Source organism: Granulicella pectinivorans (assembly GCF_900114625.1).
In the GTDB taxonomy this organism is placed as follows: Bacteria; Acidobacteriota; Terriglobia; order Terriglobales; family Acidobacteriaceae; genus Edaphobacter; species Edaphobacter pectinivorans.
In genome coordinates this window covers 574180-689522 of the sequence record NZ_FOZL01000002.1, presented here as the reverse complement: position 1 = coordinate 689522, position 115343 = coordinate 574180, and the positions used below count along the sequence as shown (strand labels likewise).

The 115343-nt window shown below is 61.8% G+C and carries 102 protein-coding genes and 1 tRNA gene (1 of these 103 running past the window's edge); 42 read left to right on the top strand and 61 right to left on the bottom strand.

Going from position 1 to position 115343, the window contains the following annotated elements:
* Together BM400_RS20770 and BM400_RS20765 are read left to right on the top strand one after the other, a co-directional pair.
* On the top strand, positions 1–247 hold the final stretch of the coding sequence (locus BM400_RS20770) for an efflux RND transporter periplasmic adaptor subunit (RefSeq protein WP_089843549.1). It extends 968 nt beyond the left edge of the window; 247 of the gene's 1215 nt are visible here — the last part of the coding sequence; its start codon lies beyond the left edge, outside the window; the stop codon is at positions 245–247.
* Between the two features lie 75 nt (positions 248–322).
* The gene (locus tag BM400_RS20765) at positions 323–1264 is read left to right on the top strand and encodes an ABC transporter ATP-binding protein (protein ID WP_089843546.1); all 942 of its coding nucleotides are present in this window, start codon (positions 323–325) and stop codon (positions 1262–1264) included.
* Positions 1265–1284: 20 nt separating this feature from the next.
* Here the strand turns inward: BM400_RS20765 and BM400_RS20760 are convergent, their stop codons facing one another.
* Positions 1285–3078 carry a TonB-dependent receptor plug domain-containing protein gene (locus tag BM400_RS20760; protein WP_089843543.1) on the bottom strand — a complete coding sequence of 598 codons (1794 nt, stop codon included), beginning with the start codon at positions 3076–3078 and terminating at the stop codon, positions 1285–1287.
* A 42-nt stretch (positions 3079–3120) separates the two neighbouring features.
* Here BM400_RS20760 and BM400_RS20755 point away from each other — a divergent pair, with 42 nt between their 5' ends.
* Positions 3121–3966, top strand: a complete 846-nt coding sequence (locus tag BM400_RS20755; RefSeq protein ID WP_089843541.1) for an ABC transporter permease — start codon at positions 3121–3123, stop codon at positions 3964–3966.
* An 80-nt stretch (positions 3967–4046) separates the two neighbouring features.
* On the opposite strand, the gene BM400_RS20750 is transcribed toward BM400_RS20755, so the two are convergent.
* The 3 genes from BM400_RS20750 to BM400_RS21830 all read right to left on the bottom strand — a co-directional run bounded on the left by BM400_RS20750 (position 4047) and on the right by BM400_RS21830 (position 6595).
* Positions 4047–5030 (bottom strand): YpdA family putative bacillithiol disulfide reductase, encoded by a 984-nt coding sequence (locus BM400_RS20750; protein ID WP_089843539.1) that lies wholly within the window; start codon positions 5028–5030, stop codon positions 4047–4049.
* A 145-nt stretch (positions 5031–5175) separates the two neighbouring features.
* A complete protein-coding gene (locus BM400_RS20745) occupies positions 5176–5889 on the bottom strand; it encodes a response regulator transcription factor (RefSeq protein WP_089843536.1) in 714 nt (237 codons plus the stop codon).
* Between the two features lie 13 nt (positions 5890–5902).
* A complete protein-coding gene (locus tag BM400_RS21830) occupies positions 5903–6595 on the bottom strand; it encodes an Hpt domain-containing response regulator (RefSeq protein WP_175529176.1) in 693 nt (230 codons plus the stop codon).
* A gap of 72 nt (positions 6596–6667) precedes the next feature.
* Here BM400_RS21830 and BM400_RS20735 point away from each other — a divergent pair, with 72 nt between their 5' ends.
* Positions 6668–7891 (top strand): DUF3999 family protein, encoded by a 1224-nt coding sequence (locus BM400_RS20735; protein ID WP_089843534.1) that lies wholly within the window; start codon positions 6668–6670, stop codon positions 7889–7891.
* 101 nt (positions 7892–7992) lie between these two features.
* On the opposite strand, the gene BM400_RS20730 is transcribed toward BM400_RS20735, so the two are convergent.
* The 4 genes from BM400_RS20730 to BM400_RS20715 form a co-directional block, all read right to left on the bottom strand.
* Positions 7993–9099 carry a metallophosphoesterase gene (locus BM400_RS20730; RefSeq protein ID WP_245782063.1) on the bottom strand — a complete coding sequence of 369 codons (1107 nt, stop codon included), beginning with the start codon at positions 9097–9099 and terminating at the stop codon, positions 7993–7995.
* 105 nt (positions 9100–9204) lie between these two features.
* Positions 9205–10863: a M28 family peptidase gene (locus tag BM400_RS20725; protein ID WP_089843531.1), complete on the bottom strand. Its 1659-nt coding sequence runs from the start codon at positions 10861–10863 to the stop codon at positions 9205–9207.
* 107 nt (positions 10864–10970) lie between these two features.
* The gene (locus tag BM400_RS20720) at positions 10971–11306 is read right to left on the bottom strand and encodes a TIGR03435 family protein (RefSeq protein WP_089843529.1); all 336 of its coding nucleotides are present in this window, start codon (positions 11304–11306) and stop codon (positions 10971–10973) included.
* A 57-nt stretch (positions 11307–11363) separates the two neighbouring features.
* Positions 11364–14183 carry a DNA translocase FtsK gene (locus BM400_RS20715; RefSeq protein WP_089843526.1) on the bottom strand — a complete coding sequence of 940 codons (2820 nt, stop codon included), beginning with the start codon at positions 14181–14183 and terminating at the stop codon, positions 11364–11366.
* A gap of 380 nt (positions 14184–14563) precedes the next feature.
* Here BM400_RS20715 and BM400_RS20710 point away from each other — a divergent pair, with 380 nt between their 5' ends.
* Together BM400_RS20710 and BM400_RS20705 are read left to right on the top strand one after the other, a co-directional pair.
* The gene (locus tag BM400_RS20710; protein WP_342714612.1) at positions 14564–14986 is read left to right on the top strand and encodes a PA2169 family four-helix-bundle protein; all 423 of its coding nucleotides are present in this window, start codon (positions 14564–14566) and stop codon (positions 14984–14986) included.
* 74 nt (positions 14987–15060) lie between these two features.
* Positions 15061–15408, top strand: a complete 348-nt coding sequence (locus BM400_RS20705; protein WP_089843521.1) for a DoxX family protein — start codon at positions 15061–15063, stop codon at positions 15406–15408.
* A 19-nt stretch (positions 15409–15427) separates the two neighbouring features.
* On the opposite strand, the gene BM400_RS22235 is transcribed toward BM400_RS20705, so the two are convergent.
* From BM400_RS22235 to BM400_RS20685, 4 genes are all read right to left on the bottom strand, one after another.
* Positions 15428–15859: a hypothetical protein gene (locus BM400_RS22235; protein ID WP_175529175.1), complete on the bottom strand. Its 432-nt coding sequence runs from the start codon at positions 15857–15859 to the stop codon at positions 15428–15430.
* 135 nt (positions 15860–15994) lie between these two features.
* On the bottom strand, positions 15995–16876 hold the full coding sequence (locus tag BM400_RS20695) for an undecaprenyl-diphosphate phosphatase (protein WP_089843517.1): 882 nt from the start codon (positions 16874–16876) through the stop codon (positions 15995–15997).
* A gap of 28 nt (positions 16877–16904) precedes the next feature.
* The gene (locus BM400_RS22230; protein WP_089843514.1) at positions 16905–17150 is read right to left on the bottom strand and encodes a hypothetical protein; all 246 of its coding nucleotides are present in this window, start codon (positions 17148–17150) and stop codon (positions 16905–16907) included.
* Between the two features lie 46 nt (positions 17151–17196).
* Positions 17197–18201, bottom strand: coding sequence for an SH3 domain-containing protein (locus BM400_RS20685; RefSeq protein ID WP_089843511.1), 1005 nt, complete (start codon positions 18199–18201; stop codon positions 17197–17199).
* A 407-nt stretch (positions 18202–18608) separates the two neighbouring features.
* Here BM400_RS20685 and dnaK point away from each other — a divergent pair, with 407 nt between their 5' ends.
* From dnaK to BM400_RS20645, 8 genes are all read left to right on the top strand, one after another.
* Positions 18609–20519 (top strand): molecular chaperone DnaK, encoded by a 1911-nt coding sequence (dnaK, locus tag BM400_RS20680; RefSeq protein ID WP_089843510.1) that lies wholly within the window; start codon positions 18609–18611, stop codon positions 20517–20519.
* Between the two features lie 140 nt (positions 20520–20659).
* Positions 20660–20902, top strand: coding sequence for a hypothetical protein (locus tag BM400_RS20675; RefSeq protein WP_245782061.1), 243 nt, complete (start codon positions 20660–20662; stop codon positions 20900–20902).
* A 2-nt stretch (positions 20903–20904) separates the two neighbouring features.
* Positions 20905–21537 (top strand): hypothetical protein, encoded by a 633-nt coding sequence (locus BM400_RS20670; protein ID WP_089843508.1) that lies wholly within the window; start codon positions 20905–20907, stop codon positions 21535–21537.
* Positions 21538–21551: 14 nt separating this feature from the next.
* Positions 21552–22346: an Fpg/Nei family DNA glycosylase gene (locus tag BM400_RS20665; protein ID WP_089844010.1), complete on the top strand. Its 795-nt coding sequence runs from the start codon at positions 21552–21554 to the stop codon at positions 22344–22346.
* A gap of 22 nt (positions 22347–22368) precedes the next feature.
* On the top strand, positions 22369–23595 hold the full coding sequence (locus BM400_RS20660) for a DnaJ C-terminal domain-containing protein (protein WP_089843505.1): 1227 nt from the start codon (positions 22369–22371) through the stop codon (positions 23593–23595).
* A gap of 296 nt (positions 23596–23891) precedes the next feature.
* Positions 23892–24266, top strand: a complete 375-nt coding sequence (locus tag BM400_RS20655) for a hypothetical protein (protein ID WP_245782060.1) — start codon at positions 23892–23894, stop codon at positions 24264–24266.
* Between the two features lie 4 nt (positions 24267–24270).
* Complete coding sequence (locus BM400_RS20650; RefSeq protein ID WP_089843499.1) at positions 24271–24687, top strand: MerR family transcriptional regulator; 417 nt, start codon at positions 24271–24273, stop codon at positions 24685–24687.
* A 157-nt stretch (positions 24688–24844) separates the two neighbouring features.
* Positions 24845–26035 (top strand): glycosyltransferase, encoded by a 1191-nt coding sequence (locus BM400_RS20645; RefSeq protein ID WP_089843496.1) that lies wholly within the window; start codon positions 24845–24847, stop codon positions 26033–26035.
* A gap of 50 nt (positions 26036–26085) precedes the next feature.
* Here BM400_RS20645 and BM400_RS20640 read toward each other — a convergent pair whose 3' ends face one another.
* Positions 26086–27984: an ArnT family glycosyltransferase gene (locus BM400_RS20640; protein ID WP_089843493.1), complete on the bottom strand. Its 1899-nt coding sequence runs from the start codon at positions 27982–27984 to the stop codon at positions 26086–26088.
* Positions 27985–27992: 8 nt separating this feature from the next.
* Complete coding sequence (locus BM400_RS20635) at positions 27993–30122, bottom strand: ArnT family glycosyltransferase (RefSeq protein ID WP_089843490.1); 2130 nt, start codon at positions 30120–30122, stop codon at positions 27993–27995.
* A gap of 116 nt (positions 30123–30238) precedes the next feature.
* Here BM400_RS20635 and BM400_RS20630 point away from each other — a divergent pair, with 116 nt between their 5' ends.
* Positions 30239–31798: a Ppx/GppA phosphatase family protein gene (locus BM400_RS20630; protein ID WP_089843488.1), complete on the top strand. Its 1560-nt coding sequence runs from the start codon at positions 30239–30241 to the stop codon at positions 31796–31798.
* Here BM400_RS20630 and BM400_RS20625 read toward each other — a convergent pair.
* The 4 genes from BM400_RS20625 to BM400_RS20610 form a co-directional block, all read right to left on the bottom strand.
* On the bottom strand, positions 31750–32286 hold the full coding sequence (locus tag BM400_RS20625) for a SixA phosphatase family protein (RefSeq protein ID WP_089843485.1): 537 nt from the start codon (positions 32284–32286) through the stop codon (positions 31750–31752). The genes BM400_RS20630 and BM400_RS20625 overlap by 49 nt on opposite strands.
* Positions 32287–32358: 72 nt before the next feature.
* Positions 32359–33447 (bottom strand): hypothetical protein, encoded by a 1089-nt coding sequence (locus BM400_RS20620; RefSeq protein ID WP_089843482.1) that lies wholly within the window; start codon positions 33445–33447, stop codon positions 32359–32361.
* Between the two features lie 30 nt (positions 33448–33477).
* On the bottom strand, positions 33478–35580 hold the full coding sequence (locus tag BM400_RS20615; RefSeq protein ID WP_089844007.1) for a M1 family metallopeptidase: 2103 nt from the start codon (positions 35578–35580) through the stop codon (positions 33478–33480).
* A gap of 5 nt (positions 35581–35585) precedes the next feature.
* Positions 35586–36254 carry a class I SAM-dependent methyltransferase gene (locus BM400_RS20610; protein WP_089843479.1) on the bottom strand — a complete coding sequence of 223 codons (669 nt, stop codon included), beginning with the start codon at positions 36252–36254 and terminating at the stop codon, positions 35586–35588.
* 70 nt (positions 36255–36324) lie between these two features.
* Here BM400_RS20610 and BM400_RS20605 point away from each other — a divergent pair, with 70 nt between their 5' ends.
* A complete protein-coding gene (locus BM400_RS20605; protein ID WP_089843477.1) occupies positions 36325–37836 on the top strand; it encodes a glycosyltransferase family 39 protein in 1512 nt (503 codons plus the stop codon).
* A gap of 9 nt (positions 37837–37845) precedes the next feature.
* Here the strand turns inward: BM400_RS20605 and BM400_RS20600 are convergent, their stop codons facing one another.
* From BM400_RS20600 to BM400_RS20590, 3 genes are all read right to left on the bottom strand, one after another.
* Complete coding sequence (locus BM400_RS20600) at positions 37846–38742, bottom strand: hypothetical protein (protein ID WP_245782059.1); 897 nt, start codon at positions 38740–38742, stop codon at positions 37846–37848.
* Positions 38739–40469 carry a glycoside hydrolase family 57 protein gene (locus BM400_RS20595; RefSeq protein WP_245782058.1) on the bottom strand — a complete coding sequence of 577 codons (1731 nt, stop codon included), beginning with the start codon at positions 40467–40469 and terminating at the stop codon, positions 38739–38741. The genes BM400_RS20600 and BM400_RS20595 overlap by 4 nt, the downstream gene beginning before the upstream one ends.
* Positions 40470–40616: 147 nt before the next feature.
* The gene (locus BM400_RS20590; protein WP_175529174.1) at positions 40617–41723 is read right to left on the bottom strand and encodes a BON domain-containing protein; all 1107 of its coding nucleotides are present in this window, start codon (positions 41721–41723) and stop codon (positions 40617–40619) included.
* A gap of 407 nt (positions 41724–42130) precedes the next feature.
* Between BM400_RS20590 and BM400_RS20585 the strand changes: the two genes are divergently transcribed.
* Complete coding sequence (locus tag BM400_RS20585) at positions 42131–42574, top strand: YtxH domain-containing protein (protein WP_089843469.1); 444 nt, start codon at positions 42131–42133, stop codon at positions 42572–42574.
* A 96-nt stretch (positions 42575–42670) separates the two neighbouring features.
* Positions 42671–43315: a hypothetical protein gene (locus BM400_RS20580; protein WP_141224029.1), complete on the top strand. Its 645-nt coding sequence runs from the start codon at positions 42671–42673 to the stop codon at positions 43313–43315.
* A gap of 61 nt (positions 43316–43376) precedes the next feature.
* Here the strand turns inward: BM400_RS20580 and mnmA are convergent, their stop codons facing one another.
* From mnmA to BM400_RS20545, 7 genes are all read right to left on the bottom strand, one after another.
* Positions 43377–44501: a tRNA 2-thiouridine(34) synthase MnmA gene (gene mnmA, locus BM400_RS20575; protein WP_089843463.1), complete on the bottom strand. Its 1125-nt coding sequence runs from the start codon at positions 44499–44501 to the stop codon at positions 43377–43379.
* 97 nt (positions 44502–44598) lie between these two features.
* Positions 44599–45690 carry an alpha/beta fold hydrolase gene (locus BM400_RS20570; RefSeq protein ID WP_089843459.1) on the bottom strand — a complete coding sequence of 364 codons (1092 nt, stop codon included), beginning with the start codon at positions 45688–45690 and terminating at the stop codon, positions 44599–44601.
* Positions 45691–45755: 65 nt separating this feature from the next.
* The gene (locus tag BM400_RS20565; RefSeq protein ID WP_175529173.1) at positions 45756–46157 is read right to left on the bottom strand and encodes a DoxX family protein; all 402 of its coding nucleotides are present in this window, start codon (positions 46155–46157) and stop codon (positions 45756–45758) included.
* Positions 46154–46573, bottom strand: a complete 420-nt coding sequence (locus BM400_RS20560) for an SRPBCC family protein (protein ID WP_089843452.1) — start codon at positions 46571–46573, stop codon at positions 46154–46156. The genes BM400_RS20565 and BM400_RS20560 overlap by 4 nt, the downstream gene beginning before the upstream one ends.
* Positions 46574–46894, bottom strand: coding sequence for an ArsR/SmtB family transcription factor (locus tag BM400_RS20555; protein WP_089844002.1), 321 nt, complete (start codon positions 46892–46894; stop codon positions 46574–46576).
* Positions 46895–47000: 106 nt separating this feature from the next.
* Positions 47001–48926: a M61 family metallopeptidase gene (locus BM400_RS20550; protein ID WP_089843449.1), complete on the bottom strand. Its 1926-nt coding sequence runs from the start codon at positions 48924–48926 to the stop codon at positions 47001–47003.
* Between the two features lie 109 nt (positions 48927–49035).
* Positions 49036–49596 carry a glutathione peroxidase gene (locus BM400_RS20545; protein ID WP_089843446.1) on the bottom strand — a complete coding sequence of 187 codons (561 nt, stop codon included), beginning with the start codon at positions 49594–49596 and terminating at the stop codon, positions 49036–49038.
* Positions 49597–49759: 163 nt separating this feature from the next.
* Here BM400_RS20545 and BM400_RS20540 point away from each other — a divergent pair, with 163 nt between their 5' ends.
* On the top strand, positions 49760–51634 hold the full coding sequence (locus BM400_RS20540; RefSeq protein ID WP_089843444.1) for an APC family permease: 1875 nt from the start codon (positions 49760–49762) through the stop codon (positions 51632–51634).
* A gap of 409 nt (positions 51635–52043) precedes the next feature.
* On the opposite strand, the gene BM400_RS20530 is transcribed toward BM400_RS20540, so the two are convergent.
* From BM400_RS20530 to BM400_RS20515, 4 genes are all read right to left on the bottom strand, one after another.
* Complete coding sequence (locus BM400_RS20530; protein WP_089843440.1) at positions 52044–53210, bottom strand: cysteine desulfurase family protein; 1167 nt, start codon at positions 53208–53210, stop codon at positions 52044–52046.
* A gap of 37 nt (positions 53211–53247) precedes the next feature.
* Positions 53248–54303, bottom strand: coding sequence for a hypothetical protein (locus BM400_RS20525; protein WP_141224028.1), 1056 nt, complete (start codon positions 54301–54303; stop codon positions 53248–53250).
* Between the two features lie 87 nt (positions 54304–54390).
* On the bottom strand, positions 54391–55524 hold the full coding sequence (locus BM400_RS20520; RefSeq protein ID WP_089843437.1) for a citrate synthase: 1134 nt from the start codon (positions 55522–55524) through the stop codon (positions 54391–54393).
* A 386-nt stretch (positions 55525–55910) separates the two neighbouring features.
* Positions 55911–56960 carry an NAD(P)/FAD-dependent oxidoreductase gene (locus tag BM400_RS20515; protein ID WP_089843435.1) on the bottom strand — a complete coding sequence of 350 codons (1050 nt, stop codon included), beginning with the start codon at positions 56958–56960 and terminating at the stop codon, positions 55911–55913.
* A 113-nt stretch (positions 56961–57073) separates the two neighbouring features.
* On the opposite strand from BM400_RS20515, the gene BM400_RS20510 reads away from it, so the two are divergent.
* Positions 57074–57910 carry a hypothetical protein gene (locus BM400_RS20510; RefSeq protein ID WP_089843434.1) on the top strand — a complete coding sequence of 279 codons (837 nt, stop codon included), beginning with the start codon at positions 57074–57076 and terminating at the stop codon, positions 57908–57910.
* Positions 57911–58042: 132 nt separating this feature from the next.
* Entirely contained in the window at positions 58043–59221 is a 1179-nt protein-coding gene (locus BM400_RS20505) for an acetyl-CoA C-acetyltransferase (protein ID WP_089843432.1), read from the top strand.
* A 651-nt stretch (positions 59222–59872) separates the two neighbouring features.
* Here the strand turns inward: BM400_RS20505 and BM400_RS20495 are convergent.
* Complete coding sequence (locus BM400_RS20495) at positions 59873–61282, bottom strand: L-serine ammonia-lyase (RefSeq protein ID WP_089843428.1); 1410 nt, start codon at positions 61280–61282, stop codon at positions 59873–59875.
* A 28-nt stretch (positions 61283–61310) separates the two neighbouring features.
* On the bottom strand, positions 61311–62279 hold the full coding sequence (locus tag BM400_RS20490) for a HEAT repeat domain-containing protein (RefSeq protein ID WP_245782057.1): 969 nt from the start codon (positions 62277–62279) through the stop codon (positions 61311–61313).
* 189 nt (positions 62280–62468) lie between these two features.
* On the opposite strand from BM400_RS20490, the gene BM400_RS20485 reads away from it, so the two are divergent.
* The 5 genes from BM400_RS20485 to BM400_RS20465 all read left to right on the top strand — a co-directional run bounded on the left by BM400_RS20485 (position 62469) and on the right by BM400_RS20465 (position 67134).
* Entirely contained in the window at positions 62469–64064 is a 1596-nt protein-coding gene (locus BM400_RS20485) for a YifB family Mg chelatase-like AAA ATPase (protein ID WP_089843426.1), read from the top strand.
* A 564-nt stretch (positions 64065–64628) separates the two neighbouring features.
* The gene (locus BM400_RS20480) at positions 64629–64841 is read left to right on the top strand and encodes a DNA-directed RNA polymerase subunit omega (protein ID WP_089843425.1); all 213 of its coding nucleotides are present in this window, start codon (positions 64629–64631) and stop codon (positions 64839–64841) included.
* A 200-nt stretch (positions 64842–65041) separates the two neighbouring features.
* The gene (gene rho / locus BM400_RS20475; RefSeq protein ID WP_089843423.1) at positions 65042–66292 is read left to right on the top strand and encodes a transcription termination factor Rho; all 1251 of its coding nucleotides are present in this window, start codon (positions 65042–65044) and stop codon (positions 66290–66292) included.
* A gap of 96 nt (positions 66293–66388) precedes the next feature.
* Complete coding sequence (locus BM400_RS20470; protein ID WP_089843421.1) at positions 66389–66700, top strand: hypothetical protein; 312 nt, start codon at positions 66389–66391, stop codon at positions 66698–66700.
* Positions 66700–67134: a PIN domain-containing protein gene (locus BM400_RS20465; protein WP_089843420.1), complete on the top strand. Its 435-nt coding sequence runs from the start codon at positions 66700–66702 to the stop codon at positions 67132–67134. The genes BM400_RS20470 and BM400_RS20465 overlap by 1 nt, the downstream gene beginning before the upstream one ends.
* A gap of 230 nt (positions 67135–67364) precedes the next feature.
* Here BM400_RS20465 and BM400_RS20460 read toward each other — a convergent pair whose 3' ends face one another.
* From BM400_RS20460 to dapA, 4 genes are all read right to left on the bottom strand, one after another.
* Complete coding sequence (locus BM400_RS20460) at positions 67365–69026, bottom strand: ribonuclease J (RefSeq protein ID WP_089843418.1); 1662 nt, start codon at positions 69024–69026, stop codon at positions 67365–67367.
* A gap of 24 nt (positions 69027–69050) precedes the next feature.
* Positions 69051–69347 carry a hypothetical protein gene (locus BM400_RS20455; RefSeq protein WP_089843416.1) on the bottom strand — a complete coding sequence of 99 codons (297 nt, stop codon included), beginning with the start codon at positions 69345–69347 and terminating at the stop codon, positions 69051–69053.
* Between the two features lie 392 nt (positions 69348–69739).
* Positions 69740–70606: a 2,3,4,5-tetrahydropyridine-2,6-dicarboxylate N-succinyltransferase gene (locus BM400_RS20445; protein WP_089843412.1), complete on the bottom strand. Its 867-nt coding sequence runs from the start codon at positions 70604–70606 to the stop codon at positions 69740–69742.
* A 103-nt stretch (positions 70607–70709) separates the two neighbouring features.
* The gene (gene dapA, locus BM400_RS20440; RefSeq protein ID WP_089843409.1) at positions 70710–71630 is read right to left on the bottom strand and encodes a 4-hydroxy-tetrahydrodipicolinate synthase; all 921 of its coding nucleotides are present in this window, start codon (positions 71628–71630) and stop codon (positions 70710–70712) included.
* Between the two features lie 126 nt (positions 71631–71756).
* Between dapA and BM400_RS20435 the strand changes: the two genes are divergently transcribed.
* Complete coding sequence (locus BM400_RS20435; RefSeq protein WP_089843406.1) at positions 71757–73085, top strand: Gfo/Idh/MocA family protein; 1329 nt, start codon at positions 71757–71759, stop codon at positions 73083–73085.
* A gap of 59 nt (positions 73086–73144) precedes the next feature.
* On the opposite strand, the gene BM400_RS20430 is transcribed toward BM400_RS20435, so the two are convergent.
* Positions 73145–74296, bottom strand: a complete 1152-nt coding sequence (locus BM400_RS20430) for a GGDEF domain-containing protein (protein WP_141224027.1) — start codon at positions 74294–74296, stop codon at positions 73145–73147.
* A 106-nt stretch (positions 74297–74402) separates the two neighbouring features.
* Complete coding sequence (locus BM400_RS20425; protein WP_089843401.1) at positions 74403–75686, bottom strand: aminopeptidase; 1284 nt, start codon at positions 75684–75686, stop codon at positions 74403–74405.
* 18 nt (positions 75687–75704) lie between these two features.
* On the opposite strand from BM400_RS20425, the gene BM400_RS22225 reads away from it, so the two are divergent.
* Entirely contained in the window at positions 75705–75923 is a 219-nt protein-coding gene (locus BM400_RS22225; RefSeq protein WP_175529172.1) for a cytochrome P460 family protein, read from the top strand.
* Positions 75924–76157: 234 nt separating this feature from the next.
* The gene (locus BM400_RS22220; RefSeq protein ID WP_175529171.1) at positions 76158–76463 is read left to right on the top strand and encodes a hypothetical protein; all 306 of its coding nucleotides are present in this window, start codon (positions 76158–76160) and stop codon (positions 76461–76463) included.
* A gap of 103 nt (positions 76464–76566) precedes the next feature.
* Here BM400_RS22220 and dapB read toward each other — a convergent pair whose 3' ends face one another.
* The 3 genes from dapB to asd all read right to left on the bottom strand — a co-directional run bounded on the left by dapB (position 76567) and on the right by asd (position 79950).
* Positions 76567–77277 carry a 4-hydroxy-tetrahydrodipicolinate reductase gene (gene dapB, locus BM400_RS20415; protein ID WP_089843398.1) on the bottom strand — a complete coding sequence of 237 codons (711 nt, stop codon included), beginning with the start codon at positions 77275–77277 and terminating at the stop codon, positions 76567–76569.
* A 154-nt stretch (positions 77278–77431) separates the two neighbouring features.
* Positions 77432–78865: a lysine-sensitive aspartokinase 3 gene (gene lysC / locus BM400_RS20410; RefSeq protein WP_089843396.1), complete on the bottom strand. Its 1434-nt coding sequence runs from the start codon at positions 78863–78865 to the stop codon at positions 77432–77434.
* Entirely contained in the window at positions 78862–79950 is a 1089-nt protein-coding gene (gene asd / locus BM400_RS20405; RefSeq protein ID WP_089843394.1) for an aspartate-semialdehyde dehydrogenase, read from the bottom strand. The genes lysC and asd overlap by 4 nt, the downstream gene beginning before the upstream one ends.
* Positions 79951–80096: 146 nt before the next feature.
* Here asd and BM400_RS20400 point away from each other — a divergent pair, with 146 nt between their 5' ends.
* Positions 80097–80342 carry a type II toxin-antitoxin system Phd/YefM family antitoxin gene (locus tag BM400_RS20400; protein WP_089843391.1) on the top strand — a complete coding sequence of 82 codons (246 nt, stop codon included), beginning with the start codon at positions 80097–80099 and terminating at the stop codon, positions 80340–80342.
* A complete protein-coding gene (locus BM400_RS20395) occupies positions 80339–80770 on the top strand; it encodes a type II toxin-antitoxin system VapC family toxin (RefSeq protein ID WP_281245529.1) in 432 nt (143 codons plus the stop codon). The genes BM400_RS20400 and BM400_RS20395 overlap by 4 nt, the downstream gene beginning before the upstream one ends.
* A 3-nt stretch (positions 80771–80773) precedes the next feature.
* Here the strand turns inward: BM400_RS20395 and BM400_RS20390 are convergent, their stop codons facing one another.
* From BM400_RS20390 to BM400_RS20355, 8 genes are all read right to left on the bottom strand, one after another.
* Positions 80774–81439: a hypothetical protein gene (locus tag BM400_RS20390; protein ID WP_141224026.1), complete on the bottom strand. Its 666-nt coding sequence runs from the start codon at positions 81437–81439 to the stop codon at positions 80774–80776.
* 44 nt (positions 81440–81483) lie between these two features.
* Positions 81484–81771 (bottom strand): hypothetical protein, encoded by a 288-nt coding sequence (locus BM400_RS20385; protein WP_089843387.1) that lies wholly within the window; start codon positions 81769–81771, stop codon positions 81484–81486.
* A gap of 21 nt (positions 81772–81792) precedes the next feature.
* A complete protein-coding gene (locus BM400_RS20380; RefSeq protein WP_245782056.1) occupies positions 81793–82623 on the bottom strand; it encodes a hypothetical protein in 831 nt (276 codons plus the stop codon).
* A 109-nt stretch (positions 82624–82732) separates the two neighbouring features.
* The gene (locus tag BM400_RS20375; RefSeq protein WP_089843384.1) at positions 82733–83749 is read right to left on the bottom strand and encodes an isocitrate/isopropylmalate dehydrogenase family protein; all 1017 of its coding nucleotides are present in this window, start codon (positions 83747–83749) and stop codon (positions 82733–82735) included.
* Positions 83750–83809: 60 nt separating this feature from the next.
* Positions 83810–84280, bottom strand: a complete 471-nt coding sequence (gene nrdR / locus BM400_RS20370; RefSeq protein WP_089843381.1) for a transcriptional regulator NrdR — start codon at positions 84278–84280, stop codon at positions 83810–83812.
* A 168-nt stretch (positions 84281–84448) separates the two neighbouring features.
* Positions 84449–85504 (bottom strand): lysylphosphatidylglycerol synthase transmembrane domain-containing protein, encoded by a 1056-nt coding sequence (locus BM400_RS20365; protein WP_089843378.1) that lies wholly within the window; start codon positions 85502–85504, stop codon positions 84449–84451.
* Positions 85505–85607: 103 nt separating this feature from the next.
* Positions 85608–86330 carry a lytic transglycosylase domain-containing protein gene (locus BM400_RS20360; protein ID WP_245782055.1) on the bottom strand — a complete coding sequence of 241 codons (723 nt, stop codon included), beginning with the start codon at positions 86328–86330 and terminating at the stop codon, positions 85608–85610.
* A 98-nt stretch (positions 86331–86428) separates the two neighbouring features.
* The gene (locus tag BM400_RS20355) at positions 86429–87388 is read right to left on the bottom strand and encodes an HAD family hydrolase (RefSeq protein ID WP_245782054.1); all 960 of its coding nucleotides are present in this window, start codon (positions 87386–87388) and stop codon (positions 86429–86431) included.
* A 78-nt stretch (positions 87389–87466) separates the two neighbouring features.
* On the opposite strand from BM400_RS20355, the gene BM400_RS20350 reads away from it, so the two are divergent.
* Positions 87467–88723 carry a threonine synthase gene (locus BM400_RS20350; RefSeq protein WP_089843372.1) on the top strand — a complete coding sequence of 419 codons (1257 nt, stop codon included), beginning with the start codon at positions 87467–87469 and terminating at the stop codon, positions 88721–88723.
* A gap of 168 nt (positions 88724–88891) precedes the next feature.
* Entirely contained in the window at positions 88892–90220 is a 1329-nt protein-coding gene (locus tag BM400_RS20345) for an MATE family efflux transporter (protein ID WP_245782053.1), read from the top strand.
* A gap of 250 nt (positions 90221–90470) precedes the next feature.
* On the opposite strand, the gene BM400_RS20335 is transcribed toward BM400_RS20345, so the two are convergent.
* Both BM400_RS20335 and BM400_RS20330 read right to left on the bottom strand, forming a co-directional pair.
* On the bottom strand, positions 90471–91679 hold the full coding sequence (locus BM400_RS20335; RefSeq protein ID WP_245782052.1) for a serine hydrolase domain-containing protein: 1209 nt from the start codon (positions 91677–91679) through the stop codon (positions 90471–90473).
* A gap of 72 nt (positions 91680–91751) precedes the next feature.
* Complete coding sequence (locus BM400_RS20330; RefSeq protein ID WP_089843364.1) at positions 91752–92789, bottom strand: purine nucleoside permease; 1038 nt, start codon at positions 92787–92789, stop codon at positions 91752–91754.
* Between the two features lie 155 nt (positions 92790–92944).
* Here BM400_RS20330 and mpl point away from each other — a divergent pair, with 155 nt between their 5' ends.
* Positions 92945–94384, top strand: coding sequence for a UDP-N-acetylmuramate:L-alanyl-gamma-D-glutamyl-meso-diaminopimelate ligase (mpl, locus tag BM400_RS20325; RefSeq protein ID WP_089843361.1), 1440 nt, complete (start codon positions 92945–92947; stop codon positions 94382–94384).
* Between the two features lie 181 nt (positions 94385–94565).
* The gene (locus tag BM400_RS20320) at positions 94566–95294 is read left to right on the top strand and encodes a lysophospholipid acyltransferase family protein (RefSeq protein WP_089843357.1); all 729 of its coding nucleotides are present in this window, start codon (positions 94566–94568) and stop codon (positions 95292–95294) included.
* 18 nt (positions 95295–95312) lie between these two features.
* Here the strand turns inward: BM400_RS20320 and BM400_RS22895 are convergent, their stop codons facing one another.
* From BM400_RS22895 to BM400_RS20305, 3 genes are all read right to left on the bottom strand, one after another.
* The gene (locus tag BM400_RS22895; protein ID WP_089843354.1) at positions 95313–96044 is read right to left on the bottom strand and encodes an SPOR domain-containing protein; all 732 of its coding nucleotides are present in this window, start codon (positions 96042–96044) and stop codon (positions 95313–95315) included.
* A gap of 40 nt (positions 96045–96084) precedes the next feature.
* Complete coding sequence (locus BM400_RS20310; protein ID WP_089843350.1) at positions 96085–96864, bottom strand: slipin family protein; 780 nt, start codon at positions 96862–96864, stop codon at positions 96085–96087.
* 104 nt (positions 96865–96968) lie between these two features.
* Complete coding sequence (locus BM400_RS20305) at positions 96969–97679, bottom strand: hypothetical protein (protein ID WP_089843347.1); 711 nt, start codon at positions 97677–97679, stop codon at positions 96969–96971.
* A gap of 298 nt (positions 97680–97977) precedes the next feature.
* Between BM400_RS20305 and BM400_RS20300 the strand changes: the two genes are divergently transcribed.
* Entirely contained in the window at positions 97978–98271 is a 294-nt protein-coding gene (locus BM400_RS20300) for a helix-turn-helix domain-containing protein (protein WP_245782051.1), read from the top strand.
* Here BM400_RS20300 and BM400_RS20295 read toward each other — a convergent pair.
* The 5 genes from BM400_RS20295 to BM400_RS20275 all read right to left on the bottom strand — a co-directional run bounded on the left by BM400_RS20295 (position 98268) and on the right by BM400_RS20275 (position 103368).
* The gene (locus BM400_RS20295; protein WP_089843343.1) at positions 98268–99533 is read right to left on the bottom strand and encodes an NfeD family protein; all 1266 of its coding nucleotides are present in this window, start codon (positions 99531–99533) and stop codon (positions 98268–98270) included. The genes BM400_RS20300 and BM400_RS20295 overlap by 4 nt on opposite strands.
* A gap of 50 nt (positions 99534–99583) precedes the next feature.
* On the bottom strand, positions 99584–101203 hold the full coding sequence (locus BM400_RS20290; RefSeq protein WP_245782050.1) for a tetratricopeptide repeat protein: 1620 nt from the start codon (positions 101201–101203) through the stop codon (positions 99584–99586).
* 145 nt (positions 101204–101348) lie between these two features.
* The gene (locus tag BM400_RS20285; protein WP_245782049.1) at positions 101349–102947 is read right to left on the bottom strand and encodes an ArnT family glycosyltransferase; all 1599 of its coding nucleotides are present in this window, start codon (positions 102945–102947) and stop codon (positions 101349–101351) included.
* 1 nt (position 102948) lies between these two features.
* Positions 102949–103254, bottom strand: a complete 306-nt coding sequence (locus BM400_RS20280) for a DUF3467 domain-containing protein (RefSeq protein ID WP_089843337.1) — start codon at positions 103252–103254, stop codon at positions 102949–102951.
* Between the two features lie 29 nt (positions 103255–103283).
* A tRNA-Leu gene (locus BM400_RS20275) sits at positions 103284–103368 on the bottom strand.
* A 1120-nt stretch (positions 103369–104488) separates the two neighbouring features.
* On the opposite strand from BM400_RS20275, the gene BM400_RS20270 reads away from it, so the two are divergent.
* The 6 genes from BM400_RS20270 (at position 104489) to msrA (ending at position 115341) form a co-directional block, all read left to right on the top strand.
* A complete protein-coding gene (locus tag BM400_RS20270) occupies positions 104489–105049 on the top strand; it encodes an IS5 family transposase (RefSeq protein ID WP_425432409.1) in 561 nt (186 codons plus the stop codon).
* Positions 105046–105687: a hypothetical protein gene (locus BM400_RS20265; RefSeq protein WP_089843335.1), complete on the top strand. Its 642-nt coding sequence runs from the start codon at positions 105046–105048 to the stop codon at positions 105685–105687. Before BM400_RS20270 ends, BM400_RS20265 begins: the two co-directional genes overlap by 4 nt.
* 961 nt (positions 105688–106648) lie before the next feature.
* The gene (locus tag BM400_RS20255) at positions 106649–113638 is read left to right on the top strand and encodes an RHS repeat-associated core domain-containing protein (RefSeq protein ID WP_175529169.1); all 6990 of its coding nucleotides are present in this window, start codon (positions 106649–106651) and stop codon (positions 113636–113638) included.
* 52 nt (positions 113639–113690) lie between these two features.
* On the top strand, positions 113691–114242 hold the full coding sequence (locus BM400_RS21815; protein ID WP_141224024.1) for a hypothetical protein: 552 nt from the start codon (positions 113691–113693) through the stop codon (positions 114240–114242).
* A gap of 238 nt (positions 114243–114480) precedes the next feature.
* The gene (locus BM400_RS21810) at positions 114481–114684 is read left to right on the top strand and encodes a hypothetical protein (RefSeq protein ID WP_141224023.1); all 204 of its coding nucleotides are present in this window, start codon (positions 114481–114483) and stop codon (positions 114682–114684) included.
* A 141-nt stretch (positions 114685–114825) separates the two neighbouring features.
* The gene (gene msrA / locus BM400_RS20250; protein ID WP_089843326.1) at positions 114826–115341 is read left to right on the top strand and encodes a peptide-methionine (S)-S-oxide reductase MsrA; all 516 of its coding nucleotides are present in this window, start codon (positions 114826–114828) and stop codon (positions 115339–115341) included.
* Positions 115342–115343 lie beyond the last annotated feature (2 nt).

The window sequence follows — 115343 nt, the reverse complement described above, 5'->3', positions numbered from 1 at the left end:
CACCGCACCGGTGATGCTGCCGGCGAATGCGCTGGTGATTCGTTCGGCTGGGCCGCAGGCTGTGGTGATCGATGAGACTAACGTCGCGCATTTCCGTTCGCTGGTGCTGGGGCGCGATATCGGTTCGGCGACCGAGGTGCTGAAGGGTCTGAAGGCGGGCGACGTCGTGGCGCTGAGCCCCGGCGACGAGGTTACCGAAGGTGCGAAGGTGCAGCCGTCGATGCAGAAGACAGGCGCGCCGCAGTAGGGGCACGACGGAGCGGGAAAATTGCCTATAATCGAGCGTGCGGCAGGGATGTAGCCGCTGAAGGGAATAGACCTCGTGATTGTTGAGATAACGGGCCTCCGCAAGATCTACGAGGGCAAACAGAAGGTGGTTGCGGTTGACGGGATTGACCTGAACGTCGGGGCTGGAGAGCTGTTTGGGCTGCTTGGTCCGAACGGCGCCGGCAAGACGACCACCATCAGCATCTGCACCACGCGCGCGCTTCCGAGCGCGGGGCGGGTGTTGATCGCGGGCGTGGACGTGGTGGCACATGCCGCGGCGGCGCGCTGCCATATCGGTGTGGTGCCGCAGTACAACACGCTGGACCGCGCCTGCACGATCTTCGAGAATATTCATTTTCACTGTCTTTACTTCGGCTTCTCGCGCGCCGATGCTACGGCGCGGACGCAGCAGTTGCTGGCGCAGTTTCACCTGACGGAGCGGGCCGGGGCGTATCCGCAGCAGCTCTCGGGTGGACTGGCGCAGCGGGTGCAGATTGCGCGGGCGATTGCACACCGGCCCAAGGTGCTGTTCCTCGATGAGCCCTCGGCAGGTCTGGATCCGCAGAGCCGCATTGCAATGTGGGAGGCGGTGCGTGGGCTGCGGGAAGAGGGCATTACCGTGGTGCTGACGACGCACTACATGGAAGAGGCGGATGAGCTCTGCGACCGCGTCGCGATCATCGACCATGGCAGAATTCTGGTGCAGGACACGCCCGCGGCGCTGAAGGCTTCGGTGGGGGCGCAGAAGCTGTATGAGCTGGATCTGCATGACCGGGAGAAGACGCCGCTTCTGCTGGCGCGGCTCTCGGGGTTGAACGGCGTGGCTTCGGCCGAGCAGACGCCGAAGGGCGTACGGGTGCTGGCGCACAATGTGGATGGGCTCTTGTCGGAGGTGGTGGAGGCTGCGAACCCTTATGGGCTGCGGGATCTTTCGATCACCGAGACGAGCCTGGAGACGGTGTTCATCCGGCTTACGGGGCGGGATCTGCGGGAGTAGCCGCGAACGGGATCAAGGGTCTAGTTCTTTTGGCTGAGGACGAATTGCAGGCCGCCGACGAAGGCTCGGCCCTGCATGCGGATGCCGCTGATCTCCTGGTAGCCGGTGTTGGTGAGGTTGGTCATTTGCAGGTAGGGCCGGACGCGGCCGGTGGAGCGGGCGGCGGAGAGGTCCAGCGTGGCGTAAGCGGTGCGCTGGTAGCGCTGGGCGGCGGCTACGCGCATGCGGAGGTCCACCTGCCTCAGGGAGGCGATCCACTCGGCGTTGGCGTTGTGGGTGGGGTAGTTGAAGAGATAGCGCGACTGCAGGCCGGCGAGGGCGCTTTGGGCTCCAGTGATGCCGGTGTAGGAGAGGCGCAGGCGCTGGGTGTGGGTGATCTGGGTTTGCAGGGAGATCTCGGCTCCGGTGAGGTCGACGCTGGTGAGGTTCTGGGCCTGGTAGGGGCCTGTTGCGCCGGAGCGGACGTAGTCGATGGCGTTCGACTGGCGGGAGGTGAAGCCGGTGGCGGTGAGGGTGAGTGACGGGCGGGCAAACCAGGTAAGGCCGCCGTCGTAGCTCCATGCGCTTTCGGGTTTCAGGTTGGGATTGGCGATGGTGGTGGGGTCGTTGTAGTACTTGTCGACGTAGGTGGGCAGGCGGAAGCCGTAGCCTGCGGAGGCGCTGGCGCGGAGGGCCGGCGTGATGGAGAAGGCTCCGCTGAAGCCGGGGGAGCTGACTACGCCGTAGCCGCCGATGACCTCTTCGCGAAGGCCCGCGGAGAAGGTGGCGCGGCGGCTGCGGAGGTCGAGGTCGGCGTAGCCCGCGCTGCGGTTGCGTCCGTGCTGACCGAGGCTGTTGGAGTTGATCTGGTCGAGGTTGTTGTCGAGGCCGTAGAGGACGGTGGTGTGCTGGCCGATGGTGTCCTTGCGGCGAAGGACGGCCTGCCAGCTCTCGTCGATGTGGTTGTTCTCGTAGAGGGCCGGGTTGGAGCGGAAGAGGACGAACTCGTCGGTGTGGCGGCGGTAGGCTACGGCGACGGAGGTCTTTTCGGTGAAGGACTGGGTGAGGCCGGCGAACCATCCCTTGGTGCGCTCGTAGGAGGGGTAGGCGCCGTAGAACTGGTTGGCTCCGAAGGCGCGGTCGCTGACGGCGAGGAGGAGGTCGCTCTGGCCAAGGGCGGAGGTCAGGCCGGTCTCGCTGGCGACGCTTTCGCTGCGGTAGTCGCGGTCGGGGATGAAGCCGGTGGAGAAGTCGCGGGCGGCGCTGAGGACCTCGGTGGCGCGGGCGCGGACTCCGGAGGCGACGAAGCTTTGCTGGTTGATGCCGTAGCTGCCGTAGGCGGCGGTGGCGCGCAGGGAGCTTTGCGTGGGGCGGATGGTACGGATGTCGACGGTGCCGGCGATGGCGTCGGAGCCGTAGAGGGTGGAGCCCGCGCCGTGCAGGATGTCGAGGGTGCCGAGGGCGTTGAGGGGGATGGGGATGTCGAGGGTGAAGTGCGAGGTTTCGGCGTCGTTCATGCGGAGGCCGTTGACGGTGACGAGAGTCTGCTCGAAGGTGCTGCCGCGGACGGAGAGGTCGGACTGGACGCCCATGGGGCCGCGCATCTGGATGTCGACGGAGGAGTCGGTGCGGAGGGCGTCGGCGAGGGAGGGCACGAGGTTGGGGGTGGCCTCGAGGTCGATGCTCGTGACGGAGCGGGAGGACTGTCCGGCGATGACGGGCTCGGCCTGGCCGACGACGGTGACGGTCTCCTGGGTGGAGGTCTTTGCCGGAGCGTTCTGCTGCGCGTGCGCGTAGAGCGCAGGGAGGAGAAGTACGATTGCCTTGAGGCGCATCGGTCCAGTGTAACGTCTTGGGGTGCGCTACCATGGTGGTGTATGACGACTGCGACGCTTCCCTCCCGCGCTCCTGCCTCGAACACCACGCAGTACGCGCGCGCCTTCATTGGGCTCTTTCTGCGCGATGCCTATGTGCTGCGGCGTGAGCTGTTTCCGTTCGTCATCCGTGTGTGCATGAACCCGCTGCTTTTCCTGTTCGTGTTCACGTACGTGATGCCGCACATGACGGGCGGCGCGTCGATGAATCCGACGGCGGCGATGGCCGGACGCGACTTTCCAACGGTGCTTCTGCCGGGGTTGATGGCCGTGGCGATCATGTTCTCGGGCATTGCGGCGGTGGCTCTGCCGCTGGCGCAGGAGTTCGGAATTACCCGGGAGATCGACGACCGTGTGATGTGTCCGCTGCCGGTGGCGGCGGTGGCGATGGAGAAGATCTGTTTCTCGGCGGTGCAGTCGGTGATCGCGGCAGCCATTGTGTTTCCGCTGGCGACGTATGTGCCGGCGACACGGCCCTCGACGCATATTGCGAGCTGGCCGTTTCTGATCCTGGTGGTGTGTTTGGCTTCGCTGGTGGCCGGTGCGCTTGGGCTTGTGATCGGGACGAGCGTCAAGCCGCAGCAGATCGGGTTGATCTTCGGCGTGGTCGTGATTCCGATTACGTTTCTGGGTTGCGTGTACTATCCGTGGGCTGCGTTGAAGCCGATTCCGGCGTTGCAGTTCGGGGTGTTGATCAATCCCATCGTCTATATGAGTGAAGGATTGCGGGCCGCGCTGACGGCCACACCGCATATGCATCCGGCCATCATCATCGGGATGCTGCTCTTCTTTCTGGTTCTGCTGACGTATCTGGGGATTCGCGGGTTTTTGCGGCGGGTGATCGGGTAGGGAATATCTGTCGCGGCGGATGGTTTTGAGGCGCAAAACCCAGGCCTCAGATGCGAGACCTGGGGCACCCGATTTGATGGTTATGGGGAGAGCTTGGCGGCGAGGTCACCGGCGATTTGTTTGCCGTGGAAGCGGCCGTTCTCGATGAAGATCTCGTTGGTGCGTTCGCCCGCGACGATGACCCCCGCCAGATAGATTCCGGGTACGTTGCTCTCGAGCGTGGCGGGATTGCACACGGGGCAGCGGTCGTTCGCCTCGTCGAGCTTGACGCCGAGGCCCTCGAGGAACGAGAAGTCCGGATGATAGCCGGTGAGGGCGAAGACGAAGTCGTTGGGGATGGTCTTTTCGCCTTCGGGGGTGGAGAGCGTCACGGACTCCTCGGTGATCGAGGTGACGTTGGAGTGGAAGTAGGCGGCGATCTCGCCGTTCTTCACGCGATTGTTGAAGTCGGGCAGGATCCAGTACTTCACATGCCGGTGCATCTCCGCGCCGCGATGGACGAGGGTCACCTTCGCTCCGTGACGCCATAGGTCGAGCGCGGCGATGGCGGCGGAGTTCTTCCCGCCGATGACCAGCACCTCCAGCCCGTAGAACGGGTGCGGCTCGTTGTAGTAATGATGCACCTTGTTGAGGTCTTCGCCGGGGATGCCGAGGTAGTTGGGCAGGTCGTAGTATCCGGTGGCGACGACGAGCTTGCGGGCGTGGTGCTCGATGAGGCGGCCGAAGCGGTCTTTCGTATGAACGACGAAGGCTCCGTCGCTGCCGGTGACGTTTTCTACGGTCTGGTAGGGGCGCACGTCGAGGGAGTAGTGTTCGGCCACCTTGCGGTAGTACTCGAGGGCCTCGGAGCGGGTGGGCTTCTGGTTGGGGCTGGAGAAGGGCATGTCGCCGATCTCGAGGAGCTCCGGCGTGGTGAAGAAGGTCATGTGCGCGGGGTAGTGGAAGAGCGAGTTGCAGAGGCAGCCCTTGTCGACCAGCACCGCCTTCAAGCCGGCGCGCTGCGCCTCAATGGCACAGGCCATGCCGGTGGGGCCGGCTCCGATGACTAGCACGTCAAAGATCATGGTTCGATTCTACAAGCCGTGTGTCCTGCCGGACGGGCCCGGTGTGCGCGGGGCTGTCACGAGGCCTGCGGCAGGGTCTTCGTGACTTTGTATACCTGCCGTGGCGGGATCGAGTCGTGCGGGCCGCGCGCTGCTCGGTAGGGGACTACGCGTTGGGATCGACCAGCTTGTGGCTAATGGCGAAGAGGGCGAGTTCGAGACGCGTGGAGACGCCGGTCTTGTCGAAGATGTTCGACAGGTGGCGCTTTACCGTCTCTTCCGAGATCGTGTATTGCTTCGCGATGTCCTTGTTCGAGCAGCCCTCGACGATGCAGGTGACGACTTCGAGTTCGCGCGGGGTGAGGCCGTAGGTCTTCTTTTCGGGGACCGCGGCGGCCTTCTGCATCAGCTCGTGGAGAGCCTTGAGGAGGTTCACGACGCGCTCGCCGCCAATCCAGTAGTCGCCGCTGAGGACAGCGCGGAGGGATTGCGAGAGGTCTCCGGCGACCGAGTCTTTCAGGACGATGCCGCGTGCGCCGATCTGGAGTGCCTCGATGATCTGCTGGGTGGAGATGGTGCTGGTCAGCAGGATGATCTTGACGCGGGGGCTGCGGCTCATGATGGCGCGCATGGCCTCGAGGCCGGGGAGCCGGGGCATCTGCAGATCGAGCAGAAGGATGTCGGGTTCGAGCTCGAGAACCTGGGTGATGGCGACGTCGCCGTCCTCGGCCTCGCCGACGACCTCGAACCCCGCCTCGTTCATGAGCATGTTCTTGACGCCGAACCGAACGACGGGGTGGTCATCCGCCACGACGATGCGGATCGTTGGGGCGGAGTGGATCGGCGGCTCTGCTCTCTTCGCGACCTGCTTCGTTGCCATGCGGCTCCTAGCTTCAGATAGTAGTTTCAAGGATACGCCGAAGCCGGACAGTCGCATCGGTGAATCGGCTGCGGATGTTGTCGATTTCGCTACCATCCCCCGCCAGGCCCTGGGTTTCCATCTTCCCTGCAAGCTCTCGCAGTTCGAGCGCGCCGAGCATGCCGCATCCTCCCTTGATGGTGTGGGCCTCGCGCCGGTAGAGCGCGTCGTCGCTGGTTGCGACCGCCTCGGCCATGCGGGACAGACGCTTCTGGGCGTCGGCGAGACAGAAGTCGAACATCTCGATAACCTGCCGGTGCGTCATGGCGGTGCGGAGGCTGGCGTAGGTGGTTTTGTCGAGGGCCACGGTTTCGGTGTGTTGCGCGGCGGCGCACTTATGGGCGAGCAGGGCTTCGAGGTCGGCGACGGAGAAGGGCTTCAAGAGGAAGCCGTCGTAGTGGGCGCGTTTGTGGGGCGGTACTTCGCTGCCGCTCATGGCGATCAGCCGGACGTGGGGGCCGTAGACGACGCGCAGGCGCTCACCGAGCGGGTCTCCGCAGAGGCCGGGCATCTGCATGTCGGTGAGGATGATGTCTGTTGGGACGAGATCCGCCAGTGCCTCGTCGCCCGAGGCGGCGGCCGTGGTGGCGTAGCCGTCGGAGTCGAGCAGCATGATGAGGATCTCGCGGCTCAGTTCGTCGTCGTCGATGACCAGGATGCGTTGCACAGGCCCCAGACTATCAGGGTGTAAAGACGATAGAGTATTGCCCATGATGGTTGTGTGCCGGGAGACGACGGGATGATGCTTCTGCTGTCGCTTCTTCTGTGGCAGACGATGAGCGACCCGACGGTTCCGGAATCGCTGCGTCATGAGCGTCCGGTGCTGGTCCAAAGCAGTGGACAGGCCAGCGGACAGGCCTGCGCGGTCATCGATCCCGCCATCTTTTCGCATGCCGCGCCCTCGCTGCGCGACCTGAGGCTGTTTGCCGCGGGGCGCGAGATTCCTTATGCCATCACGCTGAGCCAGGCGGCGCAGGAGGAGGATGATCGCGCGACGGTGTTGCATTTGCGGCGGGTGGAGGGAGGGGTGGCCTTCGACCTGGAGATGCCGGATCGTCCTTATACCGAGGTGCGGCTGGAGCTGGGCGGGAAGGACTATACCGTTGCGGCGAAGGTTTGGGGGGCGAATACGCCGGATACGGAGGGTCGGGAGCTGGGGTCGTACACGCTCTTCGATATGACGGCGGAGCGGCTATCGCGGCAGACGACGATCTCGCTGGCGGAGAGCCAGTTTCGATATCTGCATGTGGTGCTGACGACGGCGGGGGCGATGCCTTCGGTGCTGGGCGCGGAGATTCCGCCAAGCCGCGAGGCGCAGACGGTCTATACGACGGTGGCGAAGAGCGTTGCGCTCACGAAGCGTGGGACGGACTCGGTGGCGGTGTTCCGGCTGCCGGCACGGGTTCCGGTGGAGCGGATCGTGGTGGTGATGGATGCGGGGTTGAGGGAGAGCTTCAGCCGGCATGTGCGGGTGACGGCCCGCTCGGACGCGACGGGAAGCGCGACGGAGACGATCGAAGGGGAGATTGCCCGGGTGTCGAAGGGCGAGCGGAAGCTGGATGCGATGAGCTTTCCGGCGGCTCTGGGGGCGAACCTTCAGGGGGATGCGACGGTGGAGGTGGCGGTGGAGAATGGCGATCAGGCGATCCTGCCGATCGCGTCGATTCAGATGGAGATGCGGCGGAGAGAGCTTTGTTTCGACGCGTTTGGGGGCGCTCCGATGCTGCTGTATGGGGGGGATCTGCCGGGTCCGAGCTATGGATATGCGCAGAGCTTTGTGCCTGCGGAGCATCCTCTGAAGGCGCGGTTTGGGCTGGAGCGGCCGAATCCGCAGTTTCGGACGCTGGTGGATGAGAGACCGTTCTGGGCGCGGAACGGGGAGTGGCTTTGGATGGGGCTGGTGCTGATGATCGGGGTGGTGGGGACGCTGGGAATCCGGTATGCGCAGCGGGGGAGATGGTAAGCACTCCCCCCGTTTATCGATCTAAAGTATTCCGTAATAGGCCTTTAACGCTGGATTTGCCGGAGTTTGGCATCTGCCGTGCGTTTCCGTTTTTCGACTTTTCAGGCTCCAAGCGGCTTGACGACACCTGCGGTGTTGCGGGTGATGCCGTAGAGGAGGCGGCCGTCGGCGTCGAGGTGGCGGAGTTCGAGGGCCTTGGGGGTTACGGAGAGGTGACTGAAGCCGTGGACCTGCTGGGCGTACGGGCCGCGGTCGAGGCCGTCGACCTTGAGAACGTAAAGGTCAGCTCCGCCGCCGCCGGAGAGGAAGTGGGTGGTGGGGTGGCCGTCGAGCTCAAGGTGCTGGAGGTCGTGGTCGTGGCCGGCCATGTAGAGGTCAACCTTGTACTTGCGGAAGAGGGGATCCCAATCGCGGATGAGGACGGGGTGGTCGCCGTGGGGTCCGTTGGAGTAGATGGGGTGATGGCCGAGGACGCCGAGGAAGGGTGTGGTGCGGGGCTTCTGGAGCTGGGCCTCGAACCAGCGGAGCTGCTCGGCCTGCTCTTCGGGCTTGAGGGTGAAGTCGTGGCCGTGCTGCCAGGTGCCGTCGGGGCGGGGCATGTTGCTGTCGAGGACGATGAAGTGGATCAGCGGCTTGTGGGCGGGGAAGTCGAAGGTGTACCAGCGGTCGGGGAGGGTCCAGCGGGTGGGTTTGCCGTCGAGTCCTTTGCCGGTGCGCGCGTATTCGAGCTCGGCCTGGACCTTGTTGGTGTCGGCGGGCATGACCTGGTAGTCGTGATTGCCGAGCATGGAGTAGACGGGGCCGGGGAAGGTTTCGGCGGGGTAGAGCTTTTCGAACTGCTCCGTCCAGCGGGGGCATTGGGCACCGCCGGGGAGGTCGCCGTACCAGTTGTCGCCCAGGGCGAAGAGGGCGTCGGGGCGGAGGTTGGCGGTCTGGGCGTAGTGGCGCATGCCGCGGGCGACCATGCCCTGGGCCGCGAAGCCGTGGCCGAACGCGGCGGCATCGGAGCCGGGCTTGTCGAGGTAGCCCCAGTCGCCGAGGATGAGGGCGTGGGCCGCGTGAGGATCGACGGGCGCAGCCGCAAGAGCCTGGAGTGAGGGCATGGAGGCGAGGGCGCTCCAGGCGAAGCTCTGGCGGAGAAAGCGGCGGCGGGAGAGAGGACTCTGCGCGAAGGAGTTTTCCATCGCAACAGCATAGCCGGGATGCATGACGGGAAGGTTATTGCGGGACGCGCGAAGGAGTGGATGCCATGATGCCATGACAAAAGGGTGAGGCTTCGAGGCCTCACCCTTGCGTCGTTTCGTCCGTGTCAGTTACTTCGTCAGAGGCTCCGGGGTGGGAATGCGCGGCAGCATGTCGGGACGTGTGGCCGCGTTGTAGGTGAACCATGCTTCGATCATGGCACCCTGCATCACGTCGTCCTTCTGCACGCGATCGTAGGTGTCGGCGTTGGAGTGGTGGGTACGGGTACCGTACTCGAGGCTATCCTGCATGAAACCGATGCCGTTGAGGCCGATCCACGAGAAGGCGGTCGAATCGGTGCCGCCGGGCGAGAGGGTGGGTCTGAACTCCGCTCCCGAGACCGCGACGATGTGCTGGTCCTTGATCGGCTCGATCCAGGACTTGAAGATCGCCGCCGTCTGCGGGCTGCCTCCGGCCGATACGCCGCGGAATCTGCCCGAGCCGCCGTCGTCGTTGAAGTACACATCGAGCTTGTCGTACTCCGGGGTCTTCTTCATGGTGTCGCGCGGGGCGAAGTGCTGCTGCACGTAGGCGGTGGATCCGAAGACACCTTCCTCTTCGCCGCCCCACAGGGCAATCCGGACGGTGCGGGCCATGGGCTTGTGCAGCGTGGTGAGAATGCGCACGGCCTCCATGGCGACCGAGGATCCGGTGCCGTTGTCGGTGGCTCCGGTGCCGCCCTGCCAGCTATCGAAGTGGCCGCCGAGCATGACGATCTCATCTTTCTTCGTGGTTCCCGGAATCTCCCCGATGACGTTGAAGGCGTTCTGGTCTTCCTTCTGGTACTCCACCTGGACGTCGAAGGTGACTTTGGGCGTGATGTTGTGCTGCAGCAGGCGGACCATGCGGTTGTACTGCTCGGCTGCGATGGCGACCATCGGAGGCGGAATGGGGTCCTTGGGGTTCTCGGAGCCGCCGTAGGTAGAGAAGATGGTGCCGCCGTCGCCGTTGTAGCCGGGCGTCAGCACTACGGCTGGAGCTTCTTCCTTCAGGAAGGCATTGAGCTCGTTGCGCAGAGCCCGGTTGCCGGAGAGAGCCTGCGACGTGGGGGTGAACTCCCAGGTGCCTTCGCCGGGGCGACCGCGTCCGCTGGGGTCGCGATTGGCTTCGGGCGAACCGGGAACGGCGGCTGGGCGGCGACCACCTTCTCCGCCACCGCGTGGGCCGCGTGCGAGGATCTCCTCATCGGTGGGGGAGGGCTGTGCGTCGGCCTTGGTATGGAGGGTCAGGGGAGCGGGGTCGAAGATCAGTACGATCTTGCCCTTGAGCTTGCCATGATACTTGGCGAAGTCTTCCCTGGAGTGGATGGGTGCCCACATCGCGTCGGCAGTGATGGGGCCGTTGGTTCCGGGTGTCCATGCCAGCGGGAAACCGCTGAACGCGGCATAGGCCGGAGTCTCCATGGCACCGTAGAACTTCTTGATCTGCCATCCATAGCCGAACGGCCATTTTTCGAGATGCACGTTCTGGAGACCCCACTCCTTCATCTGCTTCATGGCCCACTCGGCGGCGGCGCGGTGGTTGCGGCTGTTGTTGACGCGCGGGCCGTAGACCTCGGACATGTAGAAGAGGTTTTCCATGACGTGGGAGTCCTGAAAGGCCTCGTGCTTGATCTGTGCGAGGGTAGCCACATCGACTTTGTCCCCAGCAGTCTCCTGCGCGGGCGCGGACGAGAGGAGCAGAAGGGCCGTGGCGGCAACGGCTGCCTGCCTGAAGCGGAGCAGATACATGGAGGTTCTCGCTTTCGAAAGAAGAAATCTGGTTAACAGGAGTGACTTGTTCGAGCAGCACGGTGTGCTGTGGCGGAGATTTTTTGAATTTTGGTAATGGGACAACGCTATCGGATTCGCGTGCGGGACGCAATCGGCCGTGAGGGATCGCGCCCTGCGCTGTGAGAGAGCGGTAGGTTTGTTGCGAACGGGCAGGTTGCGGGGCGGGTTTCGTCCGCTTCTGGTCTCCGGGCTGCTTCTACGGTGAGTGTTTCCACGGGCCCTTTACTTGGTAGCAGCTTCAGTCCCAATTGTTCCTGCAGGGCGGAGAAGACGGACGGGGCATGGGCGCTCTCGTCGCTGGTGGTCTCCTCAGGGCGGAAGTGGAGCGTGATGTCGTAGACGCCGGTCAGTCCGGTTGCATCGTTGACGGGCAACGCGGGGAACCGGCCGATCGGGAGCAAGCCGCGTGTGCCCTGGTCTCAGACGAGAGACCAGGGGCGCCCGGCGTTGTGGCGGTTCTAGCGGAGGGCGGACTCGACTTCGCTGATCCAGTTGCCGGACTTCAGGATCTCGCGGGGCTTGGAGCCGTCGGCGGGGCCTACGAGGCCGTCGCGCTCCATGAGGTCGATGAGGTGGGCGGCGCGGCCGTAGCCGATGCGCAGGCGGCGCTGGAGAAGGCTGGTTGAGGCCTTGGAGAACTCGAAGACGAGGCGGACGGCGTCGTCGTACATGGGGTCGTTGTCGTCGGCCGAGGGCTCGGAGCCGTCGTGGTCGCCCTTCTCGTCCTTGGGGCCTTCGAGGAAGCCTTCGACGTATTCCGCCTCGCCCTGGGCGCGCCAGAACTCGGTAACGGCGGCGATCTCCTTCTCAGTGACGAAGGGGGCGTGGACGCGCTGGAGACGGCTGGTGCCGGGGGGGAGGAAGAGCATGTCGCCGCGGCCCAGCAGGCTCTCGGCGCCGTTCGAGTCGATGATGGTGCGCGAGTCGACCTTGGTGGCGAGGCGGAAGGACATGCGGGTGGGAACGTTGGCCTTGATGAGACCGGTGATGACGTCGACCGAGGGGCGCTGCGTGGCGAGGACGAGGTGGATGCCGACGGCGCGGGCCATCTGGGCGAGGCGGGTGATGGACTCTTCGACGTTGGAGCGGTCGAGCATCATGAGGTCGGCGAGCTCGTCGATGACGATCATGATGTAGGGCAAGGGCTCCTGGTTGACGTCCTCGAAGAGGTACTCGGAGCCGGAGGCGAAGAGCTTGTTGAACTGGTCGATGTTGCGGACGTGGTTGGCGGCGAGGAGCTTGAGGCGGCGCTCCATCTCGCGGACCGCGTTGCGGAGGGCGTTCGCCGCGAGCTTGGCCTCGGTGATGATGGGGGTGAAGAGGTGGGGGATGCCCTCGTACATGCCGAGCTCGACGCGCTTGGGGTCGACGAGGATCATGCGGACTTGTTCGGGCGTGCTCTTGTAGAGGACGCTCATGATCATGGCGTTGATCGCGACGGACTTACCCGAGCCGGTGGAACCGGCGATGAGGACGTGGGGCATGGCGGCGAGATCGGCGGTGACGATGGCTCCGTTGATGTCTTTTCCGAGAGCGATGGCGAGTTTGGACTTGCTTTGCGCGAACGACTCGCACTCGACGACGTCGCGCAGCCAGATGGTCTCGCGGTTGTGGTTCGGGATCTGGATGCCTACGGTGGACTTGCCGGCCATGCGCTCGATGAGGATGGACTCGGCGGCCATGGCGAGGCAGAGGTCGTCGGCCAGGCCGGTGACGCGGGCGTACTTCACCCCGGCGTCGGGGCGGAACTCGAAGGTGGTGACGACCGGGCCGGGGTTGATCTGCGTGACGGTGCCATCGACGCCGAACTCGGCGCACTTTTCAACGAGCACGCGGGCCTCGTCGCGGAGCTCTTCTTCGCGGACGATGGCCTGTTCTTCCGAGCGGTAGAGCAGGGACGACGGCGGCAGCTTGTAGCCGCGAATGGACTTGGGTGTGATGGCGACGGACTTGATGTCGGCGTCGGCGCGGCGGCCAAAGGAGATGCTCTGGGGGGCGGCGGCTGGCGGGGGCGGTAGAGGAGCAGGGGCGGGAGCGCGCTTTGGCAGGAGCGTCGGGCCGGCGGCCGCGGTGGCGCGCGGTGCGGCGGGTGGCGTGGGTAGGGGAGCCATGCCGGCCAGGGGCAGAGGGCGGGCGTTGGCGAAGAAGTCGTCGTCCTCGGGTTCGCGCGGAGAGGGTTCGCGCGTTGTGGGCTTTGCTGCAAAGACGTCGCGTCCACCCTCGTGAAAGGTCTCGGGGAAGTCGGCCGGCTCGGGGCGCGGAAGGGGTGCGGCGGCGGCGAAGAGGGCTTCGGCATACGGCGCGGCAGCGGCTGCGGCGGTGCCGAGGGCGGTGACGGGCGGAGCGTCCACGTTGGTGCGGCGCATCTGCTGGAAGAGCGAGACGGGCTCGGGCTGGTAGGGCTGGTCGCTTTCGGCGGGGACGGGCTCTTCGCTCTTGCGTTTGCGGCGCTTCCACCAGCCAAAGAGACCGCCGAGGAGGGTGGTCGGCTCAGGCGCAACCTGAAGGGATGCGGTGGGGACCTCTTTGTCGGAGGGCAGGCCGTCCGGATAGTCGCGGAGGTTCTGCTCGCGGAGCTTGCGGGCGGCGACTTCGCGCTTGCTCTCGAAGCCGTTCAGCTCGGCGTCGAGGGCCTGGCGGCTGGACTTGTGCTGACGCCATGCTTCGTAGCGCTCGCGCAGGCCTTCGATAAAGGAGAAGTGGGTGAAGAGCCACTGCCGCGCAGTGGAGAAGGTAAAGGTCGTTGCGAGGTAGAGCGAGACCGCGACCATGAGGGTGGTGACGATGGCGGTGCCGGGCAGGTTGAGGAAGTGGACCATGCCGTCGGCGAGGATGCGTCCAGTGAGGCCTTCAAGGGGAAGCGCATGACGCCAGAGCAGATGGTGGGGAATCAGGGCGATCGCGACGGGAGCGAAGAAGACCCAAAGGGCGAGGCCGACGTTCTTGGCGAGCGGAGAGCCCGCGGGCTTCGAACGCATCCAGCAGATGCCGAGGCGCATCATCAGGACCGGCAGGAGGAAGACGGCGACTCCGATGATCTGGAGGCAGGCGTCGGAGAGGTAGGCTCCGAAGAGCCCGGCCCAGTTGTGCGCAGGACGGGCTGATCCCGTTGCCGCGGCGCTCGCGTATCCGCCGGCGGTGTTGAAGGAGGGGTCGGAGGGGGTGTAGCTCACCAATGCGAGGAGGAAGAGCATGGCCGCGACCAGGACGATGAGGCCGAGGATCTCGTTAAGGCGACGATTTCGGGTTGGCGTCGAGTCGAGCCGGAGTGTCTTCATAGTCTCTTTTCCTGGTCCCTGACTCCGAATGGATGGAGATCGGAGCAGATTCGATTATCACGTTCCATTGGGAAGAAAAGGCAAAAGAGATAAACGTGGAATCAGGATGCAAACCCACAGCCCTTGGGGGCATCTAGATATGCAGTACACACTTGCCGCCGGTGTACGACCCCCGGCGGACCTTAGCATCGAACGGCTGGCAGGGGAGCGGGATTTTCGACCTTTCTCCCGCCTGCCACCGGCCCAAGGAGAAGGTCTCTGCAGCCGGTGGACCCTGCCTCAGCCTACTTTTATGGTTTTGAATGACTGCCTTCGGGCGAGAAAATGGGGACTTGTCTATGTCGGATCCGTCGAATAAGTTGAAGGAATCAGAGAAGATTTTGAAGGAAGTCATCGACGTGTTGCACGATGGCCAGTTGGGTTTCGCGCACATCGGTGAGCATGTGAAGGATGAGCAGTTGAAGCGATACTTCCTGGCTGAGAGCCTGAAGCGCGCGAGCTTTCGCGGTGAGTTGGAAAATGAGCTCCATCGCGATGGCGTGCATGACATCAAGAGTGAAGGCACCGTCAGCGGCACGCTGCACCGGACCTGGGGCGATCTGAAGGCGAAGCTTGGTTTCAGCGACCACCAGCTTCTGGAGACGGCGGAGCAGGGCGAGGATGCGGCGAAGAAGGTGTACGCCGATGCGCTCTCGCAGGATCTTCCGCTGCCGGTTCGGCAGTTGCTGACCGAGCAGCAGAGTCATATCCTGACGTCTCACGATTATGTGAAGTCGCACCGGGATGCTCTGGTCGCGAAGTAACTCCTCTATAGTCAGAGGGGCAAGTCGGTGGTGGGCCTTGGGGCTCGCCACCGATTTTTGTTGCACGGAGGATTATGGCGCGGATTCTGTTCGGGGTGCTGTTTGTTCTGGCGGGCATGCTTCACTTCGTGAAGCCCGGGATGTACGTGAAGATCATGCCGCCGATGGTGCCGGCTCCGTGGATGATGGTGTACCTCAGCGGTGTGGCGGAGATTCTGGGTGGCGTCGGGGTGCTGGTTCCGGTTACGCGGCAGGCGGCGGCCTGGGGGCTGGTGGCGCTGCTGGTTTGTGTGTGGCCGGCAAATTTCTACATGGCGATGAGGCCGGAGCTATTTCCCGGAATTCCGGTTTGGGCTCTTTGGGTGAGGGTGCCGATGCAGATGCCGATGATCTGGTGGGCCTGGATGTATACGCGAGGGTGAGCGGCTTTGCTTCGCCTCATTACTGCGTGTTCTCAGTCTCCACGCCTGCTCGGAAGCGTAACCCAAACTCATTCTGGGTTCGGTGCGCGCCGTAGAGAAAGCCGGCCCCAATGAGGGATAGGAAAAGGGAGAAGAAGGGGCCGTCCGCATCGTGGAAGGCCCAACCAGATGTGGTGCCAGAAAGCATCTTCAAGTCCGTGACGTGACGGTCGTATTCCACATAACGGGCCGTCGCCCTTTCCTTTTCGACGATGGATTTAGGGGTTTGTCCCTCAATGCGGAGGCGGGGGGGAGGGAATCCTTCGCCAGTTATCGTCAAGGTCGTGGAGACGTATTTGCCGTAGTGAAACGAGAGGTCGCTAATAGATCCCGTCACCTCATGTCGTGGCGAAATCGCCACGAAGAGCAGAGTGCAAAGGCCAAATTCAAGGAAAGCGCAACCGGTCAGCAAGTTGCCGATGGCTCTCCACTTCGGTCTCTTCGGTGGCCCAGACCTGCCGCCGCCCGAGCGGATCAGGCACGCGACGCCCAGGAAAAGCAGCGCGATAAAGAGTCCGTTGACGGTGCTCTCGGAAGGTAAGGGCACCTAGAAGCCCTTGGTGTGGAGGAAGAAGACGACGCCCGAGGCCAGGATGCAGTAGATGCCGAAGAGGTACCAGCGGCCGGATTCGAGCCAGCTTGAAAGCCACTTCAGCGCAACCAGGCCGGCGAGGAATGCGAAGACCGCACCGAGGAGGCTGGTCATGAGCGTGGCGTGGAGGTCGATGGGGGTGCCGAGAGCGGCGGCTTCCTTGGTGGCCTTGAGGAGGCGGTGGGCCTCGACGAAGACGACCGGAGGGGTGAGGACGACGGCGAGGGCGAAGGAGAAGCGCTCGGCTTTCTCCTTCAGAGCGCCGGCGAGCATGCCGGTGGAGATGGTCGCGCCGGAGCGGGAGAAGCCGCGAAAGGGGAGGCAGACGCCCTGGATGGCACCCATCCAGAGGGCCTGCGGGGTGGTGAGGATGGCATCGCCTGTGTGCTCGGCTTCGAGCTGCTTCTTTTCGCGGAGACCGGCGATGAGGATGAGGATGCCGGCGGCGAGGAGGGCGGGGGCGATGATGTCGAGGCGGCCGAAGAGCTCTTCGATCTCCGCCTTGGGGGCTCCGGGGAAGGCAATCTTTTCGATGATCTTCTTGAGGGGGTAGCCGATGATGCCGGTGAGGGCGGTTGCTGCGATCAGCTTGACGGCAAAGGACTTGAAGGCGTCGGCGGAGGCGAAGTAGGCGCTCTTCCACTGCTTCCAGAAGTAGGCGATGACGGCGAACATGGTGCCGGTGTGGAGCATGACGAGCAGAAGCGTCATCTGCGGGGTCGTGGGGTCGAGGCCCAGGAGCTTTTCGGCTACGACGACGTGGGCGGAGCTGGAGACGGGAAGAAGCTCGGCGAGGCCCTGCACAATGGCCAGGAGGATGACTTGAAGGATCGGCATTCCGTTATGGTAACGGCGGAGGGTGAATTTAGCCTGAAATTTGTGGGGTGATTCCGGGTGTCGGAGTGGGTTCCACAGCGAGCTTCGGGTGCTGACGTTTTGCCAGCCAGCGGAGACTCAGGCCCGCAAGCCAGATGACTCCTCCAGCAACGGCGGTCCAGAACCATCCGCGTGACTCCCGGGCCGGAAGAAGATTGGCGCGATGGAGAAGGCTTGCGAACAGCAGGAGAGAACCGATGGCGTAGAGCCGGTCTCCAATGGTACGGGTTGTCATGCAGTTGGCACCCAGGTGAGATCGGGATCAGTGTACAAGAGGTGGACTAATCCCGGTCGTTCCCGTAGATCGGGATGTTTTGCGCCACCTTATAGGCGATGGCTTCGGCGCGCACGGTGAAGTCGGAGTCTGGGTATTTGGCGCGCATCTGCTGGGCGATGGACTGGGCGTGGGCGGCGGCGGCCTGGGCGCGTTTGTGGTTCTCCTCCACCTCGTACATCGCCACGAGCGAGCCCTGGCGGAAGGCGGCTTCGTACAGAGCTTCAGCGGCGCGTGGGCTCGCCGGATTCCGCTCCGCGTACTTCTCGTAGAGCGCAGACTCCTGCTCGGGGCACTTGGGCAATCCCTGCCAGTCGCCGCAGAGCTTGTTGTCGAGCATCTCGTAGGCGGCTTTGGCGGCCTGGGGGGAGCCGGGGAAGAGCTTGATGACCAGCTTCATCTCGCCCTCGTACATACCGGGGCGGAGGCTTGGGTCCTGCTCCTTGGCCGAGGGCAGGGTGGCTTGATCGCGCTTGTCGATCTGCCAGCGGATATCGGCGGAGCGCCAGGCGGATTCGGCGGCCAGCGGCGATTGGGGGTAGTAGGTGGCCACGCGGCGGTAGAGCAGATGCGCGGCGGAGGCGGCGTCGGCGGGGGCGTGGGGCTGGGAGGCGGCGAACTCGTAGTTCGCCGCCGCGCCGTAGAGGATTCTGTCGCCGTTGGGGCTGGTGGGGGTGATGATGCCCTTGTCGCGGATCCATCCGGAGGCTGGTGTGGGATCGTCGTCCTTGAACTCCGGCTCATCGCGGTCATCGGTGACGTCGCGGACGTCGGTGTTGGCGAAGACGCGCACCCAGGGGCCGGAACGCTCGGCGATGACGACCTCGTGGCCAGGATTCACGACTGCCGCGCGCTGCGAGGAGTCGTCGGGTGCCACGTAGACGTTGGCCGGATGCAACAGGGTGGCTTTGGCGGAGCGGTCGTAGCCCGACTGGTTGTCCTTCTTCTGCTTCTGGGCAGGAAGAAACGTCGTGGGAAGGAGAGCCAGCAGGATGACATGGGCCAGGCGCATATCTCGATTAGACGTGAAAAGTGTCGATGTGGGAACAGGCAAAAGAATGTGGGAAGAGGCGGGAAAGGCGGGAAAGAGAGGCCCGTGGAACGACAACGGCAACTGCTTCTGGGCTGAACCGCAGATGCGAACTGGCTGGCGTCGGGAGAAGGCGGGGCGGGTATGGCGGTCACGGCGATGGGTATATCGCTTAGCCATGAGGTTCGTGCGTTTTTGTTTTGGCTTCTTTTTCCCGCTTTTCCCGCTTTTTCCCACAATCGGTTGCTTGTTCTCCGTTTTAAGTGTCTCAGGATCAACATGTTGAAATTAAATGCAACTTTCTTGACAGTAACTCACTCATATGTGAAGATCGGTAAGTCGAGAGAAAGGCCCGGCCGACCCGGGTGTGGGTTCAAGGAGAGAGATTTATGGGAAAGATTATCGGGATTGATTTAGGAACGACGAACTCCTGCGTGGCCGTGATGGAAGGCGGCGAGCCGAAGGTGATTGCGAACGAAGAGGGTGGCCGTACTACGCCGTCCATCGTGGCCTTTACCAAGAGCGGAGAGCGTCTGGTGGGACAGGTGGCGAAGCGTCAGGCGATTACGAACCCTGAGAACACCGTGTACTCCATCAAGCGCTTCATGGGCCGCCGCATGAACGAAGTCGGCGACGAGATGAAGATGGTGCCGTACAAGGTGATCGCCAAGGGCGATAACGTCGGCGTGCTGGCGCAGGGCAAGGAGTTCACCGCGCCGGAAGTGTCGGCGATGATTCTGCAGAAACTGAAGAAGGCTGCCGAGGATTACCTGGGCACCTCGGTGACCGAGGCCGTCATCACGGTTCCTGCGTACTTCAACGACGCGCAGCGCCAGGCCACCAAAGATGCAGGTAAGATCGCCGGTCTGGATGTGAAGCGTATCGTCAACGAGCCCACTGCGGCTGCGCTGGCGTACGGTCTCGACAAGAAGAAGGACGAGACGATTGCTGTGTACGACTTTGGCGGCGGTACGTTCGATATCTCGATCCTCGAAGTAGGCGACGGCGTGATCGAAGTGAAGTCGACCAACGGCGATACGCACCTTGGCGGCGATAACCTCGACGAGCGCATCGTGGAGTGGCTGATCACGGAGTTCAAGTCGGAGACGGGCCTCGATCTGCGCAACAAGGGCAACGAGATGGCGCTGCAGCGTCTGCGCGACGCGGCCGAGAAGGCGAAGATCGAGCTGTCGACGGCGCAGGAGTCGGAGATCAACCTGCCCTTCATCACGGCGGATGCGACCGGACCGAAGCACCTTGTCCGCAACCTGACCCGTGCCAAGCTCGAGTCGCTGGTGGATGACCTGTTGCAGCGTTCGATCGGACCCTCCAAGCAGGCCATGAAGGATGCCGGTGTGGATGCGTCGAAGATCGACGAGGTGGTTCTCGTCGGTGGCCAGACCCGCATGCCCGCGATCCAGAAGCTGGTGAAGGAGTTGTTCGGCAAGGAGCCGCACAAGGGTGTGAACCCGGATGAGGTTGTGGCGATCGGTGCGGCTGTTCAGGCTGGTGTGCTCGCCGGCGAAGTGAAGGACCTGCTTCTGCTCGACGTGACCCCGCTGACGCTCTCCATCGAGACGATGGGCGGCGTGGCGACCAGCATGATCCAGCGCAACACGACGATTCCGACCAAGAAGACGGAGACCTTCTCGACCGCGGCCGATAACCAGACCGAAGTCGAAGTCCACGTCCTCCAGGGCGAGCGTCCGATGGCTGCGCAGAACCGTACGCTGGGCAAGTTCAAGCTGAGTGGCATTCCCACGGCTCCTCGTGGAGTCCCGCAGATCGAGGTCACCTTCGACATCGATGCAAACGGCATTCTGAACGTGACGGCGAAGGACAACGCGACCGGCAAGGATCAGAAGATCACCATCACGTCGTCTTCGGGTCTGAGCAAGGAAGAAGTCGAGCGCATGGCCAAGGACGCCGAGGCGCACGCGGCCGAGGACAAGGAGCAGCGCGATGCAGTTGAGGCGCGCAACGGTCTCGACTCGATGGTCTACAACGTCGAGAAGATGATCAAGGACGGTGGCGAGAAGGTGGACGCGAGCGACAAGACCGAGGTTGAGTCTGCGCTGGCGGAATCCAAGGCGACGCTGGCCGGAACACCGACGGCTGCTGAGCTGAACGCCTCACGCGAGAAGCTGACGGCGGCGAGCCACAAGCTGGCCGAGGCGCTCTACAAGGCCAACGCAGCGGCTCCGACGGATGGCGCGACGGCCGATGGCGGCGCGCAGGCTGAAACGAAGAAGGACGAAGGCGTCATCGATGCGGAGTATGTCGACGTCGATCACAAGTAATCGTCCTGAAAGAACCGGAAGCATGTTTCTTGCGTAATACGAACAGAAGAGCTTGAGGGGCGTTCCGCATGGGGTGCCCCTCAAACTTTATCCGTCGATGATGCAAGTCAAAGCGTCCAATAGAAGAAAAGAGTGTTCTGATGTTTAGAAGCAACGGCGATGGTAACTGGATGAACGGCTTGGAGTTCAATCGGATGACCGGGGGTGGTGCAATGGGCGACACGATGTGGAGATGCGATCAGGTACGGGCGGGGCAGTTGTACAGCCGCGTCATGTTCGACACGCAGGAAGAGGCTCTGGAGTTCGTGCAGAAGATGCAGCGCATCGAGCCGGACCAGATGTTCTCAGTGGAAGCGATCGAAGCTCGGCAGGTGTGGAACTAACGATGCATGCGCTGTGTGCCATGATCGCGGCCGACTGGAGCGAGGTGCAGGCTTTAGCGACCGTGATCCTGGTGCTCACCAGCGCGGGTGCGATCGGCTATGCGGCGCTGCAGTTGAAGCAGGAGCGAGAGTATCGCTCGGTTGCCAATCTTGAGAAGCAGTTGACGGCGTTTCAGGGCGACTCGTTTGTCGCGGCGCGCAAGCGTCTGGCGCAAGACAGGCTGGTGGATGGCGTTCTGCTTCCGCTGGAAAAGGATGCTCCGCCGGCGAGCGCGCTTGAGGTGCTGGATTTCTACGATCACATCGGGCTGCTGGTGAAGAAGGGCCACCTTGAGCTCTACGATGTCTGGCATACGTTTTATGAGTGGGCGCAGCCGGTGTATGTGGATCTCCGGGCGCTGGTTGAGGAGCCGGATAGCCAGTTCCACGATCATTACCACTATCTGCGCAGGCTGATGCGGAAGATGGACGAGCTGCAGATTACGCGGATGCACGCGCAAAGCGCGAATCACTATGCGTTGTGGACGCCGCACCGCATCATCGACCACTACCGGTATGAGCTGGAGTCGGGCGGTCGGCTGGTGCGCAGGACGCGTCGGAAGGCTGAGGAACAGGCGACAGCGGTCGCGATTTAGAAGAGGGAGTGGGCGTGCCAGAGGGGAATGAGCTTCATCGGTGGGCGAAGATGCAGACCGAGGCGTTTGGCGGAAAGAAGGTGCGCGTGGAGGGCCCGAACGGGCGGTTCGCCGATGCCGTTCTGCTGGATGGGCGCGTGTTGCGCGAGGTGATGGCCGTCGGCAAACACATCGGTTACGACTTTGGTAAGGATCGCAAGCTGCATGTCCATATGGGTCTCTATGGAGACTTCACCGAGGGCACCGGGCCGGCCCCGGAGATGCGTGGCGCGCTGCGTCTGCGGATCTCGACCAAGAGTGACTGGCTGGAGCTGCGTGGGCCTACCGATTGCTCGGTTTGGACCGATGAACAGTGGGAGGCGTTGAAGGCGAGGCTTGGCCCGGATCCGCTGAACGACGATGATCCCGAACGCGGCTTCCAAGCGATCCTGGCGAAGAAGACGACGTCGATCGGCGCTTTGCTCATGGACCAGACGGTCTTCTCGGGCATCGGCAATATCTACCGTGCGGAGTTCCTGTTTCGCGCCCGCGTCAGCCCGTTTCGCGCAGGCGCGCAGATGACGCGTGAGGAGTTGAAGGCGATCTGGAAGGATGCCCTGAAGCTGATGCCGGAGGGCATGGTCGACCGGCGCATCGTGACGACGAAGCCTCCGGACAGGCCGCACAGCAAGGGGCCGGCACTGGACGAAGAGGTGAACTACGTCTACCGGCGCAAGGGCAAGCCGTGTTTCGTATGCGGCACGAAGATTGAAATGAAGGTGATGGCTGGGCGCAACCTCTTCTGGTGCCCCACCTGTCAGGCAGCGTAATCAAACAAGTTCAGGAGTAACGATGGCGACGCAGACAAAGGACTATTACGGCACGCTTGGCGTGAAGAAGACGGCGACGCAGGACGACATCCGCAAGGCGTTCCGGAAGCTTGCACGCAAATACCACCCGGACGTGAACCCGAACGACAAGAAGGCCGAAGAGAAGTTCAAGGAGATCTCGGAGGCGAACGATGTGCTTTCGGACGAGAAGAAGCGCAAGGTCTTCGACCAGTTCGGCTTCTACTCCGACAATATCGACCCTGCGGCGGCTGAGGCTGCGGCACGGGGAGGCTCGGGCTTTCCCGGCGGCGGAGGCTTCCGTTCGGGCGGCGCGGGTCGCGGTGGGCAGGAGGTTCCGTTCGACTTCGGCGGGTTCGATTTCTCGGACTTCCAGGCGCGCGGCGGAGGAGCCCAGCAGCAAGCTGGTGGAGGATTTGGCGGAAGCTTCCGCGATGTCTTCAGCGGTATCTTCAACGGCGGCGGACGTGGTGCCTCGCGTGGGCCGCAGCCGGGGACCGACCTGGAGTACCAGGTCAGCGTGGACTTCTGGACGGCGGTGCGTGGTGGTGTGACCAAGCTTGAGATCACGCGCCAGGAGACGTGCCCCACCTGCAAGGGGCGCACGACGACGGGTGGAAGCGGAGAGTGCCCGGAGTGCCACGGCTCCGGCCAGGTGACGCAGATGGGCGGACGGATGAAGTTCAACATCCAGTGCCCGCGCTGCGGCGGAACGGGACGCGCGGATCATCCCTGCGGTACCTGCCACGGGCAGGGCGTCGTGACGAAGAAAGAGCCGTTGGAGTTCCGCATCAAGGCCGGTACGCGCGATGGCCAGAGGATTCGTCTGGCTGGCAAGGGCAACGCCGGGGTTGACGGCGGAGCAGCGGGCGACCTGTTCCTGATCATCAAGACGGGCATCCACCCTGTCTTTACGCGTTCGGTCGACGATATCTATGTGACGGTTCCGGTGACGGTGACCGAGGCCGCTCTCGGTGCGAAGATCGATGTGCCTACGATCGACGGAATCGCCCAGTTGAAGATTCCGCAGGGCACGCAGACGGGCCAAAAGCTGCGCCTGCGCGAGAAGGGCGTCGTTTCGGCGGCGCGCGAGGGGCTGCGCGGAGACCAGATCGTCGAGGTGAAGATCGTGGTGCCGAAGGTGCAGGATGAGCGGTCGAAGGAGATTCTGCGCGAACTGGCCAAGCTGAATCCGGAAGATCCTCGCGAGGGGCTGTTTACGGAGGTATAAAAGGAGAGCATGAAGCAGCCCTCTGCGAACGCAGATTGGGAAGACGAATTCGAGATGGCCCCGGGGTATGGTTTCTCGAAATGGACTCTGAATCCGTTCGCGGAACGGGCTTCGCAGGCGGAAGCGCCTCCACCAGGTCAGTAGTATTCTGGCGTGGCGTGATGTCCGGATCCCGATTCGCATGGGACTCGAATAAGGCGGGGTCGAATCTTCGGAAGCATGGCATCAGCTTCTGAGAGGGGAAGACGCTCTTCGAGGATCCGGATGAGTTGATGCTTCCTGACCCGGATCATAGTATGGAAGAAGAGCGCTTCATCAGCATAGGACGAGCCGCTTCAGGGGTGTTGATGCTAGCCTGCTACACAGAGCATGAAGAGGCACAGTGTTCGTGGCGCGACACCGTCAGAGGTCAGGGCGTATCAGCGAGGGAAATGATGCGTGAAGAATACGATCTATCGAATGCTGTGGAGGGTCGGCACGCCGAGCGTTATGCGGCTGGAACCGAGGTCTGGATTGACGGAAAACGGGTGGAGGCCTCTTCAGGTGCCGACTTCGTAAAGCTTGATTCGGACGTGAAACAGGCATTTCCTGACGCTGAATCTGTGAACGAGGTTCTGCGGATGCTCCTGAAGGCGGCGAAGAACATACAGGATCTTCCCAAGGCGAGCTAGCACCATGGCAACGAAACGCAAAAGCAAAGGCGCGTACATGATCTCCTCGGTCGCGGAGATGTACGAGATTCACCCCCAGACGCTCCGTCTCTACGAGCGCGAAGGCCTCCTGCGCCCCTCGCGGTCCGACGGCAACACCCGCCTTTACACCGACGAAGACCTCGAGCGGCTCGAGTTCATCCTGAACCTGGCGCGTGACCTCGGCGTCAATATTGCCGGCATCGCGATCGTGCTGCAGATGCGGGAGCGCATGGAGGAGATGAACCGGCAGATGCAGGGCTTCGTCGACTACGTCCGCACGGAGATGCTGTCGCGCATGCAGCCGCAGCAGCCGGGTGCCGGGCTTATCCCCATGCGCCGGCCCGTCGTGACCCCACCCAAAGAGCCCGTCAAAGCCCGGCTCGTCCGCAAGAAGTCCTGAAAAGGCTGTTTCAAAGTACACGGCGCCGCGTGGTGCCCGGCGCGATGATCTTTGCCAAGCGTCGGCGCGGGTTCTAGACTTGTAGATCTAGACCGACAACTTAACTTGGTCTGCGGGTCGGACCGTTCGCGGTGCTTCCTGCCAGGATTTTGATGCGATGAGTGTTGTACTGCACGTCTTGTTCTATGCCGCGATCGTCGGCACGGTGACTTCCACGATTTACTGCGGCATGGTGCTGGCGGCTGCCGTGCGTTTTGGCCTGCGCAAACGCCGCGAAGACCGCGCCCCTGCTGACTTTCTGCCTCCCGTCAGCCTGCTGAAGCCCTTGCACGGCAGCGAGGACGGCCTCGAGCGCAACATCGAAACCTTCTTCGAGCAGAAGTACCCCGCGCCGTTCGAGCTTCTCTTTTGCGCCCGTCACGAGACCGACGAGGGCCTCAAGCTTGCTCGTCGCGTCGGTGCCCGCTACCCCCACGTGGATGCCCGCTATCTCACCTGCGGCGAGCCCATGCCGAAGTTCCACAACGCGAAGGTCTACTCGCTCGAAAAGCTGGACGCGGAGGCGAAGAACGACCTCTTCATCACCAGCGACGCCGATGTCCGCGTCGAGCCGGACTACATCCTGCGGCTCATCCAGAACCTGCGCGACCCCCACATGGGCCTGGCCTCATGCCTGTACATCGGCACCCTGGACCACCCGGCCAAGGCCGGCCTCTCGGCGCATCTCGATGCCGTCGGCAAGAGCGTGGAGATGTCGTCCGGCGTCCTCGTCGCGGATATGCTCGAAGGCACGAAGTTTGCCCTTGGCGCCACCCAGGTGCTTCCTCGGAAGTCCTTCCAGGCGGTCGGCGGCTTTGCCGAACTGGGCCAGTTCTACGCCGACGATTTCGTGCTGGGAAACCGCCTCGCCGAGCAGGGCACAGGCGTCCGGATGGCAAGCCACGTCATCCGCCTGATGGTGCAGGACACGCCCTTCTGGCTCTCGTTCCGGAACCAGTTGCGCTGGATGCAGAGCACACGCCGCTCGCGCCCGTGGGGACATCTGGGTAGCGGCCTGACGTTTGCGATGCCGTTCGGCATCCTCGGCCTCATCTGGGGTTTGCTCAGCGGACATGCTCTGCTCGGGGTCGTGTGGCTGCTGGCGATGGTGGTCAACCGCTGGCTGCAGGCGGGAGCGATCCTGACCGTGCTGGGAGACAGCGGATGGCTGCACGGCACGCTGCTCTACCCCTTGCGCGATCTGCTCGGCAGCATCCTCTGGCTGGGCAGCTATGGTGGAGACAACTTTTACTATCGCGGCAAGATCTACAAGCTCAAGGACGGCGGACGCGTAGAAGCACCGGAATAAGCGCCAGGATGGGTGTCCCACATCTCGATTTCGAGATGTGGGTTTTCCACCTATCGATTGGTCAGGATCGTCTTCCCGCCGCCAGTAGCCAGCGTGTGTACTGGACCGAACTGCGCGAGGTCGGCGGCGCGTTTTGACGAGTACGTCAGCAGGAAGACCCGGGCAGTCCCACCCCACAGCGTATGGAGCGAGTCATCCGTCTCGAAGATGTGGGGGGAGTCGGGCCAGAACGAGCCGAACCACGGCCCATTCACACGCCCGTTGACGAGGCGAACCGGTTGCCCGGTGTAGAACAGCAGCGTGGAGCCTGAGGTCAGCTCGCCATCCAGAAGAATGACATCGCCTGGCTGGCGGACTTTTTCGATGGCCATCGCGAGGTCTTTCGATCCCAGAATCGGATTGAAGCGCACCAGACCCTCATGCGCTGCGAGCAGCGTGATCGTCATGCCGCCGGCGAGCGCGAGCGTGGCTGCGTAGCCGTGCCCCTTGCGACGCAGGATGTAGCTGCCAAGGCCCACCAGCAGCATTCCGATGGCGACGGCGGCAAGCGGCCCGCGGAAGAGTCCCATGGCCGCGCCGGTCAGGTCGAAGAGATGCCCCAGCGAGACGTTGTAAAGGTCCGGGTTGCTCGCCAGGAGCGTCGACAGATCGGCTCCCGGCGCGGGCTTCGGAGCCGTGATGGCGAAGAAGCCGCAGACGAGTGCGACCAGCGTGGTCAACGGCACCAGCAGCCATGCGGACCACCCCAGAACCCCGCTCCGGGCGCGTTGGTCTTCCACATCGGCGATGGGCCGGTCGGCGCGGGCGAGAAGCCCCGCTGCCAGGAGGGCCAGCGCGGGCAGCGCCGGAATCGAGTAGTATTCCTGCCGGTTTGAGATCGAGAAGAATCCAAGCACCAGAAGGGCCCAGGTGAGCAGTGCGAAGGCGGGTTCCTGATCCCGGCTCGCGATCATCGACCGCCGTAGGATGACGCGAACCTGCTCGGCCACCGCTCCCGGCAGGAATGCGGCGTAGGGCATCGCCCAGACGACGACGTACAGCCAGAACAGCCACACCGGGGTCAGTCCATAGTCATGCGGAACGCGCTTGGAGAGGAAGCGCGCCACGTGCTCGTTGTACAGATAGAACCACGCCCAGCCTCCCTGTGCTGGCAGCTCCATGCCGGGGGGGAGCGCGATGGCGGGGTTCCGCAGCGCCGCGAGGATGTGCCAGGGCAGCGCGATGATGAGGAAGACCGCCGTGCTTGCGAACACATGCAGCTTGGACAGCAGCTTCAGTTGTCCCGTCAGCGCGAGGTAGACCACCACGAAGCCGAGCGGAAACACCAGCCCGATCAGCCCCTTCGTCAGCAGGTTCAACGCCAGCACCGCGGCGAATCCGAGGCAGGGAAGAAGCGCCGACTCACGCGAACGCCGCGACCGGGTTGGGCGCACGCGTTCCACCGCAACCAGCGTCAGGTGAACGCCGATGGTCATCCACAGCGCGATCAGAATGTCGGGGATATAGAAGCGCGTGTACAGGTATGGTCCCACGCTGGTCGCAAGGGCGAGCGCAGCGTAAAGTCCGCCACGGTCGGGGCTTTCCTCCGGCGAAACGCTGCGGAACAATCGGATGCCAAGCGCATACACAGAGACGAAGAGTGCCAGCACCGCCAGCGCCAGGGGAAGTCGTGCGGCCCAGTCGTGGATGCCGAAGAGGCGCATCGAACCGGCGGCCATCCAGTACATCAGCGGCGGCTTGTCGAAGAAGCGGATGCCGTCGATGGTCGGCGTGACGAAATCGTGGCGTGCCAGCATCTCGCGCGCGATCTGGATGTAGACGGAGTCGACGTCGTCGAGCAGGCCCGGCGAGAAGATGCCTCCCAGTTGCAGGATCAACCATGCCAGCAGGATCAGTGCGATCGACTGCGGACGCCAGGAGTATGCGGGTTGTTGGTGGGTTTCGCTCATGTTTGCTTTCAGTGATCCAGAGGTCTGTCAGTGATGAGTGCTTTGCCGGAGGTCTCTTCCAGCACGATCTGGCGGCTGCCCAGCAGTCGGTCCACCTCGTCGCGCTTCTCGAGTGGCACGAACAGCAGTTTGCGCTCGCCCTTGCCCCACTGCCTGGCGAGGTCGGCGCTGGTCAGGAAGATATGCGGTGCATCGGGAAAACTCGCCCCGAAGAGCATTGAAGTGGAGCGACCGTCCACAAGAAGGACCTGCCGCCCGAGATAGAAGGGGATCGACGATCCATAGGCCTGATCGCCGTAGAGCATCACCTCGTTTTGGGGCGCGATGCGTCCGCTTGCTTCCAGTTCGTGGATCGACGCGGCCATGTCCTCGGAGGAGAGCATCGGCGCAAACCGGACCAGCGCAACATGCGCCGCGAAGAGGAAGAGCGCGCTCGTCAGGGCGACGGTGGTTGTGGCCGCGATGTGACGTCTCTGCATGCGCAGCATCCATGCGATCGCCGGGCCGGTCGCAAACGCGAACGCCGCCAGCAGCGCGGGCAGACGCAGCGCGGCGAAGCTCTGTCCTGTCAGGTCGAAGACATGCGACATGGAAAGTGTGTAGTCGCCGACGCTGCGATGCGCCAGCAGGTCGCCGATGTCCGGCACGAAGGGCAGGTGGCGGCTCACCCAGAGTCCGTAGCCGAGAGCCAGTGCAATCAAGACTCCCATGACGGTGAGGGAGGCATGGGCGAAGGCGATCCAGCGCCGTCCGTCTGCGTTGTGCACGTAGGTTTGCTCGGCGCGCGTGATGGCCGCGCAGGTCAGCAGAAGGATCGGCAGATACGCCGGGAACGTGTAGTACTCCTGATTGGTCGAGAGCGAGAAGAACGCCAGGATGATCGTCGTGAAGATGCCCAGCAGAAGCATCGTGCGCTGTGGCGCGTCGATGCGGTGAAAGGGCGAAAGCTTCAGCCCGCCGTGAGCCCGCCGCCGCGGAATCCCGAGCGCTGCCGACCCGGCCAGCACAAGCACCAGGAATGTAAACCAGTCCAGATGCAGGATCGCCTGCATCCCGAAACACGCCACCAGAAAGCCGACATTCAGCAGAGGTGTGTTGAACTTCGAAGGCACATGGTGCGTCAAGCCGGTCGTCTGGTGGACGTAGCGGCGGCGCAGGGCAGAGAGGGACAGCGGCAGGAAGAGGCTCCACGGAAACAGCCACACCGCATGCTGCATCCAGTAGAGATAGCCCGGCAGCTTGTTGTAGTCCATGGGGATGCGCTTGCCCAGGAAGCGCAGCACATGTTCGTTGATGAAGTAGAACCAGAAGAAGCCGTGGCCGTTCATGCCGCCGGTATTGCGCAGCCCAGCGAGGATGTGCCACGGAGCCGCGATCGCCAGGAAAAGCACGATGCCGGAGACAGGCTTGAGCCGCCGGATGCGCCGCAGGTCTCCCATCAGCAGCAGAAACACCAGTCCCGTGCCGAAGAAGAAGACCAGCGCGACCAGTCCCTTGGTGAGCACTGCCAGCGCCAGTGAAGCCCACATCGCATACGGATAGAACAGAGTCCCGGCGTACCATGCGTCGGCTGGCCGCTCGTCTCCTGCAGCATCCTGCGTCGCTTCGGCGGGCGCGTCGTCTTCCGGATAGAGCGCCTTCAGCATCGCGAACAGGGCCATCCCCAGCAGCAGCGAAAGCAGCACCTCCGGAATGAAGATCCGCGTGAACAGGAACACGCCGGTGGTGCTCAGAATTGCGATGGAGGTATAGAAGGCGGTCCGTGCTCCGAAGGCCTGGTTGGCCCATCGATGCCCCAGCAGGGCGAGCAGGGCCACCGCCAGCGCCTGCGGCAGATGCACCGCGAACGTATTGAATCCAAAGATGCGGAACGAGAGTGCGACCAGCCAGTAGGGAAGCGGTGCCTTTTCGAGATAGCGTATCCCGTTTACCTTCAGCGTCACGAGGTCGCCGGTGGTGGCCATGGCGCGTGCGGCGTTGGCGTGGGTGGCGTCGGCGTCGTCCAGCAGCGGCGGGGCAAACAGCGCCGCGAAGAACAGCAGAAGCCATAGCCCGCCGAGGATCATCGCCGTATTCCGCGGACGCGGCCCGCCGGCGTAGGAGCGGGCCAGAATGGAAAAAGTAGCTGTTGGTTTCATCGAGTTACGACTAGAACGCGCATCCCTAGCATAGACGACCGAGCCCTCGTTCTCGCGAACGCTCCGCGAATGCATGTATCGTGATGGTGGGTGAAGCGCCCGGAGGGCAATGCTGGATGCCGACGTTTGCTGCGATCGATATAGGTTCGAACTCCTGCCGTTTGAAGATAGCGTCCGTGGTACAGCACAAGCTTAAGACGCTGCATGAAGACCGTGAGGTGACACGCCTCGGCGAGAGCGTCTTCCAGACCGGCGTCATCTCCCCCGAGGCCATGGCCGCCACGATCAAGGCGCTCAAACGCTTCCATAAGGCCGTCCAGACGCACGTCGTAGACAAGGTGCGGGTCGTCGCCACCAGCGCCATGCGCGACGCACGCAACGCCGCCGCCTTCATCGAGTGGGTGAAGTCTGCCACCGGCTGGCAGGTGGAGGTCATCTCCGGCCTTGAAGAGGGGCGCCTCATCCACCTTGGCGTCGTCACGCATGAGGAGGGCGGCATGGGCAACTGCCTGCTGATCGACCTCGGCGGCGGGAGCTGCGAGGTTACGGTGTCGGAGAAAGGGAGCGTCAAGTCGATGGTCAGTCTTCCGCTGGGAGCCGTCCGCCTCCAGCAGGAGTTCCTCCAGAACGACCCCGCCACCAAAGAAGATATCGGACGTCTGAAGCAGTACATCGACCGGGAGCTCAAGAAGGCGGATCGCAAGCTTGGCAAGCCGCACGTCACGCTCGTCATCGCCACCTCGGGTACCGCCGCTGCACTGGCTGAGGCCAGCGAGGCCATTGCGGTCAAAGAGCCTGCACGCCGCACTGCGCCCAAGACCTTCGTGCGAGTGAAGCCCATGGAAGCGCTCACGCCCAATGTGCGTAAGCTGGCCGACAAGCTGGTGAAGATGACCAACGAGCAGCGCGCCGCCGTGCCCGGCATTGGGCCGCGCCGGTCGGAGATCATCACCGGGGGCGCGGAGGTCTATGCCGCGCTGCTGACTCGCATGGGTCTAAAGGGATTCCGTTACTCGCCGCTCGGTCTGCGCGACGGCATGCTGGCCCAGATGCTCGGCGAGGTCGATCTGCGCGGCTCCATGCACCTGAAGATCGAGAAGGAGCGTTGGGAAGGTGTGCTGGAGCTGTGTCGCCGCTACAACATCAACCTGGTCAAGGCCGAGCCCGTCCGCCAGCACGCCGGGGAGCTCTTCGATGCGCTGGCCCGTGTGCATGAGCTTCCGCCCGAGTATAAGCTCTGGCTCGAGGCAGCCGCCATGATGCAGGAGGCCGGCAAGTACATGAACCACCAGGGCCACTACCGGCACAGCCAGTACATCATCGCCAACTCCGAGATCTTCGGCTTCTCGCCGCAGCAGAGGTCGATCGTCAGCCTGCTCGCCCGCTATCTGGGCAAGAGCCGTCCCGACCCCATGGACCGCAGCATGCGCACGCTTCCCATCGAGGAGCATGTGCATGTCTTGCGCGCCGTCGTCCTCCTGCGCCTTGCCATGGCGCTCAACCAGGATCGCGCGACGGCCGCGGTCAAGGTCAAGACCGTGGTCTACCCCAAGCGCGTGCTCATCGAGCTCGTGCCGGGGCGCGGTGGCGCGGAGTTGGAGGCGTGGTCGCTGAAGAAGGAAGCCGCTTACTTCCGCGAGGTCTTCCGCCGCGAGCTCTTCGTCGAGGTGGCGTAGAGCGCCCGGACCGTGCGCGGGTCGAGCATCCACATCAGCGTCGAGGTGCTGCGCTGCACGCTGACGCGGGCGATCGAACCCTTGCGAAGACGAACGTTCGCGCTCAGATGGCTCGAGGTGGGCACCAGCATGGAGCCGAGGAAGTTCTCGATGTTCGGGCTGTGTCCGACGACGAGCACATTCTCATGCACCTGCACCTCCTGCACCAGCTTGTGGAAGTCGGTGATGGTGGCCGAGGGCGCAAGCGCGTTCGAGAGCAGCACGGGAGCCTCGTAGCCGCTCTCCGTTCCCACCAGTTGCGCCGTCTGCAGGGCGCGCTTCAGCGGGCTGGAAAGGATAACGTCGAACTGGATCTTCATCGCCTGCAGGATGTAGGCGAGTTGCAGCGAATACTGTTTTCCCTCTTTGTCGAGAGGACGCCTGACGTCCAGCAGAGGGTTGATGCGGCGTGTGCCGGCGCTGGCATGACGAAGAATAAAGAGATTCATAGGTTTCCGTTTCGCGGTCTCCTGGAGCTTCCTGCCCGGACAAGCGGGGTCAGGAGCGGACCGTCTTATGCTCTAGTCTAACAACTCCTTCGGTGCTTCCGAAGGAGTCTGCGCCAGCGGCTCTACGTCGTGGTGGAAGACTCCCGGATCGGGCGCATCGAGCGATGGCGCGATCGGCTCCTGCGCCGGAATCGGATCGGTTGCGACGATGGCCACGGGAGCCCTCGATGCGCGCCGGTCGACATCGGTCGGCGGACCGAAGGAGAGTGAACGGCGCTCCGGCGGAGCCACCATCTGCACCAGGATCGTCTCCGCGCCTCTCTGCCAGAAGCGCATGAACAGCATGAGGAACAGCCCGAGTTGCGCCAGCAGAAGCGTTGGCCACGCTCTTGGCTGGCCAAGGTGACGCAGTGCCGAAAGGCCGAAGAAGTACACCGCCAGACCGCCCGTCAGCGCCAGGGCCACGAAGAGGAAGTACGTCGATCCGAAGTGCGCGCGGAGCGAACGCAGCGCGGGCTTCAGTGCCTTGCGCACGCGCCGGTCCGGCTTGCCGTTCGGACGCAGCTTCATGGAACACTCCACCGTGTGGACCTCCACCAGATCGAAGTAAAGACGAATCAGGCAGAAGATGAGGAACACCACGAAGGCACCGGCCATCCGGAGAAAGAATCCAGCCTCACTCGGCATGCGCTGGTCGAGGAAGTGGGTCCATGCCGCCTGCACCACCGCGGCGAGCCCAAGCACAGGCACGGCGATCAGAAGCGTCAGCAGGGTGATGCGGAAGAAGCTGAGGAAACCCTCTACCCCGCGCCGCACAATGCCACTCAGCCCCAGTGTCTTCTCTGTCTGGTAGGCGTACAGCGTGCCCGGCACCAGCAGGAAATACGCGAGCACATAGACCGGAATACCGAGCATGGAGGCGCGCAGCGTTCCCGGCGCTCCCGTGCCGATGCGGTGCCCTGCATCCAGCAGAAAGCCAAGATCGAAGCCGCCGATCAGCCTCTGCGCCGCCAGCGAGTCCTGCGTTACCGCCGCATACTGCGAGCGCAGTCCGAAGCCTGCAGCCCACGCCAGCGACGCATTGAAGAAGTACGTCCAGAGCAGCGGACGAGGGTTGCGGACAGCGAGCGAAAGGCCGTGAAGAAAGGGAGAACGGGGCATAACACTCCTCGATGAGGCTACAAACTCGGGTTAGACAATCCAGCTTGCGAACTGCGCCAGCAACTGCATGCACGACGTCCACACCGCGGAGATCTTGCGCACCGGCAGGTTGCTGGTCTTCGTCGTGACGCTGTTATTGAAGAGGTCCGTGTCGAGTAGAACCACATGGTCGGGGTCGACTTCGGCGGAGACGATCTTCGATCCGCGGAGGTAGGTAAAGCGTGTCCAGCGATCGACGCCGTCCCATTGCTCACGGATCCGCGTGCCGTCTTCAAATACCACCTCCACCGTTACGGGAAGCACGAAGTCTCCCTTGCGATGCACGACGACCGTGTCGCGGTACTGCTTGCTCTTTGCGTCGTCAAGAAGCCACCACTGCGCAGGGTCCGACGAGATGCTGTCGATCGCATAGTCGAGGATGCGCGTTCCGTAGACCGCCTGCTCGAAAAAAGGCCGCAGGCTCGATCCCGCTACATTCAGGCTGGTCAGCGGAGCGCTCATATACGGCTCCGGAGAGACGATGCCCACATGCTCCGGGGTGGATGGATAGAGCGACACACTCGATGGAGCGAGCGTCGTCCCCGCACCGGGCAGCACCGGCACATAGCCCGTGGCGGTCGCCTTGCCATGCCGGATCGCCGCTTCTTCAATTGTGCGCAGAAAGTCTTCCGTCGTCGGATGCGAGAAGCGGTAGCGCATGAAGTACGTGCGCATCGCATCGTCCATTGTCTCCTTGCCCACGATGCCTTCGAGCGTCGCCAGCAGCGTGGCCGTCTTGCCGTACGTCACCCCGCCATAGGAGTTGGCGTTGCGGAACTTCCAAGCCGCCCGTGTCACAGGATCGAAGTCGGCGGCGGAGATGTACTGCAGGCGCTGCAGCGACGCATCCGAGATGTTCGCCCACGGCAGATCGAGGACCGACGTATGCCGCCCATACAGCGAGGCCATCACCGCCACCTCGGTGTAGGAGTTGATGCCCTCATCCAGCCACGCCTCTTCAAACTCGTTCGTCGCCACCATGCCGTACCAGTACTGGTGGCCGAACTCATGCTCCGCGGTAATCTCCGTGATGTGCGAGGGATCGAACCAGCTCGTGTCGCCTGTAATCAGCGTCGGATACTCCATGCCGCCGATCTCCGAACCCGGCTCCGGATCGATCAGCGTCAGCACCTTGTACGGATACGGTCCATACCGCACATCGAACTGCTGCATGCTCTTCTCGAGCACGTCCAGGTAGCGCGCGCCCGCCTTGGGCCCGTTGGCCTTCAGCGCCAGCACATGCACCTTCACCGGTCCTATGGAAGAGAGAAAGGTCCCATCCGTCACCACAAAGTGAGGGCTTGCCGCGAACGCGAAGTCGCCGACGTCTTCGGCATAGAAGCCCAGCGTCTTCGTCTTGTCGCCGTTGACGCTCTCACCGGTGGGCACGCCCGACGCACCGACCACGAATCGCTGCGGAATCGTCAGATGCACATTGAACGTGCCGAAGTCCGAGAAGAACTCCGTCGTCGAGTGGTACTGGTGGCAGTTCCATGCGCCATGCCAGAAGACGCCCACCTTCGGGTACCACTGCCCGCCCATCAGGAAGTCGCGCTTGTATCCGTTGCGCGCTACCGAGAGCGGAAACACATCGTGAAAGGTGAGATGAAACGTGATCGAATCGCCTGGAGCCAGAGGCCTTGGCAAGGTAATCTCGGCGACCGTGTGGTCCTGCTGGTTGCCATCGTCGGGAGCCGTAAAGTGCAGCGTCGAAGTCAGGTCGCCATAGCCGGTCGCGTCAATGTGCGCGATCTCGATCTTGCCCCGTTTCTCATCCGGATACTCGTTCTCCGTCTCGTTATCACGGATACCTCCGCCGAAGTGCGTCTCGCTCGTGAACGTCGACTCCGGCCGAAACGCGTTCAGGTAGAGATGAAACGGAAAGGTCGTCAGCGTCTGGCCTGTCAGGTTCTTGTAGACCAGCGTTTCGGTCGCGTCGAGTGTGTGGTGGTCCGGGTCGACCTTCGCCTCGATCGTGTAGGAAACCACGCGCGTGGAGAGCGGCACGGGGGAGTTCGTAGCACTCGTCTGCCCGCACACAGGCAGGGCAGCGGCGAGCAGAGTCGGCAGAACGAAGCAAAGGGGGCTGCGCATGGCTGTCATTGTAGAACGCCATTGCCGTCCGCCCGCCACAGTTCACTCGTCAATACTCCAAAGAGACGGCGCCTAAGACCAATTCGGGTCAAACCCGCGGCGGTAAGTGCGGCCACATGGTCAGGAAGGCGACGGACGTGCAGTCCTGTCAAAAAACCGAAGACCCGATAGAGCATGCCCACATAGAACCGCGCCGGCCAGCGCATCACGCCCGCCGGGATACGAAAGTCCGAGACCACCCAAAGCCCACCCGGCACAAGCCCCCCCGCAACACGAAGCGCCAGTGCATCGACCTCCGCCTGTGTCAGGCAATCGAGAAAGAAGTGCGTCGCCACCAGATCCGTACCAGCCTCGGGCACATAGTCCATCGCCTGCAACCGATGCGTCGTCACCCGCTCGCTCCTGGCACGTCGCTCGAGCAACGCAAGCATCGCCCCACTTGTGTCGACGGCATCGACCCGCACCCGCTCATTGCGGCGCAGAAGCTCCGCCACAAAGCGTCCGTCGCCGTCGCCGAGCACCAAAGCCTGCCTGCAATCCAGCATCTGCGGCAGAAAATACACCCGCGTTCGTTGCAGCAGAGGCCCCAGCGTCCCGTACTCCAGCCACCGGTATGGCCGCGCGATGCGGTCAAAGTTCACCGGTCGGGGAGCCTCGCTGGGTGTCTTTGCCATCGCTCCAGAATACCGTCGTGTCCGAGGAATTTTCATGTCACCGCACCGCCCTCCGTGATAAGACAGAACAATGCCTTACGTCCCTCCTGTGCAGCGCAAGCGAAAGCCCGGCGGCTTCGGCGATATTCTGCCGCGTGTCCTGCTTGGTGTGGCCGTGGTCTTTTATCTTCTCTGCTTCGTCCATCTGCGCGCGGACTTTCCCCACGGCACGCACTGGTACAGCTCCTCCATGACCACCAACGAAGGCTGGTACGCGGGCGCGGCGATCCACCACGTCGTCTTCGGCCACTGGTTCCTGCCCGACTCCTTCAACACCGCCGTCGCGCTTCCGGTATGGCCTCTTCTGCTGAGCCTCTGGTTCAAGCTGACCGGAGTCGGTATGGTCGCCGCCCGTACGCTTGCCCTGCTCGTCTACCTCGGCTCGCTCGCCGTCTTCTACTTTCTGCTCGGCCAGTATCGTCGCGGTCTCATGCCCGCCGTGGCCGTCGCGCTGATGGCCATCAACCCCTTCTGCTATGCCTTCGATCGCCTCGCCATCCTCGAGCCCCTGCTCGTTCTCCTCCTCATGCTCGGCCTCTGGTTCGCCTCGAAGATCCGCGATGAAGAGATCTGGAAGCAGGTCGCCCTCGGTGCCATCCTGTGGGTCATCGTCCTGACCAAGGCCTCCGGCTTTTTCCTCTGGCCGGCCATCCTCTATCACCTCATGACGACCATCGGCTGGCCGTCCTTCCGGACCATCCTCGCGATGCGTCGATGGCCGGACATGCGCCCCTTCCGCGCCGCGGGCATCGCCCTCGCCACCGCGCTCACGCTCTGGATCGTCTATCTCGCCGCCGTTCTGCCGCACCACTACGCGGACTTCCGCCTGCTCTTCGCCGTCTCCCCGGGCCATCTCCCGCACGATCTTCCCGACGCCACCCTCGACGCCATCACCACAGGCCTCTGGATGAGCCGCGCCCTCTGGATCTCGGCCCTCGGCATCATCTTCGTCTCGCTCTTCTGGCTGCGCGAGTTGTGGACGATGCCCATCTTCGGTAGCTGCGTCGTCACCATCGCCGGCTACCTCGGTGTCATCCTCTACCACGCCGATCGCGAGGCCGCCGACTACCTCGTCGTCGCCATCCCCGTCGTCGCTATCGTGCTGCTTGGCATCGATGCCCTGTGGCAGCGCAAGGTCGATGGCGTTGCCGCCTTCATCGCCGTGGTCCTCATCTTCACGTCCATGGCCATGATGTTCAAGACCGTCCGCTGGGTCTTCAAGCCGGAGTACACCCTCTTCGACGCCTCCGAAGGCATCGCCAACATCGTCCGTGCCGACCAGACCGCGAAGGCCCTTCTGCTCTCCAGCTCCGGCGACGACATCACCCTCATGACCGGCCTTCCCGCGCTCTGCGATCTCTACACCACGCACGGCCTCGACGCGCTGCTCGACCGCTACCAGCCAGGCTGGGCCGCGCTCTGGGACGGCCAGGACACCGCCCCGTTACAGAAGCACTACCGCCTGACAGAAAGGGCTCGCTACAAGGTCTACGACGACCCCACGCGCGACACGCTGGTCCTCTATCGCCTCGAAAAGCCCTAATCTCACTCGTTACCGGATCCAGAAGGGCAGCAATACCAAGGGCGCGAGCAAGACCGCATCCGCCGCCGCACGCAACGCTGGCCGAGCCATGCTTCCCCGCACCTCATCCAGTCCCATCAACCCCACCGCACTCAACCCCACCGCCGCCGGATACAGCCACTCCCCCCGCAAAGCGAGAGCCGCCGCCGCGAGGACCAGTCCGCCCGCCAGCAGCGAGAGCCGGCGCACCGCACGATGCGTCGTCCAGTGTGCATCCCGCTCCGGTTGCGGATGCTCCCACGCATAGATGTACAGGCAGTTCAAACAACAGAGCCCCGCGAACAGCACCGCATCCGGCAGCAGCGACAGCCGCAATCCGGGGTTGCGAGCCACCGTGGGGATAAAGGTAGCGGCCGCGAAGAAAGGCCCCACCATCAGCTCCTTCGGCAGCGCAATCCGTCGCCGTCCGCCCCGCAGCGGCGTCGCATGGATCAACACGAAATACCCCGCCATCAGCGCACCCTCGGTCAGGTAAAGATGGATGCTGTCCGAAGCCAGCCGGGGCAGCAATAACGCCAGCCCCACCGTGGCGATCGCCATTCCCACCCCGAACGCAGCTCGATGCCGGTGATGAAAGAAGTGCCGCGCCTCGAACTCCCCCGGCTCACCCAGAGGATCGAGCGCCCGCGTGTCCAGCAGACGATCCGCCGCATACAGCAGCCACACCGCCAGCCCCATCGCCACACCCGTCGCCACCGGCACCGCCGTGTGCGTCATCCGTGCCGTGAACATCGTCCACACCACCGCGACCATCGGCGCATCGAGCGAGAGCAGATGCCAAAGCACAAGCGGCGAGTTGCGTGCCTCCGCCAGCCTGGACTCGCTCTCCGAAGCCTCCGCGAACAGAACCTCGTCCAGCAGCTTCACTGCCCATCCACCCCGCGGGCATGCGCCCCCCGCATCCAGAACTCCGGATCAATGTCCGTAAACACGCTGTCGCGCCCCTCGATCGCCGCCAGCTTCTCCTCATCCTCGCGGCCAATCTTCGACGTCTCCACGAACGCCTCGAAGATCCGCTTCACGGCCTGGAACTGCGTATGGTGCGTGGCGAAACGCAACTCGGCGTAGTCCCGTGCCGCGCCCGTCGTGATGAGAAACTGCCAGTCCGAGGCCTCCAGCAATAGCAGTTCGCGGCACATCTGCTTCACGATCCGCGTCCCCAGCTCGCTACCCCGCCACACTCCTGCGCTGCATATCTCGCGGACCGCGATCTCTGCCGGATAAAGCTGCCCATACGTCCAGGTTGTCTCCGCATTCAGCCAGACGCGATCGTCACCGCCCGTGCCCCACGACCCCTCGTGCATCGTAATCGAGCCGCCCGTCCCATAGGCCGCGAGATAGTCCTTGCAACTGGTCAGCGCCACATCGCCCTGCGCCGCGAACGCCCTGCACACCGCCTCCAGCCACTCCGGCCCCTCGAACCACCAGTGCCCGAACAACTCCGCATCGAACGGTGCCGTCAGCACCGCCGGTTTCTCGCCCTTGGGACTCGCCGCCAGCGCCTCACGCACCATCTGCACGAAGTGCTCCGCATGCGTCCGGATGCGCTCCTCAGCCTGCTGCGGCCAATACGGCCTCTTGTCTTCCATCGGAACCCGCGCGCCTGTCACCTGCCAGTAGCGATGCCCCCCTGGATACCGCTTCTTATGGAAGTCCAGGTACTGCGCATCGCCCGGATACCCAATCTCGCCCGACCACACCTGCAGCCCCGTCTTCGGATCCCGCGCAAACACCGCCACCGCATGGTCCCGCTCGAAGGCGCCCTCGACCGTGTAAGCCTGGTACAGCGACCTCTGCGGAGCGTACGAAACCGGTGCCTCATCCTGACCGACGGAGTAGGGTGAAGCCGCGCGCGGCGTCTGCCCCACCAGGTGCGTATCGACAAAGAAGAAGTCCAGGTCCGATTCGCCAACCGCCTGCTCCACACCGATCCGCTCGAACCCGCCCAGCGAGGCGCCATCCGCGGCCTTGACCGGGTAGCTCCAGAACCCCGCCGGACGATACCCGCACTCCGGCACCCAGATCCCGCTCGGCGGCTTGCCGAAGTGGCGGATATATGTCTTCACCGCCGTGCGGATCTGTGCCCGCACGCTCTCATCCGTGCCCAGCAGCGGAAGGTAGCCATGCGTCGCCGCGCCGGTAATCACGTCGATCAGGCCCGCTTCATGAAAGCGCCGGAAGGCCGCGACGATGTTCTGCCCCACAGCCTCGAAGTCGTCCAATGCAGCCTGATAAAACGCTTGCCAGCGCCGGGCCATCCCGGCATAGGCCACCTCACCCGCCCCCGCGAAGACCGCCTCATCTTCCTTCGCCGCCTGAATTTTCCGTGTCACATACTTCGGAAACTCTGCCACGAACACCGGATGTACCATCTGCTCCAGCAGGATCGGTGACAAGTTGAGATTGAACTGCGCCGGAATGCCATCGCGGTGCAGATTGCCCAGCACGCGCAGCAGCGGCAGATACGTCTCGGCGGTCGCTTCGTGCAGCCACTCCATGCCATGGGGCCACGTACCGTGGTTTACCACATAGGGCAGATGGGCATGCAGCGTCAGCGTCAAAAAGCCAGCCGGTGTGTTTCGAATCTCGGTCAAAACGTGCAACCTCGTACAGGGTGAGAGGGGAGAGCCGCAAGCGAACTCAAGTGTACAGCCAAAGCAAAGAGCGGCAGGCCACCTTGGCCCGCCGCTCTTTGGATGCTGCTGCTCCGTCGCCGGACGCGCCGACTTGAGGATCGTGCCTTACTGATCGTGCCGCTGCAGATCGCCGTTCTGGCCGTTATTGCCCCCGGTCGGAACCCGCACGGTAATCGGCGAGGTCGTCGAGAAGCGCACCACGGATTCCGACACGATCTGCACCTGCTGGCCACGCGTCACCGTGTTCGCGCCCGCGCCCAGTGCACCGCCGGCACCCGCGCCGATCGCCGCACCCTTGCCGCCGCCGAAGATGCCGCCAAGGATCGCTCCAACCGCCGCGCCGCCGCCGATCTTCTCCGCCGTATTCTTGCCACGGCCCGTCCCTTCCTTGGAGAAGGCATCGGTCGAGATCGGAATCGTGTCGCCACGCCGCGAGAGGCTCGTCAGCGTCACGGCCAGGCGCGAGTTGCCGCTATAGTGGCCTGCATCCTTTGCATCGGTTACCTTGCCGGCCACGCGCGTGCCGGTCGGAAACGCAACCAGCCCGTCGACGATCACGTCGCTTGCTAGTGCGCCCGAGAAGCTTTCGCCCGGCTGCGTCGTCGCGCTATCCAGCGTCTGGGTCACGCGCACCGCCAGCGTGGTTCCCGACGGAATCGTCACATCGCGGAACGCCGGACGGGCGGGTGCCGGTGGCGGCGGAGGAGGCTGGTATGCCTGGGCCGGCTGTGTCGGCGGGGGAGCGGGAGAGTTCTGCTGCGGATAGTTCTGCGGTGGCGGTGTCCGCCGGTCGATCGGAGCCGGATGCTTCTCCACCTTCGCGATCCTGGGCGTCGGAGCTACCGGGGCCGGGGTAGGGGCAACCTCTACAGCGGCCGGTGCCGGTGTGGCAACTGGGGCTTCCTGGGTCACCGTCAGATTGTTGTTCACCACCCGGATGCCCGCCACCTGCGCGGCATCGTTCGCGGCCAGCGACCGCGCTGCTTCATTGGTCACGCTGCCGGTCAGACTCGCCACACCACCCACCACAGCCGTCTGGATCGGCTGTCCGGAAAGTCCGGCATCGGCCTGCAACTTGTTTTGGAGCGCGGTATTCAGCGCGGCATCGTCGACGGGCGGCGCACTCTTGCAACCGGCAACCGACAACACAAGCCCAAGGCCAAGCCCAGCGAGGCTTACCGAGCGGCGTACGAAATTCGTCTCGTTCTTCATAGAATTCCCCTTCGGAACCTTTCTCATGCGCGGGCCATACCTTCACTCCGCGGACGGTTAAGCGTACCTCTAAACGGCGCTTCCGTTTCACCTACTTTGACGCACCCCGTTACGTTTGCGGTGCTCCTTTTCGTGTCACCCTTCCCCCAGCCCCGCGAAGTCCCTGATATTCGCGCAACCTAATCCACCCGAAGGGCATCTTCCTGAGTGTGCAACTTTTCACCGGGAGCCGAAAAGCAGAATCAGAGACCTGCGGCGGCCCGGAGACACACCAGTTCCCGGATTTCTCGCATCAACCTCAACCGGATGCGTGAAATCCTGCTCCAACGAAACCCAAGTAGCGTAATCTTCGAACACACCGGCCAAGCCGATGTAACTCATACGAAGTAGAAAACAGGAGAAGCAACATGGCGGAAAACAACAGCGGAGTGAGCAATTTTGGCTGGTTCCTGGCAGGGCTTGGTATTGGCGCACTCGTTGGCGTGCTCTACGCACCGAAGTCCGGCAAGGAGACCCGCGAGGACCTGGTAGCCGGCGCACTCGACGCCAAGGAAAAGGCGAACGCCTACGCGCAGCAGGGTGTCCAGAAGGCCACCGAGTACTACGACACCGGCGTTGCCAAGGCCAGCGAAGTCTACGGCCAGGGCGTCCAGAAGGCCAATGAACTCGTCGGCCAGGGCAAGCAGGTTGCCGCCGACTACGTCGACAAGGGTAAGGAATACTACGAGAAGGGCCGCACCCAGTGGTCGCAGTATGTCGACAAGGGTAAGGACCTCATCGCAAACCAGAAGGAAGCCGTTCAGGCTGGTGCCGATGCCTACGTCGAGAAGACTCACGAAGTGGCGTCGTAACAATCTGCGGTTTGTTTGTGTTTCACGGATGGGGCGTGCCGCAGTGGCGGGCGCCCCTTCCTCATGTGGTGTAGCATCCTGAGCGGAGGCGGCTAAATGGTACTCGCAGCATTATGGTTACAGTCGGGGGAAGTGTCGGGCGATTACGTCAAATGGCTCACCGTCTTCGTGGGCATCCTTGCCTTTGCTCTGCTCTTTCAGGCACTCGGCATGGTCTTCTTTGCCATGCGTGCCGTCAGCGCGATGAAGGACTTGAAGTCCTCGCTCGATGAGGCCAAGGTCAAGGCTCTTCCGATGATGGGGAACATCTACGACATCACCCTCACCACGCAGGGTATCCTCACGGACCTCGCCCCCAAGATCAAGGTCATCAGCGAAAACGTGACGGAGACCAGCCATACCGTCCGTCAGACCGTCGGCCAGCTCGACAGTACCCTCCGTCAGACGGTCGAACGCGCCGCCGTGACCTTCGACGACGCTAACTTCCGAACGCAGCGGCAGGTAGCCCGCGTGGATGCCATGGTCGCCAGCACCCTCGCGGCGACCTCTGAGATCGGCGCCACCATCCACGAAGGCATCCGCGTTCCCATCCGCAAGATCACCGAAGTCGTGGCCCAGTCCAAGCACCTCATCGACAACATGATCGGCCGCGCCAAGGCAGTCGGAGCAGGCCTGAACGCCTACATCAATCACGTCAAGCCCACCGAGAAGCACGAAGACATCAACCGCGTCGACTGGTAATCAGCCCAGAACCCGCGTGCCCCACATCTCGCTTCCGAGGTGTGGGGTTTTTCATGGTCCCTCAGCTATTCCGGTTCACAATCCAGCCACCGCCCACAACCTCATCCCCCTGGAAGAAGATCGCGGACTGTCCCGGCGTAATCGCCCGCTGCGGCTCGTCGAAGACCACATGCGCGAGCCCTTCGCCAGCCGGAGAAAGCGTTGCCCACGCAGGCTCATGCCGATGGCGAATCTTGGCCTCCACGCGAATCGGCTCCGTCAGCTCTGCAATGGAGATCCAGTTCAGCCGGTCCGCATAGAGCTCCGTTCCCATCAACTCGGCCTCGCTTCCCACCGTCACCGCGTGGCTCTCCGGATGAATCTGCAGCACATACAGCGGATTCGGGCTGGTCAACCCAAGCCCCTTCCTCTGCCCCACCGTCACGGTATGGATCCCCGCATGCTTCCCCAGCACTTCGCCGGCGGTCGAAACCAGTTCGCCCGAGAGATCCGGCTGCTCCTCGCCCACATCCTCCAGATACGCTGCCAGAAACGCTGAGTAATCGCCGCCGGGAATAAAGCAGATCTCCTGCGAGTCGGGCTTCTTCGCCAGCGCCAGTCCTGCATCCGCTGCCATCTGCCGCACCACCGGCTTGGTCATCTCGCCCAGCGGAAACAGCGTGTGCGCCAACTGGTCCTGCGTCAGCCCAAACAGAAAGTAGGTCTGGTCCTTCGACCGATCCGCCGGCCGAGAAAGAATCCACCGCCCGCGCGCCTCGTCGTAGTGATTCCGCGCATAGTGGCCGGTGGCGATGCGATCCGCGCCAATCTGCCGCGCGGTGATCAGCAGCGCATCGAACTTCAGGTGGTTGTTGCAGAGTGTGCAGGGAATCGGCGTACGCCCAGCCAGATACTCGCTCACGAACGGCTTCACCACCTCGTTCTCGAACCGCTCCTCCTGGTTCACGAGGTAGTAGGGAATCCCCAGGTGCTCCGCCACACGCCGTGCGTCGTAGACATCGTCGATGGAGCAACACCGGCCCTGTACTGATTCCGGCATCCCTTCGTGTCCGGCCAGCCGCCTCTGGTTCCAGAGCTGCAGGGTCAGCCCGACCAGCGTATGCCCCTGCTCGCGCAGAAGCGCGGCAACGGCGGAGGAATCGACTCCTCCGGACATGGCAACGGCAATGGTCTCAGGCGCAGACATCCTGCATATATTTTACGCCGACCAGCGACAGGCCCATCGCGAAGCATTCACACGTCACGAAGTGACCGCTCCGCGCGCAGCGGCCCGTCTGGCACGACTACTCCGTTTCCTTCATAAACGCCGCCAGATAATCCTTCCAGATCGCCGCCACCGTATGCGTTCCATGCCCCCGCGTGGCGTCCGAAGTCGGAATCAAAATAAACTTCGCCCGCGGCATCGCATGCACCATCTTCTCCGCGATCCCCAGCTCCGGCGGATTGATATAGTCGTCCGCCGAGTTGATCCAAAGCACCGGCACGGTAATCGTCCCCAGCTTCGGTGTCGGGTTATAGTTCCGGCTGGCGTTCACGTAATAGATCATGTCGTTCGCGTCCGTCCGGGCCATCGTCCCAGCCAGATATTTGTCGACATAAGCCTCCGCCGCCGCCCGAGTAGGCGCCGCCTTCTGCATCTGCAGCGGGCTCGAGCCCATCACCAGCAGCATCTCGTTCGCGGTCCGCAGCCCCTGGACGGGCTCGCTCTTGTACTCCCCGCCCATCCACGCGGGATCGTTCCTGATCGCCGAGATCGTCATATACCGCATCATCCGGTTCCGCCCCGCCAGCTCCACCGGCAGACACGCAAACGGGGCCAGCGCTTGCGCATAGCCCTGATACGTCTCGCCCCACACAAACGCCTGCATGCACCCCATCGACGTCCCCAGAACCAGCCGCAGATGGTCGACCTTCATCCCTTCGGTCAGCATCATGTACTGCGACCGCACCATGTCGTCGTAGTCGTACTGCGGAAACTTCGCGTGCATCCCATCGGAAGGCTTGCTCGAAGTGCCCTGACCGATATCGTCCGGCAGAATCAGAAAGTACTTCGTGATATCGAGCACCCCACCCGGCACAAACAGCACCTCCGAGAACACCGGATTCAGCAGCGAGTGAGCATCCCCGCCCGTGCCATGCAGCAGCAGCACCGCGTTATCCACATGCCCGGCGGCGTCCTTGTGCGGTGTGCCCAGCGTCAGGTAGTGCAGCCGCAGACGGTCGATCGTCTCGCCATCCTTGAACTGGAAGTGGTTGATCGTATACGTCCCATCGACGGTGGGCCAGGCCTGCGGAGCGCCCTTCGGCGCCAGCGCCTGACCCAGCAAAGAACCGGAAAACGCGACAAGAGAGAGCAGGGCGGCAAGACATTTCATCGAAGAACGCTCCAGACAAAGACAGGATGCGTAATATATTACTCGACCCGCCACCACCGCTCGCTTCAGCCCACGCTGACCGGACGAAGCACGCCCAACACCCGGCTCTCCGGCCGCAGCCACCACGACGCCAACGTCAGCACGGTCAGGATCAGCGGGGCGATCACATGAAATCCATACGCCCCATACCCGCCCACCGCCGCGCACGACGCAGACGCCCCTGTCAGGTCGAAGAAGATCCCCGCATAGGCCCACTCCTTCAGCCGCGGATACCGGGGCGCCACGATCGCAATCGCCCCCAGCACCTTCCAGAACCCAAGGATGACCATGAAGTAGATCGGATAGCCAAGCACCGGCACCGTGCCGTGCAGGTCGCCGCGCAGCATCGACATCTGCGCGGCCCCTCCACTCCCGATAAAGAAAGCCACCAGCGCGGTCGTCGTCCAGTACGGAACGCTTCCCCTCATAGCTCCTCCGCCAGTTTGTCCAGCTTGCCCAGGAACCCCTGCCATCCGTACTTCGCGCCCTTGTAGGCCATGTCCTCCTCCGACCGGAAGCCCGCCTGCTCCATCCGCAGATGCGTCCCGCCCTCGGTCGGCGTCAGCGTAAAGGTCACCACGCTCTCCAGCCCCATCGAGTCCCAGCGATACGAGAGCTTTGTCTTCGGCTCCACCGCCAACACCTTCGACTCGATGATCCCGTCCCAGCCCTGCACCGGCGTTGAACGGAACTGGAACCCATGCCCCACCACCGGCTGAAACTCGTTCTTCATCAGCCACTGTGCAATCAGCGGGCTCTCCGTCAGCGCACGCCATATCTTGTCCGGCGTGTGCGCCATCTCGCGCTCGATCACGAGAGTGCGTGTTGCGGTCGTATCGCTCATCTACTCCATCCTTTCCAGTAACTGCTCCAGTTGGTCGAAACGGTCGCGCCAGAACGCGCCGTACACATTCATCCAATCCACCAGAGGCCCCAGCGCCAGCGGCTCCGCGCGATAGTGCGTCTCGCGGCCATCCCGCCTGTGCTGCACCAGCTTCGCTCGCTTCAGCGCCGCCAGGTGCTTCGAGACCATCGGCTGCGAAACCCCCGCGCGTTCGGTCAGGGCATGCACGGTCTGCTCCCCATCGCGCGTCAGCCGTTCGAAGAGAGCCCGCCGGGTGGGATCGGAGAGTGCCTTGAAGACGTGATCCGGGTTCGCTGCCATGAAGAAAACCATAACCATATGGTTATTGATTGTCAACCACTCTATTCCAAAATAAAAACGGGGGACAGCCGAAGCCGTCCCCCGTTCCTTCGCCCTGCCTGCGGCGTTACTCCGCCGTGTGCCCTCCACGCTCCTTCGCCACCGAAGCAGGATCCGGCGTCGTCAGTGGCTTGGTGATCTCGTCCAGCAGATCCGGAGTCCCTTCCACCCGCACCAGGGCCGGATATTTCTCACCCTCGAAGTAAGGCAGATCCACCACGTTGATGAACGTCTCCGTCTGTACGATCAGGTGGATCGGCTCAGTCTTGCCCTTCGCCGCCACCACTGCCGCCTTCAGCCCGTCGCCCGAATACACCACGCCGTTCACCGCGATGATCTTCCCGCCCGGAGCCAGTTTGGCCTTGTCCGCCGGGCTACCCCAGCGCACATCGGCAATCGCGCCCTCGGTCGAGACCCGCAGTCCAAGCGAGTACCAGACATTCACGCCGCCGCGTCCACGCCCAGCCGTGGGAGCATCGCTCGCCGGATGATCCTGGTACACCAGCTTGTACCCGCCCTGCTCGATTCCCTCGGTATTCGCATGCGCGTTCAGCGACGTAATCCGCGTCTTCAGGAACGTGGCCCAGTCGCACTTCACCACCTCGTTCAGATCCTTCACCAGCTCGTCGAACTCATAGGGCACAATCAGCGGTCCGGTATTGCCGCCCTTGCCCAGGAAGATGTGCTGGAAGTCCGTCAGCGACTTCTTCCCATCCGTCAGCTTGCGGATCGTCGTGTCGGCGTCCAGCCACAGCAGCTCGCCCTCCTGGTAGTAGTCCTGCCCGCGCTTCCAGTTCGACCACGCCGGATTCCCACCGCGCAGAACGCTTGCCGCAATCGCCGTATCCTCCGTATTGCGCCAGATACGCCCGGACTTATAGTCCAGCGAGCCCGCCGATGCCGCCAGGTCGTTCCTGTACTGCGCCTGCGTCTTCAGCCCCGAACGCGCCGCGAGGACATTGCCCATATACTGCGTCATGCCCTCATAGACCCAAAGCAGATCGCCCTGCTCCGGCTCCTCGAACGTAGGCTGGTACAGCCGCGCCGGACGGCGGTACTTGCCGTTCCAGGAGTGCGTAAACTCATGTGCCAGAAGGTCCGCATCCGCAAGCTGTGAGGTCTGCGTGGCAAACGACTTCTCGTTCACCCCGTTATCCGAAGACTGACCATGCTCCAGCCCCTCGCCGCCCGCGACATCGGAAAGCGTCAGCAGAAAGTGGTAGGTCGTGTAGTGCCGCGAGTTGTACGCCGCACCCGTCTCATGGACGAGGTTGTTCAGCTCCGCCAGCAACTGCGGTCGCAGGTTGGAGTCCTCGGGCTGGTCCGACACCACGTCGATATAGTGCTTCGGCATCACATCCGGAGCCAGCGGAAACTCACGGAAGTACTGCCCCGCGATCACCGGTGAATCCTGCAACTGCTCCACCGAGAGCACGCCATACTTCTGCGTCGTCCCCGGCAGCCCGCTGTTCAGCGACGGAACCGCCGGTCCCATCGGAATCAGCGCCGTGCCCTGTCCCCAGCCCGTCGGAACGGTCACGCTGGGCTCGACCAGAATGTCTTTCACCGGCGTCCCTACCGGATACAGCAGCAGCTTCTCCCACTCCAGCACGGCCATCTTCTGCGTCGCGCGCGAGGTCACAATGCAGTCCAGGTGAGCGTGCAGCGTCTTCACGCCCTTCGGCACCGTCACGTGGAATTGGTAGAGATTCACATCGTCCCGGCGCCACGGCAGCACGGTCCCGTTGGCCGTAAACACCACGCCCGTAATGTCATCCACCGGCCCGGTCGGCCTGTGGTTGCCCGGAATCCACTTCGGCGTCGTCAGCGTGATAGGCCCCGCCGTGACCGGAATATCGACCTCAGCGTGATACAGCTTGCGCGGCCCCTCGGTCAGGTCGGCGGTAATCTGGATCGGGGTCGTCTTGTACGGCTGGGCGGCAGCCGTGGCGAGCAGCGCCAACGGCAGCAGGGAAGCGGCAAAGCTCTTCATAGTGCGGGTATTTCCTCTCAAAAGACCTTGGATGGCTTAAAGGACGAACCCGCGCCCTGGAAAGTCTCCAAAGCGCGGGCCCTAAGATATCAGCAGCAAAACCGCCAAACTAAAGTGCAGCCTCGATCGCCGCCACCACTGCCGGATCGTCCGGCGTGACCTCCGGCGAGAACCGTGCCACCACCTTGCCTTCGCGGTCCACCAGGAACTTCTCGAAGTTCCAAAGCACCTCGGGTGCCTCGGTTGTATCCAGACCCTTCGGGTTCAGATAGCCCTTCAGGTTCTCCCGCATCGCGCCTGGATTCGGCGTGTACGCCTCGGGCTTTGCCGCCGTCAGTGTTGCGTACAACGGATCCTTCTCCGGACCTGTCACCACGATCTTCGAAAACATCGGAAAGTCGACCGCAAACGTCATCCGGCAGAAACTCGCGATCTCCTCGTTCGATCCCGGCTCCTGCTCGGCAAAGTCGTTTGCCGGAAAGCCCAGCACGACAAATCCCGAGTCCTTGAACCGGCTGTACAGCTTCTCGAGCGCGTCGTACTGCGGCGTAAGTCCGCACTTCGAGGCGACGTTCACAATCAACAAAACCTTGCCCCGGTACTCGGCAAGCGTCGTTCCCTCGCCGGAAATCGTGTGAACCGGCAATTCATAAAGTGCGCTGGCTGACATGGAAAAACTCCTCAAAATCGGTGGTAAACAACAAGATTGGACGCTTCAAAAAACGTGAGGAAGCGTAATTTCAACAAAAAAACCGCATTTCTGTTCGATTATAGGAGTGGGATGCATAATTTCTCATAGAACCGTTCCAGATAGGTCTAGGATACGTCTGGTTATGTCGATTCAGGATCGTGTTTTTGGAAAACCGTTAGCAACCAGTGAAGAACGTGCCGAGCACATCGGCGTCGCAGCAGGAATTCCGATCTTCGGTCTCGATGCCCTCACCTCCGCGGCCTACGGACCGGAGGCCGCGATGGCTCTGCTCATCCCGCTGGGCCTCCTCGGCACCACCTACATCCTGCCCATCATCTCGACCATTCTGGTCCTGCTTGTCATCGTCTTCTTCAGCTACCGCCAGACCATCCAGGCCTACCCCTCCGGTGGCGGTTCTTACACCGTCGCGACGGAAAACCTCGGCCACGGCGCCGGCCTCCTCGCCGCCGCCGCCTTGATGATCGACTACATCCTCACCGCCGCGGTCGGCATCTCCGCCGGCGTCACGGCCCTCACCTCGGCCGTCCCCGGTCTCCAGCCCCACACGCTTCTGCTCTGCCTCTTCATCCTCGCCATCCTCACGGTGATCAACCTGCGTGGCGTCAAGGATACGGGAACCGCCTTCATCATCCCGACCTTCCTCTTCATCGGAACCCTCCTCACCCTCATCGTCGTCGGCGTCTACAAGACTTACGCCGCCGGTGGACACCCGCTTCCCGTCTCGCCCATCCCCCCGGCTCTTCCCCAGACCGTCAAGTACCTCGGCTACTGGCTCATGCTCAAGGCCTTCAGCTCCGGATGCGCCGCCATGACCGGCGTCGAGGCCGTCTCGAACGGCGTCATGGCCTTCGGGGAGCCCCGCGCCAAGCGCGCGCAGCAAACCCTCACCATCATCATCGTCATCCTCATCGTGCTGCTCTACGGCACTGCCTGGCTGGCCAAGCACTACGGCATCATGGCGATGAACCCCGACGAGACCGGCTACCAGAGCCTCCTCTCCCTCCTCGTCACCGCCGTCTTCGGACGCGGCTGGTTCTACTACACCACCATGGGCTCGGTCCTCCTCGCCCTCGCGCTCTCCGCCAACACCGCCTTCGCCGACTTCCCCCGTCTCGTCCGCGCCATCGCCATCCAGGATTACCTCCCGCACGTCTTCATCCTGCGCGGCCGACGTCTCCTCTTCTCGCACGGCGTCTACGCCCTCACCACCTTCACCGCCATCATCCTCATCCTCTTCAAAGGCGTCACCGATCGCCTCATCCCGCTCTACGCCATCGGAGCCTTCCTCGCCTTCACTCTCTCGCAGGCCGGCATGGTCATCCACTGGAAGAAGCAGGAAGGCGACCACAAAGGCCGCGGCTGGCACATGTTCGTCAACGGCATTGGAGCCGTCGCCACCGGCATCACCACCTGCATCGTGCTGGCCTCGAAGTTCATGTCGGGAGCCTGGGTCACGGCTCTCCTCATTCCCATCCTCATCCTCCTCATGCTCGCGGTGAAGCGCCACTACAACCGCATTAAAGCGGAGATGGCCGAGTGCGCGCCCATCAACCTCGATAACCTCGAACAGCCCCTCGTCGTCATCCCCATGGCTCGTTGGGACCGCATCACCGAGAAGGCTCTCCGCTTCGGCCTGTTGATGTCGAAGGAGGTCAAGGTCGTTCACATCCACGCCGAGGGCGAGGGTGACCCAGGCCTTGAGCATCAGTGGGACGACATGATCATGGCTCCCCTCCGCGCCCATCACATGCAGGAGCCCGAACTGGTCACGATCACCTCCTCCTACCGCTTCATCCTGCAGCCGTTGATGGAATACATCCTGGAGTTGGAAGAGCAGAACCCCGGTCGCAAGGTAGCCGTCCTGCTGCCCGAACTGGTCGTCCGTCACTGGTGGGAGAACGCCCTCCACAACCAGCGCGTCCAGCTTCTAAAACTGCTCCTCCTGGTACGCGGCAACCAGCGCATCGTGGTCGTCAACATCCCCTGGTATCTCTAGCCCAGCCACCAAACCGGGTGCCCCACATCTCTCTTCTGCGATGTGGGTTCCGAACCTGATCCCGAAGCAAAGGGAAGCGAACGAATCGTCGCGCTCAGGGGCGTGGCGTTCGCGGCCGTCTCAAACTCATCGCCGAGGTACCCTGAGCTCCGGGCTTCTCCGAGGATCGCTTCTGGAATCGCGATACCGCCTCTTCGAGCCCACAATATCCATACTTTGGCCCACGATATCCATGCAAAAGACCACAAATTAGTGTCCAAAACGATCGGGAACGGTTTGTGGTGAAACATTGGGATTTTCGCGCTGCCAAACCGTAAGTCCTTTAGAACACTAGGATGCGGGTTAAACAACAACGTTGCACCAGAAACGGTGCAACGTGTGTCCCACTTTACAGCGAGAGGTCCGACCTCTAGGCGGCGGGCATCGACCGTAGACGGACCACAGCATCCGCAATCAACCCGATTGCCAGGTCGATCTCCTCGGGGGTGTTCAGCCGAGAAAGCGAGATCCGTACGCTCCCTCGAGCCCGCACCTCGCCCATCCCCATCGAGAGCAGCACATGCGACGGCTTGGTCGCGCCGGACATGCAGGCGGATCCACCGCTGATCGCAACTCCCTTTAGATCCAACGCGATGACCAGCGCCTCCGCCTCCACGCCCTCGAAGAACATGTTGGTCGTATTCGCAGCGCGCGGGCTTCCCGCACCGTTCACGCCCACGCCTGAGCCCACACGGGCGATGACGCCCTGCTCCAGCCGGTCCCGCAACGCACCAAGCTCCGCGGGCCCGCCTTCCGCCATCCACTCCCACGCCAGATCCGCGGCCTTGCCCAGACCGACGATCCCCGGAACGTTCTCCGTTCCAGGCCTCCGTCCGCGCTCATGCTGCCCGCCAAAGAGCATCGGAGCCAGCGCCGTCTTCTTGCGCAGATACAGGATCCCGGTCCCCTTCGGCGCGTACATCTTGTGTCCCGAAAGACTCAATAAATCAATATCCTGCAGCTTCTTCAGATCGATCGTCACCTTGCCCGCCGCCTGAATCGCATCGGTATGGAACAGCGCGCCACCCGCATGCGCCACCGCCGCGAGCTCCGCGATCGGCTGCACGACACCCGTCTCGTTGTTCGCCAGCATGATGGTCACCAGCTTCGTATGCGGCTGCATCGCTGCGCGTACGGCCTCGGGATCGATCAGCCCCCCCAGCGTGGGAGGAATCAGCGTGACCTCCACCCCGCGCTTCCGCAGCGCCTCCGCGGTGTTCAAGATCGCGTTGTGTTCGATGGCCGATGTGATCATGTGGACCTTCTCGCCCGCGTCGACAAACGGCTGCAACACCCCGAAGATCGCCAGGTTATCGCTCTCCGTACCGCCCGAGGTAAAGATCAGCTCTGCCGGCGTGCATCCCAGCAGCCGTGCCACCGACTCCCGCGCCTGCTCGACCGCAGCGCGCGCACCCTGACCCGCCTGGTGAATCGAGCTCGCATTGCCGAACTGTTCCATCCAGTAGGGGTTCATCGCCGCGACCACCTCGGGAAGCAGGGGAGTCGTCGCATTCGCATCCATGTACATTCTTGCCATACCGTCAGTCTACCGCTCTGCCTTGCCTTGCCTCGCGTCACGGCTTTGCGGGCGCGCTGCGGATGAGTTCGTCGAGCGTCGCATCCGGTATCCCAGCCGGGGGAGGAGCCCCGCGCAGCACATACGTATAGCCGATCGCCACCGTGTCCGACCGGTACCGCGTGCTGCGGTTGTAGTAGCCGGAGAAGGTCATATGCCCGCCCATCGGGACATCCATCGAGGTGATGATGCCATTGTCCTCGGCGATCTTGCGCCCCGTCACCACCAGAATCTTCTCATTCCGCGGAGACGGAGCATAGATCTTCTGGTCCCCGACCGGCAACTGCTCATAGGCCCCCACATCGAAGCTCGCCCCAAGCGGCAGAGACATCCCGACGCCGATCTGGTAGTGCGAAAGCGGTCCCTGCGAGGGTTGGTAGTTTTTGGTCGAGATCCGGTTCACCAGCGAGGCGTTGTCGCCCATCCCGATGTCCAGGTTGGGAGACAGCTTCCAGACCGGCACATCGAAGTGGTTCGTAAAATCGAATGCCGTCAGCCCTGTGGTCAGGCCATCCTTCGCATCCCCGGTGGGAATCGCGAGGGCAGCGGTTGCCTGGTACTCATAGTGCTCCGGGGCGAAGTGCATGTGGCCCGCAAGCACCACGTCACCCATCTCCCCGCGGGTCGGCACCAGCAACGCATTCGGCTTGGGCCGTGCCTTGGTGGTCGGGGCCAGGCGAAAGAAGTAGATCGGAACGCTCACATCGGCGTTGAACGTGTCGTTGAAGGCGTAGCCCAGTGCGGGTGTGATCGACGTTCCCCAGCCGGTGTAGTCGTCGTGTACGCCCGATACCGTGAAGCCGGCGTTGAAGCCCTTCAGGACGGACGAAAGCCCCGGAACATCCGGGACTTCGGATTCTTTGGTGGGAGTGGGGGTCGCGACCGCACCCTGCTCGGCCTTCGGCACTGCCTGATCCAGAAGTTTCAGGGTTTCATCGGCGGAGTGCAGAGACTGCTCGACCGACCGTGACTTCTGTGCCACGGGTTTACCCTGCGCCACGGCAGCCAGCGAAACAAGCAGCAGACTGGCGAGGCAGAGACATCGATCTGGCAAAGCAATCACCCCGGAAGTCCTTCCGTTCCAGCATTTCACCTTTTCAGGCGGCACGCCAGAAGGAGAATCATCCGGGGTGATGGAAAGCTACCGGCTCGCGACCGGAATGTAGGGCGCCGGGTAGGCGGGGCCGGTGTATTCGGCGCGCGGACGGATCAAGCGGTTGTCATCATGCTGCTCGATCACATGCGCAGCCCAGCCTGCGATGCGGCTGACGGCGAAGATCGGCGTAAACAGGTCGATGTCGATGCCCAGCGTCGTGTACGTGCTGGCGGAGTAGAAGTCGACGTTGGCGTTCAGCTTCTTCTCGCCCTTCACAAACGCCTCGATCTTCTGCGACAGATCAAACCATTTCGTATTTCCGGCGGCGGTGCCGAGTTCCTGCGACATCTTGCGGAGGTGGGTCGCGCGGGGGTCTTCGGTGTGATAGACGCGGTGTCCGAAGCCAGAGATCTTCTTCTTTTCGGCAAACATCTGCTTCACGTACTCGACCGGGTCGGCTCCTGCCGCGTCGATCGCGTACAGAAGGTGCATCGTGGCCTCATTGGCACCGCCATGCAGAGGCCCCTTCAGGGCTCCGATGGCGCCCGTAATGGCGGAGTGCATGTCGGCCAGCGTCGCGGCGATGACGCGCGCGGCAAAGGTGCTGGCGTTCAGTTCGTGGTCGGCATGCAGAATGAGCGCCACATCGAGTGCCTTGGTGGCGGTCTCGGAGGGCTTTTCGCCGTTCAGCATCCAGAGGAAGTTTCCAGCGTGGGAGAGGCTCTTGTCGGCCTCGACGATCTCCTTGCCCTTGCGAATCCGGTCGAACAGGGCGACGATCATCGGAATCTGTGCGGTGAGGTGGAAGGCTTTTTTGACGTTGGCGTCGTGCGCCGTGGACTTCTCGTCGGCTTCGTACATGCTCAGCAGCGAGACCGCCGTACGCAGCACCTCCATGGGAGTGGCCGCGGACGGCACACGCTTCAGGAAATCAATGATGGCCGGGTCGATCTCACGGGCCTCGGCGAGCTCTTTCGAGAAGGCCGCGAGCTCGTCCGCCGTGGGCAGCTTGCCATTCCAGAGCAGGTAGGTCGTCTCCTCGAAGGTCGACTTGGTCGCCAGCTCGTGAATATCGATTCCGCGATACGAAAGAACGCCTGCATCCCCGTCAATCCAGCAGATGGAGGAGGTTGTGGCGACGATGCCTTCGAGACCTTTTGACGCAACCGCTGTAGACATGGGCAATCCTTGAGAAACGACGGTGAAAGTACATTCGGTTATAGCGCAGCGAAGAAAGCGTTGTCATGTTTGTGGTGCGAATATCGGCCGAAGTGTGCGAAAAAGGCACTTCCTCCCCAAGAATGGCTGCACTACGCATACCTCTTCGGACCAATCTGGCATGAGCCGTGCCGCTTTGGTCTGACCAATGAGGCAGAACAGCCAGGCCTTTTTCGCCATAAAAGAGGCCGCAACGGCGCGTCTCCGGAAGTATGGATTTCTAAAGAAGTTAGCGACCGTCGATGCAAAAAAGCCAATGTTCCACCAGAGACGTTTCGGACCTGAAAACGTGGTGAAATGCATGGATATTGCTGGTTCACTGCCTGGAAAATGTGGCCAGAATTCCGTCAGTCTATCTTGGACTGCTCCTCCAGAAACCGGCTCGGCGAAAACGCGCTGAGGTCGACCACGGATTCTTTTCCCTCCAGCAGGTCGGCGACGACCTTTGCCGTTCCCGGAGCCAGCAGCATCCCATTGCGGTAGTGGCCCGTGGCGATCAGCTTCCTACGGCTCCCGTCCGCCCATCCCATCAGCGGCAGGTAGTCCGGCGTAAACGGGCGCAGCCCGGCCCACTGGTCGAGAACGGGACAGGCGTCTTCATCCGCCAGCACCGGCAGAAACTCCGCCGCCATCGCACGCAGGGAGGCGAGGCTTGCCGCATCGGTTGTCGTGGAAAACCCAGCGTCCTCTACCGTTGCGCCGATGACCACCTGTCCGGCGCGTGGTCCATGCAGGCGTGGCACGACGTAGATCTCCGGTGTCCTGACCACGAAGTCGATCGGAACGCCATGCGGCATCTTTACCGCAAGCATCTGTCCTTTGCGCGGCTTGACCGGGGCGTTGCTCCATGCGCCCATCGCGTGGACGATCCGGTCCGCGCGTATTTCGCCGGCGTTGGTTTGCACGGCGACTCCATCCTTGGACTCGCCGACGGTCTGAACGGCTGTGTCTTCCAGAAGACGGATTGGCGTTGCCTCGACGGCGGCACGAATCGCCGGCGCAAGCTGCCGTGGGTCAAGCGACCACTCGGAGAGTTGCTGGAAGCGCAGTTTGCCGGAGGAGAAACCTTCTGGAAATCCTGTGGATTCCAGAAAAGCGTTGCCTTCCAGGGCCTGCAGCGTCAAACTGGTCTGGAAGGGAACGGGCCGTCCTCCAAGCCTCTCGATCTCAACCAGGAACTCCGTGTAACGGGCGATGCTCAGTTGAGACAGTGCAGTGAGTTCCACCGGGTTTTCGGGATCTTTCGCGGCCAGCATTCCGGCGGCCGCCTGCGATGCCTCCCGAAGCGCCGTTCCCCGTTCCAGCACCGTTACCCGAGCTCCACGACGATGGAGCTCCAACGCAATCGACAGACCAATTATCCCGGCCCCGGTAACACAAACGTCGCAATCGAGCATCTAACTATTTTAGTTTGGAAAGGCCCTGCATCATCACTGGCCCAAGAACGTTTGGCCTCTGTTCTTCGATCGTCGAGGAGCGGGGACGAACTGATCGTGGAGGAATAGAACGTATGAGCGTTAACGAAGAGAAATACGTAGAACAACGCGAGGCTTCGGGCCCGCTGATCACGGCTGTCGTGGCCGTGGTGCTCGCAGTCGGCGCGCTTATCTGGTGCTTCGGTCTGCACAACCATCTGGAGACCGATGAGGCGAACCTCGCGACCGCGACGCAGCGCAACATCGAGCTGGCCAAGAAGCTGGAAGCGACCAACGCGCAGTTGCAGGCCACCAGCGAGACGCTGGGACAAAGCGTCGGCATGACCCAGAAGCAGCTTGAAGCGCGCGCGACGGCGATTATGGCGGCGCAGCGCGCGTCCACGGCGAAGATCGAGCATGAGCAGGAGGTGAACGCCAAGCAGATTGGCGCGGTCGCCAGCGATGTCTCGGCCGTGAAGACGGACGTGGGCGGCGTGAAGACCGATGTTGGTGGCGTGAAGACCGATGTGGCTTCCACGAAGCAGGATCTCGAAGACACCAAGGTGCAGTTGCAGCGTGTGGTTGGCGATGCCGGCGTGATGAGTGGCCAGATTGCCACGACGCATGCGGAGCTTGAAGTGCTGAAGCACAAGGGCGATCGCAACTACTACGAGTTCACCCTGCACAAGGGACAACAGCCCCTGCTGCTTTCGAGCATCAAGCTGCAGTTGAAGAAGGCCGACGAGAAGCACTCGAAGTTCACGCTCAACGTCAGCGCGGATGACAAGAATATCGAGAAGAAGGACAAGGGTCTCGACGAACCGGTGCAGTTCTATACGGGCAAGACGCCCGTGCTGTACGAGCTGGTCGTCAACCAGATCTCGAAGAACCAGGTTACCGGCTACCTTTCCACTCCCAAGGGTGCATCCTAAGGGATTGCCTGAACGGCATGCATGGCACTTCCAAACTGCAAGCGGGGGACGCATCGTGCGTCCCCCATTTTCCTTTAGGCGAGAGGCCACGCGTTGTGAACTGGACGTATACTTTCCGGCTGGGAGTCTTCGATGCGTGATGTCGTGATCGTCTCCGCCGCGCGTACGCCGGTGGGCAAGTTTTTAGGCAGTCTTGCGGGTCTCTCGGCGGTGGAGCTTGGCGCGATCGCCGTTCGAGAGGCGGTTCGTCGCGCCGGGATCGATCCTGCGAGTGTCGAGGAATGCGTGATGGGATGCGTTCTTTCGGCTGGCCTGGGGCAGAATCCCGCTCGTCAGTCCGCCCTGCGGGCCGGGCTTGCGGATACCGTCTCCGCGCTGACGATCAACATGGTGTGCGGCAGCGGCTTGAAGGCTGTTGCACTGGCTGCGCAGGCCATCCAAACCGGAGCTGCGGAGGTTGTCGTCGCCGGGGGGATGGAGTCGATGTCGAATGCGCCGTATCTGCTGCCGGGTGCGCGGAAGGGCTTTCGCATGGGCGATGCGGCGGCGGTGGACTCGATGGTGCGGGATGGGTTGTGGTGTGCGTGTGATGACCAGCATATGGGCATGACCGGGGAGCTCGTCGCGGAGAAGCATGGCATTACACGCGAGCAGCAGGATGCGTATGCGCTGGCTTCGCATCGCAAGGCGGCTGCGGCGTGGGCGGAGGGGCGGTTCGATGCCGAGGTGGTGCCGGTGGAGATTGCGGGGAAGAAGGGGGCGACCCTGTTTACTCGCGATGAAAGTATCCGGGAGGATACGACGCTGGAAGCGCTCGCGGCTCTTCGACCTGCTTTCAAGAAGGACGGGACGGTGACGGCGGGGAACGCTCCGGGGGTGAACGACGCCGCGGCGGCGTTGGTGGTCATGTCTGCGGAGAGGGCCTCGACGCTGGGGTTGAAGGTGCTGGTAAGGATCAAGGCGCAGGCCACCAGCGGAGTGGCGCCAAAGTGGGTGATGCTCGCACCGGTGACCGGCGTGCAGAAGGTTCTGGCGAAGGCGGGGTGGAGCAGGGAAGAGGTAGATCTCTACGAACTCAACGAGGCCTTCAGCGTGCAGGCTCTGGGGGTGATGAAGGAGCTCGGACTCGACCCTGCGAAGGTGAATGTCAATGGAGGCGCGGTGGCCATCGGGCATCCGATTGGGGCGAGCGGAGCGAGGGTACTCGTGACGCTGGTGCATGAGATGGTGCGGCGGGGGGCGAAGAAGGGGGTGGCGGCGCTTTGTCTGGGTGGGGGGAATTCGGTGGCTCTGGCGGTGGAGAGGATGTGATCAAGATCGACGCGGTAAAGCTCTACGCGGCATCGTGCAATTCGCGCTCGTCCAGAAGTTTTTCGATTCGTTTCACGACCTCATCCTGTCCCAGGACGCACCGCGCTGGATGGCCTCTCGTTGTTTGGCCATGATCGCTCGCTCATTTTCAAGAGAGGCAAGATGCTCCGTCAGATTCGATCCGAGGACATCTTCAGGACTCATCTTGTAACCGTCCGCAAGGCGACGAAGCCGATTCCATTGAGACGGGCTTAACTTGATCGTGATCGTTTGCTGTTCACGTGCAGGATCGAAATACGCAAATAGCTCCTCTCGCTCCCGGATCCAGAACGAATCTTCGTCGCTTTCCGGTATCTCGATTCCACGATGCTCGGAGATAGATCGAAAGAATCCTCGACCGGGACGCCCGGTTGTTTTTTGAACAACGACAGCCGTGCGAAAGGGGCGCTGTTCGATCGCGTCCCATGCATCTCGTTGCTCAAAAAGGCTTTGAAAGGATGGTTTGAGAAGAGATTGTCTACCTTCTGTAAGCCAAGCTGTCGCGCGAGATCGTTGTAGGTAATGGTCTCCTGAGCCGCAGCCTTCTGTTCCAGGGCAGCCCCTAACTCCCCGTAGGTAAGTCGACAAACTTCCATGGCGACCTACCCTCCTTCAGCACTCAATAATATTCAAAGCCAACCCAGCCAGACTCGTTTCTTTGTAGCGCGACTGCATATCCATCCCGGTCTGGTACATCGTCTCGATCACCTGGTCGAGCGACAGCTTGTGACCTTCGGTCTCGTGCATCGCCATTCTGGCGGCGTTGATGGCTTTGACGGCGCCCATGCCGTTGCGCTCGATGCACGGGATCTGCACGAGGCCGCCGATGGGGTCGCAGGTCATTCCCAGATTGTGCTCCATGCCGATCTCGGCCGCGTGCTCGACCTGCTCGTTCGTACCGCCCAGCGCGGCGACGAGACCGCCCGCCGCCATCGAGCAGGCTACCCCGACCTCGCCCTGGCACCCGACCTCCGCGCCGGAGATGCTGGCGTTCTCCTTGTAGAGGATCCCAATGGCGGCGGCGGTGAGAAAGTACCTCACCAGCGCGTCCTCATCGGCCTCCGCGACGAAGCGCAGATAGTGCCCGATCGCCGGGATCACCCCGGCCGCGCCGTTCGTGGGTGCCGTGACGACTCGCCCGCCGGCGGCGTTCTCTTCATTCACGGCCATCGCCCAGAGCGTGACCCAGTCGATCGCGGCCAGCGGATCCGGAACCGGTGATCCGGTCAGCCGCGCCGCCAGCCGATGCGCTCGCCGCCTCACGTTCAAGCCTCCCGGCAGAATCCCCTCGGTCGCGATACCGCGCGCCGTGCAGTCCATCATCACGCGCCACAGAGCGAGGATTCCACCGCGCACGCGGTCTTCGCCCGAGCCGTCGGATGCGGGACGATTGATCCCGGACGTCTCCAGCAGCGCCACCTCGTTGGCCATCACCAGTTCAGCGATCGTCAGCCCATGCCGGGCTGCCGTCTCCAGCAGCGTCGCGCCACTCGAAAACGGGTACGGCACCACTCGTCCGCCGGACTCATTGGTCGCCGTGGCAAACTCCTCCGCCGAGACGATGAATCCGCCACCCACGGAGTAGAAGATGTCCTCCCGCAGCACTTCCCCCATTGCGTCGAGCGCACGAAAGCGCATCCCGTTCGGATGGGTCGGGACTCCCGGGTCCGGGTACATCTGGTTCCGCCGGAAGAGGAGATCTTCGGGCTCCTGAAACGCCACCACTCGCTGTCCCAGCAGGGCCAGCAGGCCGGTTGCGCGAATCTCTGCCAGCTTCTTCTCGATCGCTTCCGGATCGATCGTATCGGGTGCCTCGCCCAGCAGCCCAAGCAGCACGGCACGGTCCGTGGCGTGGCCGACACCGGTCAGCGCCAGCGAGCCGAAGAGCTCGACGCGCACCCGTTCGACGCGTGACAGATCCAGTTCCCGCACAAACCGCAGCGCAGCCCGCATCGGTCCAACCGTATGCGAGCTGGAGGGACCGATGCCAATCTTGAAGAGTTCAAACAGACTCGTATTCACGGCTACGATTGTAGCCGCCGGGTCCGCTCTACTTTGCGGCCGGAGCTCTCGAGCCTTTTGGGCTCGCCGGGGTTCCGCTCGCGCCGACCGAGCGCAGGTAGGCTGCCGACGCCGTGTACCGCACCGGGGCCTTGGGGTCGATCATCAGCTTCGACAGCGCCGAGGAGACATCGCCTTCGTGATAGGTTCCGAGCACCTTGGCCGCTGCGGCGCGCACGCTCGGATCCTTGTCGTTCAGGGCATCGAGCATCGCGGCTCGCACCGGAGCGGTCCGTTCCTCGCTCAACTGCTCAATCGCCGTGACGCGGGCCGAGCTGCCGCCGTTCTTCTTCATCGCTTCATAGGCGGTGATGCCGAAGCCGAACGGCCCAAGCAGGATCGACGCACCTTGCAGAGCACCCATCTTGGCCAGCGTCGCCGGGTTGTGGAAATCCTTGTTGATCGTGTGTTCCGCGCCGTTGACCATGGAGGCATTCGCCTTGCGGTCACCGTTCGCCACCGCCATCAGAATGTCCTCGCCGGTGCGATCGTTCAACTTCCAGAGGGTGGTCGCGGCGGCAAACGCCACCTGCGGCTCCTTGTCGTTCAGCATGGAGTGCATCTTGCCGCGCAGAGCGGTCGTTTTCGACTGGCCCGCCGCCAGCACCGCCGCAGTCCGCACGTCGAGGTCTGCGTCATCCATCGCATTGGCGATCATCGCGGTCGATCTCTGGTCGCTCATGGTGCCAAGCGCCGCCAGCGCCTGGATGCGCGTGTCTGCGTGCTTATCCTCCACGGCGATCTTCAGCATCGACCATGCTTCGGTGCTCAACTCGGCCTTGGTGGCGTGGAGCGGGTCGAAGTTGGCCGGAGCAGGCTGATCCGATGCATCCTGCGAGGCTGCGGGAGTGGCCTGCGCCCATGCCATGGCCGGCATCGTCATCAGGGGCAGGGCAACGACCAGAACGCGCAGCGCGGGCCTGGACAGGGGACGAAGGGAGAGCAGCGAGAGTCGCATAGTGGGGTCGTTCCTCGTTCAGATATTCGGGGGGAGCTTATCAAGATGCTACCCCTTCGTGAATGGATGCCTGCATACGGATAAATCTTCAAATCCTGCTTGTGAGCGAAAGTTTCGCTCCCGGCTCCATCGCTGCTAGACTGGCCCCACTTCCGCCTCCTATCTCCACACCGAGGAACAACCCGGCTCATGCCTCTCTTTAAAGTTCGCAGCGCCGCCGTGTACGGCATCGACGCCCATCTCATCGAGGTTGAAGTCGACTTCGCCCAGGTCAAGCTGGAGGACGCCCAGTTCCACACGGTCGGTCTTCCCGATGCCGCCGTCCGGGAGAGCCGCGACCGCGTCCGTTCAGCCATCAAGAACTCGGGATTCGATCTTCCGCCGACCCGCATCACCATCAACCTGGCACCCGCCGACCTGAAGAAGGAGGGAAGCGGCTTCGACCTGCCCATCGCCATCGCCATTCTTGGAGCGTATGGTGCGCTGCACAACAAGGAGCTTTCGGACTTCCTGCTGGTTGGCGAGCTGGGTCTGGACGGCACGCTGCGAGCCGTGCAGGGGATGTTGCCGATCGCCGTCGCCGCGCGCACCGCCGGGATCCGCAACCTCATCGTGCCGGCCTCGAACGCGCGCGAGGCCGCTGTGGTGCAGGGAGTGGATGTCTACCCGGTCAAAAATCTCATCGAGGTGCGTGAGTTGCTGAATGCGCTTTCATTTGGCTCGCTCGCGGTGCAGCCCCTGAAGGTTGAGCCCACCGATCTGCTCCACGGGGCGCAGCACTTTCCCGCGGACTTCAAGGACGTCCGGGGACAGCATGTCGCCAAGCGCGCGCTGGAGGTGGCCGCAGCCGGTGGACACAACATCCTGATGATCGGACCGCCCGGCTCCGGCAAGACGATGCTGGCCAAGCGTCTGCCGTCCATTCTGGCACCGCTGCGCTTTGAAGAGGCTCTGGAGACGACCAAGATCCACTCCGTTGCCGGGGTGCTGAACGCCGAAGAGGGCCTGGTGGCGCACCGGCCCTTCCGTTCTCCGCACCACACGATCTCGGACGCCGGCCTGATCGGCGGTGGGGCTGTGCCACGCCCCGGCGAGGTTTCGCTCGCCCACAACGGCCTGCTCTTTCTCGATGAGCTTCCGGAGTTTCCGCGCAACGTGCTTGAAGTGCTTCGGCAGCCGCTTGAAGACGGCATCGTCACCATCGCCCGGGCCTCCATGTCGCTCGCGTTTCCGGCGCGCTTCATGCTGGCCGCCGCCATGAATCCATGCCCCTGCGGCTACTTCAACGACAAGTCGCGGGAGTGTATGTGTACGCCACCCATGATTCAGCGCTATGTCTCGAAGGTCTCCGGGCCGCTGCTGGACCGGATCGACATTCACATCGAGGTGCCGGCGGTGCAGTATAAGGAGCTGCGCGGAGGAGCGGCGGCCGAGGGCTCAGCCGAGATCCGCGACCGGGTGCTCGCTGCCCGCGAGCGTCAGCATAACCGATTCGGCGAGACCGCTACCCGCACCAAAGGTTCCTCGAAGGCCGCCTCGCAGCCGGTCTTCGCCAACGCCCAGATGACCACCCAGCAGATTCGGCTCTTCTGCGAGCTTTCTACGGATGCCGAGCGACTGCTGGAGCGCGCGATGCAGCAGCAGGGGCTCAGCGCCCGAGCCCACGACCGTATCCTGAAGGTGTCCCGCACGATCGCGGACCTCGAAGGCGCGCAGGACGTCGCGGTGAAGCACATTGCGGAGGCGATTCAGTACCGGACGTTGGACCGAAGCTATTGGTCGTGATGCCAATTCCGAACGGAGGGAGGCCCGTCCGCTTTGAAGGTGTCACGACCGGAATACGCGTCGTGAAGTGCCAATCTTCCGTTTCCGGGAGAATGAATCCGGCAACCTCCCAAAATAAGTATTGACCTCGCCTCTGAAACCATTTAGTTTCGTTGAGTGTCATCGCGTCTGGGCTGTTTTTGGCCAGCGCCTCGTCTTAGCCCGGATCTGCTTTCTTTTGAATCTCTTCCGCGGCAAAACGATCTCAGACCTCGCAGCCGGATCGGTCACCCCGCCCGTCCATAACCGCACAGCGTACGTCGTGAGCAGATATCTTGCCGCATTTTGGCAGGCTCACCGTTCTTGTGTGTTGGGCAGGAGAGGAAAGTTCCGGACGAGAGATGTGGAATCGTCCATGGCCTGTTTTGCGTCTAACTTTCAGAGACGAAAAACAGTTGCAAAGACGAGGCAAGGCATTGCTGACCATGCTTTGCCGCACGAACACCGGTACGACCGGAAGACCGGGAACCACCGGATGGACCGACGCAACAATCGTCGGCCACGTAGGAAAAAGGAGAATGCCCAATGCGTTCGGATCTGATTTTTGGAGCACTGACCCACGTTACCAACCGTTATGAGCTCTGCCAGCTCGCCTCCAAGGCGACCCGGAAGCTGCACAAGCCCAACACCCGCCTCCAGGACACCACGAATGAGGTTCTCGACCGCTTCAAGGACACCGTCCCTATGGACGATGCTTCCGAGCCCGTCGAAAAGATTACCCACAGCCGCGCGGCTTAATCGCGCGGCCGTTTTTCCTCAAAGACTCGTAAAACTCCGCAAGACAAACCCTCCGCAATCTGCCATAATCGCCTCATTCCAGTAAAAACCTCTCCAAAATAAACGCGTTTCCGGCCTCCGCTGCGATCCAAATCCCCGTAAAGCTGATCCCGCCTCCGCTCCAACCACCCCTTCCAAATTCCATCCCTCCAGGTAAATCAATGACCATTTCTGAGTTAAAAGAGCACAACATTGCAGAGCTGAGCAAGCTTGCCCGCGGTCTCGATATCGCCGGCACGAGCGGCCTTCGCAAGCAGGACCTGATCTTCAAGATCCTCCAGGCGCAGAGCGAAAAAGAAGGACACATCTTCGCCGAGGGCGTGCTCGAGATCCTCCCCGACGGCTACGGCTTCCTTCGCTCGCCCGACTACAACTACCTTCCCGGTCCGGACGATATCTACGTCAGCCCCTCGCAGATCCGCAAGTTCGATCTCAAGACCGGCGACACGATCTCCGGAAACGTCCGCCCCCCGCACGAGGGCGAGAAGTACTTCGCGCTGGTCAAGATCGAGGCGATCAACTTCGAGTCGCCCGAAGAGACCCGCAACAAGATCCTCTTCGACAACCTGACCCCCCTCTACGCGCAGGAGCGCATCAAGATGGAGACGGTCCGCGAGCACATCTCCGGACGCGTCATGGATCTGCTGACCCCGGTGGGCAAGGGACAGCGCGGCCTCATCGTCGCTCCGCCCCGCACGGGTAAGACGATGCTGCTGCAGTCGATCGCGAACTCGATCACGTCGAACCACCCCGAGGTCGTGCTGATCGTTCTACTGATCGACGAGCGCCCGGAAGAAGTCACCGACATGCAGCGGTCTGTGAAGGGTGAAGTGATCAGCTCGACCTTCGACGAGCCCGCGGCACGCCACGTCCAGGTGGCCGAGATGGTGATCGAGAAGGCCAAGCGCCTCGTCGAGCACAAGCGCGACGTCGTCATCCTGCTCGACTCGATCACGCGTCTCGCGCGCGCCTACAACACCATCGTTCCGCCGTCGGGCAAGGTGCTCTCAGGCGGTGTGGACTCGAACGCCCTGCAACGCCCGAAGCGCTTCTTCGGCGCGGCCCGCAACATCGAGGAAGGCGGCAGCTTGACCATCATCGCCACCGCTCTGGTCGATACCGGTAGCCGCATGGACGAAGTCATCTTCGAAGAGTTCAAGGGAACGGGCAACATGGAGGTCATCCTCGACCGCAAGCTGGTCGACAAGCGCGTCTTCCCGGCGATCGACATCCAGCGCTCGGGCACGCGTAAGGAAGAGCTGCTGATTCCGAAGGAAGACCTGCAGCGGACGTGGATTCTGCGCAAGGTGCTGAACCCGCTTTCGCCGGTTGAGGCCATGGAGCTTCTTACGGACAAGCTTTCGAAGACTCGCAACAATCAGGAGTTTTTGCACAACATGAGCTCGTTGTAAGGCTCGGTTCCAGATTGGAACGCCCCATGTTCCGGGTTCGGGATATGGGGCGTTTCTGCGTCTGGCGGTGCTACACTACCGCCACGGGAGGGAAGCATGGCCGCGCATACGATCACTATTGATGAAGAGACGTTTGAGGCCGTGCGGCTCGAAGCGGAACGGCGGAACACCAGCGTCGAGGTGGTCGTGGCCGAGTATGTCCGAAAAGGTGTCTCCGATTCTTCGGATGACGATCTCTGGATTCCTGGCGTCACCCGGCGGCAGATCTATTGGGAACGTGAGAATCGAATAAACCGCTACTCCGAACAGCGCCAGGCTTTGGAAGAGTTCGGAGACTATGCCGCAGAGCATCCCTGCCATGTCGATCTCAAGTCATTCTCAAGGGAAGACCTGTACGAGCGTGACTGATGCCTCTCTCCTTCGTGGATACGAACATTTGGGTGTATCGCGCCATGGACTTTCCTGCTGACGATTTGGAGTCGATAGGCAAGAAGCGTATCGCCACGGAGCTATTGATTCAGTTGGCGGATAGCGATGAGATCGTTCTCAGTGCGCAGGTGCTAGGAGAGTTTTTCAGAACCATGACGCGTAAAGGTTCGCGGCCATTGGGGGCGTTTGAGGCCATGATCGCAACCAACTGGCTATCGACCTTTCAGACGGTTCCGATTACGCGCAGTCTCGCTCGTGCGGCAATGAAGCGGGTAACGGCGAGTCACCTCAGTTACTGGGACGCTCTGATTGTCGAGAGCGCATTGAGTGTGAAAGCCGCTGTGCTTTATAGCGAGGACATGCATCACAGGATGCACTATGGCGATCTCGAAATTCGCAATCCGTTTCTGTGATTCGCCCTAGAATCCGAAGCACCGCCGTTTCTGGCGATTGTTATCGATGACCTTGTCTTAAAGTACTTCGCATCGCTTCTTCGCGTTACCAATCTTCGTTTGCCTGGTCCTCTGATTTGAGGCCTGCGCCATTCGCGCGGACGATTCACCTGTACACGCGGCCTCAAGGCTGCAAAGAAAACGCCGCTCCGAGGTGAATCGGAGCGGCGATTTTCTTTGCAGCGAAACGCTTAGATCTCCATGATCACCGGCATGATCAAAGGCCGGCGGCTGGTCTGCTTCTGGATGTAGCGCTTCAGGTCGTTGCGGATCTTTTCCTTGATGATCGCGTAGTCGGCCTTCTCTTCGGCGCTGGAGTTGTCGAGCGTCTTCTGAACGATGTTGCGGGCGTCGTTCACCAGCTTGTCGTCCTGGATGGCGAAGCCGCGCATGACGATCTCGGGGGTGTTCTCCACGCGGCCGGTGCGCTTGTTGATCGCGATGATCGGCAGCACGATGCCGTCCTCCGACAGATGCTGCCGGTCGCGAATGACGACATCCTCGACCACATCGATCGAGCCGCCGGAGTCGATGCAAACGCGTCCGGTCGTAACCTTGCCGTTCTTGACCGCGGTGTTCTTGTCGAACTCAAGCACGTCGCCATCTTCGAGCAGGATTACCTTTTCGACGATGCCCATTCCCGCTGCGAGCTCAGCGTGACGCTTGAGGTGGCGATAGTCGCCGTGTACGGGGATGAAGAACTTGGGGCGGACGAGGTTGATCATCAGCCGCAGTTCTTCCTGCGAGCCGTGGCCGGAGACGTGGATCAGGCCGGCCGTGCCGTCGTCGTGGATGACCTTGGCGTCGCGGCGCTCCAGATGGTCGATCATCCGGTAGATGCCCTTCTCGTTGCCCGGGATGACCCTGGAGCTGAGAAGAACCGTGTCGCCCGCGTCGATGTGCGCGAACTTGTGGTTGTTGACGGCGGCGCGGGAGAGAGCGGACATCGGCTCGCCCTGCGTGCCGGAGATCATGATGCAGACCTTGTCGGGAGCCTGGTCGCGAATCTGTCCGGGGTTGATGATGAGGCCCTGCGGCAGGTCGAGATAGCCCAGATCCTGCGCGATCTCGGTCGAGTTATCGAGCGAGCGGCCGATGATGGCGACTTTGCGTCCGTGCTTGTGCGCCAGCTCCATCGCCACACGAATGCGGTGGATGGAGGACGAGAAGCAGGAGAAGAACAGCTTTTTCTTGGTCTGCGCGAAGATCTCATCGAGACGCGGTCGAACGGCCCGCTCACTCGGCGTATAGCCGGGGCGGTCGACGTTGGTCGAATCCTGCAGCAGGCAGAGAACGCCCTGCTTGCCCAATTCGGCGAACGCGTGCAGGTCGAAGGGCTTGCCATCCGGCGGCGAAAGGTCGACCTTGAAGTCGCCGGTGTGCAGCACCACGCCCACGGGAGTATGAATCGCGAGGGCGACGCAGTCCACCAGGGAGTGCGTGACGCGAATCGGCATGATGGAGAACGGTCCCAGCGTAAAACGCTTGCCGGGCAGCATCTCGATGAGGTCGGCGTTGTCCAGCAGCCGGTGCTCTTCGAGCTTGCCCTCTACATAGGCCAGCGTGAACTCCGTGCCGTAGACCGGAACGTTCAGCTCGGAGAGGATCCATGGCAGGCCGCCGATGTGATCCTCGTGCCCGTGGGTCAGCAGAATGGCCTTTACTTTGGACCGGTTCTCGATCAGGTAGCTGATGTCGGGAACGACGATGTCGACGCCAAGCAGCTCTTCTTCGGGGAACATCAATCCGGCATCGATGACAATAATGTCGTCTTGCCAACGGAGCGCCATGCAGTTCATACCGAACTCGCCAAGGCCCCCCAGGGGAATCATGCGTAGTTTATCTGTAGCCATCAACTCTTGAGTCTAACAGGTCGCTCAGGCGGGAGTGTCGCTCTGGTCAGCTTTCACCAGTGCTTCATGGACCAGCATCTTCAGATAGGTCTGATATTTGAGCCCACGCTTCTCCGCTTGCACCCGTGCGAGAGAGATATCTTGGGGATCCAGATGGATCGTCGTCGTCGGAATTCCTGCACGGCGCGCGGTCGTGCCGTGGGCTAAAGTGCCATTGGCCAGAGCCTTTTCAAAATGGACCTGGAGTTGATCCGAGTTCTCGAACCACCAGTCTGCCTCTACCGCTTCGGATTGGAATACGGGTGTGTCAAGTTCGATCATCGGCTTGGTGCCCCTTTGCTCGCAGAAACGGGGATTGATGCCATCGTTTTGCTGGAAAAGGGGTGACGACTCGAATCTGCCCACTTCGGAGTGTGCTTACTACAGCCAGGATGCGCCCTGAGAGCGTGGAACCGATCGGGAATGCCCGTTCTTCGTCGCCATGAATCTGGACGTCCAAATCGTATGGATCATTGAGGAGTGCAAACTCTGCTTCCTCTGGCGTCATGTCGTGCCGGCGATATGAGCGATCTTCGCGTCATCCCAGTCAAATGCTGCGTCTGGTGTGAACATGGAAAAGACCCTTGAAACTCTGAAATGGGACTTGCCGGGACTTACCGTGTTCTACTTCTCCATCGCGTCGTAGCTACCTTGTAGCTACGACGCGATGGAGGTTACCGCAGCAGATCTTCCAGCGCAAGCGAAAGTTCCGTCTTTTCATCGCGATACTTGACGATGATCGGCGTATAGACGCTCAGTCCGAGCTCCTTGCCGGGGCCATGCTGAATCTGCCGCGAACCCGGCACCACGACGGCGCCGCTCGGAATGATCAACGGCATCTCGACCGTCGCGCGCAGAATCGCACCGGTCGTGGCGTCATACACCGGTGTGCCGCGCGTCAGCACGGTTCCGGCGGCCAGAACGGCCTTCGAGCGCACGATCGTGCCTTCGTAGACGCCCGTGTTGCCACCCACCAGCACGTCATCCTCAATAATGACCGGCGAGGCGTTGACCGGCTCCAGGACGCCGCCAATCTGCGCCGACGCCGAAAGGTGGACGCGCTTCCCAATCTGCGCGCACGAGCCCACCAGCGCATGCGAGTCGACCATGGTGCCTTCGTCCACATACGCGCCCACGTTGATGTAGGCAGGCGGCATGATCACGACGCCCTTCGACACGTAAGCGCCAGCGCGCACGCTCGATCCACCCGGGACCACACGGACGCCGTCGCTCACGGTGAACCGCCGCGCCGGATAGGTTCCCTTATCGACGAACGAGAGGATCGATCCGCCCTCGGGGTGGTTCCCGTTCATCTCTTCCAGCGCACCCAGCCGGAAACCTAGCAGAATTCCGCGCTTGACCCAGGCATTGACGCGCCATCCGATGGCGGTTGTGGCGTCCGGCTCGGCCGAGCGGAGTGTTCCCGCTTCAAGCTGCGCACGCAGGTCGAGAAACGCCGTCATGGCGTCGTTGTTTCCAATGGCCGCAGCGCCCTGCGCGAACCAGTGTTCGATGGTCGATTCCAGATTGTTCGTAGTCATTCCGATAGGATATCAAGCCGGCCAACGGAAGACCCACGCGAAGTCGTCGCAGGTCGTGCAGTGACCGGCGCTTGGGAACGGTCACTGCCGTCAGGACTGGCCATTAGAAGACTCGCAAGTTCGTGTCTTTCGAAGGCACATGCACCAGCAGCCCAAGCTCTCCGGCCACCGTCTCCAGTGTCTTCAGGGTGCCCTTCGCGACCGGCACCAGAGGCAACCGCAACACGTTCTGGCCCTTGCCCAGCATCTCCAGCACAGCCTTCGCCGGAGCCGGACTCGGCTCAAGGAACAGCGCCTGCATCAACCGCGTGTACTGCCGGTTCAGCCGGCGCGCATTCACCCAGTCATTGGCCAGGATCGACGCCACCAGCGTATGCATCACGCCCGGCACGATATTCGACGCGACGGAGATCAGCCCAACGGCCCCCAGCGCCATCGTCGGAAGCACCAGCCCATCGTCGCCGGAGAACACCAGGAAGTTCTTGGGCACACAGTGCAGCAGCTCGGTGATCTGAGCCATATTCCCGCTCGATTCCTTGATTCCGATGATGTTCGGAATCGCGGCCAGCCGCAGCACGGTAGCCGGCTCCAGGTTCGTGCCGGTGCGCGAGGGGATGTTGTAGAGCAGTACCGGCAGCTCGATCGACTCGGCGATCGCCTTGAAGTGCTGGTACTGGCCCTCCTGGTTCGGCTTGTTGTAGTAGGGGTTCGCCGTCAGGATCCCGGTCAGGCCGGGTACCGCCGCCAGCTTCCGTGCCCGCGTCATGGCTTCGTGCGTTGCGTTGTGGGTGCATCCGGCAAAGACCGGAATCCGCCCCGCCGTCACCCGGCAGACGATCTCCACCACCCGCAGCGTCTCCGCTTCGGTCAGTGTCGACGCCTCGCCGGTCGTCCCGCACGGAATCAGAAAGTCGATCCCCTGCACAATCTGCCACTCCACCAGCGCCTCGAGCGCAGCCTCGTCCACTCCGCCATCGTGGCGGAAGGGAGTGACCAATGCCGTTCCACATCCATTCAGAATCATCGCCGTCTAGTGTATCTCGTATACCAGCACGATTGCAGGGGCATCCGCCAGTTGTCCGCGGTATAGCGGGTATGGGAGTATGGTTGCGCTGATATTCCAAGGAAACGGTTCCACCCGGAGGAAGCAATGATTTCCAGGCGTACGTTCGTCACCAACACCGCCGTTACGGCTACAGGTCTGGCCATCGGTGCCAGCGCACGGAGCTACGCCCAGATCATGGGCTCCAACGATCGCGTCCACTTCGCCATCAACGGGCTGAACGGACGCGGCTACGCTCACCTCTCCGCGCTCAAGAACAATGCGAAGAACTCGCGCGTCACGCATGTCGCCGACGTCGACTCCAATATCCTCGCGAAGTTCACCGCTGAGGCCACGAAGGAACTTGGCTACGCCCCCACGCCCATGGGGGACTTTCGCAAGATTCTCGAGATGAAGGATATCGACGCCATCACCATCGCGACGCCCGACCACTGGCACGCGCCCATGGCGATTCTCGGCCTGCAGGCTGGCAAGCACGTCTACGTCGAGAAGCCCTCCAGCCATAACCCCCGCGAGGGAGAGTGGCTTATCGCCGCGCGCGACAAGCACAAGAAGCTCGTGCAGGTCGGCGACCAGCAGCGCTCCGCCCCGCACACCATCGACATGGTGGAGAAGATTCAGTCCGGAAAGCTGATTGGCCGCGCCTACTACGCCAAGGCCTGGTATGCGAACACCCGCAAGTCCATCGGCCATGGCAAGCCCGCTCCCGTGCCCGCCAACCTGAACTGGGATCTCTGGCAGGGCCCCGCTCCGCGCCGCGCCTATACCGACAACGTCGCGCCCTACAACTGGCACTGGTTCCGTATCTACGGTACGGGCGAGGCCCTGAACAACGGCACCCACGAGGTCGACGTCGCGCGCTGGATCCTCGGCCTCGACTGGCCCAACAAGGTCACCGCCACCGGCGGCCGGTACGCCTACAAGGACGACTGGCAGTTCCCCGACACTATGGTCACGAACTTCGAGTATCCGGACGCCATGATCTCGTGGGATGGTTATAGCTGCTCCGGCGACGGCCTCTACAAACGCAGCCGCGGCGTCGCCGTGCATGGGGAGACGGGTACGGTCGTCATCGATCGCGATGGCTACGATGTCTTCGACCAGAAGGACAAGATCGTCGACAGCTTCCGCGTCAAGGGCAACTCGAGTTCGTCGAACGACCTCATGAGCCGCGACTCGATGACCGATGTCCACTTCGAAAACTTCATCAACGGCATCCAGAAGGGCGAAAAGCTGCACTCTCCCATCGAGATCGCCAACGTCAGTGTGACGATCCTGCAACTCTCGAACATCTCCTGGGAGGTCGGCCGTCAGTTGACCCTCGACACCACCAACGGCCACATCAAGGGCGACCCGGAAGCGATGAAGAGCTGGGGCCGCGAGTACGAAAAGGGATGGGCTCCCACGACCGCTTAGTCCATCCGAATCTTCCACCGACAGCGGGGGCTGAACTCGAAGAGGGTTCAGCCCCCGTTTTACTGTGGCGGAAGATCAACCGCTACCCGGTTCTTGCCCGAGTGCTTCGCCGCATAGAGCGCACGGTCTGCGCGGGCAAGCATCGTCTCCGTAGAGTCGCTCTCCTCCGCCTGCGTCAACCCGATGCTCACGGTTGGGTTCCGTTCCGCACCAGCACGCTCCGGCTGCGTCTCGACGGCGTGCAGAACCCGCCGGCAGATCGTCTCCGCCTCTCCATGCGGAGTATCCGGAAACACCACCACGAACTCGTCGCCGCCCATCCGTCCGGACGCGTCGGTGCTTCGCACGCTCAGCCTGACGCACGTGGCAATCTGCCGCAGCACGTCGTCTCCCATGGCGTGGCCGCCGCGGCTGTTGAACTCCTTGAAGTCGTCAATATCGAGAACCGCAAGGCACAGTGGCACCCGCTCATCCCGGCACCGCTTCAACTCCTGCTCAAGACGGAGTTCCAGACCCAGGCGGTTCAGCACCCCGGTCAATGGATCGCGATGCGCCTTCTTTTCGAGGAACCTGGCCATCTCCTCCGCGGCGAGCGCCAGCCCGAAGACGCCGAAGGCGCAGTTCGCCAGCAGGCTCGACGCAATATAGGCGGTCTGGATCGCGTTGTAGGCGAACACATCCGCAGGTGCGCCGAAGAAGTACGTGCCAATCACCCGCGCGACGTCGCCCGCCATGAAAAATCCGAGGAAGCCGGCCAGAAGCTTCACCGGCGCCCCGCGCCTGAGGTGACGCAACAGAGTCACGAGCAGAAACGAGCGCAACACCACGTCCGCAACCGTGATGACCATAATGCGATATGCGACGTGATGTGCGTCCAGATGCGCCGCCAGCAGCACATCGGAGAGCACCGCCAGCAGCAGCGGCCACCGCAGACGCGGACGTCCATGTGCCAGAAGCAAACTGATCCCGACGTACGTCGAGAGAATCGAAACGCAGTAGAGGCTGTTTGAGAGCAGAACGTCCAGCCTGTAAGGAAACAGGGACCGCATCATGAAGATGCTGACGCCCCCGGCCGTCGCCAGAAACCCGACGGCAAGATACCGCAGCCCGCGCGAGAACTGGTGATGCCTCGCCATCAGGGCCATCACCGCCGTAAGCATCAGGCAGACCACCACCTCGCTGACCAGCAACGTCCTGATGTCGAACTGCATGATCAACGTGCCCTGTCGCGTGCAAGATTGGTATGAGCCCTCATCTTGGCGTCTGCAGGGAAATTACGCAAGTCTGCCGCACGATCCAGATGTGGCGCGGGGGAGCCTACACCCACTCCCCGCCACGCATCAGAGGCTCCGCCGTTCCATCCGCCGCAAGCCCATCCACATCCATGGCCGCCGACCCGATCATCCAGTCCACATGGATCAGGCTCGCATTCGCGCCCTTGGCCGCAAGCTGAATCTCGTCCATATGCTCGCCCTCGATCAGGCACGTCGCATAGGCCTGGCCCAGCGCGATGTGGCTTGCCGCGTTCTCGTCGAAGAGTGTGTTCCAGAACAGAACTCCACTGCTCGCAATCGGCGACGATGCCGGCACCAGAGCGACCTCACCCAGCCGTCTCGCGCCGTCGTCGGTCGAGATCAGCCGGTTCAACTGCTCTTCTCCCGCCGAAGCCGTCGCACTCACAATCTTCCCGCCTTCAAACGTGCAGGAGATATTTTCGATCAGCGATCCCTGGTGCGACAGCGGCTTCGAGGCCGTCACATACCCATCCACGCGATCCTTGTGCGGCGTGGTGAAGCACTCCTCGGTCGGGATGTTCGGATTGCAGAAGATCCCATTGCCCGAAGGTCCACCACCGCCAGCCCAGAGATGATCGTCCGCGAGCCCAACCGTCAGGTCCGTACCCGGCCCCTTGAAGCGCAGCGCGTGATACCGCTTCTCATTGAGCTTGTCGACGCGCGACTTCAGGAACGCCGTGTGTGCCTTCCAGTCCGTTACAGGGTTCGGCCCGGTCACGCGCGAGGCGGTAAAGATCGCCTCCCAGAGCTGTGCCACCGCTTCCTCCACCGGCAGGGAAGGGAAGACCAACTTCGCCCACTCCGGCGTTGCGCACGCTACGATCGACCAGTTGATCTCGTGACGCGTAATCATCTCCATCGCGGGCTTGGCCGCCTTCGAAGCCGCCACATTCGCTCGCGAGATCTTCGCCGGATCCTGCCCCTTCAACAGGGCCGGATTCGCGCCCGCAATCGCCAGCCGCGCCGCGCCGCTCCTGAACGCTGCGGCAATGCCGTCATGCATCCACGTCGCCGCGTAGTCGAAGCTCTCGTCCTTCGCGTATTTGTACCGCGCCAGCACCGCGGGATCGTCCGCGTAGAACGTCGTCACCAGCTTCGATCCGGCCTTGTACGCGTGCTCCGTAATCCGCCGAACGAGGGGCATGGCCTCGACGGGAGCCGAGATCAGCAGCTCCTGACCATCGGCCAGGTTCAGTCCAATCCGCACCGCAACCTCGGCGAACCGGTCAAGCTTCTCCTCAAACGTGAGGCTTGAAAAGGGTGGAAGGGAGGTCATCGTCTGGTCTAGAACCGCTGCATCGCTCATCTCTAAAGCCTAGGCTCTTTGCCCCGCCCGCGCAACATCCACAGCCCTTATGAGATGGCCGTCACCTCCGGCTCCATCACCTCCTGGCCCGAGGGTGCTCGCTTCTCCAAGGTCACCTGGCAGCGCGAGACCGGCGCCGACGGACTTGTGCACCCCGGCAAGTTCGTGCAAGTCGAGCTGATGGAGAAAGACGCGAAGCTCTATAACAAGACCGAAGGCTGGGGCTGGGGGCTCTAGCGCGGCCTCGATCTCAAGCCCTATGGCACCAGCGCCGCCTTCGTCACCGAGTGCACCACCTGCCATCTTCCCGTCAAGGGCAACGACTACGTCTACACCGAGCCCATCACGCAGGCCAAGGTCCCAGGTCAGGAGATCGTCAACAACGTCCCCGCCTTACTGCCCGCAAGCCTGCCCTACCAGCCCCTCGGCTGGAACGCGATCACCCTCTACGTCGACCCCGCCACCCATACCATGGCTACGCTCTACGGCAACGAAGCCGCCATCCAGTCCGCCCACTCCCGGACCCCAGCCCTTGGCAGCATCACCTACAAACCCGGCTCCGTCCTCGCCCTCGTCACCTGGGCGCAACGCGAAGACCCTTACTGGTTCGGAGCGCGCATCCCGCCCACGTTATTCTCGGTCGAGTTTGTGGAGATTCCATCTTCCGATACGCCGATCTATCAAGCCGTCTCCTGTTCGGGGCTGGCGATCCGGTTGGGACCGGAAGAGAAGCGAACCGTGTTTATGCTCGCCCTTACCCCAACTCGCCTTCCCTGAAGCGGGCCAAACGAATCAAGGCGGATAAAACAAGGCCGTTGCCTGTTCTTATCCGCCTCTGATCCATTCGATTCTGTTACGCCTTGCTTTACGGGCTCAAGCTCTAAAGCTTCGTAAACACATCCCGGAAGTCGTAGCAGCCCTTCCGCGTCGCGAGCCACTCGGCCGCCCGCACCGCGCCCTCCGCGAAACCACGCCGCGAAAACGCCTCATGCGTCAGCGTAATCCGGTCGGCCTGCGAGGTTGCCGTCAGCACATGCAGGCCAGCCGCATCGCCCTCGCGAATCGATTCGATCGGCACGTTCCTGACCTCCACCCCGGCCTTCCCGCTCTCCTGGCTCCCCTTCGCCACTGAGTCCACCAGAGTCAGCGCCGTGCCCGAAGGCTTATCCAGCTTCGTCACATGGTGCGTCTCCGACATCTCGAACGTATAGCCTGCGTTCCCCAGCTCCTTGCCCATCTCGGCTGCCAGCCGATGCATCACCTGCACGCCGATCGAGAAGTTCGACCCATACAGAAGCCCGGCTTCCTTGCGCTCGGCGAGCCCACGCATATCGGGCAGCTTATCGTACCAGCCGGTCGTCCCGACCACCACGCGCGCGCCTGAATACAGGCAGGCCCGCAGGTTTGGCACGACGGCTTCCGGTGTCGTAAAGTCGATCACCACGTCGAAGCCCGTCAGAAACATCGGCGTCAGCGCCGCCGCATCCTTGTTCTCCTTGGCGTCCAGCACATGCACGCCATGCCCACGTTCGGCGGCCACATCCGCCACCAGCTTGCCCGTCTTGCCGTGTCCCAGAACCAGAATCCGCATGTCGTTGTGTTCTTTCCTGTCTTCGTAAACGTCCGAAGAGCCGTGTAAAAGAGAATACCGCAGAGCTGGAGTCATCGTCTCCAACCCTGCGGCAATGGTTCCCATTCTCGACCAACGGGAGAGCCACGCGAAGCAGCGGGCCCGTCCGGCAGGACTAAGCCGTCACCGGCACCCGAGCTGTCACATCGAAGACCGACGGATCCGCCTCCGCGAAGAACTTCGCGTGCAGCGACCGGATCGCCTCCTCGACATCTTCCTCGTCGATCATGAAGCTCATGTTGATCTCGCTGGCGCCCTGCGAGATCATCCGGATGTTCACATGCGACACTGCCGAAAACACCTGGCCCGCAATGCCGTTGTGCCCGCGAATGTCCTCGCCCACCAGGCAGATCAGCGCCTTGTGACCCTCGTACTTCACATCGGCGATCTTGCCCAGCTCCGCGCAGATCTCCGGAAGCTTCTCGTTCGAATCGACTGTGACCGACACCGAAACTTCGCTCGTGGAAACCATATCGATCGCGCACTGGTACTTGTCGAAGACGTCGAACGTAGCCTTCAGGAACCCATGCGCCATCAGCATACGGCTGGCGACGATGTCGATGATGGTCAGCTTCTTCTTCGCCGCAATGCTCTTGAAAGGGCTCAGGCAGCGCGGGCTGACCGCGACGATCTTCGTCCCTTCGTTCGCCGCGTTGCGCGAGTTCAGCACCCACACCGGGATCGACTTCTGGACGGCAGGCAGGATCGTGGCAGGATGCAGCACCTTCGCGCCGAAGTAGGCCAGCTCAGCCGCCTCTTCAAACGAGATCGTCTTTACCCGCAGCGCATCCGGACAGATGCGCGGATCGGTCGTCATAATGCCGTTGACGTCCGTCCAGATCTCGATGGCCCCCGCATGCAGACCGCCGCCAACCAGCGCCGCCGTATAGTCCGAGCCGCCGCGACCCAGCGTGGTGGTAATCCCCGCCGCATTCGAGCCGATAAAACCGCCCATCACTGGCGTATTTCCAGCTTCAATCAGCGGCAACACATGCTCGCGCAGAGCCGCCTCAATCGCGGCCTCCTGCGGCGTGGCCTTGCCGTAGTGGTCGTCCGTGATGATCACCTTGCGCCCATCGACATGCGCGCCCTTCAGCCCGCGCAGCGCGAATGCCTCCGCGACCATCCGGCTCGAGAGCCTCTCGCCAAAGCTGCTAACGAGATCGTTGGTGCGCGGCGTCAACTCACCCACCGCAGCAATGCCCCGCAGCAGATCGTCCAGCGCATCGAACTCCGCATGCAGTGCCGCCTGCAGCACAGGCAGACGGTCCGAGTGCTCGCCCAGCAGGTCCCGCGCCGTGTCGTTGTGACGAAGCCGCAGACGCGCCGAGATGGCCAGCGCACCGGCCTTGTCGCCACGGCCCGAAGCATCGGCCGCCGCAATCAACTGGTCGGTCACACGAGCCATGGCCGAAACCACGACTACAGCCGCCAGCCCCTTGTCGCGCCGTCCCTTCACGATGTCGGCCGTCCGGTTCATCGCCGTCGCATCTTCGACGGAGGTGCCACCGAACTTCATGATCACAAGCTTTTCGCGCATCGTGCTCATGCCAGCACCTTCTTCTTCGTCTCGAACTTACCCAGACGCGCCAATACCTCCGCGTTCAGAATGGCCGCACCCGCAGCCCCGCGAATCGTATTGTGCGACAGAAGAACGAACTTCCAGTCCAGCAGCGAGCACGGACGCAGACGGCCAACCACCGTCGTCATGCCTTTGCCGCGCATGCGATCCAGCCGCGGCTGCGGACGGTCGACGGCATGGTCGTATTCCACCGGCGAATCGGGAGCCGAAGGCAGATGCTGCCCTTCGAGCGGCTTGAAACCCTCCCACGCCGCGACGATCTCGTCGAACGTCGCCGGCTTGCGCAGCTTGATCGAGATGCACTCCGTGTGGCCATCTTCCACGGCGACGCGGTTGCAGTGCGCGGTCAGACGCGCGTCGAGCATCTCGACGTGGTCGCCCTTTGCCGCACCCAGCAGCTTCACAACCTCTTCCTGCATCTTCTCTTCTTCGTTCTTGATGAACGGGACGACGTTGCCGAGAATATCCAGCGAAGCGACGCCGGGATAGCCCGCGCCGCTGACCGCCTGCATCGTCGAGACGAACAGACTCTCGATGCCGAACTTCTCTTCGAGCGGCTTCAGCGCCAGCACCAGCCCAATGGCCGAACAGTTCGGGTTCGTGACGATGTACCCGCCCTTGCCGCCGTTCTCCTTGCGCCAGCTCTGGTGCTCGATCAGAGGCAGATGGTCCGCATTGACCTCGGGGACGACCAGAGGCACATCCGTCGTCATGCGAAACGCGGACGAGTTCGAGATGACCGCGCAGCCCACAGCCGCAAACTTCGGCTCCAGCTCCCGCGCAATATCCGCATCTAGCGCCGCGAAGATAATCTTCGGCAGCTCAACCGCCGATCCTTCGGGGACATTCGGCTGCAGCGTCATCGCCGCAATGCGTGGGGGCAGGGGAGTGTCGAGCTTCCACCGGCAGGCCTCGGCGTACGTCTTGCCCGCCGAACGATCGCTCGCCGCAATCCACGTGATCTCAAACCAGGGATGCTGTGCGAGGAGTTGAATAAAGCGCTGGCCCACCATTCCAGTGGCACCGAGAATTCCTACGTTTCGCCGTTCCATAATCCTTCAAGAATACCGCATCGTGCCCTCGCGCTGCTCCGTCCCATGGCTTCCATCGATCCCACCGACCCAAAAAACAACATCCCGCTCTTGAACGAAGAAAAGAAAGTATGTCCACAATGTCTATAATCGCTCGAGGAGCTTTTATGGCGAACTGGCAGATCAAAGACGCAAAAAACCGTTTCAGCGAACTCGTCGAGGACGCCAACGTCAAAGGTCCCCAGGTGATTACGCGCCATGGCACAGAGCGCGCCGTCGTATTATCGATCGAAGAATACCGCTCGCTCGTCGCGCACAAGCCGGACTTCAAAGCCTATTTACTTAGCGGCCCGAAGTTCGATGACTTCGAGATTAAACGTGATCGCAGTACCGGCAGGACGATTCGGCTGTGAGCTCGATCGGTCCCTCTCTCCTCGACACGAATATCGTCTCGGAGACGATGAAGAGGCGTCCCGATGATCGCGTCTTGCGCTTTCTCGATAAAACGGAGTCTTCGGACCTCTACCTGAGTGTCCTGACCCTTGGCGAACTACGGAAGGGAGTTATCTGGAAGGCGCGGACTGACCCGCAAGGTGCGATAGCCCTTGGTGCGTGGGTGGATGGTCTCGAGTTCTCTTTCGCCGACCGCATCCTCGGCATCGACGCCGCCGTGTCCCGAACCTGGGGTGAACTTTCAGCTCAACGGAGCCGTCCCATTATCGATACCTTGCTTGCCGCCACTGCGATTCACCATCGCCTCACCTTGATAACGCGAAATGTCAAAGACGTATACGACATCCCGGTCCAGGTATTCAATCCGTGGGCGACGCCGGTTCAGTAGAAGTCACGGCTGCGCGGCCGCCCGCAGCAGCCGCCGCAAAACCTCATTCCGCTCCGGTCCCAGCACCCGCACAGGCTTGTGATCGCCCGAGGCATATTTCCTCTTCGTCAGGTACTTGAACAGAAAAACATACCGGTCACTGGAAATGTCACCGCGATAGGCTTCGACGAAGTACCTATGATCGTCCCAACGCGTCTCGTTCGCGTCGAAGTCCCAGTACAAATCAGCTGTAACCAACACTGGCATCGCAGAGATATCCGGCAGAGTCCACATTGCACGTTCTCCCTGGAAGGAAACGGCGATGTAGGGCAACAGGTTGGTCAGACGCCCGTTCTCTTCATAGCGAAGAAGCGCCAGACGATCGAACTTCAGTGGCTCCACGGAATAATCACTCGCCGAAAAGAAGGCAAGCGATCCGCCACCCTTAAGCACAATGCGTTCCGAGAGCGGATCCCTTGCAAACTGGTACGTGAACTTGCCGTCGGTCTCTTGATGAGGCGCCATTTGAAAGCACGTTTTCGCACCCTCGACGAGACATAGACTCGCTCCGGAAGCGGGCATCTCAATCCCATCTTTATCGACGTCGAGTTTGCCATTGACCAGCTTGAAGCGAGGAAAGTCCAGCGTTTTGCGAGTCTGCGCCACGGCTGCCACACTCGCAGCGGCCATGGCGCAGATGATCAAAACCCGAAACGATCGCATCGACCTATCCTTTAGAGACCCCGGCGGCGTCTACGCTGCATATAATGCCCACCACCGCTATAAGTCAGCAGCAGCGCAATCAGATGCAGCACAAACCATCCGCTGATCCCCTGGTCCAGATAGACGATGTAAAGCACTAGAAAGCGCGGCAAAAAGAGCCAGGCCAGCGGAGGAATCAACCCCGTCAGATGAAACGGTGTCAGCGAGTTCTCCAAATACATCACCAACAGCGAAAGCCGTGGCAGGAACAGCGAAACGACAAGAAACAGAAACGGCAGATGGTGAATCGGGAAACTCATCGTGCTCTCTCCTTGGAAAAACTATTTGGCTGCCGCAAACGCAAAGTCGGCATGCGTGCTTCCGCCTGCCTTCACCGTCACCTGCATCGTCTGTTCGCCCATCTTCTCATGCACCGCGCCCAGGACGTACTCGCCCGCCGGCAGCCCATGAATCTCAAAGTGCCCCGCACCATCCGACACCGCGAAAAACGGCGTCGCCGACACGTTCACAAACGCATTCATCCACGGATGGTTGTTGCACCGCACCGGAATCATCGCCTCCGGAGCCTTGAACTGCTTGGTCTGCACCGCGCCCCTGGGGCCCTGCGACACATCCACCGTCTCATTGCCCACAACCGTCGGCATCGTGTGGATGTTGTGCATCGTCGCATCTTCGTTCCGGAACTCGACAAAGCCACCCGCCGCCACCGCGATCACATGCGGCGTATAGACGCATCCCTTCTGGTCCAGCACGACGGACGCCTTCACATCATGCGGAGCGTTCATCGCCTCCGCCGGCCCGCTCTTCACATACAGATATACATTCGCCAGCTTGCCGTCCTTCACCACATACTGCTCAGACATCGCATCCGGTCCGCCGCTCAGCCCGCACGCCGGGTCCATCGACGTATCGATCTTCACCGGCGCCGGAGCCTTGCCCGTAAACCGGATCGTCCCCGTCACATCCCCCAGCGAAGCCGGGTCCAGTCCCACCGCCGGCGCGCTCGCGTTCGGAGCCGACGGAGACGCAGCCTGCGTATGAAATCCGGTTCCCTTGTCCATGTCTTCGGCGCGCTTTGCCGCGGCATCCGTCTTACAGCCCACCACACTCATCGCCATCAGACCGGCAATCAAACAAATAGACGTACGCATCGTTTTGAATCCTCTTCTCTTCACCTTGAGATGCAGCCCGTACCCCAAAAGGAAAAGGGAGCAGGCGGTTTTTTACCCCCTACTCCCTGGTCCCTATCCCTGTCTCAACCTACATCGCAGCGATCACGGCATCCGCAAACGCCTTCGTCCCGCTCGTGCCGCCGACATCGCGTGTCAGCGTCTTGCCCTCCGCATACACCGCCTCCAGCGCCTTCTGGATGATGTCCGCCGTGGCATCCTCGTCGAGGTGCCGCAACATCAGCAGAGCCGACTGCAGCAGCGCCGTCGGGTTCGCCTTGTCCTGTCCCGCAATGTCCGGGGCCGAGCCATGCACCGCTTCGAAGATCGCGCAGTTCACGCCCAGGTTCGCACCCGGAACCAGACCAAGCCCGCCGATCAACCCCGAGCAGAGATCCGAAAGAATATCGCCGTACAGGTTCTCCGTCAGAATCACGTCATACTGCCATGGATTCATCACCAACTGCATGCAGGTGTTGTCGACGATATGCTCCGCGTACGTGATCTCCGGATACTCGGCGGCCACTTCCTTGCAGCACTTCAGGAACAGTCCATCGGACAGCTTCATGATGTTGGCTTTGTGAATCGCATGTACCTTCTTGCGTCCGCTCTTCTTCGCAAACTCGAACGCCGAGCGAGCAATACGGGTCGATCCCTTGCGTGTAATGATCTTCAACGACTGTGCGATATCCGGGTTGATCATCACTTCGAGACCCGCATACAGGTCCTCGGTGTTCTCACGGAAGATCACCATGTCGATACCCGGGAACTTCGTCTCCAGACCAGGCAGATTCTTCACCGGACGGAAGTTCGAATACAGGTCGAACTTCTTGCGCAGCGTCACATTGATCGACGAGAACCCGCCGCCGATCGGAGTCGTCACCGGTCCCTTGAGTGCAACCTTGTTCTCCTCGATCGAGGCATATAGTTCCTTGGGGATGTACTCCCCCGTCTTGGCAAACGCATCCGCGCCCGCATCGTAGCGGTGCCACTCGAAGCTGGCCCCGGTGGTCTTCGCCGCCGCCTCGATGATCGAGACGGTAGCCGCCGTCACTTCGGGTCCAATGCCATCACCGGGGATCAATGTAACCTTGTGCGTCGTTGCCATGCTTCTCCTTAGTCTCGTTTGTTTGTCATCCCCGAAGGGGATCTGCGATTGCCTTTGCTTCTAACTCTTCGCCGGATGCTTCCCGCTCAACAGCTCTTCCAGCTCCGCCTTGAACTCCCGAACATCCTTGAAGTCCCGATACACGCTTGCGAACCGGATATACGCAACCGTATCGATATCCTTCAGCCGAGCCATAATCAGCTCACCCACTGAACTCGTGGTCCGCTCCCGCTCCGGCGAGTCGACGACGAACGCCTCCACCTGATCCACGATCGACTCCATCTGCGCGGCAGAAACGCTCCGCTTCTGGCAGCTCTGGATGATCCCCGCCAGCACCTTCTGCCGGTCGAACCGCTCGCGCCGTCCGTCCTTCTTCACCACCATGTAGGGAATCTCATCGATCCGCTCATAGGTCGTAAAGCGCTTCTGGCAGCTCTCACACTCACGACGCCGACGGATCGAATCGGCTTCCTTACTCTCTCGCGAATCGACGACACGATCCTGGGCAAAACCACAATAGGGACACTTCATAAACGTGCTTCAATCTTACCAGCCGCCCCCGGAATCTCTCGAAAACGCCCTCCCTGCCCGCATGAAACGCGCACCCGAGCATCAAGCGGTTCCGCCGAAACGCGTTTGTCTCTTCTTCCCGCTTTTCCCGCCTTTCCCCGCGATCCTTTTGAGAAAGCCAGGGGAGGCCTACTGTTTCGACTCCACGGCCACGCCCCGCAAGCTCACCTTCCCGATCTGCGCGTACACCAGACCTACCGGCACAATCGAAAGGTTCGTCACCACCAGCAGAGCCGCGCCGCACGCCGTTGCCGCCTCCACCGGAGCGTCGAAGAACGCATGCATCGCCGTCGCCGTCACCGCAATCTGCGTAAACCATCCGATCACCGGCAACTGCAGCACCGACCCGCCAATACTCGCGCCCATCAGCAGCATCGTCCTCGCGAACGTCAGCCCCGCCAGCTCCGGCGTCTGCTGGAACGCATGCGCCGTCTGCACATATGCGTACCCGATCGCCGTCCACATCGCCAGCGAGATCCCCAGCGCAATCACAAACTCCTGCCACGACGAGATCGCCTGCAGCCCCTCCCGGAACCCCAGGATCTTCTCCGCCACTGCATCGCCGAATCCCTTCGACACCCGCCCGAACACCGCCCGCGCAAACCCCGCCAGCACGCCACCCGACACCCGGATCGCCACCGCGAACAGCCCCATCGCCGCCGTCCCCGCCAGCATCACCATCCCAGCCTTCACAAACTCCTGGTGGTGCGGAACGTCAGCCGGAGTAAATGCCAGCGCGCCCGAAAACAGGATCGCCGCAGCACCCAGATCGAACATCCGCTCGATCGTATACACCGCCACCTGCGACGCGATCGAAAGCTCGATCTTCCTGGAGATCAGATAAGGCCGCGTCAGATCCGCCAGCCGCCCAAACAGGGCCACCGCCGTAAACCCTATAAACTGCGACCCTACCGTCGTGAACGGACCGATCTTCTTCACCGGCGAAACGAACACCATCCACCGCGTCGAGCGCAGCCAGTACGTCGCCCAGATCAGGCCAATCGCCGCCGCCAGATGCCCAAGGCTCGCCTGCCGGATCTGCGCGACAAAGCTCCCCCAGTCGAAGTGAATCCGCCCCCGAAACACCCAGACCAGCACCGCCAGAATCACCAGCGCCGCCGCCCAGAGCAGAGCTCTGTTGCCCTTCGCCGCCGGCTTCTCGATCGCAATCGCTTCGTCTGCCATCCATCTCCCCGCGTTCTCTGTGTGTCCTGGCCTATTTGGTTGTCATTCCCGGAGGGAATCTGCTGTTGCCTGTTCTTACACGCCGCAGCCCTTGGCTCGCGCCCTACCGAACCGCAGTCCGCAACGCCATCTTCCGCCGGTTGAACTCATTGATAATCCGCGTCACATAAGCCCGCGTCTCCCGGTACGGAGGAACCCCATGCCAGCGGTCCACCGCTCCCGGCCCCGCATTATACGCAGCCAGCGCCAGCGCCACATCGTCGTGATACCGCGTCAGCAGACGGTCCAGATACTCCGTTCCCCCAGCGATATTCTCCTCCGGCTTGAACGCATCCTTGACCCCAAGCCCCGCAGCAGTTCCAGGCATCAACTGCATCAACCCCTGCGCCCTAACCCGCGAAACCGCCCTCACCTGGCCACCCGACTCGGCCTTCACCACCGCTGCCAGCAGATCCACATCGATATGGTGCTTCGCCCCAGCCTCCACCAGCAGACCCTTCACCGAATCGGTCCTGGGACAGGCAGCAGAACCGGGTGCCCCACATTTCGCGTCTGCGAGGTGGGTTTCCAGCGAACTCGAAGGAGCCGCAACCACCGGAATCTCCATCAGAGGCTCCACGGACTTCACCGCCCCCGCAGGCACATCCATATAGGTAGAGTCCGAAGCGCTCAACGGAAAAAGCCGCACCATCCCGCTCTCACCCAGCGCCTCATGCTTCACGCAATCCACCGAAAACCCATTGGTCAGGGTCACGTGCTCGGCCGCCAAAGCCCCCACCGGAGCCAGCGCCAGCAAAATCCCCAGGATTGGAATCCGACGAATCACCACTAAAGCCTACCATCGGCACAAACATGGGAAAGGGAATGCCGAAAGAATGGGGGATGGAGCGTCAGCAAGAGTGTTTCGCCGTCCTTGCTGCGGATCTATCTTTCCAATCCCGCCAGAACTCCCTCCACCACCCGCGCTACCCCGTCCTCCGTATTCTTCGGAGCCACGAACCACCCACGCTCCAGCGCCACGGCCAGAAAATCCTCCGGAGCATTTTCCATCACCACCGGATACCCCACTACCTCCAGCATCGACAGATCGTTCCAGTTATCCCCGATCGCCATCATCTCCCCGGGTTTCACACCCTGCGATGCCGCGAACCGCATCACCGCCGCACCCTTCGAGCAGCCCGCCGGCAGAATATCCACGATCGACAGATCCCGCTCCGGATACTCCGTCCGCGCCAGTTGCACCTCCGTCTCCGGCCTTGTCTCCCGTCCCACCGCCACCACCCGCGGGTCTTCGAGCAGCCGGGCCTCGGCTCGCCGCATCCTCTCCACCGTCCCGCAGATCATCAACTGGATCGGCGCATCGCCCCCCAGCGCGTCTTCCATCCGATCCACATGCTGGATATAGGGCGCATTGGCGATCATCCATTTCTCAATCGACCGGTGCAGGTCCTCCAACTCTTCCACCACCAGAGCCCCGCGCGCGTCGTCCCCGTCCGTCCCAACCCGGTCGAAGGTCAGCACCATCGCATTGCGGAACTCGCGCATATGCTCCATCAGCCACCGTGCGGTCGAAATCGGCAGATGCGTCGTCTCGATCAAGCGCGCGTCCACCTGGCGTACCACCGCCCCGTTGGAGGTGATCAGCACGTTGTCCGGAGTCATCTCCAGCTCCCGCAGCACGCGCATCGCATAGCTGTGGCGACGCCCCGTCGCAATCACAAAATGCACACCGGCCCGCTCCGCCGCCGCAATCGCCGCCAGCGCCCGGGGGCTCACCCTGGCATCGCCATCCAGCAGCGTCCCGTCCATATCCACAGCTACCAGGCGCACCGCTCCAGCTCCGGCGGGCAACATCACGCGGTCCATCTCCGAGGTCTCAATCACCCCCTTATTCTCTCATCCGGCCTGCTCCGGTCCGTCCACCTGACCCCACGTTCCGTCAAGCTCAAGTACGATATATCAATGCCTGCGATAGCTTTTCTGGAATGCGTTCGATGTCATCATCAAGTCTCCGCCGCCACTCCTCAGACCCTCTGCCCCCTCTGCGCCGGCTCCCTCTACGTTCGTTACGACATGGACGCCCTCAAGCAGACCGCCCACCGCGATAGCCCCGCGCAGTACGCTGCCGCCTCCCCCGCCAGCCTGGGAATGTGGCGCTACAAGGATGTCCTGCCCGACGTCACGCCGGTGACGCTTGGCGAGGGTTGGACCCCTATGCTCCAGTCCAAGCGCTACCCGGGCCTCTACATCAAGGAAGAGGGCGCCAACCCTACCGGTACCTTCAAGGCGCGCGGCCTCGGCCTCGCCGTCACCATGGCCAAACACTACGGCCTCGAACACCTCGCCGTGCCCTCGGCGGGTAACGCCGCCGGAGCCCTCGCTGCCTACGCCGCCGCCGCCGGCATCGCCGCCCACATCTTCATGCCGCAGGACGTCCCCCTCGCCAACTACCTCGAGGGCATCGTCTACGGAGCCGACGTCACCATGGTCGACGGCCTCATCTCCGACTGCGCCCGGCTCGTCGGCGAAAACATCAAGGCCCAGAAGGCCGCCAACACCCCCGCCAACCAGGTCTGGTTCGACATCTCCACGCTCAAAGAGCCCTTCCGCGTCGAAGGCAAGAAGACCATGGGCTACGAGCTCGTCGAGCAGCTCGGCTGGACCTACCCCGACGCCGTCTTCTACCCCACCGGCGGAGGCGTAGGCCTCATCGGCATGTGGAAGGCCTTCGAGGAGATGGAGCAGTTAGGCTGGGTCTCCGGTAAGCGCCCCAAGATGTATGCGCTGCAAGCCAGCGGATGCGCCCCCATGGCCACCGCCTACGAGCAGGGCAAGGACGTCAGCACCTTCTTCGAAAACGCCGCCACCTTTGCAGCAGGGCTTCGCGTCCCGAAACCCTATGGCGACGCCATCATCCTCGAGATCGTCCGCGAGTCTGGTGGCAAAGCCCTCGCCTACCCCGACGAAACCCTGCTCGCCAGCCTTCTCGACTGGGCGAAGCATGAGGGCATCTTCCTCTCGCCCGAAGGCGCAGCCGCCACCGCGGCCTACGACGCCCTCATCGCGGGCGGCGACCTCAAGACCACGGACAAGGTCGTCCTCTTCAACACCGGAGCCGGCCTCAAGTACACGGACATGACCGCCGATGCCATGCACCTGAAGCGTCCCGGCACCCTGCCGAAGAGCATGCCCGTAGGCGGTATCATCACCCCCGTCTAGTACGCAGTGGTCCTCCCGTCGGTTGCCACGGAATTTCATTCCCGACCAACGGGAGGCCCATACGCAGCAGTCACGCGTCACGAAGTGACCGCCCCGCGCGCAGCGGGCCCCTCCGGCAGGACAGTCTGATAGGTTGTAGCCATCACCATCCGAGCCCAAATCCGCCCGATGCTCACCCTCGCCCTCCCGCTCATCCTCGCGGAGCTGGGCTGGATGTCCATGGGCATCGTCGACACCATCATGGTCGGCCACATGGCCCACCCGGTCCTCGCCATCGCCGCCGCCGCCCTCGGACAGGTCCTGTACAACACCATCGCCTTCGGCCTCGCCGGTGTCCTCCTCGGCCTCGACACCTACCTCTCCCAGTCTCACGGAGCCGGTCGCGTCGACGAAGCCAACCGCTGGCTCCTCCACGGCCTCGTCCTGGCCGTAGCCCTCGCCGCGGCCCTCATGCTGATCATCGGTGCAGCCCCCATCGCGCTGATGCACCTGCCCGCCGACCACGACGTTCTCCTCCACGCATCGAGCTTCCTGCGCGCCCTCAACTGGGGAACGCCCCCACTCTTTCTGGCCTTCGTCCTCCGCCGCTATCTCCAGGCCTTCAACCACGTCAAGCCCATCGCGATCTCCCTGGTCACCGCGAACGTCGTCAACGCGCTCGTCAACTGGCTCCTCATCTACGGTCACCACTGGGGCCCCATTCAGATCCCCGCGTTGGGCGTCTACGGCTCCGGCCTCTCGACTGCCATCTCGCGCCTCTACCTGGCTGGCTTCATGGCCGTCGCCGTCTACCGCCTCGACCGCCGCCACCACTATGGCCTCCGCACCACCCCACGCCTCTTCGACGCCACCCGGATCACCCGCCTCCTGAGCCTCGGAGCCCCAGCCGGAGCCGGCATCTTCGTCGAAATCTCCATCTTCGGAGCCGTCACCTTTCTCATCGGCACCATGGGCCCACTGCCTCTCGCGGGACATGAGATCGCCCTCAACTGCGCCTCCTTCACCTTCATGATTCCCTTCGCCATCTCCGCCGCCGCAGCGGTCCGCGTCGGACAGGCGATCGGCCGCAAATCCCCGCGCGAAGCAGCCTCCGCCGGATGGGCCGCGATCCTGCTTGGAGCCATCGCCATGGCCACCTGCTCCCTCTTCCTCGCTGGCTTCCCCCACGCCATCGCGTCCGCCTTTACGCTGGACCCGACCGTCATCGCCGCTACCGTCCCGCTACTCTACATCGCCGCCGCCTTCCAGTTCTTCGACGGCGTCCAGATCACCGCCAACGGAGCCCTCCGCGGAGCCGGCGATACCCACACCGGCCTCATCGTGCAACTCGCTGGCTACTGGGCCATCGCCCTGCCCCTCGGCTACTACCTGGGCTTCCGCCGCCACCTCGGCCCCGCCGGCCTCTGGATCGGCCTATGCACCGGCCTCATCGTCGCCGCGACATGCCTCGCCCTCAAATGGCGTCACACCACCCGCCACGTCCCGATTGCCGGGTAAGGCAATTTTGCATTACCGTCGCAGGGACAACGAGCTGAACGCGTTGCTCCAGGCGGATAACGTCGTCTTTGATCGCTCGGCCGCTGAGGCGGGTAGAGCCTTTCTTCTGGCGGGCGGCAATTTTGCCGATGGCCTTGTCGCCCACGAGGGCAGGCGTCTCGGTGGCGAGGTCTTCGTAACCTTCGACAGAAAAGCCGCCAAAATTGCCACAAGCCAGGGAGTGAAGGCTCAACGGGCAACCTGACAAGTCTTATTGATTCTTCCTGCTCTCCGCCACCCCGGCCGCCGTATACCCCTCCCATTCCCACGGCGTCACCGTATCCCCCAGAATCTTTTCAAACAGGGTCCGAAACGCCATCTCGCCATTCTCGCTGTTTGTCAGCACGATCATGCAGTCCCCCTTCTCCCGGAAGCAGATCATGTAGTTCTGCGCGCCCTCGCCATGCCCTTCCTTGAAGAACGCCGGCCCGTACTTCGTGGCCGACAACAGCCCCCACCCCAGCCCGTACGAAAGCCCCACCCGCGATCCCTCATCGCCCTTCTCGTTCGCGAGAGTAGGGAACTGGTGTAGCGAAGTAATCGAGATCTGCGGACGCAGCATCTCCGCCTGCGCCTTCGCGGTCATCACCCGCCCCGCCAGCAGCCCTTCGACAAACCTCCCCAGATCCCCGACCGTCGTGTCCATCGACCCCGCCGCCCTGGGATTCATTCTCTTGGAGTGACCCAGATTCACTCCCGTAGGGTCATACCCCAGCGCATAGTTCCCCTGGAAGCTCTCCTGCCAAACCATCGAGGTCCGCGTCATCCCCTGCGGTGCGAAGATCCTCTCCCGCATCAGTTCATCGAGCGGCTTGCCCATCCGCTTCTCCACCACCATCTGCAGCAGGTTCATCCCCTCGCCGGAGTAGCCATACCGCGTCCCCGGCTCCCAGTGCAGCCTCATCTTTCCATCCGGCTCCAACGCCGCGAAGTTCGCCAGCCCCGACGTATGCGACAGCAGATGCCGCGCCGTGATCCTTCGCCACCGGACATCCCCCGCCAGATCCTTGTACTTGTCGAACTGCGGCAGCGGCTTGCCCAGGTACGTCCACACGGGCTTATCCAGCTCGATAAACCCGGCATCCACCAGCGTCATCACGTACGAACTGAACAGCCCCTTGGTGATCGAAGCACCCCACATCACGGTCTCCGGCCCCATGGGCAGCTTCGCTCCCACATCGCGCATGCCGAACTCTTCGGTCCACACCACCTTCCCGCCGTTCAGCACGGCGATCTCGGCCCCCGTCACATGCTGGTCCGCCAGAGCCCGCCGCGCAATCGTCGCGGCCTTGGCTCCCGTCAACGTCGTCCCGTCCAGCCGACGAATTCTCGCCTTCTTTTGTGCCTCCGCGCTCGCGCCACCAGCGAGCAGAACCACCATGCCCCACACCAACCAACTGCCTGCAAGCCGGTTCCTCATGCAAACAGCATAATCGTGAACCATCACCCACGCACCTTCCCGCGAAACTGAAGAAAAATAAGAGCGTTCCAGCTACTGGCCAGGGACCACCGCATACGTCGTATCCCAGTGCTCCAGCAGCGTATGCAGCACCGTGCTCCCGCACAGCCACGCCGCCTCCAGCGCCAGCTTCGAGCCGATATACGGCGCCGTCACCGACTCCACCGCCTCATGCCCCGGTCTCTGCATCGAGTAGTTGCTTCCCGTTCGCAGCACCATCACCCGCGCCGGGTCCACCCGTTTCATCCTCCCCAGGCGCTCGATCGCCTCCATAAACCCGGCGTCTTCCATCTCCGTCATCACGAACCTGCCTTTGCCCTTGGTGTACATCTTCACCCAGTCCTCGGCGTACTCCGTCATGATCTTGCCGTGCCAGTAGTAGTCCGATGCAAACGTGTCGCCGATCATCACAAATGGCGGCCTCTGCGCCTCCGGATACCCGGTAAACCCCGCGCGAAACTGAGCCACCACCGGGTCATCGCCCAGGTTGAGATTCCTGGTCAGCCCAAAGGCCCAGTCCGCCAGCCCAGCGTTCAGAGGATACGACTGCGACCGCATCCAGTTCGACGAACCCGGCGAATCCGGCTTCGGCCTCTTCGCCGTCACCGGAAACAGCCCATATGGCCAGTCCTTCGGAGCTTCACGCGGATCGATCTCCCGCGCCACATCCCCCACCACAAACTTCGCCCACGCCGCCGTCCCAATCGACGCATACTTCGGATCCACCCCGGCGATCCCATTGATCAGGAAGTAGGCATGCGTCAGGTCGAACCGGGGATCCAGCCCCAGCGCCATCATCGAAGCCGTCGAATTCACCAGCGTCGTCCCGCTCAACATGCCAATCACGGTGTGCTCCTTGTTGGTCCGCAAAGGATGCACGCCCCCCGGAAAGTCGATGACCTCGGTCAGCTTCTCCCGCTCCACCCAAAACTGGAACTCCCCAGGAATATCCCCCGTATCGTTCCCCACCTCGAACGTAGCGATCACCACCGCCCGCACCGGCCAGGGCTTCTCCTGCGCCTGAGCCACACCCACGAACAAAGCCAGAACCGCCACAACCCAAAGACGCATGGAAGAACCTCAAAGGAAGAATTCTCCCCAGACTACCCCAACCCGCCGAAGAACCACGGAAGGTTGGGATATCCAGCCCCGCAAGATCACTTTCCTGCCTGAGCACGAACCGCGAAATTCCAAGGGAGCCCACCCCGCTACAATCAACTCCAGCTATGCAAACGAAACACATCCATCTCATCGGTATCTGCGGGACCGCCATGGCCTCCCTCGCCGGCATGCTCCAGCAGCTCGGCCATCGCGTCACCGGCTCCGACGCCGCCGCCTACCCGCCCATGTCGCACCAGCTTGCCGCCTTGCACATCCCGGTGCACGAACCCTATAACGAGGCCAACCTGACGCCCCGCCCGGACCTCGTCGTCGTCGGCAACGCCATCTCCCGCGGCAACCCCGAACTCGAGTACGTCCTCGACCAGCGCATCCCCTTCACCTCCATGGCCGCGCTCCTCCACGACGAGTTCCTCCCCAACCGCGAATCCCTCGTCGTCTCCGGCACCCACGGCAAGACCACCACCACCAGCATGCTCGCCTGGATCTACGAGGTCGCCAGCCGCACCAACCCGGCCTTCGCCCCCAGCTTCCTCATCGGTGGCCTCGCCGAAAACTTCGGGACCTCCTTTACCGTCCGGCCCCGCACACCGGACGGCCCGAACCCCTTCCTTCTCGAAGGCGACGAGTACGATACCGCCTTCTTCGACAAGGGACCGAAGTTCCTCCACTACTTCCCAGACGCCGCCATCCTCACGCACGTCGAGTTCGACCACGCCGACATCTATCCTGATCTGGCGGCGGTGAAGACCGCCTTCAAACGCCTCGTCAACCTGATCCCCCGTCGCGGTCGTCTGGTCGCCTTCGACGCGTCGCTCAACGTCACCGAGTGCATCGACCGCGCCTTCTGCGCCGTGGAGCGCTACGGCCTCCTGCCCAGCTCCTTCTGGCACCTGAGCGACCTCACCCACGAGGGCACCACCACCACCTGGACCCTCCGCCGCAAGGGCGAGTTCTTCGCCACCCTCACCCTCCCCATGCCCGGCGAGCACAACGCCTTCAACGCCACCGCCGCGGCCGCCCTCGCCAGCGGACAAGGCGTCCCCACCGAAGCGATTGTCGAAGCCATCCGTACCTTCAAGTCCGTCAAGCGCCGCCTCGAAGTCCGCGCCGAGGTCTACGGCATTACCATCATCGACGACTTCGCGCACCACCCTACGGCCATCCGCGAGACCCTCCGCGCCCTACGCACCAGCTATCGCGGTCGCCGTCTCGTTGCCATTTTGGAGCCGCGCTCGAACACCCTCCGCCGCAACGTCTTCGAAGCCGAACTCGTCGATGCCCTCGCTCTGGCCGATCAGGTGGTTCTCGCCGGAGTCTTCAAGTCGGAGTCCATCCCCGTCACCGAGCGCCTGCACCCGGAGAACGTCGCCGCCAGCCTTCGCGCTCGCGCCATTCCCGCCCAGGTCTACCCCGACGCCGACGCCATCGTCGCCGCCATCACCCCGCAACTCAAACCCGGCGACGTCGTGGCCATCCTCTCCAACGGGGGCTTCGGCAATATCTACGAAAAGCTCCCGCAGGCCCTCGCCCGGAACGAGGGATGATCGCCGAGTCTTCACTCGCCCGGCTACGAGGCTGTGCCCGCCTTCGCGACACGCGTACGCTCGCGAGGGTGGGCCGCCGCAACAGCTCTCACCCCGTGAGCCGTTGCCTCTTCTTCCGCCCTTTCCTCACCATCTTTCCCTGAGCCCGCATCCAAGCCCCCACTGCTATCCTCAAAGAGGCATGTTCGCAACCTTCAAGCTCCTCTTCGTCCTCACCGCATTTGGTCCATTAGCCGGAATCATCGGCATCCCGTACTGCTGGCTCATCAAGGACATCCATCCGCTCTACCGCGTCTCGATGGGCATCATCCGCCTTGCCCTGCGCGCGGCCAAGATTCCCGTGCTCACCACCGGTCTTGAGAACGTGCCCCCAGGCAAGAGCGTCATCTTCATGGCCAACCACGTCTCCAACCTCGATCCCCCGGTGCTGCTTCCCGCCATCCCCGGACGCACCTCCATCCTCCTCAAAAAGGAGCTGATGCGCATCCCCATCCTCGGCACCGCCATGCGCATGGGACGCTTCATCCCGGTCGAACGCGGACACCGCCGCGACGCCGCCACCGCATCCATCGCGGCTGCCGCCCAGGCTCTCGCCGACGGCCTCCACATCACAGTCTTCCCCGAAGGGACCCGCTCCAAAGACGGACGTCTCAGCACCTTCAAGAAGGGACCCTTCTTCCTGGCCCAGCAGACGGCGGCCCCCGTTATTCCCGTAGCCATCTCCGGCACCGAACGTATGATGCGCAAGGGCTCCGCCGCCATCTACCCCGGCACGGCCCACATCCACTTCCTGCCCGCGATCGACCCCACCGCCTACGCCACCCGCGACGCCCTCATGGCCGCCGTCCACGCCGCCATCGCCGCCGCCCTTCCACCGGAGATGCAGCCGGAAGCAGGGCTCAGGGCATAAAAGCCCTCAGCCCCGCCCTTACTTCACCATCGCATTGAAACCATCCGAAGAAAGCTTCTCCCGCATCGCCTCGGCTTCTTTCCTCGATCCATACGGACCAAGCTGCACATGCAGGTAGCTATCCTGCGGCTCGCGCCGGATGAAGACGTTGTACCCCTTCCGCTTCAGCGCCGACACCACCACATCCGCATCTTCCTGCCTTGTAAACGCCGACACCTGCACCATGGTGCCGCCGCCGCCCGCAGGCGCGGCAGGCTTCGCCGCCCCCGAACCCAGTGCCACCGGAATAATTCCCGGCTTCACCGGGGCAGCCGCAACTGGCGGGGGAGCAGGATCGCCCACAATCCCCGCATCCGGATCCCTCGGCTTCGCGGCAGCCACCACCGCCGGCACCACCACCGTCGCCGGAGCCTTGCCCTGCGGCCCCGAAAGCTTCAGCGGAGCACCCACCGAACCATACTGCGACCCGCCAGCCGCATTCGCTGCCGCGGCGTCCTTCGCAGAGAACCCAGGACCGGACTGAATCGCCGCCGTTCCCGGCGATGGCTTGAACGTCCGGAACGTATCTTTTCCCCCGCTGCTATCCGCATTCGCGTCATCCGTGGCCCCGCTCGCCGTCTGCGCCGACTTCCGCCCCAGCGAGTATCCAAACCCGAAAAAACCAGCCAGCAGCAATGCCAGAACGAAGAAGATGCCCAGCATCGTCGACGTACCCAGCGAGATCTCTTTGTCGCGTCTACGGTCGTCCATATCGTCTAAATCGTGGTCCCCATGCAAAACACTCACCGCTCTACTCCTCCAGCTTGATCGTCGGCTTATCGCTCATCGTCTTGTTCAGCAGATTCATCAACTCCATCGGCAACGGAAAGATGATCGTCGTATTCTTCTCGACGCCAATCTCCGTCAGCGTCTGCAGGTAACGCAGTTGCAGCGTCATCGGCTGCGTCGCCATCAGCGCCGCCGCCTCTACCAGCTTGGTCGACGCGTCATACTCACCCTGCGCGTGAATCACCTTCGACCTCCGCTCCCGCTCCGCCTCGGCCTCCTTCGCCATCGCCCGCAGCATGCTCTCCGGCATGTCCACCTGCTTCACTTCCACCGACACCACCTTCACCCCAAACGGCGCCGTGTGCCCATCGATAATCGTCTGAATCCTCTGGTTCAACTGCTCCCGGTGCGCCAGCAACTGGTCCAGGTTCACCTCACCCAGCACGCTCCGGAGCGTCGTCTGTGAGAACTGGCTGGTCTGGTACACGTAGTTAGAAACCTCGATCACGGCCTTCACCGGGTCGATCACCCGCAGCGTCACCACCGCATTTACCTTCAGCGTCACGTTGTCGCGCGTGATCACATCCTGCGCAGGAACCTCCATCGCCTCCTGCCGCAGGCTTACCCGCACAATCTGGTCCAGCGGACGAAACACCAGAATCACGCCCGGCCCCGACGCATCCTTGCGCACATGGCCCAGCCGAAACACCACCGCACGCTCATATTCCTTCAAAATCTTGATCGAGTTGACGATGTACAAGACGACGATCGCCGCAGCCACGACAAACGGGAACATACCCATAACGACACACCCTCGGAATTCCCTATCGCACAAAGGAATCGAGGCGATTGTAGTCCTTTTGGACCCACAATCGCCTCCGTCTTCCACAGCCCGAACCCAACCCGTTAGAACTTGATGAACACACCAACAGCCGGTTCGGTAATCCAGGTCCTCTTCAAAATCGTCAGATAGTTCTGGCCGAAGTCCGGAGCCAGCGAGTTTGACCCGCGAAACTGCGCCCGCAGCCCGATGTGTTCGGAGATCATGTCGTCCAGACCGACATCGTAGTAATACAGTGCGCGAGCCTGCTCCTGCCGCCCCTGTCCACCGTACGTCGTCGGCTTATACGCCATCGTGCCGGCGCCCCCGCCGATAAACGGCTTCAGCCCAAAGATCGCGATCGGAGGATGCGCCACATAACCCAATGAGTACTCACTCGTGTTGGCCTGCAGACCGAAGTTGAAATCGGTGTTGGACGCAGCGCCGCCGGAGCCCGTGTACTTCTGCGTATAACGCGCATAGCCATAGTTGAACTCGAGTCCAATCCACGGCTTCGCGATGTAGCGAATCTGCACCAGCGCACCCAGCGTGTTACCCGGAACGTCCGTTACCGTCTGGTTCAGGTAGTTCGTGCCCGTCGTCGTGGTGTTGAAATAGCCCGCGCCGCTCACCGCCAGGTCGAGCCTGTCCAGTTGTTTGCCCAGCTTGGTCTGCACCTCGGCCTGTCCGTGGGCGATACCCGCCAGGACCACGCTGCACACGCACAAACGCATCATCGAGGAAGAAAGGGAAGTAGCAAACGTCCGGACGAACTGCCGGCGCAACGAAATCGACATCAGATCTGGCTCCTTACACACACGCGCATGTACTCCATTAGTCTACCCGCTCCAGCCGCCAAGGGTTTGCAGATTAGACCGCCCCCAGCCGAAAACGTCGTCGCTCCCAGCTACGTAACTCGTCGATTGGAAGGGAGGTGGTCATTTCTCTTGAACGTTATACTGGCTTCAGTATAAACGCCCCCCCTTATCGACGCGGTCTACGCCTCCACGCCTTTCAGAAGAAGACGCAAGGCACGACGCAGCGAGACATCGAGATGGCAAAGGCACGCTTGACGCAACTGATGAAGGAGTAAAGATGACAAAGTCCATGAAGCATCCCCAACGTCTTGCCAGTGTCTGGGATGACCATGCCGACACCCCGGAAGAAGCGGCCAACCTGCGTGCGCGGGCCGAGCTGATGCATCAGATCGAGATCATCGTGAAACAGCGCGGCTGGACCCAGACCGAGGCAGCAACGCACTGCGGTGTCACCCAGCCCAGGCTGAACGACCTCCTCCGTGGACACGTCTCCCGCTTCTCGCTCGACGCCCTCGTCAACATGGCGACAGCCCTCGGCCGCAGAGTCAGGATCGAGGTCGACGCAGCCTAGCTCGCCTCCACCACCAGCACCAAACCATCCACCCCCGTCACCCGAACCGTCTCTCCTACCACCAGCTCTCGTCCCGCCCGGGCCGCCCAAAGCTCTCCCCGAACCTCCACCTGTCCGCTGGCATTCATCACCACGGCGAGCTGCCCCACCATCGCCTGCGCCCCGGTCAAAATCTTGTTCTTCCTCGCCTGCATCGCCACCCACGCCAGCCCAAACGAGATCGCCCCAAACCCCAGACCGGCCCCAATCGCCGTGCCCGTATGCACCCTCAACGCATCGATCGGCCCATCCACCAGCGTAGCCAGCCCAAACATCAACGCTCCCACGCCCGCCGCCGCCAGCACTCCATGACTCGCAAACTTGAACTCCAGCGCCATCAGGCAGAACGCAGCCACCAGCAGCAGAACCGCCGTATGCCGCACCGGCAGCAGGTTCAACCCAAACACGCCCAGCAGAAACAGCAGCGTCCCCAAAGCCCCCGGAACCACCGTCCCCGGCACATTGAACTCCAGATAAATCAGCAGCCCGCCGATCACCAGCAGAAACACGGCCACATCCGGATTCGTCAGGCTGCCCAGCAGCCTCTCCCGCATCGAAGGCACCACCGGCACTATCGGCACCCCTTTCAGCCGCAGTACCACCTTCGTCCCATTGAACCGCGTGATCTCCCGCCCATCCAGCGCTGCCAGCAGGGAAGCGTCATCGTTCGCCACCACATCCACCAGATGAAGCTTCAAAGCCTCCTGCTCCGAATACGACTTCGAATGCCTCACCGCATCTTCCGCCGCCGCGACGTTCCTCCCCCGAACCTCCGTATACGACCGCAGAAACGCCGCCGCATCGTTCTCCACCTTCTCCTTCAGGACCGGGTCCATCGTCTTGCCTTCCACGATCGGATGCGCCGCCCCTGCATTCGTCCCCGGAGCCATCGCCGCCACATCCGCGGACTCCAGGATGAAGAATCCCGCCGACCCAGCCCTGCTCCCCGCCGGCGCGATATACACAATTACCGGCACCGGGGACTGTTCGATCGCCTGCACCATCTCCCGCGTCGAACTCAGCAGCCCGCCCGGAGTTCCCAGCGAAAGCAGCACTGCCCGCGCCTGCATCCGGTCCGCCTCGTGCAGCCCGCGTCGCAGATAATCCGCCGTCACCGGCTGAATCGTGTCATGCAGCGTAAGCCGCACCACCACCGGACCCTGCGCAAAAGCCTGCCCCACGAACAACATCATCAGCAGCCACAAACACCGCGTGCGCCCCATCGCGCTTCTGCGATGGGGGCTTCCGCCTCCAAACCATCCGGAGAGCCCCCTCACGGTATCGCCTGCCCTCTTGCCGCCAGCGCCGCCTTCATCCCCATCGCGGCCGAGTTCTTCGGCTCCAGCCGCAGCGCATTCCCTACATCCGTCGCCGACCTCTGCAACTCATTCGCCGACAGATCCAGACGTGCCAGCACCAGGTACGCAATCACATTCGGCTTCAACTGAATCGACTTCGTCGCCTCCGCGCGAGCATCTTCGATATTCCCGCTCTGCTCCCGCACCTGCGCCAGCCCCGCGTGCCCCACCGGCGAACTCGCATCCGCCGCAATCGCAGACTGGAACTCCAGCTCCGCCTCCGGAACCAGGCCCTGCGCCAGATAATCCCGGCCCTGCTGCGAGTACTCCACTGCCTGTTGCGCCGGAGGAAGCGCCGCCAGCCGCATCGCCCGCATCTGGTCCAGTTGGAACGCCGCCTGCCGGAACGAAGCCTCCGAGTATGTCCGCCGAATTCGCTCGATCGGCTCGAATCCACCCGTCTCGACCGCCGCCTTCAGCCCCGTACCGGCCTTCGCCGCCTCCACCCGCAACTTCAGCTCCTTGGCCTCCTGGTCCTGCGCATGCAGCTTCAGTGCCGCATCCAGTTCCTTCAACGTCCCCGCCGCATCCCCCCGGTTCAATAACGCCACAGCCACGTTGAAGTGGTAGTCCGCATCCTTGGGGTCCGCCGTGGAGGCCCGCTGAAACAACGCCCCCGCATCTTTTCCCTGCCGGCTCGCCGCGACACCCTGATTGTTCACAATCTCCGGCAACGGCAGACGGCTGGCCACAAACGCAAACGCAGACTCCGACTCCGCATACTTCGCCAGGTTGAACTTCGCCAGCCCCAGGTAGAACCCAGCCTCCAGCGCCGCCCGATCCGTGCGCGGAACCTTCGCCATCGTCGCGGCGGCCGCCTCATACTGCCGGTCCGCATACTGCGCCTTGCCGAGAGAAAGCAGGGCCGCCGTGTACTTCGGCTCATCCGCAATCGCCGCCTCAAGCCGCTTGATCCGCTCCGTCGAAGCCGACGACGTCGTCCCGCGAATGTAATTCTCAAACGCGCTCAGCTTCACCCCGCCCGCCGCGGAGAGAAACGTCTGCTGCGCCACCGGAAACTTCGGATCGATCTCCCGCGCCACCTTCCACGCCAGCGCATTCTCCACATCGAACAGCCGCGGCAGCTCCGCCGAATCCTCAATCGGCCGCGAAAGCGACAACTGGTTCACCCGCAGCACCTGCGCCTGCACCTGGATCGCCCCATTCACCACATTGAAGCTGCCGACAACCACATAGTCCGCATCCAGCGTCTGCGCAATCCGGATGGTCGTCGCCCGTGTCGGCCTGAAGTCCACCGGGAACCCAAGATGGTCCATCGCGTACTGCCGGTCTTCGCGCGAGATGGTGAGGAACCCCGAGGAGTTCAGCCGCTGGTCCAGCGTGTACGGAAACGACTCGCCGATCCACTGCAGGTTCACCTGGCCCGACCGGTTCTCGAACGGCAGCACCAGCACCAGGCGCCCTGCCTCATGCGCCTCGCCCGAGCTCTGTGCCATCGCGGCGACAGCCAGCGAAAGCAGCACCATCATCGAACCCCAAAGACGTATCGCTCGCAGCATTGTCACCTGTCCCATCCAGCAGCCATTATAGTGACCGCCTAAGAGTGAGACGGCAATACCGAATCCCCGGGTGTCCCACCACGAAGTCTCATTCCCGAACAGCGGGAGAGCCCGGAGAAGCAGTGACCGCTCCGCGCGCAGCGGGCCCGTCCGGCAGGACCTATCTTTGTACGGAAGCATTCACCGATCGAGGAAACCGAAGCACTGCAGCCCACTCCCCCTTGCGATACCCCTGCCACACCACATCTCCATGCAGCATCCGAGCTGCCTCCCGCGGCCGCAGATCGTGATGGAAATCGAAGTACTTCTCATCATCCCCGCTCCCGCCCGCCACATGCACCTTGCCTGAGGCCGGCTCCCACTTCGTGGAAAAGATCATGGCTGTGTCGTACGCACCGGGATCCCCAGCAGCCTTCTCCATCTCTTCCATCGAAAAATTCTTGATCGCCACCGTCTTCATCGGAGTCGCGATATACCCCAGCTCCGGTCGCTCGAACTCCTGCGTCCCCGGCCACGCCGTCAGGACCGTGGCCGCCGGATACTCCTTCGCAATCAGAGCGATCGCCTCCTGGTGCAGCACAATCATGTCGCGATAGGTGAGGTTATCCTCCGGAGCGAACGCATACGGCGGATTCACCCAGATCCCCGCGATGAACCCCGCGGCCGCCAACGCTGCCAAACCGCCCCACCGCCGCAGCCCACGCCGCCACTCCACCACGCACACCATCACAATGATGGGAAAAACCGGCAGCAGATACCGGGTCAGCAGCGCGCCGCCCAGCACCGAAAACTCCACCCAGTTTGCCAGCACCACCACCGAAAGCCCCGTCATCACGCCGCGAGAAAGCCGTCCCCGCCCCGCCACAGCCGGCATCAGCATCGCCGCCACCGCGCAGCCCGTAGCGACGAACATGTTCATATGCGTCGTCAGGTGCAGCACCCGGTGCCACAGGCAAAGCGCAATCCGGTAAGCCCCCAGATTCGCCGTGGCGTTGTAGCGCAGATACTCCGGATTCCCGAACACGAAACCCGTCTTCCGCCAGTGATACCCATACCAGGCCAACAGCGGCAGCACCGGAGCCACCAAAGCCGCCGCCCACGCCACATGCACCGAGAGCCACCGCTTCGGTGTCCGGTGAGTCCACCAAACCCGCAACCCGAAATAAAGCTCCAGCACGGCAAGCGCCAGCGGAGTAACAATCGCCGTCTCTTTCGAGAGTGCCGCCAGCGCAAACAACACCGCCGCCGCCACTCGCTCCACCAGCGCCGCCTCCAGAGGCTCGCCCGTCCCCGGATCTTCCCGACGCACGAAGTAGAACGAGAGCCCCCAAAGCGTAAATGCCGCCGCAAAGATATCCGCATGCGCCAGCGAACTCTGCGCGAACCACACCGGATACACCGCCGTCAGCACCATCGTGGCCACTGCCGCCGAAACCCCGGCAATCCCCTTCACCAGCCGATAGATCCCAACCAGAGCCGCTGCCGCCACACCGCACACCAGCAACCGCGTGGCCGTCACGGAGAAGCCGAACACATGCCACCACCCCGCCAGCAAAAGCGAGGGCAGGGGAGGGTGTGCATTGCTCGTCGTCGTCACCGGAATCAGCGTTCCGGTCTTGAAGAAATCCCACGCCGAGGGAATGTAGTACCCGGCCTCATCCCAGAAGTAGGGAAGCCGCAGCAGCGTCCAGTGCGTGAGCACTACACCTGCAAACACCACCGGAAACATCACCCAAAGCGGAAGTCCAGTACGCTTCACGCTAGTGGACAGGGCCGCCGCCGTGGACCGCAGGCTCCAGCGACAACTGCCCAAACGTCTGCTCATACTGCTGCAGGTTATGCGCCAGCACATTCAGCAGAGCCTTCGCCTGCTGCGGGCTCAGATACACAGCCTGAAAGTTCTCGACCTTGACCTCATCCGCCGAAGCCTGGTGCATCGTTCCAAACACCAACTGAAAGTCCCAAACGCTCATCCGAACCTGGACGCTGTTGGCATAGCCCTCGCGATAGTGCTCTGTCTTGGTCAACGTCAGCGCTGGCTGCTCGGCATCCTTGTTCTGGCTCATCGGTGTAAAACTCCTCTGGAAAAAAAATTTGGTGCGAAAGAGGGGACTTGAACCCCTATGGATTGCTCCGCCAGATCCTAAGTCTGGTGCGTCTGCCAATTTCGCCACTTTCGCATTTGATTCTAAAGCGCTTACTTCTTGCCCTTTGCCGGCGTCCGCTTTGGCGTCCCTTTGATTCCGAAGCCAACCAGCTTATCGAAAGCCATCTGATCGTGGTCCGGACTCAAGTGAGCGTAGCGCATCGACATCTATATTGTACTGTGGACCATCAGTTGAGCAATTGTCCGAATGTCCACGCCGGCCATCGTCAGACGAAGGCAAATATGTGCCGGTTCTTGTGCCACGTACAGTTGGCGATCTCAGCTTCCTTAACTGCGGATCGAACCATTCTCAGTGCGAGGTCATCGGAGTGGCCTCTGAATTCAAGAAGACCGGGCTGTTCGGTCCTGAGGTTTTGTGGAACACATCGAGGACAACCGTATTGAGCGGTATGTGACGACCGCTTTTGGTGTTAGCCATTTTGCGGACAGTAAGAATTTTCCTTTCGAGGTTCACATCGCTCCACTGTAAGCGCCACTGCTCCGATGCCTCATCCTCGTGTGCAGGGAAACAAGGAAGGCGGGCAGGAGGCAGGGGAGCGTTTGGCCCGGACGTATCCGTTCGATCTTGAGCTTCAGCTCCTGCGTGGACCGTTCACCGTTTTCGGCTTTTGAATGCTCCAATGCATCGTCCAGAAGTGTAGAGAAGAGAAGTCCCCGCCCATGCACTTCCGGTGACTTTACCGACGGGAGTTTCCGTCTTTCGTTTGTCCAGCGATGTCTTGGCGTCTGATTTGCACCCAGCGCCACGGTGTAGCGACGGTGAGTGCGAGGTATACCTAGTCAGGGAGGAGTGGCCTTTTTCCGGACGGGACTAACCATGCGGGGACCGATCTGGCAGTCTAGAAGCAGTCTCATAAATACCCAAGGCATGTAATTTGTTGCATTCTGGATATGCTCTGATGGTCTCCGCGGACGGCGATGGCTGGATGCTGGGAGTTGACGGAAGAACAGTGGGTTTTGGTTAAGCCGTACTTCGTCCGGCTCGTCGCGAGGATGATCGCGGTCGCCCGTGGCACGAGACCCGTGCGGTCTTGAACGGGGTTTTCTGGGTGCTTGGCACAGGGGCGCAGTGGCGCGAACTGCCGGAGAAGTAGCCTCCGTTCCAGACCTGTCATCGCCGGTTTCAACAGTGGATTCGCAGCGGCACGCTCGAAGAAGCGTTGCGTCTGCTGGCGCGATTGCTCGATGCGCAAGGCAAGCTCAACCTTCGAAGAAGCGTTCGTCGATGCCACCTTCGCGAGCGCCAAAAAGGGGGCTTTGCTGTCGGTCCCACGCGCCGGGGCAAGCGCACGAAGATCGTCGCTCTCGCCGCTGGCAACAGTCTTCCTCTCGCCGTCTCTGTCCAAAGCGCTTCGCCTGCCGAGTGCCAGCTGGTTGAAGAAGTTCTTGCCGGAAGCTTTCTCGACGAACTCCCAGCCCGAATGATCGGTGACAAGGCGTACGACTCGGACAGGCTCGATCTGCGGCATAAGAAGGAATACGGCATCGAGATGATGGCTCCGAATCGACGCAATGGTGGCAAAACCCAAGACCGGCGGAAGCTCCGCCGCTACAAGAAGAGCTGGAAGGTCGAACGACTCTTCGCCTGGATGCACAGCTTTCGAAGGCTCGTCACTCGATGGGAATTTCACATCGAAAATTTCCTCGGATTCGTCCAACTCGCATGCATCCACATGCTCCTAAGACGTTTATGAGACCACTTCTAGAGTCCATCGACAAAACAGCCCTTGCTATTAGTAACGCTGGTGACGGCGCTGGAGTCTTCTTCCGGAAGATGTCTCGGGATATGGAGTCGGCCGCTGAAGAAGTACACAATCTCCTTGGTGGTGCGTTCCAGTCTTTGGATGGCACGATCACTAAGTTGGTCACAACCCATACGAAGACCTTCCGAGACTTCACCCGACTGGTGAGCAACAGCTTTGCCGAGATGTTCAGAGGAATTGCCGCAAGCCTTGCAACACCAGGGCTGAAGAACCTCGAACAAGGCATAGCGAAATCGGCCCTGGGTGCCCTAGGCAAGGGTGATCAGCCCCCCAGTGGCCTCATGGGTACGCTGACTGGTCAGAAGGGCCCTGAGCCCGTTGTGCTCGCAGTGGACAGAACTAACGTGTTGTTGCAACAGATGTTGGTCACATTGCAGACTATGTCTTTCAAGAGTAGTACTGGGGGAACAGTGATTCCCTTTCCAGACTCAGCAAGCACGCCTCCCGATGGTAGCACTGGTGGCAACTTCATGGACACAATCCTTGGAATTGGCCTGGGTGCTGCCACTGGCGGATACGCGGGGGGCCGAGCGGTTGGTGGTGATGTAACAGCCGGCATGACTATATGACGTGGGAGAGATGGAGGTGAAAAATTCGCTCCCACACAGGATGGCAAGATCATCCCGAACAAGAGCCTGGGTAACGGAGATCTTCACATGCATGTAGATGCGCGTGGAGCTAACGATCCCGCCCAAACTGAAGCTGCAATCCACCGCGCCATGTGCTTTTACGGTCGTCAAATCGCCAAGCAGATTATCAAAGCCATGGATCAGCGTGGTGTCCGTAGACCTGGCAGCGCTCGATGAACTATTGTTACAAATATCATGCCCCAACCTAACTCATGAGGTTGGGGCATTTCGTCGTTTAATCAATCTAAACATGTTCGGGTAAGAATCACTCCGCAGCGTGCCAAGTTGTAAACATAGTCGCCGAATCTCGATTCATCAATGATGGGACCGACCGCCTTGACAAAATATCGAGCGCCTCGTAGGCTTGCGAAACGCCACCATAGACCGACTTAGAGCGCAAATTAGCTGCATCCTGATATCTCCCTGTCTATTCGAAGTCTCATCTTTCAAATAAGGGCGGATCTCCGCCTCAGGATACGCATGCGCCATTACGTAGGTACGGGACATTGTCTGTTTGTAGGCTTCTTTTGTGGGCTGGTCTCGGTTCTTTACTCCCAGCACAATCAGCCTCCTCTCGTAGCGCTGAAGCTGATCGTTCCGCTTCAGAACTACGCCATCCATAGCGTTGATCGCTCGTTCGGAAATGTGAGCCTCGCCGTGACGGGACTCACCCCAAGCGAATGGCGACGCTTCGTTGCAGCTCGCCATTCGCTGTGGCAGCTGAATCGGAGCATCTTCATCGACGCGACCAACCAAGCGTCTACTCGATCATCCAGTGCTTTTATTCATTCGGCATCAATATAAATCGGTGGCGGACGCCGATTGAAGTCGATGTAGTACGCGATAAATGGATAAGCGGTATACAGGCAAAGACCAAGAGCACGGCTACAGGAGAGATCAGTTGAACAGGTTTATTCAATCCGCCATTTCAGGAATCGCATTAGCACTGACTCTTACCCTGCTCATCGTATGTTCAGATGACGCGCATGCCCAAGACACGATTCCCAGCGCGGTCACCCCAAAAAATAATACTGGTGATCTCCCATATTCCACCTCTCTGGGAACAGCCACCGAGCATGTCGAACTCTCATCTGGGAATCTGATTATCTCCATCCCATTTCTGGACCTGCCAGGTCGAAAGATGTCCTACGATTTCGGGATTCGCTACGACGCTCGTTTTTGGGTCAACCAAATAACCCCGCAAAATAAGCTCTATTGGAATCCTGAGCAGCGTAACTGGTTGACTGCAAACACTATTGGTTGGACGCCGATGCAAGGCTACCTGACATACTCCCATGGCCCTGCCGCCTGTATCAATAACACAGGTCAAGAACCGATTACGAATCCCACAACGATCTTCTACAACGCGGGGGGCACAAGAACCGACGGAGTTATTTTTACAGATAATCAAGGACGAAAGCACACATTCCTCGTGAATGAATTCACTTCAGGAGAATGTGATCAAACTGTTCCATCTGTGGGCCAGACCTTCGATTCTTCGAACTATGTAGGGCCCAGCCCTGATATGGATGGCTACTATGCTGCCTTTGTCACAGCTAGCACTGGTATCAATATTATTGCTCCCGACGGAACAGCCTATCTACCGGGAGGCACGTCGGGTGGGGTGACAAATTACTACCAAAAGCAGTATTTTACTGACCGCGCTGGGGAGCTAGACCTCCGAGGTAATGGGCAAATCATATCTCCGGGCAGCCAAGACACGATCGGTCGAATTCCCCTTACCCAACAGATCAGTGCGAATCAGATTCTCTACACCACGCGCGATTCAAACGGCACCTCACAGAACTACACCGTCAACCTTCAAAGCATGACTGTGCGTACGCAGTTCAATGCAACAAATATCGCAGAGTATTCAGCAACACGACAGGTCGTAAGCTCCATTGTTCTGCCGAATCAGCAGTCGTACACATTCCAATACGACTCTTGGGGAGAAGTCACCCAGATGACTATGCCCTCCGGAGCAGTCATAGTTTATACCTGGTCTTCGGTAAATATGTATGGCACAACAGTCCGATCCATCACTCAGAGAAGTGTGACGCATGATGGAGTGACAGATACTTGGAATATTGCATATTCCAGCGTGTCCACCGCAAATCAAGGAACGATGCAATTGGTCACGGAGACTGATCCTCCTGATTCAGCGAATCACAGATATCAAACGGTCTACACATTCGACGATAATGAGCATCTGATCAAAGCTCAGTATCTTGCGACCCCCGGAGGTTCGCAGCTGCTCGAATACGACATGACCTGGGATACAACTCGAGCTGCTGCGGATGGAAGTTCTTCAGAAAATGGTCTCCTCACTTCGCTCACGACCATTTTGGAGAATCAGCAGACGAGCCAACGCCAATTCGACTACGATCTATATGCCTATCCCTACCAAACTCTGAATTGTGGCGACTACAGCTCCGTATGGCAACTCTGTCAGGAGTTGTCTCAGGGCGCGGACGCTCCGTCATTTACACCAGCCCCACCTACCTATCTGCCGCCGCTCACATGGGAGCCCGGCTCCCATGGAAATGTCACTGCAATCCGCGAATATGAATGGGGACAAGGGCACCCAGGGCCGCTGGTCCGACAGACTCTACGGTCTTACCTGCATGATTCGGTCAGCAACTACTTCATCGCCGCTCCGAATGCGACAACAGCCGGAGCCCAATTACGTAACATCGCGAATCGCGTCTCGACTGAATCGATTTACGATGGCTCTGCCGTCTGTAGCGGTACTGGCACCTTCATCTGGAATGGAACCGGAAGCATCACGCCGCCTGCGGCTTGCGGCGCAAACCTGCTCGCCCAGACAAAGGTGGTTTACGACAACGGCAATCCCGCGAACTATGGATACTACGGAGAACCGACGTCGGTCACCCATACGAATTTCACTCCCGGAGCCTCATCTCCGACAACGAGCTATTACTATGACTCTTACGGTAATATTATTACCAAGATAGACCCCATGGGTAATCCAACGCATTATGGATATGCTGATGCCTGGACGGGGAGTACTTCATGTCAACCGTCCTCTGCGGGCGGGATGTCTTCAGCCTACCTGACGAGTGTCACCAATGCGCTCAATCAAGCGCACTCGCTCACTTACTACGAATGCACAGGCAAATTGGCGTCGTTCGCAGATGCAAACAGTGCCACGACGAACTACACGTACGACCTTATGGGGCGCCCATACACCACGGTTTACTCGGATGGAGGGCAAACCACGACCACCTATGACGATTCATCCCATACTGTAGATGTTCAGAGTTTGATTGCGAGTGGCAAAGTTAGGGAAGCCTTGACACAGCTAGACAACCTGGGCCGAGCGATACAGACCCAACTCAAGTCAGATCCCCAAGGCACTGATTATGTAGACACCACTTACGATGCACTGGGTCGCGTCGCCTCAGTATCGAATCCTTATCGCTCCACTGGGGATGCGAGCTACGGAAAGACGTATTTCAACTACGATGCCCGAGGTCGGAAGACGTCACAGACCAATGGGGACAATAGCACTCTGATCTGGAATTATTCAGGTTCGAGTGTCACTGCAACGGATGAGGCGGGAAACTCCTGGACACGCGCAACCGATGCCCTCGGCATGTTGACCAGCGTCGTTGAGCCCGGAAATCTCGCCACGACCTACTTTTACGATACCCTCGGCAATCTGAAGTGCGCTGATCAGTGGGGAACGTCCCCAGAGGGTGCCGCATGCAATGGAACTGTAAAGAGAAGCTTCCAGTACGACTCGCTCTCGCGTTTGCTGACCTCTTCGAACCCAGAGACGGGCACAATCTGCTATGGCCAGTGGAGCAATTCTCACTGTGTCAACGGCTACGACGCGAACGGCAATCTCATCGCGAAGACCGATGCTCGCGGCATCACAACAACCTACACTTACGATGCGTTGAACCGGCTGACCTTCAAGCACTATTCCGACGGCACCTCGACGGCAGCGTTCGGGTATGACGGCAAGGACGCGAGCGGCAACGCCCTGGCTCCCAACTACGGGGCTTCAACGAATGTCGTTGGGAGGCTTACGTATGCTTCCAACATGGTCAATGCCGATATCGGAGTGGGCTACGACGCGATGGGCCGGATCACTTCACAGACGTACTGTCTTCCCTCAAACTGTGGAGATCGGAAGACGGTGACCGCGTCGTACGATCTCGCGGGTAACCTGAGCACCCTGACGTATCCCGATGGGCGCTCCGTGCAGCAAGGCTACGACGCGGCAGGCCGCATGTCCTCCGTGTATCAAAATCAGGTGTGGAATGGGACGTCGGTGAACCAGACCTATCTCTCTGCATCTGCCAACGGAAGCTTTGATCCGGCTGGACATCTGGTGCAGGCGACCTTCGGGAACGGGGTGGCATTTGGAGCGACCTATGACAACCGTGAACGGATGCACACGCTCACGTACGGGCCGTCGACCGCACCCCTGTGGTCCAAGCAGTATGCTTACAACCCGAACAGCAACCTCCAAAGCTATACGGATCTCATCACGGGTGTTCAGCGGCAGTTTGGCTATGATGGCCTGAACCGTCTCACGAGTGCGCAGGACATCTTCTCCAGTCTTGCGATCCCGAGCGGGTCGAACGGAAATACGGGCTCGACAACCACGAGCGGAAGCGGCGCGACCCAGACTCCCGGAGCAACTGGGGCCGTTCCGTGGCTCACGAATCCTGACGACTCGAACCTGCTCTCCGAGATCGGGACGCCGGACGGGAGTTGGTTGGATATCAACACCACGGTTGTACCGAACGCATTCGCCGCGCCGGATGGATCGATGACCGCAGCCCTTGTGACTGCAACATCCGGTTCGGCCGACAGCGGAGAAGCCGGAAAGGCCAGTTCACCCTCTTCGCTCACGGGAGAGACTGTAACTGGTTCTATCTGGCTCCGCACCACATCGGGGACCCAAACCATCAATCTCTACATAACAACCAACTCCGCGAGCGGATTTGCCGTTCCCGGAACACATCAAGTGCAGCTCACTACCTCTTGGCAACAGTTCTCGGTGAGTGGCTACACGGGATCAATGAATCTGAATGAAGTGCGCTTGCAGATTGGCGGCGGCGGTACTTTCACCAGCGGACAAACGTTTCTGATGTGGAATCCCATGCTGGAAGATTCGGGCTCCGCTGGGAGCAGTGTGACGAACATTCTCCCTTATTCACAACGTTTCTCGACATGGACGAACTCGCATGGAACAACGACGGATAATACGGTCATTGCGCCCGACGGTAGCAACACCGGAACAACGCTTCAGGCGGATATGAGCGGTAATGCCAACGTGGTCTATGACATAATCCCGAATCCTGCACCGTTGTCTGGCATGCAAGTCACCGGATCCGTCTGGTTGAAAGTTCCTTATGGGACAGTACCTGTTCTGCTTACTTTTTTCGAAGTAGGCTCCTCTGGCGGCAATCCGATGGCGGCGCAGACTGTCAATCTAACGACAACGTGGCAGCGATTTCAGGTAACGGGGACGACGCAGTCAATGCTCAATTATCTCGTCTTCCAGATTGGAGGTGCGCAAAATCAATTTATCAACGGACAATACATTCAAGCCTGGGGAGCACAGGTGGAGCTCGCCGCACAGGCCGGACCTTACGTAGCAACCGGAGCGACGCCCGTCACGATGAATACCAGCATGGTGAACCTGTTCCCCTACTCGCAACAGCCAAACCGGCCTGGATGGGGTACGTATCAAGCGATTCTGACATCCACTACTGTGGCCGCCCCGGACGGATCGATGACGGCAAGCCAAATGACCCAAACTACAGGTTCGACGAATACCGAACTGGCCAATGGGGTGGCCAATCCGGGGCTTTACGATGGCGCGACTTTGACGGCCTCGATCTTTTTGCAATCCGCAGGTGGTGCCGGAAATATCAATCTCTATCTCTACGGGATCACGGCATCCGGAACAACTTACATGGGGTCTCAGGCGATCACGATGACTGGAACCTGGCAGAGGTTCTCGGTTGTTGGAACCACACCTGCGCCGACAGGCCTGACCGCCCTTAGACTTCAAGTAGGGGACTCCAATGTGCCTCCAGGTCAGGTCTATAACGTTTGGGGCGCTCAGTTAGAGTACGGTTCGCATCCAGGGCCATATATCCCCACGAATTCTCTTCCTATGCTCACGGGCAGAGGGTACGTCAATCTGCTTCCACAGGCACAACCCTCCAACGGGCCGAGTTGGGGCATGGTCAACACAACAACGGCGGTTAATACCGACACTGCTCCTGATGGAACTCATACTGCGGCAACACTCACTCCTGGCAGTGGTCAGGCGTACGTCGACGACTACATCGCGAATCCGTCGCTCTATGATCAACAGACGGTAACCGCATCCGTCTACCTGCGCACGACTGGCTCCAACAGTATGTCGACAGTGCTAGCCATCGGACAGGAGTCCGGATCTCTTTGGAGCGCTGTTGCGCAGAACACCATCACGGTCACACCCCAATGGCAGCGCTTCGAGGTCACAGGGCAGACGCTCAACGGCTTGATGCAACTCTACATGCAGATTGGTACCGGGGGCTTCACCAGCGGAGCAACGCTAGAGATGTGGGGAGCACAGTTTGTCGTAGGCTTATCCGCCGGACCATATTCCCCTACTGCGGGAGACACAACCACAGTCATTGCGACGGGACAGCAAGGGACGTTGGTGCCGACAGGACTCAACGAAGCCTACGCCTACGATTCGTTCGGCAACATCCTGCAAAACGGTCCTTCGAATGCCTTCTATACGGCGAACAACCAGATGTTCGGCTACGCATACGACGCAGCGGGCAACCTGCTGTCAAACGGCGTCACGCCGCTGACGTGGGATGCGGAGAGCCGTCTCACCTCGGCTGCGGGAGCCACCTATATTTACGATGCGGAGGGCAATCGGGTCGAGAAGCAGGGTGTCGGGGTCACGGATACGGTCTACTTTGGCGGCAAACCCATCGCACGCCTTGCGGCGGGGCAATGGACGGATCTGATCTACGGCCCGAACGGCATGCTGGCCGAGGTTGCCGGGACACAGACGGCGCAACCGACGTATCGTTTGCTCGATCATCTCGGCACGGAGATAGGCCAAACCGATGCGAGCGCCCAACTCATCAACCCGCTCGACTACAGACCGTTCGGAGGGTTATTCTCGGGTAATACGAATGATCCGTATCTGTTTACCGGCAAAGAAAGAGACGCAGAATCAGGACTCGATTACTTCGGGGCAAGGTATTACGCCAGCAACATGGGCCGGTGGATGTCGCCCGACTGGGCCGACAAACCGGAGGCCGTGCCGTATTCCAATTTGATGAATCCGCAGAGCCTCAACCTCTATGGTTACGTCAACAACAATCCGCTTAGCAAAGCAGACAAAGATGGACATTGCGAACTCTTTTGCGCCATTGCGGTTGGTGTCGCTATAGTCGGAGCCGTGGAGGGTGGTGTCGCAGCATATGAGAATTACAGAATCATAAGGGCCGATCAAAATCGAATGGAAACAGACCAAAAAGTCATGTTAAATCCGAATTCAACGCCTGCCCAAGGACAAGCCGCTCAAGATGACTATCAGGCGGCACAAGCTGACAAATACGCACATGTATCACCTTTGGCTAATGCGGCAAATGATGCCATCTCGGGCATTCAAGGGGCGGTAGAGACGAGTATTAAGGGCCTAAGTCAGGCAGCGACAACTGGAAAAACTGACGTTCAACGTGCGGTCACAACGGGGATTTCTGAGGCAAAGAAGGTTGCGAAGAAGCTAGCGCCAACTGTACTTCAGCCCACTCCTACACCGCCTCCGCCTCCGCCCCCACCGCCCCCACCGCCCCCACCGCCCCCACCGCCAAGAACGCAACCTGATCATTCGTGAGGCGGTAGGGAAGAGTCGCGGCAATTCCACTATCAAGGAGAATGATAAAGCGTTGAATAATACCGGCATATTGCGAACATCAATATCTCCGAAACTGCTCAGGGGCGGTCTCGTTTTAATTCTCCTATTCCTTGTCGCTGGGGCATTCTTCCCCGCCGAGGAAGTGTTTATCTGGCACATGATGCATAACCAGAAACCCTGGATATGTAATAACTTCCGGGTTGTTCCTGCTGCGGCTTGGATTGCAGATAGCGGATCGAGTTGTACGACTGGTATCCACTTAGTTCAACCTAGACCAACGCTGATTAGTTCTCTAGAAGAGCGTGGCTCAGTCACTTTCTCGGAGCAAGAGCAAATTGGCGATCAACGCTCCATTGCAAAATTTGAACAGACGTTCCGACTGGTTGCCAAGAAGATGCCTCAAGAGCCGTTGACATACACCGATCAATATCAGCCAGTCTTGGGAAGATGTATGACAGCATCGCTTAGGGACCGAAACGTCATCATCGTCTGGTGTCGAAATCCCCAGAATTTACTTGTAACGCGCTATAGCGGAGAAGAAAAGCTTCTCCCCGAAGTCTTGGAAATGCTGGGACGGAGGTGACCTAGGGGCCTGTGGTGCTTCTGGCTGTCTGCGGAGGCATCGCAGAGCCGCTTCTGAGCCGCTGCGATCGCCGCAGAGCATCCTCGCCTTCCATGGAAACCGTCGCTGGAACGGGGGCGGTGCTGCGCACCGGATGAATGGTGACACTCCACCCCTTCGAGGGAACTGTGGGGAAACCTCTGGGTGCACCTGGGTAAACGTCCTCGCATCGAAGGAGTTAGAGAAAACGAGGGGTTCCGTGGGGAAACCGCGAATCCATCTGCATCCGCGCTCTGTTGAGGAGGGTTCCGCGCATGGCGATTTGAACGAGTCGAACCTGCTGGCGATGAAGGACAAGGCCGAGAAGCACCGGACGCATCACGTCGGCACGAAGCTGAACGAGGTGACCTGCACGAGTTCGAGGCGCTGGCGGAGCGGCGGAACCAGACGCCATCGGAGCTGATACGCGGGCTGGTGCGTCTGCCAATTTCGCCACTTTCGCTCGTGGTGCTCACAGCACATGGTGCGTTACCCGATGCCAGAACATCTAAGTTGTACTGCGTCTTCCCGACGTGACACGATTGATCCAGAAGGAGCAAACAACATGGCCACATCGACTGAACGCGCCGTACTCGCCGGAGGCTGTTTCTGGGGCATGCAGGACCTCATCCGCCGCTATCCCGGCGTCCTCTCCACCCGCGTCGGATACACCGGCGGCCACGTCGCCCACGCCACCTATCGCAACCACGAGGGCCACGCCGAAGCCATCGAGATCCTCTTCGACCCCACCCGGATCTCCTTCCGCACGCTCCTCGAGTTCTTCTTCCAGATCCACGACCCCACCACCCCCAACCGCCAGGGCAACGACCGCGGCTCCAGCTACCGCTCCGCCATCTTCTACACCACGCCCGAGCAGAAGCAGGTCGCCGCAGACACCATCGCCGACGTCAACGCCTCCGGCCTCTGGCCCGGCAAGGTCGTCACTGAACTCGCCCCTGCCACCGACTTCTGGGAGGCCGAACCCGAGCACCAGGACTACCTCGAACGCATCCCCAACGGATACACCTGCCACTTCGTCCGCCGCGACTGGGTTCTCCCCAAACGCACCGTCCAGGTCTAAGC

What these genes read in the sequence shown, in the direction of transcription:
- BM400_RS20760 (WP_089843543.1), bottom strand. Translation starts at nt 3,078, where the DNA reads ATGCGCCTCAAGGCAATCGTACTTCTCCTCCCTGCGCTCTACGCGCAC.
- BM400_RS20755 (WP_089843541.1), top strand. Translation starts at nt 3,121, where the DNA reads ATGACGACTGCGACGCTTCCCTCCCGCGCTCCTGCCTCGAACACCACG.
- BM400_RS20750 (WP_089843539.1), bottom strand. Translation starts at nt 5,030, where the DNA reads ATGATCTTTGACGTGCTAGTCATCGGAGCCGGCCCCACCGGCATGGCC.
- BM400_RS20745 (WP_089843536.1), bottom strand. Translation starts at nt 5,889, where the DNA reads ATGGCAACGAAGCAGGTCGCGAAGAGAGCAGAGCCGCCGATCCACTCC.
- BM400_RS20735 (WP_089843534.1), top strand. Translation starts at nt 6,668, where the DNA reads ATGATGCTTCTGCTGTCGCTTCTTCTGTGGCAGACGATGAGCGACCCG.
- BM400_RS20730 (WP_245782063.1), bottom strand. Translation starts at nt 9,099, where the DNA reads ATGCATCCCGGCTATGCTGTTGCGATGGAAAACTCCTTCGCGCAGAGT.
- BM400_RS20725 (WP_089843531.1), bottom strand. Translation starts at nt 10,863, where the DNA reads ATGTATCTGCTCCGCTTCAGGCAGGCAGCCGTTGCCGCCACGGCCCTT.
- BM400_RS20715 (WP_089843526.1), bottom strand. Translation starts at nt 14,183, where the DNA reads ATGAAGACACTCCGGCTCGACTCGACGCCAACCCGAAATCGTCGCCTT.
- BM400_RS20705 (WP_089843521.1), top strand. Translation starts at nt 15,061, where the DNA reads ATGGCGCGGATTCTGTTCGGGGTGCTGTTTGTTCTGGCGGGCATGCTT.
- BM400_RS20695 (WP_089843517.1), bottom strand. Translation starts at nt 16,876, where the DNA reads ATGCCGATCCTTCAAGTCATCCTCCTGGCCATTGTGCAGGGCCTCGCC.
- BM400_RS22230 (WP_089843514.1), bottom strand. Translation starts at nt 17,150, where the DNA reads ATGACAACCCGTACCATTGGAGACCGGCTCTACGCCATCGGTTCTCTC.
- BM400_RS20685 (WP_089843511.1), bottom strand. Translation starts at nt 18,201, where the DNA reads ATGCGCCTGGCCCATGTCATCCTGCTGGCTCTCCTTCCCACGACGTTT.
- dnaK (WP_089843510.1), top strand. Translation starts at nt 18,609, where the DNA reads ATGGGAAAGATTATCGGGATTGATTTAGGAACGACGAACTCCTGCGTG.
- BM400_RS20675 (WP_245782061.1), top strand. Translation starts at nt 20,660, where the DNA reads ATGTTTAGAAGCAACGGCGATGGTAACTGGATGAACGGCTTGGAGTTC.
- BM400_RS20670 (WP_089843508.1), top strand. Translation starts at nt 20,905, where the DNA reads ATGCATGCGCTGTGTGCCATGATCGCGGCCGACTGGAGCGAGGTGCAG.
- BM400_RS20660 (WP_089843505.1), top strand. Translation starts at nt 22,369, where the DNA reads ATGGCGACGCAGACAAAGGACTATTACGGCACGCTTGGCGTGAAGAAG.
- BM400_RS20655 (WP_245782060.1), top strand. Translation starts at nt 23,892, where the DNA reads ATGGAAGAAGAGCGCTTCATCAGCATAGGACGAGCCGCTTCAGGGGTG.
- BM400_RS20650 (WP_089843499.1), top strand. Translation starts at nt 24,271, where the DNA reads ATGGCAACGAAACGCAAAAGCAAAGGCGCGTACATGATCTCCTCGGTC.
- BM400_RS20645 (WP_089843496.1), top strand. Translation starts at nt 24,845, where the DNA reads ATGAGTGTTGTACTGCACGTCTTGTTCTATGCCGCGATCGTCGGCACG.
- BM400_RS20640 (WP_089843493.1), bottom strand. Translation starts at nt 27,984, where the DNA reads ATGAGCGAAACCCACCAACAACCCGCATACTCCTGGCGTCCGCAGTCG.
- BM400_RS20635 (WP_089843490.1), bottom strand. Translation starts at nt 30,122, where the DNA reads ATGAAACCAACAGCTACTTTTTCCATTCTGGCCCGCTCCTACGCCGGC.
- BM400_RS20630 (WP_089843488.1), top strand. Translation starts at nt 30,239, where the DNA reads ATGCCGACGTTTGCTGCGATCGATATAGGTTCGAACTCCTGCCGTTTG.
- BM400_RS20625 (WP_089843485.1), bottom strand. Translation starts at nt 32,286, where the DNA reads ATGAATCTCTTTATTCTTCGTCATGCCAGCGCCGGCACACGCCGCATC.
- BM400_RS20620 (WP_089843482.1), bottom strand. Translation starts at nt 33,447, where the DNA reads ATGCCCCGTTCTCCCTTTCTTCACGGCCTTTCGCTCGCTGTCCGCAAC.
- BM400_RS20615 (WP_089844007.1), bottom strand. Translation starts at nt 35,580, where the DNA reads ATGCGCAGCCCCCTTTGCTTCGTTCTGCCGACTCTGCTCGCCGCTGCC.
- BM400_RS20610 (WP_089843479.1), bottom strand. Translation starts at nt 36,254, where the DNA reads ATGGCAAAGACACCCAGCGAGGCTCCCCGACCGGTGAACTTTGACCGC.
- BM400_RS20605 (WP_089843477.1), top strand. Translation starts at nt 36,325, where the DNA reads ATGCCTTACGTCCCTCCTGTGCAGCGCAAGCGAAAGCCCGGCGGCTTC.
- BM400_RS20590 (WP_175529174.1), bottom strand. Translation starts at nt 41,723, where the DNA reads ATGAAGAACGAGACGAATTTCGTACGCCGCTCGGTAAGCCTCGCTGGG.
- BM400_RS20585 (WP_089843469.1), top strand. Translation starts at nt 42,131, where the DNA reads ATGGCGGAAAACAACAGCGGAGTGAGCAATTTTGGCTGGTTCCTGGCA.
- BM400_RS20580 (WP_141224029.1), top strand. Translation starts at nt 42,671, where the DNA reads ATGGTACTCGCAGCATTATGGTTACAGTCGGGGGAAGTGTCGGGCGAT.
- mnmA (WP_089843463.1), bottom strand. Translation starts at nt 44,501, where the DNA reads ATGTCTGCGCCTGAGACCATTGCCGTTGCCATGTCCGGAGGAGTCGAT.
- BM400_RS20570 (WP_089843459.1), bottom strand. Translation starts at nt 45,690, where the DNA reads ATGAAATGTCTTGCCGCCCTGCTCTCTCTTGTCGCGTTTTCCGGTTCT.
- BM400_RS20565 (WP_175529173.1), bottom strand. Translation starts at nt 46,157, where the DNA reads ATGAGGGGAAGCGTTCCGTACTGGACGACGACCGCGCTGGTGGCTTTC.
- BM400_RS20560 (WP_089843452.1), bottom strand. Translation starts at nt 46,573, where the DNA reads ATGAGCGATACGACCGCAACACGCACTCTCGTGATCGAGCGCGAGATG.
- BM400_RS20555 (WP_089844002.1), bottom strand. Translation starts at nt 46,894, where the DNA reads ATGGCAGCGAACCCGGATCACGTCTTCAAGGCACTCTCCGATCCCACC.
- BM400_RS20550 (WP_089843449.1), bottom strand. Translation starts at nt 48,926, where the DNA reads ATGAAGAGCTTTGCCGCTTCCCTGCTGCCGTTGGCGCTGCTCGCCACG.
- BM400_RS20545 (WP_089843446.1), bottom strand. Translation starts at nt 49,596, where the DNA reads ATGTCAGCCAGCGCACTTTATGAATTGCCGGTTCACACGATTTCCGGC.
- BM400_RS20540 (WP_089843444.1), top strand. Translation starts at nt 49,760, where the DNA reads ATGTCGATTCAGGATCGTGTTTTTGGAAAACCGTTAGCAACCAGTGAA.
- BM400_RS20530 (WP_089843440.1), bottom strand. Translation starts at nt 53,210, where the DNA reads ATGGCAAGAATGTACATGGATGCGAATGCGACGACTCCCCTGCTTCCC.
- BM400_RS20520 (WP_089843437.1), bottom strand. Translation starts at nt 55,524, where the DNA reads ATGTCTACAGCGGTTGCGTCAAAAGGTCTCGAAGGCATCGTCGCCACA.
- BM400_RS20515 (WP_089843435.1), bottom strand. Translation starts at nt 56,960, where the DNA reads ATGCTCGATTGCGACGTTTGTGTTACCGGGGCCGGGATAATTGGTCTG.
- BM400_RS20510 (WP_089843434.1), top strand. Translation starts at nt 57,074, where the DNA reads ATGAGCGTTAACGAAGAGAAATACGTAGAACAACGCGAGGCTTCGGGC.
- BM400_RS20505 (WP_089843432.1), top strand. Translation starts at nt 58,043, where the DNA reads ATGCGTGATGTCGTGATCGTCTCCGCCGCGCGTACGCCGGTGGGCAAG.
- BM400_RS20490 (WP_245782057.1), bottom strand. Translation starts at nt 62,279, where the DNA reads ATGCGACTCTCGCTGCTCTCCCTTCGTCCCCTGTCCAGGCCCGCGCTG.
- BM400_RS20485 (WP_089843426.1), top strand. Translation starts at nt 62,469, where the DNA reads ATGCCTCTCTTTAAAGTTCGCAGCGCCGCCGTGTACGGCATCGACGCC.
- BM400_RS20480 (WP_089843425.1), top strand. Translation starts at nt 64,629, where the DNA reads ATGCGTTCGGATCTGATTTTTGGAGCACTGACCCACGTTACCAACCGT.
- rho (WP_089843423.1), top strand. Translation starts at nt 65,042, where the DNA reads ATGACCATTTCTGAGTTAAAAGAGCACAACATTGCAGAGCTGAGCAAG.
- BM400_RS20470 (WP_089843421.1), top strand. Translation starts at nt 66,389, where the DNA reads ATGGCCGCGCATACGATCACTATTGATGAAGAGACGTTTGAGGCCGTG.
- BM400_RS20465 (WP_089843420.1), top strand. Translation starts at nt 66,700, where the DNA reads ATGCCTCTCTCCTTCGTGGATACGAACATTTGGGTGTATCGCGCCATG.
- BM400_RS20460 (WP_089843418.1), bottom strand. Translation starts at nt 69,026, where the DNA reads ATGGCTACAGATAAACTACGCATGATTCCCCTGGGGGGCCTTGGCGAG.
- BM400_RS20455 (WP_089843416.1), bottom strand. Translation starts at nt 69,347, where the DNA reads ATGATCGAACTTGACACACCCGTATTCCAATCCGAAGCGGTAGAGGCA.
- BM400_RS20445 (WP_089843412.1), bottom strand. Translation starts at nt 70,606, where the DNA reads ATGACTACGAACAATCTGGAATCGACCATCGAACACTGGTTCGCGCAG.
- dapA (WP_089843409.1), bottom strand. Translation starts at nt 71,630, where the DNA reads ATGATTCTGAATGGATGTGGAACGGCATTGGTCACTCCCTTCCGCCAC.
- BM400_RS20435 (WP_089843406.1), top strand. Translation starts at nt 71,757, where the DNA reads ATGATTTCCAGGCGTACGTTCGTCACCAACACCGCCGTTACGGCTACA.
- BM400_RS20430 (WP_141224027.1), bottom strand. Translation starts at nt 74,296, where the DNA reads ATGCAGTTCGACATCAGGACGTTGCTGGTCAGCGAGGTGGTGGTCTGC.
- BM400_RS20425 (WP_089843401.1), bottom strand. Translation starts at nt 75,686, where the DNA reads ATGAGCGATGCAGCGGTTCTAGACCAGACGATGACCTCCCTTCCACCC.
- BM400_RS22220 (WP_175529171.1), top strand. Translation starts at nt 76,158, where the DNA reads ATGGCTACGCTCTACGGCAACGAAGCCGCCATCCAGTCCGCCCACTCC.
- dapB (WP_089843398.1), bottom strand. Translation starts at nt 77,277, where the DNA reads ATGCGGATTCTGGTTCTGGGACACGGCAAGACGGGCAAGCTGGTGGCG.
- lysC (WP_089843396.1), bottom strand. Translation starts at nt 78,865, where the DNA reads ATGAGCACGATGCGCGAAAAGCTTGTGATCATGAAGTTCGGTGGCACC.
- asd (WP_089843394.1), bottom strand. Translation starts at nt 79,950, where the DNA reads ATGGAACGGCGAAACGTAGGAATTCTCGGTGCCACTGGAATGGTGGGC.
- BM400_RS20400 (WP_089843391.1), top strand. Translation starts at nt 80,097, where the DNA reads ATGGCGAACTGGCAGATCAAAGACGCAAAAAACCGTTTCAGCGAACTC.
- BM400_RS20390 (WP_141224026.1), bottom strand. Translation starts at nt 81,439, where the DNA reads ATGGCCGCTGCGAGTGTGGCAGCCGTGGCGCAGACTCGCAAAACGCTG.
- BM400_RS20385 (WP_089843387.1), bottom strand. Translation starts at nt 81,771, where the DNA reads ATGAGTTTCCCGATTCACCATCTGCCGTTTCTGTTTCTTGTCGTTTCG.
- BM400_RS20380 (WP_245782056.1), bottom strand. Translation starts at nt 82,623, where the DNA reads ATGCGTACGTCTATTTGTTTGATTGCCGGTCTGATGGCGATGAGTGTG.
- BM400_RS20375 (WP_089843384.1), bottom strand. Translation starts at nt 83,749, where the DNA reads ATGGCAACGACGCACAAGGTTACATTGATCCCCGGTGATGGCATTGGA.
- nrdR (WP_089843381.1), bottom strand. Translation starts at nt 84,280, where the DNA reads ATGAAGTGTCCCTATTGTGGTTTTGCCCAGGATCGTGTCGTCGATTCG.
- BM400_RS20365 (WP_089843378.1), bottom strand. Translation starts at nt 85,504, where the DNA reads ATGGCAGACGAAGCGATTGCGATCGAGAAGCCGGCGGCGAAGGGCAAC.
- BM400_RS20350 (WP_089843372.1), top strand. Translation starts at nt 87,467, where the DNA reads ATGCCTGCGATAGCTTTTCTGGAATGCGTTCGATGTCATCATCAAGTC.
- BM400_RS20345 (WP_245782053.1), top strand. Translation starts at nt 88,892, where the DNA reads ATGCTCACCCTCGCCCTCCCGCTCATCCTCGCGGAGCTGGGCTGGATG.
- BM400_RS20335 (WP_245782052.1), bottom strand. Translation starts at nt 91,679, where the DNA reads ATGAGGAACCGGCTTGCAGGCAGTTGGTTGGTGTGGGGCATGGTGGTT.
- BM400_RS20330 (WP_089843364.1), bottom strand. Translation starts at nt 92,789, where the DNA reads ATGCGTCTTTGGGTTGTGGCGGTTCTGGCTTTGTTCGTGGGTGTGGCT.
- mpl (WP_089843361.1), top strand. Translation starts at nt 92,945, where the DNA reads ATGCAAACGAAACACATCCATCTCATCGGTATCTGCGGGACCGCCATG.
- BM400_RS20320 (WP_089843357.1), top strand. Translation starts at nt 94,566, where the DNA reads ATGTTCGCAACCTTCAAGCTCCTCTTCGTCCTCACCGCATTTGGTCCA.
- BM400_RS22895 (WP_089843354.1), bottom strand. Translation starts at nt 96,044, where the DNA reads ATGGACGACCGTAGACGCGACAAAGAGATCTCGCTGGGTACGTCGACG.
- BM400_RS20310 (WP_089843350.1), bottom strand. Translation starts at nt 96,864, where the DNA reads ATGGGTATGTTCCCGTTTGTCGTGGCTGCGGCGATCGTCGTCTTGTAC.
- BM400_RS20305 (WP_089843347.1), bottom strand. Translation starts at nt 97,679, where the DNA reads ATGTCGATTTCGTTGCGCCGGCAGTTCGTCCGGACGTTTGCTACTTCC.
- BM400_RS20300 (WP_245782051.1), top strand. Translation starts at nt 97,978, where the DNA reads ATGACAAAGTCCATGAAGCATCCCCAACGTCTTGCCAGTGTCTGGGAT.
- BM400_RS20295 (WP_089843343.1), bottom strand. Translation starts at nt 99,533, where the DNA reads ATGGGGCGCACGCGGTGTTTGTGGCTGCTGATGATGTTGTTCGTGGGG.
- BM400_RS20290 (WP_245782050.1), bottom strand. Translation starts at nt 101,203, where the DNA reads ATGGGACAGGTGACAATGCTGCGAGCGATACGTCTTTGGGGTTCGATG.
- BM400_RS20280 (WP_089843337.1), bottom strand. Translation starts at nt 103,254, where the DNA reads ATGAGCCAGAACAAGGATGCCGAGCAGCCAGCGCTGACGTTGACCAAG.
- BM400_RS20265 (WP_089843335.1), top strand. Translation starts at nt 105,046, where the DNA reads ATGAGACCACTTCTAGAGTCCATCGACAAAACAGCCCTTGCTATTAGT.
- msrA (WP_089843326.1), top strand. Translation starts at nt 114,826, where the DNA reads ATGGCCACATCGACTGAACGCGCCGTACTCGCCGGAGGCTGTTTCTGG.